General features: G+C 36.3%; 126 protein-coding genes, 1 tRNA gene, 4 pseudogenes and 2 riboswitches (2 of these 133 running past the window's edge). Of the genes and pseudogenes, 27 read left to right on the top strand and 104 right to left on the bottom strand.

The window, feature by feature from the left end:
- The 5 genes from COO03_RS09075 to COO03_RS09095 form a co-directional block, all read left to right on the top strand.
- Positions 1 to 144: the 3' end of a LacI family DNA-binding transcriptional regulator gene (locus COO03_RS09075; RefSeq protein ID WP_097896858.1), read on the top strand. The gene continues 834 nt to the left of window position 1, outside the view; the window shows 144 of its 978 coding nt (coding positions 835-978); its start codon lies off the left edge, out of view; its stop codon occupies positions 142 to 144.
- A gap of 95 nt (positions 145 to 239) precedes the next feature.
- Positions 240 to 821 (top strand): TetR/AcrR family transcriptional regulator, encoded by a 582-nt coding sequence (locus COO03_RS09080; RefSeq protein WP_141523176.1) that lies wholly within the window; start codon positions 240 to 242, stop codon positions 819 to 821.
- 72 nt (positions 822 to 893) lie between these two features.
- On the top strand, positions 894 to 1,226 hold the full coding sequence (locus tag COO03_RS09085) for a DMT family transporter (protein WP_097896860.1): 333 nt from the start codon (positions 894 to 896) through the stop codon (positions 1,224 to 1,226).
- A 1-nt stretch (position 1,227) separates the two neighbouring features.
- Entirely contained in the window at positions 1,228 to 1,542 is a 315-nt protein-coding gene (locus COO03_RS09090) for a DMT family transporter (RefSeq protein ID WP_097896861.1), read from the top strand.
- 15 nt (positions 1,543 to 1,557) lie between these two features.
- Positions 1,558 to 1,815: a DUF3975 family protein gene (locus tag COO03_RS09095; protein ID WP_097896862.1), complete on the top strand. Its 258-nt coding sequence runs from the start codon at positions 1,558 to 1,560 to the stop codon at positions 1,813 to 1,815.
- A gap of 16 nt (positions 1,816 to 1,831) precedes the next feature.
- On the opposite strand, the gene COO03_RS09100 is transcribed toward COO03_RS09095, so the two are convergent.
- The 11 genes and pseudogenes from COO03_RS09100 to gcvT form a co-directional block, all read right to left on the bottom strand.
- A complete protein-coding gene (locus COO03_RS09100; protein WP_097897060.1) occupies positions 1,832 to 2,035 on the bottom strand; it encodes a hypothetical protein in 204 nt (67 codons plus the stop codon).
- A gap of 401 nt (positions 2,036 to 2,436) precedes the next feature.
- Positions 2,437 to 3,030 carry an ABC-2 transporter permease gene (locus tag COO03_RS09110; RefSeq protein ID WP_097896864.1) on the bottom strand — a complete coding sequence of 198 codons (594 nt, stop codon included), beginning with the start codon at positions 3,028 to 3,030 and terminating at the stop codon, positions 2,437 to 2,439.
- Positions 3,031 to 3,050: 20 nt separating this feature from the next.
- The gene (locus COO03_RS09115) at positions 3,051 to 3,680 is read right to left on the bottom strand and encodes an ABC-2 transporter permease (protein WP_097896865.1); all 630 of its coding nucleotides are present in this window, start codon (positions 3,678 to 3,680) and stop codon (positions 3,051 to 3,053) included.
- Positions 3,681 to 3,945: 265 nt separating this feature from the next.
- On the bottom strand, positions 3,946 to 4,614 hold the full coding sequence (locus tag COO03_RS09125; protein WP_170958152.1) for an ABC-2 transporter permease: 669 nt from the start codon (positions 4,612 to 4,614) through the stop codon (positions 3,946 to 3,948).
- Positions 4,595 to 5,468: pseudogene (locus COO03_RS09130) on the bottom strand (ABC transporter ATP-binding protein). The gene COO03_RS09125 and the pseudogene COO03_RS09130 overlap by 20 nt, the downstream one beginning before the upstream one ends.
- Positions 5,469 to 5,473: 5 nt before the next feature.
- Positions 5,474 to 5,848, bottom strand: a complete 375-nt coding sequence (locus COO03_RS09135; protein WP_097896867.1) for a GntR family transcriptional regulator — start codon at positions 5,846 to 5,848, stop codon at positions 5,474 to 5,476.
- Between the two features lie 116 nt (positions 5,849 to 5,964).
- Positions 5,965 to 6,156 (bottom strand): hypothetical protein, encoded by a 192-nt coding sequence (locus tag COO03_RS09140; protein ID WP_141523177.1) that lies wholly within the window; start codon positions 6,154 to 6,156, stop codon positions 5,965 to 5,967.
- Positions 6,157 to 6,226: 70 nt separating this feature from the next.
- Positions 6,227 to 6,451: a DUF3929 family protein gene (locus tag COO03_RS09145; RefSeq protein ID WP_097896869.1), complete on the bottom strand. Its 225-nt coding sequence runs from the start codon at positions 6,449 to 6,451 to the stop codon at positions 6,227 to 6,229.
- Between the two features lie 264 nt (positions 6,452 to 6,715).
- Positions 6,716 to 8,191, bottom strand: coding sequence for an aminomethyl-transferring glycine dehydrogenase subunit 2 (gcvPB, locus tag COO03_RS09150; RefSeq protein WP_097896870.1), 1,476 nt, complete (start codon positions 8,189 to 8,191; stop codon positions 6,716 to 6,718).
- The gene (gcvPA, locus tag COO03_RS09155) at positions 8,188 to 9,531 is read right to left on the bottom strand and encodes an aminomethyl-transferring glycine dehydrogenase subunit 1 (protein WP_097896871.1); all 1,344 of its coding nucleotides are present in this window, start codon (positions 9,529 to 9,531) and stop codon (positions 8,188 to 8,190) included. Before gcvPA ends, gcvPB begins: the two co-directional genes overlap by 4 nt.
- A gap of 20 nt (positions 9,532 to 9,551) precedes the next feature.
- The gene (gene gcvT, locus COO03_RS09160; protein WP_097896872.1) at positions 9,552 to 10,652 is read right to left on the bottom strand and encodes a glycine cleavage system aminomethyltransferase GcvT; all 1,101 of its coding nucleotides are present in this window, start codon (positions 10,650 to 10,652) and stop codon (positions 9,552 to 9,554) included.
- 348 nt (positions 10,653 to 11,000) lie between these two features.
- Between gcvT and COO03_RS09165 the strand changes: the two genes are divergently transcribed.
- Together COO03_RS09165 and COO03_RS09170 are read left to right on the top strand one after the other, a co-directional pair.
- Positions 11,001 to 12,683, top strand: a complete 1,683-nt coding sequence (locus COO03_RS09165; RefSeq protein WP_097896873.1) for a DEAD/DEAH box helicase — start codon at positions 11,001 to 11,003, stop codon at positions 12,681 to 12,683.
- On the top strand, positions 12,670 to 13,464 hold the full coding sequence (locus tag COO03_RS09170; protein ID WP_097896874.1) for a YqhG family protein: 795 nt from the start codon (positions 12,670 to 12,672) through the stop codon (positions 13,462 to 13,464). The genes COO03_RS09165 and COO03_RS09170 overlap by 14 nt, the downstream gene beginning before the upstream one ends.
- Positions 13,465 to 13,496: 32 nt before the next feature.
- On the opposite strand, the gene COO03_RS26955 is transcribed toward COO03_RS09170, so the two are convergent.
- From COO03_RS26955 to COO03_RS09185, 3 genes and pseudogenes are all read right to left on the bottom strand, one after another.
- A complete protein-coding gene (locus COO03_RS26955) occupies positions 13,497 to 13,643 on the bottom strand; it encodes a hypothetical protein (protein WP_000064866.1) in 147 nt (48 codons plus the stop codon).
- 91 nt (positions 13,644 to 13,734) lie between these two features.
- A complete protein-coding gene (locus COO03_RS09180) occupies positions 13,735 to 13,962 on the bottom strand; it encodes a hypothetical protein (protein ID WP_016116307.1) in 228 nt (75 codons plus the stop codon).
- 249 nt (positions 13,963 to 14,211) lie between these two features.
- A pseudogene (locus COO03_RS09185) lies at positions 14,212 to 14,376 on the bottom strand (TlpA family protein disulfide reductase); the annotation flags it as partial.
- Between the two features lie 57 nt (positions 14,377 to 14,433).
- Here COO03_RS09185 and COO03_RS09190 point away from each other — a divergent pair.
- Positions 14,434 to 15,066, top strand: a complete 633-nt coding sequence (locus COO03_RS09190; protein ID WP_097896876.1) for a VC0807 family protein — start codon at positions 14,434 to 14,436, stop codon at positions 15,064 to 15,066.
- Positions 15,067 to 15,435: 369 nt separating this feature from the next.
- Here the strand turns inward: COO03_RS09190 and COO03_RS09200 are convergent, their stop codons facing one another.
- From COO03_RS09200 to comGA, 9 genes and pseudogenes are all read right to left on the bottom strand, one after another.
- Complete coding sequence (locus COO03_RS09200; protein ID WP_097896878.1) at positions 15,436 to 15,636, bottom strand: YqzE family protein; 201 nt, start codon at positions 15,634 to 15,636, stop codon at positions 15,436 to 15,438.
- 38 nt (positions 15,637 to 15,674) lie between these two features.
- Complete coding sequence (locus tag COO03_RS09205; RefSeq protein ID WP_097896879.1) at positions 15,675 to 16,172, bottom strand: shikimate kinase; 498 nt, start codon at positions 16,170 to 16,172, stop codon at positions 15,675 to 15,677.
- Positions 16,173 to 16,324: 152 nt separating this feature from the next.
- Positions 16,325 to 16,699: a competence type IV pilus minor pilin ComGG gene (comGG, locus tag COO03_RS09210; RefSeq protein ID WP_097896880.1), complete on the bottom strand. Its 375-nt coding sequence runs from the start codon at positions 16,697 to 16,699 to the stop codon at positions 16,325 to 16,327.
- Positions 16,696 to 17,157: a competence type IV pilus minor pilin ComGF gene (gene comGF, locus COO03_RS09215; protein ID WP_097896881.1), complete on the bottom strand. Its 462-nt coding sequence runs from the start codon at positions 17,155 to 17,157 to the stop codon at positions 16,696 to 16,698. The genes comGG and comGF overlap by 4 nt, the downstream gene beginning before the upstream one ends.
- Entirely contained in the window at positions 17,144 to 17,461 is a 318-nt protein-coding gene (comGE, locus tag COO03_RS27525; RefSeq protein ID WP_230322439.1) for a competence type IV pilus minor pilin ComGE, read from the bottom strand. Before comGE ends, comGF begins: the two co-directional genes overlap by 14 nt.
- Positions 17,442 to 17,885 (bottom strand): annotated as a pseudogene (gene comGD, locus COO03_RS09225) (competence type IV pilus minor pilin ComGD); the annotation flags it as partial. The gene comGE and the pseudogene comGD, both read right to left, overlap by 20 nt.
- Positions 17,882 to 18,184: a competence type IV pilus major pilin ComGC gene (comGC, locus tag COO03_RS09230; RefSeq protein WP_097896884.1), complete on the bottom strand. Its 303-nt coding sequence runs from the start codon at positions 18,182 to 18,184 to the stop codon at positions 17,882 to 17,884. The pseudogene comGD and the gene comGC, both read right to left, overlap by 4 nt.
- Before the next feature lie 11 nt (positions 18,185 to 18,195).
- Complete coding sequence (gene comGB / locus COO03_RS09235) at positions 18,196 to 19,230, bottom strand: competence type IV pilus assembly protein ComGB (protein ID WP_097896885.1); 1,035 nt, start codon at positions 19,228 to 19,230, stop codon at positions 18,196 to 18,198.
- Entirely contained in the window at positions 19,223 to 20,266 is a 1,044-nt protein-coding gene (comGA, locus tag COO03_RS09240; protein WP_097896886.1) for a competence type IV pilus ATPase ComGA, read from the bottom strand. Before comGA ends, comGB begins: the two co-directional genes overlap by 8 nt.
- 205 nt (positions 20,267 to 20,471) lie before the next feature.
- Between comGA and COO03_RS09245 the strand changes: the two genes are divergently transcribed.
- The 3 genes from COO03_RS09245 (at position 20,472) to COO03_RS09255 (ending at position 23,051) form a co-directional block, all read left to right on the top strand.
- Positions 20,472 to 21,167, top strand: a complete 696-nt coding sequence (locus tag COO03_RS09245; protein WP_097896887.1) for a helix-turn-helix transcriptional regulator — start codon at positions 20,472 to 20,474, stop codon at positions 21,165 to 21,167.
- A 138-nt stretch (positions 21,168 to 21,305) separates the two neighbouring features.
- On the top strand, positions 21,306 to 21,548 hold the full coding sequence (locus COO03_RS09250; protein ID WP_097896888.1) for a DUF2626 domain-containing protein: 243 nt from the start codon (positions 21,306 to 21,308) through the stop codon (positions 21,546 to 21,548).
- 87 nt (positions 21,549 to 21,635) lie between these two features.
- A complete protein-coding gene (locus tag COO03_RS09255; protein WP_276308057.1) occupies positions 21,636 to 23,051 on the top strand; it encodes an L-cystine transporter in 1,416 nt (471 codons plus the stop codon).
- Positions 23,052 to 23,141: 90 nt separating this feature from the next.
- On the opposite strand, the gene COO03_RS09260 is transcribed toward COO03_RS09255, so the two are convergent.
- Together COO03_RS09260 and COO03_RS26960 are read right to left on the bottom strand one after the other, a co-directional pair.
- Positions 23,142 to 24,029, bottom strand: a complete 888-nt coding sequence (locus tag COO03_RS09260; protein WP_097896890.1) for a DMT family transporter — start codon at positions 24,027 to 24,029, stop codon at positions 23,142 to 23,144.
- 115 nt (positions 24,030 to 24,144) lie between these two features.
- Positions 24,145 to 24,285, bottom strand: coding sequence for a hypothetical protein (locus COO03_RS26960; RefSeq protein WP_170958153.1), 141 nt, complete (start codon positions 24,283 to 24,285; stop codon positions 24,145 to 24,147).
- A gap of 418 nt (positions 24,286 to 24,703) precedes the next feature.
- Between COO03_RS26960 and COO03_RS09270 the strand changes: the two genes are divergently transcribed.
- Positions 24,704 to 26,386, top strand: a complete 1,683-nt coding sequence (locus COO03_RS09270) for a methyl-accepting chemotaxis protein (RefSeq protein WP_097896891.1) — start codon at positions 24,704 to 24,706, stop codon at positions 26,384 to 26,386.
- A 65-nt stretch (positions 26,387 to 26,451) separates the two neighbouring features.
- Here the strand turns inward: COO03_RS09270 and COO03_RS09275 are convergent, their stop codons facing one another.
- Both COO03_RS09275 and COO03_RS09280 read right to left on the bottom strand, forming a co-directional pair.
- A complete protein-coding gene (locus COO03_RS09275) occupies positions 26,452 to 26,772 on the bottom strand; it encodes a hypothetical protein (RefSeq protein WP_097896892.1) in 321 nt (106 codons plus the stop codon).
- 178 nt (positions 26,773 to 26,950) lie between these two features.
- On the bottom strand, positions 26,951 to 27,166 hold the full coding sequence (locus COO03_RS09280) for a DUF3912 family protein (protein ID WP_141523178.1): 216 nt from the start codon (positions 27,164 to 27,166) through the stop codon (positions 26,951 to 26,953).
- A 251-nt stretch (positions 27,167 to 27,417) separates the two neighbouring features.
- Here COO03_RS09280 and COO03_RS09285 point away from each other — a divergent pair, with 251 nt between their 5' ends.
- Complete coding sequence (locus tag COO03_RS09285) at positions 27,418 to 27,729, top strand: hypothetical protein (RefSeq protein WP_097896894.1); 312 nt, start codon at positions 27,418 to 27,420, stop codon at positions 27,727 to 27,729.
- Between the two features lie 37 nt (positions 27,730 to 27,766).
- Here COO03_RS09285 and COO03_RS09290 read toward each other — a convergent pair whose 3' ends face one another.
- The 7 genes from COO03_RS09290 to COO03_RS09320 all read right to left on the bottom strand — a co-directional run bounded on the left by COO03_RS09290 (position 27,767) and on the right by COO03_RS09320 (position 36,381).
- The gene (locus tag COO03_RS09290; RefSeq protein WP_097896895.1) at positions 27,767 to 28,258 is read right to left on the bottom strand and encodes a hypothetical protein; all 492 of its coding nucleotides are present in this window, start codon (positions 28,256 to 28,258) and stop codon (positions 27,767 to 27,769) included.
- Between the two features lie 2 nt (positions 28,259 to 28,260).
- Positions 28,261 to 29,238: an HD domain-containing protein gene (locus COO03_RS09295; protein WP_097896896.1), complete on the bottom strand. Its 978-nt coding sequence runs from the start codon at positions 29,236 to 29,238 to the stop codon at positions 28,261 to 28,263.
- Positions 29,238 to 29,615 carry a nucleoside 2-deoxyribosyltransferase gene (locus COO03_RS09300; RefSeq protein ID WP_097896897.1) on the bottom strand — a complete coding sequence of 126 codons (378 nt, stop codon included), beginning with the start codon at positions 29,613 to 29,615 and terminating at the stop codon, positions 29,238 to 29,240. Before COO03_RS09300 ends, COO03_RS09295 begins: the two co-directional genes overlap by 1 nt.
- A gap of 96 nt (positions 29,616 to 29,711) precedes the next feature.
- Positions 29,712 to 29,990: a DUF3966 domain-containing protein gene (locus COO03_RS09305; RefSeq protein ID WP_097897061.1), complete on the bottom strand. Its 279-nt coding sequence runs from the start codon at positions 29,988 to 29,990 to the stop codon at positions 29,712 to 29,714.
- Between the two features lie 80 nt (positions 29,991 to 30,070).
- Positions 30,071 to 31,129 (bottom strand): undecaprenyldiphospho-muramoylpentapeptide beta-N-acetylglucosaminyltransferase, encoded by a 1,059-nt coding sequence (locus COO03_RS09310; protein ID WP_097896898.1) that lies wholly within the window; start codon positions 31,127 to 31,129, stop codon positions 30,071 to 30,073.
- A gap of 18 nt (positions 31,130 to 31,147) precedes the next feature.
- Positions 31,148 to 34,549 carry a methionine synthase gene (gene metH, locus COO03_RS09315; RefSeq protein ID WP_097896899.1) on the bottom strand — a complete coding sequence of 1,134 codons (3,402 nt, stop codon included), beginning with the start codon at positions 34,547 to 34,549 and terminating at the stop codon, positions 31,148 to 31,150.
- Positions 34,546 to 36,381, bottom strand: a complete 1,836-nt coding sequence (locus COO03_RS09320; RefSeq protein ID WP_097896900.1) for a bifunctional homocysteine S-methyltransferase/methylenetetrahydrofolate reductase — start codon at positions 36,379 to 36,381, stop codon at positions 34,546 to 34,548. Before COO03_RS09320 ends, metH begins: the two co-directional genes overlap by 4 nt.
- A gap of 71 nt (positions 36,382 to 36,452) precedes the next feature.
- Positions 36,453 to 36,563, bottom strand: a riboswitch (SAM riboswitch).
- 199 nt (positions 36,564 to 36,762) lie between these two features.
- A riboswitch (SAM riboswitch) is annotated at positions 36,763 to 36,876 on the top strand.
- 98 nt (positions 36,877 to 36,974) lie between these two features.
- Between COO03_RS09320 and COO03_RS09325 the strand changes: the two genes are divergently transcribed.
- The 3 genes from COO03_RS09325 to COO03_RS09340 all read left to right on the top strand — a co-directional run bounded on the left by COO03_RS09325 (position 36,975) and on the right by COO03_RS09340 (position 39,969).
- Positions 36,975 to 38,087 carry a methionine biosynthesis PLP-dependent protein gene (locus tag COO03_RS09325; RefSeq protein WP_097896901.1) on the top strand — a complete coding sequence of 371 codons (1,113 nt, stop codon included), beginning with the start codon at positions 36,975 to 36,977 and terminating at the stop codon, positions 38,085 to 38,087.
- Positions 38,084 to 39,247 carry a cystathionine beta-lyase gene (metC, locus tag COO03_RS09330; protein WP_097896902.1) on the top strand — a complete coding sequence of 388 codons (1,164 nt, stop codon included), beginning with the start codon at positions 38,084 to 38,086 and terminating at the stop codon, positions 39,245 to 39,247. Before COO03_RS09325 ends, metC begins: the two co-directional genes overlap by 4 nt.
- A gap of 431 nt (positions 39,248 to 39,678) precedes the next feature.
- Entirely contained in the window at positions 39,679 to 39,969 is a 291-nt protein-coding gene (locus tag COO03_RS09340; protein ID WP_097896903.1) for an ArsR/SmtB family transcription factor, read from the top strand.
- Positions 39,970 to 40,121: 152 nt separating this feature from the next.
- Here COO03_RS09340 and COO03_RS09345 read toward each other — a convergent pair whose 3' ends face one another.
- Both COO03_RS09345 and COO03_RS09350 read right to left on the bottom strand, forming a co-directional pair.
- The gene (locus COO03_RS09345; protein ID WP_097896904.1) at positions 40,122 to 41,234 is read right to left on the bottom strand and encodes a class I SAM-dependent methyltransferase; all 1,113 of its coding nucleotides are present in this window, start codon (positions 41,232 to 41,234) and stop codon (positions 40,122 to 40,124) included.
- Between the two features lie 9 nt (positions 41,235 to 41,243).
- Positions 41,244 to 41,873, bottom strand: a complete 630-nt coding sequence (locus COO03_RS09350; protein WP_097896905.1) for an MBL fold metallo-hydrolase — start codon at positions 41,871 to 41,873, stop codon at positions 41,244 to 41,246.
- Positions 41,874 to 42,042: 169 nt separating this feature from the next.
- Between COO03_RS09350 and COO03_RS09355 the strand changes: the two genes are divergently transcribed.
- The gene (locus COO03_RS09355) at positions 42,043 to 42,216 is read left to right on the top strand and encodes a DUF2759 domain-containing protein (RefSeq protein WP_097896906.1); all 174 of its coding nucleotides are present in this window, start codon (positions 42,043 to 42,045) and stop codon (positions 42,214 to 42,216) included.
- A 107-nt stretch (positions 42,217 to 42,323) separates the two neighbouring features.
- Here COO03_RS09355 and glcK read toward each other — a convergent pair whose 3' ends face one another.
- The 14 genes from glcK to COO03_RS09425 all read right to left on the bottom strand — a co-directional run bounded on the left by glcK (position 42,324) and on the right by COO03_RS09425 (position 56,385).
- Positions 42,324 to 43,307: a glucokinase gene (glcK, locus tag COO03_RS09360; RefSeq protein ID WP_097896907.1), complete on the bottom strand. Its 984-nt coding sequence runs from the start codon at positions 43,305 to 43,307 to the stop codon at positions 42,324 to 42,326.
- 20 nt (positions 43,308 to 43,327) lie between these two features.
- Entirely contained in the window at positions 43,328 to 43,528 is a 201-nt protein-coding gene (locus COO03_RS09365) for a YqgQ family protein (RefSeq protein ID WP_141523179.1), read from the bottom strand.
- Between the two features lie 101 nt (positions 43,529 to 43,629).
- Positions 43,630 to 44,208, bottom strand: a complete 579-nt coding sequence (locus tag COO03_RS09370) for a 5-formyltetrahydrofolate cyclo-ligase (protein WP_097896909.1) — start codon at positions 44,206 to 44,208, stop codon at positions 43,630 to 43,632.
- Positions 44,209 to 44,365: 157 nt separating this feature from the next.
- Positions 44,366 to 44,515 (bottom strand): 50S ribosomal protein L33, encoded by a 150-nt coding sequence (gene rpmG, locus COO03_RS09375; RefSeq protein ID WP_001265618.1) that lies wholly within the window; start codon positions 44,513 to 44,515, stop codon positions 44,366 to 44,368.
- Between the two features lie 70 nt (positions 44,516 to 44,585).
- Positions 44,586 to 46,940, bottom strand: a complete 2,355-nt coding sequence (locus COO03_RS09380) for a sugar phosphate nucleotidyltransferase (protein WP_097896910.1) — start codon at positions 46,938 to 46,940, stop codon at positions 44,586 to 44,588.
- A 268-nt stretch (positions 46,941 to 47,208) separates the two neighbouring features.
- Positions 47,209 to 47,865 (bottom strand): phosphate signaling complex protein PhoU, encoded by a 657-nt coding sequence (phoU, locus tag COO03_RS09385; RefSeq protein WP_097896911.1) that lies wholly within the window; start codon positions 47,863 to 47,865, stop codon positions 47,209 to 47,211.
- Positions 47,866 to 47,937: 72 nt separating this feature from the next.
- Positions 47,938 to 48,753: a phosphate ABC transporter ATP-binding protein gene (gene pstB / locus COO03_RS09390; protein WP_097896912.1), complete on the bottom strand. Its 816-nt coding sequence runs from the start codon at positions 48,751 to 48,753 to the stop codon at positions 47,938 to 47,940.
- Positions 48,754 to 48,782: 29 nt separating this feature from the next.
- Positions 48,783 to 49,649: a phosphate ABC transporter permease PstA gene (gene pstA, locus COO03_RS09395; protein ID WP_097896913.1), complete on the bottom strand. Its 867-nt coding sequence runs from the start codon at positions 49,647 to 49,649 to the stop codon at positions 48,783 to 48,785.
- 1 nt (position 49,650) lies between these two features.
- Entirely contained in the window at positions 49,651 to 50,601 is a 951-nt protein-coding gene (pstC, locus tag COO03_RS09400; protein ID WP_097896914.1) for a phosphate ABC transporter permease subunit PstC, read from the bottom strand.
- Between the two features lie 27 nt (positions 50,602 to 50,628).
- Entirely contained in the window at positions 50,629 to 51,546 is a 918-nt protein-coding gene (locus COO03_RS09405) for a PstS family phosphate ABC transporter substrate-binding protein (protein WP_097896915.1), read from the bottom strand.
- A gap of 305 nt (positions 51,547 to 51,851) precedes the next feature.
- The gene (locus COO03_RS09410) at positions 51,852 to 53,954 is read right to left on the bottom strand and encodes a peptidoglycan D,D-transpeptidase FtsI family protein (RefSeq protein WP_097896916.1); all 2,103 of its coding nucleotides are present in this window, start codon (positions 53,952 to 53,954) and stop codon (positions 51,852 to 51,854) included.
- A 109-nt stretch (positions 53,955 to 54,063) separates the two neighbouring features.
- The gene (locus tag COO03_RS09415; protein ID WP_097896917.1) at positions 54,064 to 55,341 is read right to left on the bottom strand and encodes an MFS transporter; all 1,278 of its coding nucleotides are present in this window, start codon (positions 55,339 to 55,341) and stop codon (positions 54,064 to 54,066) included.
- A 135-nt stretch (positions 55,342 to 55,476) separates the two neighbouring features.
- Positions 55,477 to 56,088, bottom strand: a complete 612-nt coding sequence (gene sodA / locus COO03_RS09420) for a superoxide dismutase [Mn] (protein ID WP_097896918.1) — start codon at positions 56,086 to 56,088, stop codon at positions 55,477 to 55,479.
- Between the two features lie 223 nt (positions 56,089 to 56,311).
- Positions 56,312 to 56,385, bottom strand: a tRNA-Ile gene (locus COO03_RS09425).
- A 326-nt stretch (positions 56,386 to 56,711) separates the two neighbouring features.
- Here COO03_RS09425 and COO03_RS09430 point away from each other — a divergent pair.
- From COO03_RS09430 to ispG, 3 genes are all read left to right on the top strand, one after another.
- The gene (locus COO03_RS09430) at positions 56,712 to 57,479 is read left to right on the top strand and encodes a DUF1189 domain-containing protein (RefSeq protein ID WP_097896919.1); all 768 of its coding nucleotides are present in this window, start codon (positions 56,712 to 56,714) and stop codon (positions 57,477 to 57,479) included.
- 65 nt (positions 57,480 to 57,544) lie between these two features.
- Entirely contained in the window at positions 57,545 to 57,892 is a 348-nt protein-coding gene (locus COO03_RS09435) for a hypothetical protein (RefSeq protein WP_097896920.1), read from the top strand.
- Positions 57,893 to 58,057: 165 nt separating this feature from the next.
- Positions 58,058 to 59,152, top strand: coding sequence for a flavodoxin-dependent (E)-4-hydroxy-3-methylbut-2-enyl-diphosphate synthase (gene ispG / locus COO03_RS09440; protein ID WP_170958155.1), 1,095 nt, complete (start codon positions 58,058 to 58,060; stop codon positions 59,150 to 59,152).
- 140 nt (positions 59,153 to 59,292) lie between these two features.
- On the opposite strand, the gene COO03_RS09445 is transcribed toward ispG, so the two are convergent.
- The 4 genes from COO03_RS09445 to COO03_RS09460 form a co-directional block, all read right to left on the bottom strand.
- Entirely contained in the window at positions 59,293 to 59,706 is a 414-nt protein-coding gene (locus COO03_RS09445) for a Fur family transcriptional regulator (RefSeq protein ID WP_097896922.1), read from the bottom strand.
- A 13-nt stretch (positions 59,707 to 59,719) separates the two neighbouring features.
- Positions 59,720 to 60,553 (bottom strand): metal ABC transporter permease, encoded by an 834-nt coding sequence (locus COO03_RS09450; RefSeq protein WP_097896923.1) that lies wholly within the window; start codon positions 60,551 to 60,553, stop codon positions 59,720 to 59,722.
- Positions 60,550 to 61,323: a metal ABC transporter ATP-binding protein gene (locus COO03_RS09455; RefSeq protein ID WP_097896924.1), complete on the bottom strand. Its 774-nt coding sequence runs from the start codon at positions 61,321 to 61,323 to the stop codon at positions 60,550 to 60,552. The genes COO03_RS09450 and COO03_RS09455 overlap by 4 nt, the downstream gene beginning before the upstream one ends.
- 173 nt (positions 61,324 to 61,496) lie before the next feature.
- Positions 61,497 to 62,375, bottom strand: a complete 879-nt coding sequence (locus COO03_RS09460) for a YitT family protein (protein ID WP_097896925.1) — start codon at positions 62,373 to 62,375, stop codon at positions 61,497 to 61,499.
- A gap of 150 nt (positions 62,376 to 62,525) precedes the next feature.
- On the opposite strand from COO03_RS09460, the gene COO03_RS09465 reads away from it, so the two are divergent.
- A complete protein-coding gene (locus COO03_RS09465; RefSeq protein WP_097896926.1) occupies positions 62,526 to 62,780 on the top strand; it encodes a DUF2624 domain-containing protein in 255 nt (84 codons plus the stop codon).
- Between the two features lie 18 nt (positions 62,781 to 62,798).
- Here COO03_RS09465 and COO03_RS09470 read toward each other — a convergent pair whose 3' ends face one another.
- Together COO03_RS09470 and COO03_RS09475 are read right to left on the bottom strand one after the other, a co-directional pair.
- On the bottom strand, positions 62,799 to 63,695 hold the full coding sequence (locus COO03_RS09470) for a deoxyribonuclease IV (RefSeq protein WP_097896927.1): 897 nt from the start codon (positions 63,693 to 63,695) through the stop codon (positions 62,799 to 62,801).
- A gap of 420 nt (positions 63,696 to 64,115) precedes the next feature.
- Positions 64,116 to 65,426, bottom strand: coding sequence for a DEAD/DEAH box helicase (locus tag COO03_RS09475; RefSeq protein WP_097896928.1), 1,311 nt, complete (start codon positions 65,424 to 65,426; stop codon positions 64,116 to 64,118).
- Positions 65,427 to 65,798: 372 nt separating this feature from the next.
- On the opposite strand from COO03_RS09475, the gene vrrA reads away from it, so the two are divergent.
- Together vrrA and COO03_RS09485 are read left to right on the top strand one after the other, a co-directional pair.
- The gene (gene vrrA / locus COO03_RS09480; protein ID WP_097896929.1) at positions 65,799 to 66,458 is read left to right on the top strand and encodes a VrrA/YqfQ family protein; all 660 of its coding nucleotides are present in this window, start codon (positions 65,799 to 65,801) and stop codon (positions 66,456 to 66,458) included.
- Positions 66,459 to 66,547: 89 nt separating this feature from the next.
- Entirely contained in the window at positions 66,548 to 67,498 is a 951-nt protein-coding gene (locus COO03_RS09485) for a 4-hydroxy-3-methylbut-2-enyl diphosphate reductase (protein WP_097896930.1), read from the top strand.
- Between the two features lie 44 nt (positions 67,499 to 67,542).
- Here the strand turns inward: COO03_RS09485 and COO03_RS09490 are convergent, their stop codons facing one another.
- The 33 genes and pseudogenes from COO03_RS09490 to gpr form a co-directional block, all read right to left on the bottom strand.
- On the bottom strand, positions 67,543 to 68,664 hold the full coding sequence (locus COO03_RS09490; protein WP_097896931.1) for a Nif3-like dinuclear metal center hexameric protein: 1,122 nt from the start codon (positions 68,662 to 68,664) through the stop codon (positions 67,543 to 67,545).
- Positions 68,661 to 69,368: a tRNA (adenine(22)-N(1))-methyltransferase gene (locus COO03_RS09495; protein WP_097896932.1), complete on the bottom strand. Its 708-nt coding sequence runs from the start codon at positions 69,366 to 69,368 to the stop codon at positions 68,661 to 68,663. The genes COO03_RS09490 and COO03_RS09495 overlap by 4 nt, the downstream gene beginning before the upstream one ends.
- Positions 69,369 to 69,537: 169 nt before the next feature.
- Positions 69,538 to 69,894: a cytochrome c550 gene (gene cccA / locus COO03_RS09500; protein ID WP_097896933.1), complete on the bottom strand. Its 357-nt coding sequence runs from the start codon at positions 69,892 to 69,894 to the stop codon at positions 69,538 to 69,540.
- A gap of 385 nt (positions 69,895 to 70,279) precedes the next feature.
- Entirely contained in the window at positions 70,280 to 71,401 is a 1,122-nt protein-coding gene (gene rpoD, locus COO03_RS09505; protein ID WP_097896934.1) for an RNA polymerase sigma factor RpoD, read from the bottom strand.
- A gap of 59 nt (positions 71,402 to 71,460) precedes the next feature.
- Entirely contained in the window at positions 71,461 to 73,257 is a 1,797-nt protein-coding gene (dnaG, locus tag COO03_RS09510) for a DNA primase (protein WP_097896935.1), read from the bottom strand.
- 38 nt (positions 73,258 to 73,295) lie between these two features.
- The gene (locus COO03_RS09515) at positions 73,296 to 73,754 is read right to left on the bottom strand and encodes a YaiI/YqxD family protein (protein ID WP_097896936.1); all 459 of its coding nucleotides are present in this window, start codon (positions 73,752 to 73,754) and stop codon (positions 73,296 to 73,298) included.
- Between the two features lie 356 nt (positions 73,755 to 74,110).
- Entirely contained in the window at positions 74,111 to 74,923 is an 813-nt protein-coding gene (locus COO03_RS09520; protein ID WP_097896937.1) for a pyruvate, water dikinase regulatory protein, read from the bottom strand.
- Positions 74,924 to 74,952: 29 nt separating this feature from the next.
- Positions 74,953 to 75,585, bottom strand: coding sequence for a helix-turn-helix transcriptional regulator (locus COO03_RS09525; protein ID WP_097896938.1), 633 nt, complete (start codon positions 75,583 to 75,585; stop codon positions 74,953 to 74,955).
- Between the two features lie 107 nt (positions 75,586 to 75,692).
- Positions 75,693 to 76,439 (bottom strand): DNA repair protein RecO, encoded by a 747-nt coding sequence (gene recO, locus COO03_RS09530; RefSeq protein WP_097896939.1) that lies wholly within the window; start codon positions 76,437 to 76,439, stop codon positions 75,693 to 75,695.
- Between the two features lie 33 nt (positions 76,440 to 76,472).
- Positions 76,473 to 76,616, bottom strand: coding sequence for a YqzL family protein (locus COO03_RS09535; RefSeq protein ID WP_000883924.1), 144 nt, complete (start codon positions 76,614 to 76,616; stop codon positions 76,473 to 76,475).
- A gap of 110 nt (positions 76,617 to 76,726) precedes the next feature.
- Positions 76,727 to 77,632 carry a GTPase Era gene (gene era / locus COO03_RS09540; protein WP_097896940.1) on the bottom strand — a complete coding sequence of 302 codons (906 nt, stop codon included), beginning with the start codon at positions 77,630 to 77,632 and terminating at the stop codon, positions 76,727 to 76,729.
- A complete protein-coding gene (locus COO03_RS09545) occupies positions 77,625 to 78,056 on the bottom strand; it encodes a cytidine deaminase (protein ID WP_255257261.1) in 432 nt (143 codons plus the stop codon). Before COO03_RS09545 ends, era begins: the two co-directional genes overlap by 8 nt.
- Before the next feature lie 71 nt (positions 78,057 to 78,127).
- A complete protein-coding gene (locus COO03_RS09550; RefSeq protein ID WP_097896942.1) occupies positions 78,128 to 78,481 on the bottom strand; it encodes a diacylglycerol kinase family protein in 354 nt (117 codons plus the stop codon).
- On the bottom strand, positions 78,478 to 78,948 hold the full coding sequence (ybeY, locus tag COO03_RS09555; protein WP_097896943.1) for an rRNA maturation RNase YbeY: 471 nt from the start codon (positions 78,946 to 78,948) through the stop codon (positions 78,478 to 78,480). Before ybeY ends, COO03_RS09550 begins: the two co-directional genes overlap by 4 nt.
- Positions 78,945 to 81,089: an HD family phosphohydrolase gene (locus COO03_RS09560; protein WP_097896944.1), complete on the bottom strand. Its 2,145-nt coding sequence runs from the start codon at positions 81,087 to 81,089 to the stop codon at positions 78,945 to 78,947. Before COO03_RS09560 ends, ybeY begins: the two co-directional genes overlap by 4 nt.
- 260 nt (positions 81,090 to 81,349) lie before the next feature.
- Positions 81,350 to 82,309 (bottom strand): PhoH family protein, encoded by a 960-nt coding sequence (locus COO03_RS09565; RefSeq protein ID WP_097896945.1) that lies wholly within the window; start codon positions 82,307 to 82,309, stop codon positions 81,350 to 81,352.
- A gap of 3 nt (positions 82,310 to 82,312) precedes the next feature.
- Positions 82,313 to 83,512: a sporulation protein YqfD gene (gene yqfD / locus COO03_RS09570; RefSeq protein WP_097896946.1), complete on the bottom strand. Its 1,200-nt coding sequence runs from the start codon at positions 83,510 to 83,512 to the stop codon at positions 82,313 to 82,315.
- Positions 83,513 to 83,634: 122 nt separating this feature from the next.
- Positions 83,635 to 83,928 carry a sporulation protein YqfC gene (gene yqfC / locus COO03_RS09575; RefSeq protein WP_097896947.1) on the bottom strand — a complete coding sequence of 98 codons (294 nt, stop codon included), beginning with the start codon at positions 83,926 to 83,928 and terminating at the stop codon, positions 83,635 to 83,637.
- Between the two features lie 108 nt (positions 83,929 to 84,036).
- Positions 84,037 to 84,480 (bottom strand): GatB/YqeY domain-containing protein, encoded by a 444-nt coding sequence (locus COO03_RS09580; RefSeq protein ID WP_000054564.1) that lies wholly within the window; start codon positions 84,478 to 84,480, stop codon positions 84,037 to 84,039.
- 15 nt (positions 84,481 to 84,495) lie between these two features.
- Positions 84,496 to 84,669, bottom strand: a complete 174-nt coding sequence (rpsU, locus tag COO03_RS09585) for a 30S ribosomal protein S21 (RefSeq protein WP_000048061.1) — start codon at positions 84,667 to 84,669, stop codon at positions 84,496 to 84,498.
- A 409-nt stretch (positions 84,670 to 85,078) separates the two neighbouring features.
- A complete protein-coding gene (deoC, locus tag COO03_RS09590) occupies positions 85,079 to 85,744 on the bottom strand; it encodes a deoxyribose-phosphate aldolase (protein WP_097896948.1) in 666 nt (221 codons plus the stop codon).
- A 146-nt stretch (positions 85,745 to 85,890) separates the two neighbouring features.
- Positions 85,891 to 87,243: a tRNA (N(6)-L-threonylcarbamoyladenosine(37)-C(2))-methylthiotransferase MtaB gene (mtaB, locus tag COO03_RS09595; protein ID WP_097896949.1), complete on the bottom strand. Its 1,353-nt coding sequence runs from the start codon at positions 87,241 to 87,243 to the stop codon at positions 85,891 to 85,893.
- Between the two features lie 6 nt (positions 87,244 to 87,249).
- Positions 87,250 to 87,999, bottom strand: a complete 750-nt coding sequence (locus tag COO03_RS09600; RefSeq protein ID WP_097896950.1) for a 16S rRNA (uracil(1498)-N(3))-methyltransferase — start codon at positions 87,997 to 87,999, stop codon at positions 87,250 to 87,252.
- A gap of 146 nt (positions 88,000 to 88,145) precedes the next feature.
- A complete protein-coding gene (gene prmA, locus COO03_RS09605; RefSeq protein WP_097896951.1) occupies positions 88,146 to 89,084 on the bottom strand; it encodes a 50S ribosomal protein L11 methyltransferase in 939 nt (312 codons plus the stop codon).
- 28 nt (positions 89,085 to 89,112) lie between these two features.
- Positions 89,113 to 90,222: a chaperone protein DnaJ gene (gene dnaJ, locus COO03_RS09610; protein ID WP_097896952.1), complete on the bottom strand. Its 1,110-nt coding sequence runs from the start codon at positions 90,220 to 90,222 to the stop codon at positions 89,113 to 89,115.
- Between the two features lie 224 nt (positions 90,223 to 90,446).
- Positions 90,447 to 92,282 carry a chaperone protein DnaK gene (dnaK, locus tag COO03_RS09615; protein ID WP_097896953.1) on the bottom strand — a complete coding sequence of 612 codons (1,836 nt, stop codon included), beginning with the start codon at positions 92,280 to 92,282 and terminating at the stop codon, positions 90,447 to 90,449.
- Between the two features lie 26 nt (positions 92,283 to 92,308).
- Entirely contained in the window at positions 92,309 to 92,878 is a 570-nt protein-coding gene (grpE, locus tag COO03_RS09620; protein WP_097896954.1) for a nucleotide exchange factor GrpE, read from the bottom strand.
- Between the two features lie 110 nt (positions 92,879 to 92,988).
- Positions 92,989 to 94,020 carry a heat-inducible transcriptional repressor HrcA gene (gene hrcA / locus COO03_RS09625; RefSeq protein ID WP_097896955.1) on the bottom strand — a complete coding sequence of 344 codons (1,032 nt, stop codon included), beginning with the start codon at positions 94,018 to 94,020 and terminating at the stop codon, positions 92,989 to 92,991.
- Between the two features lie 133 nt (positions 94,021 to 94,153).
- The gene (hemW, locus tag COO03_RS09630; RefSeq protein ID WP_097896956.1) at positions 94,154 to 95,293 is read right to left on the bottom strand and encodes a radical SAM family heme chaperone HemW; all 1,140 of its coding nucleotides are present in this window, start codon (positions 95,291 to 95,293) and stop codon (positions 94,154 to 94,156) included.
- A 51-nt stretch (positions 95,294 to 95,344) separates the two neighbouring features.
- Positions 95,345 to 95,719, bottom strand: a pseudogene (locus tag COO03_RS09635) (winged helix-turn-helix transcriptional regulator).
- Between the two features lie 140 nt (positions 95,720 to 95,859).
- Positions 95,860 to 97,683 (bottom strand): elongation factor 4, encoded by a 1,824-nt coding sequence (gene lepA, locus COO03_RS09640; RefSeq protein ID WP_097896957.1) that lies wholly within the window; start codon positions 97,681 to 97,683, stop codon positions 95,860 to 95,862.
- Positions 97,684 to 97,893: 210 nt separating this feature from the next.
- The gene (locus COO03_RS09645) at positions 97,894 to 98,235 is read right to left on the bottom strand and encodes a DUF3679 domain-containing protein (RefSeq protein WP_097896958.1); all 342 of its coding nucleotides are present in this window, start codon (positions 98,233 to 98,235) and stop codon (positions 97,894 to 97,896) included.
- A gap of 19 nt (positions 98,236 to 98,254) precedes the next feature.
- Positions 98,255 to 99,358, bottom strand: coding sequence for a GPR endopeptidase (gpr, locus tag COO03_RS09650; RefSeq protein ID WP_097896959.1), 1,104 nt, complete (start codon positions 99,356 to 99,358; stop codon positions 98,255 to 98,257).
- A 181-nt stretch (positions 99,359 to 99,539) separates the two neighbouring features.
- Here gpr and rpsT point away from each other — a divergent pair, with 181 nt between their 5' ends.
- Positions 99,540 to 99,797 carry a 30S ribosomal protein S20 gene (gene rpsT, locus COO03_RS09655; RefSeq protein WP_001274013.1) on the top strand — a complete coding sequence of 86 codons (258 nt, stop codon included), beginning with the start codon at positions 99,540 to 99,542 and terminating at the stop codon, positions 99,795 to 99,797.
- Between the two features lie 77 nt (positions 99,798 to 99,874).
- Here rpsT and holA read toward each other — a convergent pair whose 3' ends face one another.
- Complete coding sequence (gene holA, locus COO03_RS09660) at positions 99,875 to 100,885, bottom strand: DNA polymerase III subunit delta (RefSeq protein WP_097896960.1); 1,011 nt, start codon at positions 100,883 to 100,885, stop codon at positions 99,875 to 99,877.
- Positions 100,886 to 101,241: 356 nt separating this feature from the next.
- Between holA and COO03_RS09665 the strand changes: the two genes are divergently transcribed.
- Positions 101,242 to 101,376 carry a YqzM family protein gene (locus tag COO03_RS09665; protein ID WP_041810028.1) on the top strand — a complete coding sequence of 45 codons (135 nt, stop codon included), beginning with the start codon at positions 101,242 to 101,244 and terminating at the stop codon, positions 101,374 to 101,376.
- On the opposite strand, the gene COO03_RS09670 is transcribed toward COO03_RS09665, so the two are convergent.
- The 3 genes from COO03_RS09670 to COO03_RS09680 all read right to left on the bottom strand — a co-directional run bounded on the left by COO03_RS09670 (position 101,373) and on the right by COO03_RS09680 (position 105,125).
- Positions 101,373 to 103,727, bottom strand: a complete 2,355-nt coding sequence (locus tag COO03_RS09670; RefSeq protein ID WP_097896961.1) for a DNA internalization-related competence protein ComEC/Rec2 — start codon at positions 103,725 to 103,727, stop codon at positions 101,373 to 101,375. The two genes, COO03_RS09665 and COO03_RS09670, sit on opposite strands and share 4 nt — an antisense overlap.
- Positions 103,728 to 103,904: 177 nt before the next feature.
- On the bottom strand, positions 103,905 to 104,462 hold the full coding sequence (locus COO03_RS09675) for a ComE operon protein 2 (RefSeq protein ID WP_097896962.1): 558 nt from the start codon (positions 104,460 to 104,462) through the stop codon (positions 103,905 to 103,907).
- Between the two features lie 63 nt (positions 104,463 to 104,525).
- Positions 104,526 to 105,125 (bottom strand): helix-hairpin-helix domain-containing protein, encoded by a 600-nt coding sequence (locus COO03_RS09680; protein ID WP_097896963.1) that lies wholly within the window; start codon positions 105,123 to 105,125, stop codon positions 104,526 to 104,528.
- Between the two features lie 78 nt (positions 105,126 to 105,203).
- Here COO03_RS09680 and comER point away from each other — a divergent pair, with 78 nt between their 5' ends.
- Positions 105,204 to 106,031: a late competence protein ComER gene (comER, locus tag COO03_RS09685; RefSeq protein WP_097896964.1), complete on the top strand. Its 828-nt coding sequence runs from the start codon at positions 105,204 to 105,206 to the stop codon at positions 106,029 to 106,031.
- Between the two features lie 172 nt (positions 106,032 to 106,203).
- On the opposite strand, the gene COO03_RS09690 is transcribed toward comER, so the two are convergent.
- From COO03_RS09690 to COO03_RS09725, 8 genes are all read right to left on the bottom strand, one after another.
- The gene (locus tag COO03_RS09690; RefSeq protein ID WP_097896965.1) at positions 106,204 to 106,953 is read right to left on the bottom strand and encodes a class I SAM-dependent DNA methyltransferase; all 750 of its coding nucleotides are present in this window, start codon (positions 106,951 to 106,953) and stop codon (positions 106,204 to 106,206) included.
- Positions 106,950 to 107,306, bottom strand: coding sequence for a ribosome silencing factor (gene rsfS / locus COO03_RS09695; protein WP_097896966.1), 357 nt, complete (start codon positions 107,304 to 107,306; stop codon positions 106,950 to 106,952). The genes COO03_RS09690 and rsfS overlap by 4 nt, the downstream gene beginning before the upstream one ends.
- A complete protein-coding gene (gene yqeK, locus COO03_RS09700) occupies positions 107,303 to 107,872 on the bottom strand; it encodes a bis(5'-nucleosyl)-tetraphosphatase (symmetrical) YqeK (RefSeq protein WP_097896967.1) in 570 nt (189 codons plus the stop codon). Before yqeK ends, rsfS begins: the two co-directional genes overlap by 4 nt.
- On the bottom strand, positions 107,862 to 108,431 hold the full coding sequence (locus COO03_RS09705; protein WP_097896968.1) for a nicotinate-nucleotide adenylyltransferase: 570 nt from the start codon (positions 108,429 to 108,431) through the stop codon (positions 107,862 to 107,864). The genes yqeK and COO03_RS09705 overlap by 11 nt, the downstream gene beginning before the upstream one ends.
- Positions 108,432 to 108,593: 162 nt before the next feature.
- A complete protein-coding gene (gene yhbY / locus COO03_RS09710; RefSeq protein WP_097896969.1) occupies positions 108,594 to 108,884 on the bottom strand; it encodes a ribosome assembly RNA-binding protein YhbY in 291 nt (96 codons plus the stop codon).
- Positions 108,885 to 108,888: 4 nt separating this feature from the next.
- Complete coding sequence (gene aroE / locus COO03_RS09715) at positions 108,889 to 109,722, bottom strand: shikimate dehydrogenase (RefSeq protein ID WP_097896970.1); 834 nt, start codon at positions 109,720 to 109,722, stop codon at positions 108,889 to 108,891.
- 15 nt (positions 109,723 to 109,737) lie between these two features.
- Positions 109,738 to 110,844, bottom strand: coding sequence for a ribosome biogenesis GTPase YqeH (gene yqeH / locus COO03_RS09720; RefSeq protein WP_097896971.1), 1,107 nt, complete (start codon positions 110,842 to 110,844; stop codon positions 109,738 to 109,740).
- Between the two features lie 3 nt (positions 110,845 to 110,847).
- Complete coding sequence (locus tag COO03_RS09725) at positions 110,848 to 111,360, bottom strand: YqeG family HAD IIIA-type phosphatase (protein WP_097896972.1); 513 nt, start codon at positions 111,358 to 111,360, stop codon at positions 110,848 to 110,850.
- A 246-nt stretch (positions 111,361 to 111,606) separates the two neighbouring features.
- Between COO03_RS09725 and COO03_RS09730 the strand changes: the two genes are divergently transcribed.
- Positions 111,607 to 111,762, top strand: coding sequence for a sporulation histidine kinase inhibitor Sda (locus COO03_RS09730; RefSeq protein ID WP_141523183.1), 156 nt, complete (start codon positions 111,607 to 111,609; stop codon positions 111,760 to 111,762).
- Positions 111,763 to 111,910: 148 nt separating this feature from the next.
- On the opposite strand, the gene COO03_RS09735 is transcribed toward COO03_RS09730, so the two are convergent.
- The 3 genes from COO03_RS09735 to COO03_RS09745 form a co-directional block, all read right to left on the bottom strand.
- On the bottom strand, positions 111,911 to 112,708 hold the full coding sequence (locus tag COO03_RS09735) for a phosphatidylserine decarboxylase (RefSeq protein WP_097896973.1): 798 nt from the start codon (positions 112,706 to 112,708) through the stop codon (positions 111,911 to 111,913).
- Positions 112,709 to 113,013: 305 nt separating this feature from the next.
- Positions 113,014 to 113,727, bottom strand: coding sequence for an RNA polymerase sporulation sigma factor SigK (sigK, locus tag COO03_RS09740; protein WP_097896974.1), 714 nt, complete (start codon positions 113,725 to 113,727; stop codon positions 113,014 to 113,016).
- Positions 113,728 to 114,042: 315 nt separating this feature from the next.
- Positions 114,043 to 115,343 carry the 3' portion of a YcdB/YcdC domain-containing protein gene (locus tag COO03_RS09745; RefSeq protein WP_097896975.1) on the bottom strand. It continues 190 nt past the right edge of the window, so only the last 1,301 of its 1,491 coding nucleotides appear in the window; the start codon falls outside the window, past its right edge; its stop codon occupies positions 114,043 to 114,045.

The raw sequence follows: 115,343 nt of genomic DNA on the forward strand, positions 1-115,343 counted from the left end.
TTAGAGATTACAACAATTGAACATCCTGGTCTAACAATGGGTGCTCGCGCCTTTTCTTTATTTCATAAGCAAATACAGGCCGAACAAATTATAGGTAGCTCAGAGGAACTCCCTTTCCATTTAATTGAACGAAAAACTGTGTAAAGAGTGCCCATTCAGGTACTCTTTTTCAATCATTTGCCTCATTGACTTTATGTTTATTCTCTTTTATAATGGACCTAACGAACGGTAGGTAGGGGATGAAAATGACAGCAAACCGCATTAAAGCTGTAGCACTTTCTCATTTCGCACGCTACGGCTATGAAGGGACTTCATTAGCAAATATTGCTCAAGAAGTCGGGATTAAAAAACCATCGATTTACGCACACTTTAAGGGAAAAGAAGAATTATATTTTATCTGCTTAGAATCAGCTCTGCACAAAGATTTACAATGCTTTACAGATGACATAGAAAAATTTTCAGAATCATCTACTGAGGCATTGCTTGTAAACTTATTAAAAGGTTACGCAAAACGATTTGGTGAAAGTGAAGAATCAATGTTTTGGTTACGCACTTCTTATTTTCCTCCCGATGCATTTCGCAAGCAAATTATTGAAAAAGCAAATGCTCATATTGAAAACATCAGAAAACTTTTATTTCCTGTATTCAAACGAGCAAATGAGCAAGGTGAACTGCATAACATTGAAATAAAAGACGCTTTAGAGGCTTATTTATGCTTAATTGACGGTCTTATGGTTGAACTATTATTCGCAGGTTTAAATCGCTTTAAGACCCGCTTAAACGCCTCTTGGAAAGTATTTTGGAGCGGCCTTTCAAAATGACGGATTGCTTACTTAGCGATGCGTCGTTTTTCAGCCCTTTACCTAACGACTGGTAGGAAGGAGAAATAATATATGGCATGGATTTATGTAATTGTAGCTGGCATTATTGAAATTTTTTGGGTAATTGGACTCAAACACGCAACAACACCAATTGAATGGATTGGTGTCGCTCTTATAATCGCAATTAGTTTTGTCCTATTGTTTAAAGCTTATAAAGATTTACCTGTCGGAACTGTATACGCTGTGTTCACAGGAATTGGAGCTGGCGGAATCGTTCTTACAGAGATTTTCATCTTCGGAGAACCTTTTTCCATTGTAAAAATTCTATTTATCGCTTTAATTTTCTTTGGAGTAATTGGTTTAAAACGAGTAACGGGTGAACAAGAAGAGAAGGAGGCTGCATAAAATGGCATGGGTATTTTTAATTATTGCTGGTATTTGTGAGATTCTTGGTGTACTGTTTATGAAAGTAGCCACGAAAAAGAAAGGCTGGGCACCAAAACTTATTTTGATTGCCAACTTCGGTGTAAGCTTCTTCTTCTTATCACTTGCAATGAACTCATTACCGATGGGAACAGCTTACGCGATTTGGACTGGAATTGGAACTGCCGGAAGTGCACTTCTCGGCATCTTGGTTTTCGGCGAATCAGCTGATTGGCGTCGCCTTGCCTTTTTAAGCTGCATTTTATGCGGTGCAGTTGGCCTAAAATTAATGAGCTAACGTGAGGTGAATGTCATGTGGAAAGAAAAAGGGAAACAAATCCTAACAGGGATTATAATTGGAATCGTTATTCTACTACAAGTAGGCTTTCATATTATAGAATGGCTATTTCATAAAGTAATCGCTATTCTTACATTCCTTCCCAACATGGCACTTGAAGTTGCATCCATCGCTTGGTCAATTATTGCATCGATTATAATCATTATTATTTGGAATATCGCCAAACTTTGGAACAAACTATTTAAAAAGGACAGTTCTTCTGAAAAGAAGTAACTGTCCTTTTTCGTATTTACCTAATAGGGGTAGATTTTCTATAAAAATTTGATGCGATAAGGCATAGTATCCCAACAATCAAAACACTCATACCGATACCTTTATTCATATTTGGAAACACTTGAATGTCCGAGTAAACATTTGACAATATAAGTCCAAAAGAGAATAATATTGATCCGATTCCTAATAACATTTTTCTTTTTAGCTTTTGTTGTTTCATCATACTTCCCCCCCTAGAAAATTTCATACCCACCCTTCTTTTGGACATACTACACATAAAGGAGCTGATTATATGCAAAATTCTATACATAAACATATCCTATTGTTATTTTTCTTATTTCTTTTCTTTGTTATATGTTTCAGCCTTATATTACATACACCAAAAGATATGCCGAGCACCGTTTCTGTTTACCAGTTACTCTTGTATTATTTCTCCTCTTGAAGAAGGTGTCTTTTGATAAGACACCTTTTTCAATAAGAAGAATTCCTATTGTTACAAAGCCGTTCCGAACAATCGATGTGTAAGTACTGAAAGAGATGCAAGCATAACTATATAATGTTGTTCCTATTCGTTTCTGATGAATAAAACCTCATGATTTTCCTCATCTTCTCTTGCCCTCTCTATAGATCTCTTCGTTCGTATAACTTCGTACAAACTAACATTGATAAAAACATCATACAAATTGCACCCACAAATAAGAAAACGCTATTAAAGCTTGCCTGCTTAATATTTATTTTAAAGAAAACCTCAAGAATAAATATCGGCGCTATTAAAATAACTAAGGTCATAATAAATGTTTTTTGATAACCTAGCATAAAATATATTGGCAACATGAAACTAAAAATAATGAAACTAAGACTCATACTAGGTACAACTGTCATTTTTATAAAATTCACTGTCTCCATTCTCAGCTGAACACCCACTGTAAAGTAAGCAATAATTACACTGATTATTAGAATAGTCAGTGCAAACATATACTTTGCCCATATCATTTGTTTTCTACATATCGGCAGACTAGTAAACATCTTTTCGCTTTCATTTTTTTCATCACTATAAAACGTTCTCATGATTATCATAACTGGAATAATAACTGTCGTAAGTGTGAATGTACTCTGGTTATCGTGCGTCGCCATATAGAATAAAAAAGGATATATAATGTACCAAATGAAGAAATTCCTTTGTACGATAAAATCTTTTATGATAAGTTGCTTCATATAACCCTCCCCTCTTTCTTTTATAAATCACGTTCTTTATACAAACTGATTGATAACCACATAGATACAATATAAAAAAGCACAAGTACAGCTACAAAAATAATATTTACTGTAAAATTAAAAGCCCATTCATTAGCCTGATTAGTCCATAAATTTTTGACTATTGAACCACTGAGAAAAGCAAGGAAACCGCCAATAAAAGGTGCAATATTCTTAGCTTTACTATGTCCTATTGAAAAAACTAAGGGCAAAGCAAGACTTACATAAACAACCGCTCCAGTAATACCCCCAAGAACCGTACACCATACAATAAATACATCCATATGAGATATTCCGTACCGTAATTGAATGCTCCCTATCATACTTCCTAAAATAATTCCAATTAAAATGAGTAAACTAGAAAATATATACTTCGCCATTACAATCTCTTTTCGCTTAAATGGCAAGCTATTTAGTACCTTCTCGCTATTATTTTTTTCTTCCTGACTAGAAGAAAACATCGTTCCAACTAGCGGAATAGTTAGACAACAAATCGTTATAAGACTCTCATTTTTAAAATTGATTAACAGTAATAAACCAGGATATAAAAGATACAAAATACTTATTTTTCGTTGTAAGATACAATCTTTTAAAACTAGTTGTTGCACCACTTTTTACAACTCCTAACATTATCACTTAATATCTGTGTATCATTATAATTAAATTGATGATATAGTATATTAAATCTGTTACATTAAAGCTCCCTATTTTCAAATATCCTGATAGAAAACAAGTTGTGAAGCAAGGAATTGCTATCTGAAACGGTTCAATAAACTGTTTTATAGCGCAATAAATAGGCAATATCAGATAGAGGATAAAAACTTTTCGCTGTAAGAAAAATTCTTTCCAAATGAGCTGTCTCATAACTCTCCCCCTTTACACATCTCTTTTTTCATATAGTCTGATTGCTGTAAACATGGAAATTATATATAGAGCCATTAATCCTATTGCCCCTACTATACATATCCCTACATTTGACATATTTGAAATCCAATCACCAAATGAGGCCTCCACACCATATTGACTACCATCTATAAACAAACTAATAATAATTAAAGGCAATACGATGAGTATCGCTAATACACCACGTAATATTTTTGAATCTGTACTATAATAAACAGGTAAGAAAAATGCGGCATATAAGAATGGAGCTGCTATACCTTTTAACACTGTATACCATGGAAGTTCAATATAGAGATACGGATGGTATAAAGCGATATCTTCAATTGTAGTCAGACCCCTTATCATCCAAACAACGGCTAATGTCACTAAGATAGCTATAATCGCTACCATTGAAATAACTATATATTTCGCTATAACTATCTCTCTTCTTTCTAGAGGTAAACTATTTAAAAGTTTTTCACTATCATTCTTTTCATCTTGTGCCATAGTTAATATAAGAGATGCTAATGTTGATACTAGGCAACTTGCAGCAAAAACCGATGAATCAGATAAATTAGAGATAAAAAGGAATGTTGAAAATCCTAAATAGAATATCCACATAGCCCTTAGAAAATATAAATCTTTAAACACAAGCTGACGCATTAACTCTTCTCCCCTTCGCCGTATAAACAACAATATCATCTAAAGTCGGCTTTTCTAGCACAACTTCACTCCCAAACCAATCTTCAATCGCTTGTTTATCCTTAGCCAATCCTTCAAAACCAAATTTATTTTTACGTATTCCGATAAAGAGTTCTTTCCCTTCTGGATCTAATAAATCATTGCTTCCTTTTACGATTACATGATTTTCTAATATCTCATCTTTCTCGCCTGTAAAGACGATTTCTCCTTCGTTTATGAACGTAATATAATCCGCAATACGCTCTAAGTCTGTTGTAATGTGCGTCGAAAATAATACAGATATTTCTTCTTCCATTACAATTTCTTGCAGCATATCGAGCAGTTCACTACGGACAACAGGATCTAATCCTGATGTTGGTTCATCCATAATGATGAGCTCCGCATGATGTGATAATGCCATCGCAAATCGCAAATTTCATTTTCATCCCTTTTGATAGTTGCTTAATCTTTTTGCTTTTTGGAACTTGTAATCTCTCCATATATGTTTGATATTGCGCTTCATCCCAATTCTTATATAAAGGTGCAATAATCTTCTTCATTTGTTCACATGTTAAATCTTCGTAGTAGTGATTTTCATCGTATACAAATCCGATATTTTGCTTAATTTCTTTTTCTGCTTTTTGATTGTCCTTACCGAAAATGATAATATCCCCACTATTTCGTCTTATTAAATTCATAATCATTTTAATGGTCGTACTTTTCCCGGCACCATTTGGCCCGACAAATCCCATAATATATCCACGTGGCAATGTAAAACTTACATTTCTCACTGAAAAATCTTGATAGTTTTTACAAACGTTTTTTAACTCTAACATGGCTCTTATTCCCCCTTATATAGAAACGCAATCATCTGTTGTAATTCTTCCAGTGAAAGCTGCAAAAATTTACTTTCATTTACGATCTCTTCCGCTTTACTTTCTAATAAGCGCAATCTTTGTTCGCGTATCAGCTCGTTATTTTGCACGGAGACATACGTCCCTTTTCCCGCAACAGTTTCAATATAACCTTCTTTTTCAAGCTCTTCATATGCTCGTTTCGTCGTAATTACACTAATTTGTAGTTCTTTCGCTAAGCTGCGGATAGACGGCAATTGATCTCCACCCTTTAAACCACCATTTAAAATAAGCTGCCGCAATTGCTTACTAATTTGCTCATAAATAGGGTCTGGGGAAGAATTTGAAATAATAATATTCATGTTTTCCTCCACTGTGTATATACTGTGTATACTTCATATATACAGTATATGCACAGTGTCCTATTTTTTGCAAGAAAAAAAGACCAACATTTTCCTGTTGGTCTTCTATATATGTATCACTTTTCAAAGCGATCTAGCATTTCATCTCTCATCCCAAAGCTAACAACCGCAATTCCTACATACATAAAAATAAGAAATGCCGGATGCACCGCATTGTACCAGCTGCTATCAACAATTAAATAAATCGTTAATGCCGCAACAAGTACAAATGCCAAAATAAACATATAAAAGTGTCTTGTACTACCCATGATAAACTCCTCTCTTCTCACTTCACCATTCAACAGTATATTTTATCGAATAATTCGATATGACTCAAGGCTAACTTTCTTGTATGTAATCAAGTTCTACCTTTATGATGTCATCACAAGCTATCGAAATGATCGTTCCTTGTTTATCAATCGCTGTTACCTCTTCATTGTCCATCACACGATGTGCTACACGTTCTAACATTTTCCCATGATCTCGATAACAAAATTCTTTTATGTCTTTAATCGTCTCTCCATTTTCCAAATAGTATACCATCCTATAACATTTATAACCCATGCTTTCACCCACCTTGTTTGTTTTTTCACATATACGTAAAAATGAGTTACTTCTGCCTCATTACACCCTCTTAATTTCAATAAAATTCTAACAAAAATACACAATTTTATCAAACCGACTTTTTCAACAAAAACGCCTAAGAAACTCCCTTTTTACTGCAATGTCACACAAAAAATATAAATTTTTAACATTATTTTCATAACTTCTGCACCATTTCTCCATAAAAAAAGAACCCGCTCATAGCGAGTTCTTTTTCCTCTTCAATCAAACTTGTACAGGAGCTGGCTTTTGATAACGTAAAACTGGTTTACGAGCAGCCATTGTTTCATCTAGACGTTTAATTACCGTCGTATGTGGTGCCTCTTGTACAACTTCTGGATTTTCTTCTGCTTCTTTTGCAATTTGAATCATCTTATCAATGAAACCGTCTAATGTTTCTTTTGACTCTGTTTCTGTTGGCTCAATCATGATACACTCTTCCACATTTAATGGGAAGTAAATTGTTGGTGGATGGTAGCCAAAATCAAGCAGGCGTTTTGCAATATCTAGTGTACGTACACCAAGTTTCTTTTGACGACGACCTGATAATACAAATTCATGCTTACAATGTCTATCAAATGGAAGATCATAGAACGGTGCTAATCTTCTCATCATATAGTTTGCATTTAATACAGCATATTCTGTTACTGCGCGCAGCCCATCTGGACCCATAGAACGAATATACGTATAAGCACGAACATTGATACCAAAGTTTCCATAGAATGGTTTCACGCGTCCAATTGCTTGTGGACGATCGTAGTTAAAGTGATAACCATTTTCTGTTTTCTCTAAAACTGGTTTTGGTAAAAATGGAATTAAATCAGCTTTCACACCTACTGGACCAGAACCTGGACCACCGCCGCCGTGCGGACCTGTAAATGTTTTATGAAGATTTAAATGTACAACGTCAAATCCCATATCTCCTGGGCGCGCTTGACTTAATACTGCATTTAAGTTTGCGCCATCATAATACAATTTACCACCTGCATTATGAACGATTTCCGCCATTTCTAAAATGTTTTCTTCAAATAAACCAAGTGTATTGGGATTTGTTAACATAAGTGCTGCTGTTTCTTCATTCACAACACGTTTTAAGTCTTCTAAGTCAACAAGACCATTTTCATTTGATTTTACCGTAATTGTTTCAAATCCTGCTACTGTTGCAGATGCTGGATTTGTTCCATGCGCAGAGTCAGGAACAATAACTTTTGTACGGTTATGGTCACCATTTGCTTCATGGTATGCACGGATTAACATTAATCCTGTCCATTCGCCATGTGCACCAGCAGCTGGTTGAAGTGTAACAGTATCCATACCTGTAATTTCGATTAAATGTTCTTGTAAATCGTACATTAATTCCATTGCACCTTGCACTGTCTTTTCATCTTGAAGTGGATGAATGTGTGCAAAGCCTGGGAAACGTGCCACGTTTTCATTGATCTTTGGATTGTACTTCATCGTACAAGATCCTAGTGGATAGAATCCAGAATCAACGCCGTGGTTACGATTTGAAAGCGCTGTGTAATGGCGCATAATATCGAGTTCAGACACTTCTGGAAGCTCTGCATCTTCAGTACGAATATAATCGCTCTCAAACACATCCTCTAACTTTACTTCTTCTACATCTAATTGGGGTAAGCTATATCCTACGCGTCCTTCTCTACTCATTTCAAAAATAAGTGCTTGGTCTTGGTTCTTCATTGGATAGCCCCCATTTCGTTTACAAGTGTGTCAATTTCTTCTTTTGTGCGAAGTTCTGTTACCGCTAAAAGCATATGATTTGTTAATTCTTTATAATCACGACCTAAGTCATAACCACCAATTATATTCTTTTGAATTAATGCATCATTTACTTCTTGTACTGGACGTTTGCAATCGACAACAAACTCATTGAAGAATGGTCCAGCAAATGTTACTTTGAAACCTTTTGCTTCAAATTGACGTTTTGCATATTGTGCTTTAGAAATGTTTTGACGTGCCATTTCTTTCACACCTTGTCTACCAAGTGCCGTCATTGCAACAGACGCTGCTAATGCATTTAATGCTTGGTTTGAACAAATGTTAGATGTCGCTTTATCACGACGAATGTGTTGTTCACGAGCTTGTAATGTTAAAACGAAGCCACGTTTACCATCTGAATCCACAGTTTGTCCAACAAGACGTCCTGGGATTTTACGCATAAATGCTTTCGTTGTTGCAAAATAACCGCAGTGTGGTCCACCAAACTGTGTTGGGATACCAAATGGTTGTGCATCACCAATTACAATATCAGCACCAAATTTACCTGGTGGTGTTAATGCACCTAATGATAACGGATTGGAAGAAACGATAAACAATGATTTTTGCTGATGAACGATTTTCTCAATATCAGCTAATTTCTCCACTTGTCCAAAGAAGTTTGGATATTGAACGATTACGCAAGCAACAGTATCATCTACTTCACTTTGTAATACATTTAAATCTGTTATACCGTCTTTATAATCAATTTCAACAACTTCAAGATGTTGACCTTTTGCATATGTTTCAAGCACTGCTCTTGATTCCGGATGAACTGCTTTAGAAACAAGAATTTTCTTTTTGCGAGTATGACCTGCTGCTAGCATTGCCGCCTCTGCTAACGCTGTACCTCCGTCATACATAGAGGAGTTTGCTACATCCATTCCTGTCAATTCACAAATCATTGTTTGGAATTCAAAGATTGCTTGTAATTCCCCTTGTGAAATTTCAGGTTGGTATGGTGTATAAGCTGTATAAAATTCTGAACGAGAAAGAACATGATCAACAATTACTGGCGCATAATGATCGTATACACCTGCTCCTAAGAATGAAGCATATTCTTTTAAATTTGCATTTTTACCAGCAAGCTCAGACAGTTCTTTTAAAAGTTCTGGTTCTGATTTCGCTTGTTTAATGTTTAATTCCCCTTTGAAACGAACACTTTCTGGAATATCAGAAAATAATTCATCGATCGTTTGAACGCCGATCGTTTGTAACATTTCTTTTTTGTCTTCTTCTGTCATTGGAAGATAACGATGCAACATGAAATCTACCCCTCTCCCCGTTACTTTGAACGTTTGTAAAATGGTGTTGGAACAACTACTGCTTTGACGCGTTTATTACGAATCTCAATTTCTACTTCTGTATCAACTGCTGCGTATTTTACATCAACTAATGCTAAACCAATACTTTTCTTTAACGTTGGAGATTGTGTACCACTTGTTACTTCCCCGATTTTTTCTTCTCCTACATATACAGGATAGTGTGTACGAGGAATACCGCGTTCAATTACTTCGATGCCGACTAATTTACGAGGTGCACCGTTTTCTTTGTATTCTTTTAATGTTTCTTTTCCAAAGAAATCTGCCTCTTTGTTTGTTTTTACAGCAAAACCGATTCCAGCTTCAATTGGTGTAATATCTTTCGATAGTTCTTGACCATAAAGTGGAAGTGTTGCTTCAAAACGAAGTGTATCACGCGCTCCTAAACCACATGGTTTTAAGCCGTCTTCTGCTCCAACTTCAAGAAGTTTCTCCCAAAGTTTCGTAGCATCTTCACTCTTGCAATAAATTTCAAACCCGTCTTCACCTGTGTAACCTGTACGAGATACAAGTGCAGGAATACCATCTACAAGAACATCGTTTTTAAATTTAAAGAACTTAATTTCTTTCAAATCTTCTGACACAACTTTTTGTAAAATGCCTTCTGCTTTTGGTCCTTGAATTGCAAGCTGTGCAATTTCACTAGAAACATTGACTACTTTCGTATCGCCAATAACATGACTTGCTAACCACTCGTAATCTTTTTCGATATTCGATGCATTGATTACTAATAAGTAGTCTTCTTCACCGCGTTTATAGATTAATAAATCATCTACTGTACCGCCATTTTCGTAACACATTGCTGTATATTGTGCGCCCCCTACCTTTAAGGTAGATACGTCATTTGTAACAACACGTTGTAAAAATGCTAAACTATCTGCACCCGTTACTTCTACTTCTCCCATATGAGATACATCAAACAGGCCTGCAGCTGTGCGAACAGCTTCATGTTCTTCTTTAATGCTTGAGAATTGAACTGGTAATTCCCAACCACCAAAATCGATTGTTTTTCCACCATACTTCGCGTATACATCAAATAGCGGTGTACGTTGTAATGTAATCATGTTCTTTCCCCCTTATGCTGTCTGTGACAAATCAATAAAAGTTGGCTTCCCGTATCTAAACATTTTTATTCTGAAAAGATAGGATATACGGAATCTCAATATATTTTTTTATGAAAGCGTAAATAAAAAAGTGCTTTCTTGGATAAAATACGAAAGATTCCACACATTTCACACCATTATCCTAACATTTTTCGATCTATTTCATCAATATTCTAGCATAAAAAATAATTTAGAATTTTTCATTCTCACACTTGCCAAAAAAACTTTACCTTAAAATGCTAGAAATGAAAGTTTTGGGTGAGGGATATACCAATAAGCATTTTCGTTTACAGAAGGGGGAAAGTTTCAATGAATGTCGATATTTCCGTAGATCGAACATGGCAAAATAATTTTTTAAAAAGAATTGATGAAGACGGCCCTTGGACAAATTGGGAACTATATGATTTAGCTTATAAAACAGAAAAATCATTACTTGTCCCTACATTTGATGGCTTACAAGCCCCGAAACATTTATCCCATTTCACACCGCTTCCTCATCAGTTAGAAGTAGCCCAAACTGTTATTGAACAAATGAATGGAAAAGCGATACTAGCAGATGAAGTTGGACTTGGAAAAACAATTGAAGCGGGCCTTATTTTAAAAGAATACATGGTGCGCGGTCTTGTGAAAAAAGTGCTTATACTCGTTCCAGCTTCCCTCGTTTCACAGTGGGCATATGAACTCAATACAAAGTTTTTTATTCCTGCTGTTGCCCAGAGAAAAAGCTACTCATGGGAACAAGCTGACGTCATTGTTTCATCCATTGATACAGCGAAGCGTTCTCCGCACCGTGATATCGTTTTAAACTTAGAATATGATCTCATCATTATTGATGAGGCACATAAACTCAAAAATAATAAAACAAAAAACTATGAATTTGCACAGCGTTTAAAAAAGAGGTTTTGTTTATTACTAACTGCAACACCTGTCCAAAACAAAATCGATGAAATCTTTAATCTTGTTTCCTTATTAAAACCAGGACATTTAGGAAATCAATCTAACTTCGAAGAATATTATGCTTCTAAAAATCGTTCAGCAGAGTCCGATGAGGATTTAAAAGCACTTATTAACAAAGTAATGGTAAGAAATCGGAGAAATGGTACAGGGATTGAGTGGCCTAAAAGGCATGTTCGAACCATATTTGTTGATTTTAATGAAGAAGAACGAGCTCTATACAACGCAATTGAACATTGGAAAGGACAAGACGCTTTTACCTCTGCCTTTTCATCCTTAACTTTAAAACGAGAAGTATGTAGTAGCCGGGAAGCTGTTTACTATTCACTCAAAAAACATGTAGAAAAAAGACAAAAAGAAAATGAAAATTACATACCAGATCCCTATATCGATGTTTTAATGGATAAAATTAATCATATTCCTTTTAATTCAAAAGCAAATCAAGCATTACAGCTTATAAAAGAAATTGATGATAAAGTCGTCATCTTTACAGAATACAGAGCTTCGCAAATGTATTTACAATGGTTTTTAAAACAACATGGCATTTCGTCTGTCCCGTTTCGCGGTGGATTTAAACGCGGAAAAAAAGATTGGATGAAAGAATTGTTCCAACAACATGCACAAGTATTAATTGCAACCGAAGCTGGCGGCGAAGGGATTAACTTACAATTTTGTAGTCATATGATTAACTATGATTTACCTTGGAATCCAATGCGTCTCGAACAACGAATTGGACGTATTCATCGCCTTGGACAAAAAAATGATGTTCACATTTATAACTTAGCAACAAAGCATACAGTAGAAGAACATATTTTGAAACTTCTGTATGAAAAAATCAATTTATTTGAGCGGGTCATCGGTGAGTTAGATGAAATTTTAACGCGAATCAATATGAAAAATATCGATGCGCATATTCAAGAGATTTTTGCAGGGTCAAAAAGTGAAGGCGAGATTCGGATTAAGATGGAAAATTTAACATCTATCATCGACTTTGCAAAGCGAAACGAAGCTGAGGTGCAAGGCTATGCAGCAACATGAAATTCATCATTACTTACAAAATTTTTTTGAAGCAAACGACTGCGAGATTTTGCGGCGTTCCCCGCATTTATTAGATGTACAGTTAACAATTGAAATGGATAAATTATTAATGAATCGCCCTTTTTATTGGCATTATCTTGAGAAAACTGGGGGCATACCAAACCCAATGCGCCTGACTCTCATTACAAATTCAGAGAGTGAGGAAGAGGAAGGTGAGCTGATTCACTACGGCTCTCCACGTTTGCATCAAATCTTTCAAACAACAAAAGAACTCGGCTCCTACATACGTTTATTTGAAGAAGTGCATCCAGGTGGCACAACTCATACACCACTTCACCCATGGCTTGGTATTAATATAAAAGTATGTTATCAATGCGATCGAAAGAAAGACATGCTTCATTCCATTGGGATTCATCTTATTTCTGGAACGATGATTACAAATTTTCATGAAACACTAGCGAAAATTCAACTCACGCCAAAAATACCAGACTTCAGTTTTACACTTACTCCAATTATTAAGCCACAAAGTGGATTGCAGCGAGTAGAAGATGCATTAAAAAATCTTATCGCAGCAGATGATCATACATGGGCTGAAGAAGCACGGGTACGCTGGAATCATGATTTAGCGCTTCTAAACCGATTTTACGAAGAAAGTGAAGAGCTTCCCGAAAGCTACGAAATAGAAAAGCAAGCACTACAAGAGCAATATGAACCTCGTATTACAATACAAATTATAAATGGTGGTCTCTTCTATGTTACGGCTAATCATTTTCTTTCATAAGAAAAGCCCCTTCATTTGAGAAGGAGCTTTTCTTATATTTTCCCATTATACTTTCTGCCATCATTGTGCTCTTGTTGCTGCTTTTCTGTCATACGCTTTTGATATTCTCGATCTTTTGCACTGACATGGTTTGCGTCTGTTGGAAGATTCTTTTTCGAACGTCCTACTCCATTACTCATTTCTTTCACCCCTTACGCTTTTCAAATTCATTCTTATTTTCAGCTAGGGGAGCAATCCTTATACAAAAATAAGAGAAGCTTTTCGCCCCTCTTATTCCTTCACATATTTCTGAAACATATCATGTAAGCCTTGATTTACGAGGTGCGAGATCTGTTCGTCAGATTTGTGCGGATAACGATCACGCAATCTGATAGATGCTTTCACCATTAAATTTTCTAGTACAGAACGGCCACCTTCTCCATAAATAATTTCAGCATATTCTACAAGTCTTCCGTCTTCTAATGTTGCTGGATTATGATTAAAGAAAAATTTACTCATGGTCTCCACCTCCCTTTTTTGATAACGTTTACATTTATATAAATTATCTATGTTATTTATTTCACAATATTGTATGCATGTATAGGTGATTAGTTTCATTATAAAACAACATGACAATAGGAATAACTTATGTTTTCGTCAATTTTGTGAACAATTTTCCAAAAATGAAAGCGTTTTAATTATTATATACTAAAAAAAATTACCACGCTAGGGGCAATCTTTTTTATTTTCATTCCACTAAGCGATCATTTACGCTTCATTCAGCACACGCTCAAGACGTTTGCGAAGCATTGGCATACCGCTTCCACCTGCTTGGAAATGATGAAGTTTACCTTCTTTATCAAATATATAGTAAGCAGAAACATATTTATTTTCAAAGGCATCTGTAATTACATGTTTACTATCAACTAAAATTGTACAATATTCAGAAATTCTATTGTAAAATATACCTATTACTTAAGGAGGATTACAATGAATCAAAACAAAAAAGCTATATTCGATATTGTCTTTTATCTCGTCTTCCCTTTTCTCATTTGGAAATTCGCAAAAACATATATTGATCCTTATTATGCAATGCTTATTTCCTCGGTACCGGGAATTCTTTATACACTTTACTGCTTTAAAAAAGAAAAGCAATTCCATGTGACAGGGTTCTTTATTCTCATTACCCTTATCGCAAACACGACAGTTGACTTACTATCTGGTTCTGCTGAGCGTATGCTTTGGAACGACGTATATTATCATATCGTTCTCGGATTAATTGTCATCTGCACGATCTTTATTAAAAAACCACTCATGTTATATTTCGCAGCCGATATCGCGGCACTGCAAGGACATGACCGAAATGAAAGCCGTGCTCTTTATCGTGATAAACGCATATATCCAGCCTTGCAATATTTAACATTATTTTTCGGTCTCCAGTTCATTGCAAAAAGCTTTTTAAAAATCTATTTTATTTCTGTTTTTGGAGTAGATGGATATGGCGAAATGAGAGCTATTATGACCGCAGTTGGTTGGGGCATTTCCATTTGTCTCGGGGTAGGATTTGTTTGGGTTAGTAATAAAATAAATCTGGTAACAGAAAAGGAAGAACCTGTACAATAAAGTGAAATTTCCATCAATCGGTCTTTTACAGACAGTTCATCTCCCGCTTAACTTCTTTAGAAAAGCGGAAGCGGCTTGCTCAGAATCGCAGGACGCCCACGCCAAGGGCAGAGAGACGCTTTTTGCCTCGTCCGAGGGGGCGAAACGACCGGAGATTCTAGCCGCTAGAGNNTGGACAATGCTTTCGCCAAATTTTGAGATGGAAGTATTATTAAGTTGCAGACAGTAGCAAAAATCCCCTTGTACAATACATGTACAAGGGGATTTTTATAGGTTGATCTGTCGAATCGATGACAAGTATACACTCATCGAAAAAATTGTACTATACCGCCTAGTATCATTACTAGCGGTAAATCATTCCAATTTGTATTAACTTGATTTTTTTCTTCTCTTCTTTACATTTTGGTAAAATAAAGCAGCGCTAAGTGGCATCATACCAAACCATCTGTTTAAAAATGGCGCTTTTTCAGCACGGCGCTGTGCTTTCTTCTGCTTGCGATCCTCTTTTGGAGCATCCATATATGATACAAATTGTTGCGTCACAAAACGCACATAATCATTAGTAGACATATTATCATCACCCCTACTTGATTAGTATGCCCACTTTTTTATTCATTAATCTTTCTCTCCAGTTCTTCCATAATCTCTTCTACACTCTTATTTGTTGTATCAATATGTATATCCGCTTCTTCATAATATGCACGGCGGTTTTCAAACTTCTTTACAAATGCTTCTATATTTTCTTTTTGAAATAAAGGACGTGTTGTATCTTCACGAAGGCGCTCTGCAATCACATATGGATCACAATATAAATACACAACTTTCCCATTCTCTTTCATCCACTGACGATTCTCTGCACGTTCAACGATGCCACCACCTGTTGTAATAATCATATTACTCGTTGATAACGAGCGCAGCATTTCACTTTCATATTGACGGAATGTATTTTCCCCTTCCTCTGCAAAAATATCGCGAATTAACTTCCCTTGCTTCTCTTCAATTTTTTGATCTGTATCTACAACAGCAATATCAAGTTCTTTACTTAATGCTTTTCCAATTGTTGTTTTTCCTGCCCCCATATAACCTGTTATGTAAATAGATTTCATTTTATTTCCTCTCTTCTATTAGATAGATCATGATTTATTATTTGTATTATAACGAAAGATGTTGTTTATTTTGTATATTTCTCGGCAAAATAAGAAAAAACGTTTTGCTCTGCAACTATGATGCAGAACAAAACGTAATGTAACCTATTACTTCATCGTCCTTCTGCCCAATTTACAATATTTTTACTTATTTTATTATACTGAAAGCTCACTTTATAAGATTGTTTTTGTTTCGTCACACATTGTAGTGAAACAAAAACAACTTCATTTTCAAATACATATTGCCCCCTTGCTTCTCCTTTTTCATATAGAAATGAAAATGTATCATTTTTGTCTTTTTGCTGTAAGTCTTTCTTAATATCTGAAACCGCCTGATCAGCAATTTCCTCAAGAAAAAATTTCTGTTCTGCTTCGATGTAAAATTTCTTATCGGATAGAAGCATATTCGTTTCATATATAAAGAATGAAAATAGTAAGAAAAGAAGAATCAATGTTCCTGGCATGGCGAAACCATCTTGTTTTCTCATATTGTCATCTCAATTACCGTATAACGCGTCGCTACACCATGATACATTTTACCGCTTATATCTTGCACATGGATGGATAACGTATAAGGCGTCAATTCATAAGAAATTGAACTTACCTTTTGTAATGCAATTTCCCTTCCTAACTTATTTACTTTTCTCACGACATTATGATCTAATCCTTCATACGTTACGACATCACCATTCCCTAGTTGAAACAGCAGAACATTTACTTCATTCTCCAGTAATACAACTTTCCCTCGTTGAACTTCACGAAATTCTAATTGTACTTGTTCCATGAACACATCCCATTCCCAGTAATTCAATTCCTTCGAATACGGCTTCTCAATAAATAAACTATGCAGACGTGGCACCAGAAGAAAGTAAAGAGAGAGGAACAATAAACATAAAATCATCTCTAATAATGTAAATCCTGCTTCTCGCTTTTTATTTTTTTGCATGACGACATTGCTCCATCCTTCTTTGTTTGACATCCCTCCAAGTTGTACAAACTTCTTCTCCTTTCCAATACGTGTAATACACGGTGCTATCTACCTTCTCTTCCTTTGAACGCATCTGCTCATTTTGATACATATATAATGCTGATTCCTTCTTCAGCAATAATTGCGCTTTATAACGGAGTTGTATATTTTTTCTTTCTTGCATAACGAGTAATGTTTGCGGAAGCAACAGTGACACTGCCATCATTAACAAACTTAACGCTACGAGCATTTCGAGCATGACCGATCCTTTTTGGCACTTCACGATACGTAAATCTCCCTCTACCAAGTTGAAATACAATTTCATAAGTATGCGTACGATAAGAAAGTAAAATTGTACCGCCTTGATTTATATTTCCTCTGGCGTTATAAGTCATTGGATTCGGAAAAGTGTTTAAATCAATCTTTATATCACTGTCGTACTCCCGAATGAGGAGGAGTTTTTCTGCTCCAGACTCTCCAATGCTATACAAATGTCTTTCCTTGAACCATCGTAATGTATAATGACTCTGGCGACTTATCGCTAACTGCTGCATATACAAAATATCTTGTGAAAATTGCTTTAGAAATTGCTCCACCTTTTGCTTTTCGTATAGCGGCGCAACATTAAAGTATGTGATCACACTTAATAAAGAAATGATAAATAAAACGAGAAGCATTTCTAATAATGTAAACCCATGTTGTTTCACGATTTACCAACGGATACCGCACCATCATCACTTGAAATATTAATCGGTTCACCTTTTGGACATGTTGCAGAGGTAATATATTTTTCTTTCACCAGATCATCTACTGTTGGTATTTTATTGTTTTGTAATTGATAAGCTTGTACTTGTGCTTCTACAGATTTCACGTACGCATCACACCCTTTTCCTTGTACAGCAGAACGCTGCTTAATAACGTTCGGAATAATTAATAGCAGCAACACCGAGATAACAACCATGACCAATAACATTTCTAAAAGAGTGAATCCTTTTTCATTCTTCATGCAAATGCCTCCTAAATAGAATTCATCATTTGAAACATCGGCATAATCATCGCTAAATACATAAGGACAACGATTATACCAATACATGTAAATAACAACGGTTGAATGATGACCAAAATACGGTTAATTTTCCCCTCCATCTTTTCAATTATCAATTCACTATAATCTCCAAGTTCTGTCGCTAAACTTCCGTTTATTTGTCCATGAGCGATTACATAAGACAGTTCGCTTTCATAGTAACCGCTCTTCATAATAATGAAATCTAATTGTTCTCCTGCAATTAATCGTTCTTCAATTCGAGCTGCTTCATGCTGAAAAAACAGATGATGTTTTTGTTCGACCATTAACTTCAAGGCTTCAAGTACCGACAATCCGCCTTGTAGTAATCCGCTCAATTGAACAGAAAAATAATGAGAATTGTTTAAGATGAGAAATGTTTTGACAAGAGGAATGCGAATTATAATATTTACTCTTTGAACGGGAGGAAGTTTTCGTAGATAAAATACGTATATACAGGCTCCACATATAATAACGAGAAAAAATCCGCTAATGATATACGGAAGCATTTGAATAAAAGACATAATCTGATCCGTAAAAGAAGCTGAGGACGCCTGTAAAGAGCTATATAACATTTCAAACTGTGGAAGTAAAACAAGGTTAAATACTGCAAGAATCCCTATTAAAAAAAGAGATAAAAAAATCGGATAACGGAGCACTTTCATCATATCCTTTTGATACTTATCCTTCCGATGAAGAAGTACACTCCCTTGCTGCAACGCAAACGAAATATCACCGTGCCGCTGCGCATAAAACAAATAGCTTAGTATATCCGGATGAAACATGAGTTGATGAAAAGCATCATGTAAACTCTTTCCATTTTTTAATTCTTCCGTAATATGTTGTAGTTGCAACCGCTTTTGAGGTGATAATTGAAATTGCAAAAATTCCAACGCTTGTAAAAGCGAATATCCTTTTTCTAATAGTTCTCCAAGTCTTTTTAATAGTAAAACTTGTTCATGTAATCGCCATCCTTTTCTCTCAAACATGAACGTCCTCTTCTAAAAAACCTAAAGCATAGCCTTTTTTCACTGACGATTGTAATGTTTCATAACGATAGGTTACCTGTTCTCCATTCGCCTCGCGAATAGCTTGTTTCAATTCATGTCCATATAATAGCTCATAAATGCTTGCTTGCCGTACTTGACGCATTGCTTTACATAAAGGCGAGCACTTCCCTTTACAAAATGGACATTTCAGCTCAACAAGCCGCTGAGCTGCTACAGCTAATAGCGACTGCTCAATTTCTTGCCTTGTAATCCCATAATCCATAAAACGTAATACAGCCCCTTTTGCATCATTCGTATGCAGTGTTGTCATCACTAAATGCCCCGTCAAACTTGCACGCACCGCTACTTTTGCCGTCTCTTCGTCACGAATTTCACCAACTAAAATAATGTCGGGGTCATGTCGTAAAATCGCTTTTAAACCTGTTGTATATGTGATACCTGCCTTTTCATTAATTTGAATTTGTAACAGACCATCCTTTCTTTTCTCAACCGGGTCCTCAAGTGTAACAATTCGGCGCGTTTGTCCTTTTTTAGCCACTTCTAAAAGAGCATACATCGTTGTTGTCTTTCCTGATCCAGTCGGTCCAGTGAAAACCAGTAATCCATGAGAATGATGTAAAAAAGAGAGTAATTTTTTTGCTGAACTTGGAAATAAAGAGAGGTGAGAAAGCGGTTGGATAGATGCTTGTAGATGTAAACGAATGACGAGACTTTCTAGATATACAGTAGGAAGTGTAGAAAGCCGCAAGTGCACCTCTTGGCCATCAATCTGTAAGTATAATGAACCGTTTTGTGGCTTACGCCTTTCCCCTATATCCATAGATGCTAAAAATTTAAAATGTGAAACAAGCCTTTCTCCAAATTCTTTTTCAATACAATGTTTCGTAATTAAATCCTTTCCAATACGTAATTGGATAACTACATCTTCTTGGCGCGGCACGATATGTAAATCTGATGCTTGCGCTGCGCACGCTTCTTTCATAATCATATTCGCAAAATGTTCAACACCGTTCATTCTTCTTCCCTCCTCACTATGTATATATCATGAGAAAATATAAAAGAAAAATGGTGACTTTATGATTTTCTCCACGAAAAAAGGGCAAAATACATTTGTGAAAATATGAACAATTTCTGAATTATTGACTAAAATTAACTATAGATAACTTTATCTGTATTATAATGTTAATATCTTGGATAAAGTGATAAAGGTGGAGATCATCATGGAACAAGCTTTAAAAATTACAGGTGTATTATCTGATCCAACTCGTTATTACATTTATAAATATATTTCTCAAAAACATAATTACGTAACTGTACAAGAAATTGCTGATGAATTTAATATTCATCCAAACGTAGCACGCTTACACTTATCAAAACTAGAAGATGTCAATATGTTAAAATCAGAAACGAAGAAAACAGGAAAAGGCGGCAGACCAAGCAGATTATATGTATTATCTGAAGACTTAATTCAGCTGCAATTCCCATTTCGCGACTATCAATTGTTAGCAAAAATTGCTTTTAATTCACTCCTTAGCCTCGGTGCAGCTGGTGAAAAAGCATTATATGAAACAGGCAAGCAATTTGGGAAAGAATTAATGGAACAACATATGCAGCGTTTAAATGTTACTGAGGCTTCATTAACACTAGAACAAAAAGTACAAATTGCCAAAGAGGCATTATCGACAGCTGGCCTATCTCCTTCATTTGAATTGAGTACGGATGGCACAAAAATTTTCTATGACGTGTATAACTGCCCATTTAGAGAAGTTGCTGTTCATCATGCAGATGAAGTTTGTAATATGCACGGCGATATGATGAGAGGGATTTTTGAAATCCTATTCCCTAACATGGAATTAACGCGAAGCGATAACTTATTAGATGGCTGTAAATCATGCAACTATAAAATTCAGCTATAACTGCTCTTACATGAAAATGTATCAAAAAGAAGTCAATTTCATTTGGCTTCTTTTCTTTTTATATAATATTTACAATAGTTAGAAAAATAAACTATAATGAAGAGAGATTTACTTTTTTTAGAAAAGGAGGGGAATTGCATGGAGCGCATGTTTCGCGTTCTCGGCTTTTGGACTGGAATTTTCTCGGTTATGTTTTACTTAGGAGATATGTACACAACTGCACTATTATTTTTAGGACAAACAGGATTCTTCGTACTTTTAAGTTATTTAAAATTAACAGAGCGTATGTATATATACGTGTTTGGGGCATATTTAACTGTTTTCTTCATCGGATTTACATACTATACAACATTTTTACTTATCCCTGGCGTCGGGCATTAAAAGGATGGCAATTTGCCATCTTTTTTTATTTTTCTCAATTCCCTAGTTGACTTATAGGTTTTCTTGAAATATATTTTATATAACATATTGGAATTAGGGGGAATTAACATGAATGTACTGCTAATCGGCATTAACGTTGCGGTCATGCTCATATTAGCCGGCGTATTGTACTATATGCAACGGAAGCATGTATCTTTTAATAAACGTGTATTTACTGCTTTAGGAGCTGGAATTACATTTGGTCTTATCTTACAATTTATCTATGATCCGACTTCTAAAGTCATCATTGAATCAAATAACTGGTTTAATTTAATCGGTAGTGGTTATGTGAAATTGCTACAAATGATTGTTATGCCACTGATTTTAGTTTCTATTATCTCAGCGTTTACAAAATTAAAATTAACAAAAAACCTTGGTAAAATTAGCGGACTTATTATCGGAATTTTAATTCTTACAACTGGAATTGCTGCAGCTGTTGGTATCGCAGCAAGCGCAGGATTTGACGTTCAAGCAACTGGCTTACAACAGGGTGATGCAGAATCTGCTCGTTTAAAATTAGTGGAAGAGAAATTTACTTCTATTGAAAAAACACCAGTTCCACAAAAATTATTAGAACTATTACCTACAAATCCGTTTCTTGATTTAACAGGTGCACGTCCAACATCAACAATTTCTGTCGTAATCTTTGCTGCTTTCATCGGGATCGCCTTTATCGGTGTGAAACGAAAGTATCCAGAGCAAGCAGAGTTATTTAAAAAGATGCTCGATGCTGTATACGCGATTGTAATGCGTATGGTAACGTTAATTTTACGTCTTACTCCATACGGCGTATTAGCTCTTATGACAAAAACAGTCGCTGGCAGTGATATAAATTCCATTTTGAAACTTGGTAACTTTGTTCTAGCATCTTACGTAGCACTTATCGTAATGTTTATTATTCATTTATTATTAATCGCTCTATCTGGTTTAAGCCCTATTCAATATTTGAAAAAGGTATTCCCAGTATTAACATTCGCCTTCACTTCTCGCTCTAGTGCAGGTACAATGCCACTAAATATTGAAGCACAAAAAGAAAAACTTGGTGTTTCAGAAGGAATCGCAAACTTTGCCGCTTCCTTCGGAGTATCTATCGGTCAAAATGGTTGTGCAGGTATTTATCCAGCTATGCTTGCAATGATGGTCGCTCCAACTGTAGGAATTGATCCATTACAACCACAATTTATTTTAACTTTAATCGCTGTTGTCGCTATTAGTTCATTCGGTGTTGCCGGCGTTGGTGGCGGTGCAACATTCGCGGCATTAATCGTACTTTCTACAATGAACTTACCAATCGGTATTGTCGCTCTTCTTATCTCTGTTGAGCCATTAATTGATATGGGGCGAACAGCTCTAAACGTAAGTGGTTCTATGACAGCAGGTCTTATTTCTAGTAAATGGCTTGGTGAATTAGATCATGATACGTATAATCAAAAGGATGTAAAAGCTGAGGAAGTTGCTTTGTAATAATACAACTTTGGATTTCTAAGTGAGAACTCTATTTTAAACACCCCCCTAACATGTTAGTTACATATGTTAGGAGGGTTGTTTTTTCATTTATTCTATATTTTTCTTGTAATTTAGTTTCAACAAACTCTTAAAATCGAGTTCTACAATTAATACACTTAATAATAGAAGTGTTGCACCTACGTAACCCTTAAATGTGAGCATTTCACCTGTGAAAAGGAAAGCAAAACCTGCTGAAAAAACAGGCTCTAATGAAAAAATAAGACCTGTATGTGTAGGACTAGTATATTGCTGCGCAATGATTTGAACAATGAAAGCTATTGCTGTACAAAATATACTTAATACTAAGATCGAAAACCATGATTCAAAAGTGTTAGGAAGTTTTGGTGTTTCCATACACATTGAGAAAACTGTACTAAATATGCCAACAAAACCAAGCTGTAAAACTCCAAGAGTAATTGAATCAACATGCTTAGTCATTGTTCCTGTAACGATGATATGAACTGCATAAAATAAAGCACATAAAATACATAATATATCACCATAACCTATCTTTAATTGGCTATTTAATGTTAATAGCCCTATTCCTACTATAGTTAAAACGATTCCCAATATAACTTTTTTCTCAGGCCTTTGCTTTAAAAATATAGATGATAATGCTGGAATAAAGATAACTGTAAGACTCATTAAGAAACCGGCATTAGAAACAGATGTATACTTTGTACCAAAAGTCGCAAAAATATAAACTATAAACAAAATAGAAGCTAATATAAAAGCGTATTTTACAGTTTTAAAATCAATTTTGATTAAATGCCTGTACAATACTATGCCTGATAATAGAAACGCAATAGTAAAACGCAATGAAATCAAATTATATTCTTGTACGGAATTGAGGCCAATTTTTGTAAGTAAAATCGATGCCCCCCAAAAAAATGTAATCATTAATAGCATTAAATCAGCTTTTAATTGCATCCTCATTTCTATTCCCTCGTTAGTCTTTCTTTTTTAAAATATGTTATAACTTCCCAAATCCACTTTATACCTAATTGAATCTATACATTCGTTTTGAGTACACTCTATTGCAAGCATTCCATTACTTCACATAACAAACTCGTTTCCTTTGCTCATAAAGATCTAATTCTGGAATTTGTTTCTCAGCTAAAAGAACTGCTTCTATTTTTGGATTTTGTTTATAGATTTCTGCCATATCTATTGCTTTTTGCATTAAGTTCATTTAAGTTCCTCCATGTTTGATTATTCATTTGAATATTTTATTGTAGTACTACCACAATGCTCCTATTTATAGATTACTGATGATTTATTACTATATCAATTTATTTTTCTTATATTTCCAAATATTCATAACCATCTTTTCTACCTTCTTTACTAATTGAACTACCCCTACCTAACATTCTAAGGAATGTTTGAAAAAACAAAAAAATATCGAGGATATTCTCGCTTAAAATGATAAATAAAAACATATCAAGTAAAGTAAGTATACGTTCCTTCAAAAAGTATTGACTTCAATATAAACTTTGTAATATACTCTGATACTGTTAATCTAAATATGCATATATACATATTTAAAAACCTATCTAATTTAACAATTTATCTACTTACCGGAAATAAAAATAAGATTGGCAGGAGAAAAAATGAGAAACATACGAAGCAAAATTTTAACCAGTTTTTTATTTGTAATTATTTTACTAATTGGCATATCAACATTTGGTTATTTTGGAATATCAAAATCAAATACAGAAATTCATACACTAGTCACCGAAGAATATAAACAAGTATCAAAAGCGAATGAATTGTCTGCCAATGTTGCAAATCGAGTCATACTTGCAAGAGGATATGTATTATACGGAGATACAAAATATAAAGATTTATTTCTAGAAGAAACAAAAGAATCAGAAAAATTAAAGGCGGAGTTACAAGATATCATGGGTAATACAGAAGCTTATAAAGCTGCTGTTCAAAAAACAATAAAGTGGGAAAACCTAATAACAGATCAAGTAATACCCGCATATACGAAAGGTGGATTTAATGAAGCGATTCCTTTAATGGAAAACTACTGTCAATTATGGTCTATGGATGCAATTAATGCATGGGATAAAATTAAAATAGATGCCGAACAAAAATTAAAAAATAAAGGTACGAAATTAATTGAAAATGGGGAAAGAGAACAAAAGATATTTGTTATTACGGCATTAATAATAACAATGATCGGAATTGCAATTGCTATTTTCATATCTAGAGCCATTACAATTCCAATTACTTTAGTCGTCAAACGGTTAAGTCAAATTGCAAAAAATGATTTAACCGGTGAATCTTTATCTATAAAAACTAAAGATGAACTTGAGGTACTAGCATGTTCAACAAATGAGGTAGCTGATAACCTTCAAAGTATTATTACAAAGTTATCTAATACAGAAAGTCAATTAAACATAACATCTCAAGAGTTGATTAAACAAAATCACCAATTAACTAAACATGCAGATGAAGTTACACACTCTATTAACATAGTTACTAAAGGATCTGAAACCCAATATAAAGAAGCACAAGAAACTGTAACATCCATGACAAATGTTTCAAGTGACATTCAAAGCATCTCAAAACTATCCAATATAGCATCTCAAAAAACAATTGGAGTCTGCAAGAGTGCAAATGAAGGAAATGCTATCATTCAACAAACAATGCTTCAAATGAATACAATCCATGACTCTATCAATCATACATCAGAAGTTATTTCGAAATTAGGACATCTTTCCGTGGAAATCAATACGATAGTTGAAGTAATAAATGGGATTGCAGATCAAACTAATTTATTAGCTTTAAATGCAGCAATTGAAGCTGCACGAGCTGGAGAGAATGGAAAAGGATTTGCTGTTGTTGCTGATGAAGTTAGAACGCTAGCTGAACAATCCAAAACATCTTCTAAACAAATCGTGAGTTTAATAAAAGAAATTCAAAACTGCACGCAATCAGCAATTCAAACAACTCATGTAACGAAAAATGATACAGAAACTGGCTTAGTTGTTGTAAATGCAGCAGGACAAGCTTTTGAAAAAATCAGTGTAGCTATTAATGAAATTACGTTGCAAATCCAAGAAGTATCCGTATACTCCCAACAAATTTCAATTAATACTGAAACCGTTTCCGCATCGATTAATCAATTATCAAATATAGCAAGTGATAACTATAATAAATCACAAAGCGTCAAAAAATCAGCTCAGCAGCAAATAGATGCTATGTCACATACTACAAATACAATTAACAAATTAAGCATAATGGCTGAAGAATTAAAGAATGTGCTGAAACATTTTACATTGTAAATTTAATAATCTACAAAAATGCCCTCTTAAAAATTATTGAAGGGCATTTTTATTTACATATAACATTAATCACCTAAAGCAAATGCTAAACGATTGGTATTTAAAGCTTCTACACATAAACCATATAGCCCTTCAGCAAATTCTATAACCTCTGACTCATCATAATCTCTAATTAATAATTCTGAGACTCTTTTCAACCGTTTCAACTTAAGCACATTAAATTGTTTATCTCTATACGGATCCAAATCAATTAATATGTTTAAATCATATCGAGTCCCTTGCGCTTGTTTCCAAAGGCATTCATGCACTTCATCTTCTAAATAAACTCCATACTTTTCCTGATAAATTTCATCTTGATTATTCGCTACATAAAACGTTACTGCCATCTTTTATACCTGACTAAATTAAGTACATATCTTTATTTTCATTACAACTCCTCATCCGGCAACTGCAAAAATTCTTCTAACTACTCCTTTAACATACAAAAAGAGAATACAATATCGTATTCTCTCATTCTTATCTTTCTTTAAAGCATATTCTTTATTATCTCACAGCCCGTCCCTTTTACAAATAACCATTCTGCTCACACCATTCATGAAATTGTCTTACATCTACTCCAACTAGAACGATATCTTTTAGTTCTACATCAATCGCTTGATCGTCAATGACAATAATAAAATTAGGTCCTGACTGTTTTTCCTTTTTCTTTATAATTCCAATTCGATTTCGATATGGCCCATCTTTTACATATGCTTTTTGTCCTGTAATATCAAAATTCAAGATTCTCACCTCTTTTACTGCGCTCAACTTTGAAATACTACCTCCTCATCGGAAAGTTTCCTTTCATGGCACTATTTCTGTATATATATGATGAAACAGTAAAAGAGTCCTTCCTTTATTACAATTATTTTTTCTTTGTTTCATTTTGATAAATTATACGTAAAGATTAGAGGGAAATGCATTTGGAAACGCTTTCTTAAACTTATTTCATGTTATAATGAAAAAGCATAACTTCGTAAAGAGGGAGAAAAATGGATATAACAATTATTACAAAAGTAATCGAAGCATTAAAATCATACGAATTTCAAGATGTAACATACTGCGAAGAAACAAAACAATTCTTATTTCATAATCAAACTGATATCATGAGCGGCTATGCAGAAATCACATATAATAGTCAATTTGAAAAGTTTAACGTGCAAATTCATCCGATTGAAACGCACCATCAAGCAGAGTTACAAGAAGTTGAAAAACACATTCAATCTTGTATACGAAAAGTTGAGTATTTGAATGCACTTCTTACAGGACAAAAGAAATTAACTGACAAAATTATTATTATGTAAAAAAGAACGTGATCATTTCACGTTCTTTTCATTTTCACTACTGTATATTCATCTTCTCTTTCAGTTGTAAGCCCGTCACAGACTCTAATAGATCCATTGCTTCTCCAATTGTCATATCAAAAATTGTCTTATCTTCTATATATGGGAACTGTCTAAAACGTTTTTCGAGTATTTTTACAGAATCCGATGTAAATGCTGCACTATCTATACCGAATTCTGTTTCAAGAAGAACGATCCAATCTAAAATATGAAATCCTAAGCCATTTACAAATGAAATGAGCTTTTCTTCAGGTTGCGAAGATAAAAATACGTGGCGCTCCATTTCAGCAAAAAGTTCTTCTCCTAAAATTTCTGCTAGTTCCTCATCATGTTCACGATTTACAATTTCGTCATATCCGTAATCGTCTGCAAGCTCCTCTACTTCTTCTCCGTCCATACAAAGTAACTGACTGCGAAGAGCACCCTTTTTGAATTCACTTTTCTGTACAACTTCTAAGAAACTTGTTTCCCATCCTTGTTCTAATTTCATATTTATAACTCCTTTATTTTTAAATATATCTTTTGCTTACTTTTCTCTTTCGCTGTTTGATTACATAACCTTACATGTCCAGATAAATTAGACGCCTTATATATTTTACCATTCACATAGACAGGTGGATCAATTAAGCGTTCCTTCCCACCTAAATAACAAATATCATAATCTTGATCATTCTCTTCTACTATTACATTTGGATGTAAAGTAGCCAATACACTCGTTATCTCTTCGTCACGACAACATTTCAATTTTTGAAGTAATGTCTCATCATCACACAAGAAATCTTCAATATGTATCACATGTTTTTCTAACGAAAGTTGCAAAACTTTTGTTAATACATGATAACTATATGAGCCTAATGGATGTAGAAAGAAATCAATTGTTTCTTTATAATACACCTCTGTAAACCATTCTGCAGCTTCAATAGAACTTAAACAAATAAATTGTTCATGAACCATTAATTGATCTAAAAACGTAACAACCTCTTGTTTTGAAATCATTCCATATGTATATAGATCGCGAAGTGTATAATCTATTCGATCCGCACATAGAGCTGGTAGTGGTTGTTCCAACAGCATCCATTGTTCCCAGTTTTGAAGTATTTTAGAATCATACCCATACTTTTTCAAAATGAGCGGAATATCCGAGTTTTCAATGACCGTATCAAAAATATGTTCATGATAGTCTTCTTCTTTTTTCTGTAATACACGATCTACAACGTGCGAAAAAGCAGTGTGTGATACATCGTGAAGTAGTGCCACAATTTGTTCTGCTTCACTTCCGCCTAGCATTTTTACAAGAAGCATAACACCGATTGAATGTTCAAAGCGGGTTACATTCCACTTTGGATTTACTAAAAAACTTGCGCCAACTTGATGAACCTTTTTCAATCTTTGCATAGCTTCTGTTTGCACAAGTTCTTCTAATATACCATCTATTTCAAAATCACCGTATATCGGATCGTGAATCTGCATTATACATCACCCTTACTTATGACATAAGATACAAACTCTTCTACTTCTCCCTGAAAAATATCTACTTCTGGTAAATAATAAAACGTTGTTTGAAGTGGATTGTTTTTATGATACATATAGACTTCTTTCTCTAGTGCAATCGCCATACCAAGCTCCGTATGACTTCCATTTCCTCCATCTAGTAAAAGCAGAAAAACATCAGCTTCTTGGATCGCCTGCTTTTCTGCTTGACCAATCTTTTGTAATTGTTCTTTATTTGTTGCTCTTTCATTTTGAGTCCAATCATATGTATGATGCCATCCTATTTCTTTCAGTTTACTCACTACAAATTGAACAAGGTGTTTATTTTGAAAACCTGATGCAATATAGAACTTCATATGAATTAGCTCCTTACTTATAAAGACTGAAGGGAAACTCCTTTTAGCGTTACAGATAATACTCAACAAGGATTTTGCCCAAAAAAATCCCCATCTTTAGAACTTATTTGCGTTTAAATGATGGGGCGTTTGATGATCCTCTTTTATTTTTTGTTTTTTATCACTTTCATCGGTTAACATGTCTAACTCTGCTGTTATTTCCGATTTTTGCAAGTTTCGTTCCTGTGAAAATTTTCTTGAAATGTAAACAATAATACTACCAACGTACAAAACAAAACATATAATAAGAGCTATATTTTCATAGAGACTCAGCTCCAACACAGTCACTCCTAATCCATCCGTATTTTTACACTCAAAGAAATGGAATTCCCCTATTAAATCTCTGTTATTGTAACATAAATATAGCAATTCTTCGAACCTTTCATTCTACTAAAAAAGACATGATTTTTTAGAAATCATGCCTCCTTAATATATTTCATAATGGTCTGTACTGCTTCTTTACCATTATATTTCTTTAATTCTTTTTTATACTTCGCACAATTATGATTTAGCTCTTCGATATGCTCCATAAGGGATGGCACTGATATATCTTCTTCATATAAAACCGCCGCATACCCTTGTCTTTCAAACGATTGTGCATTTAAAATTTGATCTCCTCGGCTTGAAGCTTTTGGTAATGGAATTAAAATCATCGGCTTTTGCAATGTTAAAAATTCGAAAATAGCATTGGATCCAGCGCGTGAGATGACAAAATCTGTCGCCCCTAATACATCTGGTAATTCTCCGTGCACATATTCAAATTGCCTATATCCTTCTGCAGTTTGTAACTTCTTATCTAGATTTCCTTTTCCACATAGATGAACAACTTGATAATTTTTAAGGAGCTGTGGCAATGCTTCTCGTACTGTTTCATTGATCTTCTTTGCCCCTAGACTTCCTCCCATAACCGTGATTACCGGCTTTCGAGAATGAAAGCCAAGAAAACGCAACCCTTTTTCACGACTTCCACGTAGCACTTCTTCTCGTACAGGCGATCCTGTATACACTACCTTGTCTTTTGGCAGGTGCTGCGCAGCTTCTTCAAACGTAACAAATATTTTCGACGCAAAACGGAGTGCGATTTTATTCGCTAGTCCTGGTGTCATATCCGATTCATGCAACAAGACTGGAACACGGTTTAGCCATCCACCAATTACCACCGGTACAGATACAAAACCACCTTTTGAAAAAATAACATCAGGTTTTAGTTTTCGTATTTGCACATATGCATCCATTACACCTTTCATAACAAGAAAAGGATCTTTTATATTTTTTAAGTCAAAATAACGGCGTAACTTTCCGCTCGCTATACCATAATACGAAATTCCTTCGTTCTCAATAATCGTTTTTTCAATCCCTTGATGAGAACCAATATAAGAAATATCCCAGCCCTTTTCTTGCAAATGTGGAATAATTGCTAAATTGGGTGTCACATGCCCAGCCGAACCACCGCCTGTAAAAATTATTCTTTTCATACTCCTCCCCCTTCTACATTATAGTACACTAAAATATCGTGCCTCGGGGTGAGCAAATACCATTGCCGTTACAGATGCTTCCGGCTCCATCATAAATCCTTCTGTTAGCGAAATCCCTATTTCCTCTGGCTGAATTAGACGAAATAATTTCTCTTGATCAGCAAGTTCCGGGCAAGCTGGATAACCGAAAGAAACGCGAATCCCTTGATATTTTGTTCGGAATCGTTCTTCCATCGTCATCTCAGGTGAATCTGGAATTCCAAAGCGATCGCGAATCAACATATGTGTTTTTTCAGCAAGACCTTCGGCTAGTTCTAGCGCTAATGATTGAATGGCATGACTACGTAAGTAATCCCCTTTCTCCTTCCATTCCTCCGCAATATCACGAACACCTTGCCCAACTGTAACCGATAAAAAGGCCACATAATCCATTTCATCTCCGGCCGGCCTTAAGTAATCTCCTAATGTACGGTACGGAGCTTTCCCTTGTCTTGGAAACGAAAATCGCTCTATTATACGCGTATGATCTTCCGGATCATAAATGATAATACTTTGTCCTTCACTTTGAGCAGGGAAAAATTGATAGACCGCTTTTGGTCGTAGCCAAGATTGTCCTTCTTGCAGTAGTTCATCAATTAAATTGTTTAATTCATGCGCTCGTTTGTCCCCTTCCCTCAGCAGTTTTTTCACATTTCCTTTTAGGCCAAGATGATGTCCGATTAACATTTGTCTATTTAAAAACGGCGCAAGGTGCGAAATCGGAATATCGCGCAGTATGACCCGCTTTGTTGAGTCAGGTACCATAATCTTCGCTGGCTCCAATGGTTCAATTACAGCTGGTATTACCGCTACTTTTTTCTCCTCTTGTTTCACAACATGAAGATGACGCTCCATTTTGTCCTGCTTCATTTTTTCTCGTTCCTCTTCTTTTTGTAATCGATTGATAAGATCGAGTCCTGTCATTGCATCGCTCGCATATAAAACAAGACCTTTATAAGAGGGAGAAATTCGATTATCTGTAAATTTCCTTGTGAGTGCTGCGCCACCCACGACAATGGGAATATCAATATTTGCCGCCTGTAAATCTTCAGCAGTTGTTACCATTTGTTGTGCTGATTTCACTAACAATCCAGAAAGTCCAATAATATCGGGTTTCGTCTCTTGTACTTCTTGAACAATACGATCAGAGCGGACATTAATTCCTAAATTCACAATTTCATAGCCATTGTTTGATAAAATAATTTCCACAAGATTTTTACCAATATCATGTACGTCGCCTTTTACAGTCGCTAACAATACTTTCCCTTTTTTCGCACTATCGCTAGACTCCATATACGGCTCTAAATAGGCCACAGCAGCTTTCATACTTTCTGCACTTTGTAATACTTCAGCCACAATCAGCTCATTATTATTAAATAAGCGGCCAACCTCGTCCATCCCAGCCATAAGCGGACCATTAATAATATCAAGAGGTTTTCTTCCTTCTATAAGCGCAAGACTTAAATCTTCCTGTAACCCTTGCTTTGTTCCCTCCACAATATAATTTGCTAATCGTTCATCAAGCGTTAATATTTCTTGTACAACAGCTTCTTTCTTCTTCGCACTTCGGTAAAAGTTCGTGAATTCTTCCAATGTTTCTTTCATTGTTTCAAATAATAGCGCGTCTGCGAGTTCCTTTTCTTCCTCTGGAATCGACGCATAGCGTTCTAATTTTTCAGTGTTTACAATAGCATAATCAAGTCCCGCTTTTGTTGCATGATATAAAAAGACCGAGTTTAGTACTTCACGACCAGCTGGCGGTAAACCAAACGATATATTACTCACACCTAAGATTGTTAAACATTCTGGAAGAGCTTCTTTAATAAGACGAATTCCTTCAATTGTAGCTGCTGCTGAACCGATATATTCTTCATCACCAGTTCCTACTGGAAAAACAAGCGCATCAAAAATAATATCCGATGGACGTATACCATATTTCTTTGTTAACAATTTATAACTTCGTTTTGCAATTTCTAATTTTCTTTCGGCACTAACCGCCATGCCCTCTTCATCAATCGTTCCTACTACAATAGCAGCACCGTATTTACGGATGAGCGGTGTTACTTTCTCAAAACGCTCCTCCCCGTTTTCTAAATTAATCGAGTTAATGACGCCTTTTCCTTGTATATATGTGAGAGCTTTTGCCATTACATTTTCATCCGTTGAATCAATCATAATTGGGACCTTTAATACTTTCGTAACCTCTGCTAAAAAGTTTTCCATATCTTCTACTTCATCACGGTCAGGATCCGCCATACAAATGTCAATAATATGAGCATTTTTCTTTACCTGCGCCCTCGCAACTTCAGCAGCTTCTTCAAAGTTTCCTTCTGCTACTAACCGTTTAAATTTGCGTGATCCAATCACATTGGTTCTTTCGCCAACAAATAACGGCCTCATAGAATCATCGTATTGCAATGCTTCTAAACCGCTAATCCCGTGACCTGCTCGCCCATGATTCTTGCGTGGTTTGAGCGATTTAAGTGCCGCTTTTATCGCCCTTATATGATCTGGTGTTGTCCCGCAGCAACCACCAACTATATTCATCCACCCTTCTTCAGCAAATCGCTTCACCTTTTCAGCAAGGGAAGCTGGTGATTCATGATAATGTCCATCCTCATCTGGCAGACCTGCATTTGGATAACAAGAAATATAACACTCCGATAAATCAGAAAGAGAACGAATATGCTCACGCATAAATTCTGGTCCTGTCGCACAGTTTAATCCGACAGATAATGGCTTCATATGCTCAACTGATAAATAAAACGCCTCGATTGTTTGACCAGCTAAAGTTGTTCCCATTGGTTCTATCGTTCCTGAAATCATAAGGGGCACTGTTTGATTCACCTCTGTAAACGCTTGTTGAATCCCTAAATATGCCGCTTTCACGTTCCGCATATCTTGACTCGTCTCAACAAGCAATACATCAACACCGCCCCGTAATAATCCTCTTGCTTGTCTAGTATATGCCTCAATTAACTCTTCAAAGGTTACCCCACCAGTTACACTAATTGCTTTTGTCGTTGGTCCCATCGCGCCCGCTACATATACTTCTTTGCCACATTCTCTTACAGCTTGTTTCGCTAAAAGTGCTGCTCTTTCATTCAGCTCTTCATCTAAATGAGACAATTCATAATCATGCAATACGATATTTGTAGCACCAAACGTATTTGTTTCTATAATATCCGCACCCGCTTCAATGTAAGCTTTATGAATGTCTAAAATGACATCTGGTCTTGTTTTTACTAAGTATTCATTACAACCTTCATATGCTTCACCACCAAAATCTTCAGCAGTTAAATCTGCTTGCTGAATCATTGTTCCCATCGCACCATCTAATATTAAAATATTATGTTGTAATCTTTCTTCTATCGTTTTCATTCGTTTATTACCTCTTTCACTTCTTGCTTTTCTCTCACATACTTAACAAGATTTTCTGTAATTTCATATTTTAAAAATGGTGTGATGAGATAAATACCGTTAAAATATTTCATCGTAGCATCAATTAATTCTTGTGAAATGCGAATTCCCTCTTCAATTGCTGCCTCCTGGGTTTCATGCCCATCCATTCTCTGTCTTACCTCGTCCGGCAATGTAATGCCTGGCACCTCAAAATGAAGAAAATCTGCATTTCGCTTGCTTACTAAAGGCATAATTCCAATAAAAATCGGGTGTTCCAGATGCTTCGTTGCCTCGTACACTTCTTTAATTAAAGCTACATCATAAATTGGCTGTGTTAAGAAGTACTCTGCACCAGCTGCAATTTTTCTCTCCATCCGTTTTACCGCTGCCTTTAAATGCCTCACATGTGGATTAAAGGCTCCCCCAACAGAGAATCTCGTCGCAGGACCAATTGATTTTCCTAAAATGGTTCGACCATCATTCATTTCCTTAATCATTTTAATCAACTCAATAGATGATAAGTCATATACCGAAGTTGCCCCTGGAAAATCACCAACACGGGCTGGGTCACCTGTTAAAGCTAGCACTTCTTCCATCCCTAATGCTGATAATCCAAGCAAATGTGATTGCAAACCAATCACATTATGATCTCGGCATGTTAAATGAATGAGTACTGGAATATCATGCTTCGTTAATAACGCCCCCATTGCCATGTTCGAAACACGCGGTGACGCTAACGAGTTATCTGCTAACGTAATCGCATCAGCACCTGCTCTTTTCAATAATCTAGCACCTTCAAAAAAGCGCTGTGTATCCAATGTTTTAGGGGGATCTAATTCAACAACAACTGTCGTTTGCTTCTTTGCTTTCTCTGCAAGAGTAACATGAGTGCGTGAACGTTTCGCATGTGTATGAATGACTTGCGGCCGTTGAAAAATTTGTTTCTCTGTAACGGGTGTTTCATTCGTGATTGCACGTTTCATCCCTTTAATATGTGCTGGCGTTGTACCACAACAACCGCCCAATAACCGAATCCCTTGTTCAATAAATTTCGGTGTCATCGCCTCAAAATAGGCAGGGCTTCCTTCGTATAAATAACGTCCTTCTACATAGTTTGGAAGACCTGCGTTTGGATAAGCCGACAAGTAACCATTCTTTGGAATCGATATCATTTTGAAAGCTTCCGTCATATGAAGCGGTCCTAATTGACAGTTTAAACCGACTACATTTGCACCGTAATCTAAAAGCCCTGTTAATATTTCATTTACATCATTACCATTTTGCGTTGTGCCTGCTTCATGAAGCGCTAGTTGTGCAATAATCGGAATATCCGTTTGTTTTCGTAACACTTTTACTGCATGAAACAATTCGAATTCATCATAAAATGTTTCTAATAATAGCCCATCAACTTTTTCCTCTAATAAAGCTCCAGCCTGCTCAAGTAGCATAAATTCTCGTTCCATATCAGTCGTTGTAACGGCTCCGATATGCTTCATCCCACCAATCGTCCCTAAAATAGCATTCTTGTCTGTCACAGCTGCTTTCGCAAGCTTTACCGCTGCTTTATTAATTTGAACAACCTGATTTTCTAGGCCATACATACGCAGTTTTGCTTCATTTGCACCATATGTATTTGTTTGAATAACATCTGCACCAGCAGCTACATATTGTTTGTGAATCGATATAATTAAATCTGGATCAGACAGGTTCAATTCTTCAAAACTACTTTGTAAACCATGTGAGTGTAATAACGTTCCAATTGCACCATCACCTATCACGATACCTTTTGATAATAGATCTAGTAATTTCACTTTTCTCCCTCTTTTCTATTAATATAAAAAACCCCTCTTCACCTTGAAGAGGGGGGACATTATCGTTCCTCCTCTTATCATGCAAAACTGTTCGTTTCGCAGGTATTAGCACCGTTTCAAACATTTCATTTGAAGGTTGCTGGGTTTCACAGGGCCTTTCCCTCCACCGCTCGTAATAAGAGTTTGTCTTTAACTATTTATTTTATTAAAAGGAAATATGCTCACCTTTTAACATGTTTGTTAATTTTCTAATAAATTTAGCATCCGATAGAATAAAAGTCAATGTAATTTAAGTGAAAATAAAAAATATTTAAAATAAAGTTGCAATCCAATTATCTTTTGTTGTACAGTTAAAAACATAATAAAATTTCATACAAAATATTCTTATCCAGAGAGGTAGAGGGACTGGCCCGACGACGCCTCAGCAACCATTAACGCGATTCGTTAATAAGGTGCTAATTCCAGCAAATTGTAAAAAAATTTGACAGATAAGAAGAAGACTATATTCGAATGAAAGCCTTCTTCTTAGAAGGCTTTTTTATTTTTATACCACTTAAAATTTTATATTTTATTTCATAAAGGAGGAATGTTACATGTCAACAATTGAAACAAAACTAGCCCAAATTGGAAATCGAAGTGAGACGACAACTGGAACGGTTAATCCCCCTGTTTATTTTTCAACAGCCTATCGCCATGAAGGAATCGGAAAATCTACCGGATTTGATTACTCAAGAACTGGAAATCCAACACGTGATCTTTTAGAGCGCGCAATTGCTGATTTAGAAGAAGGTGAACAAGGATATGCCTGTAGCTCCGGAATGGCAGCGGTTCTTCTCGTCCTTTCCTTACTCCGTTCTGGTGATGAACTTATCGTATCAGAAGACTTATATGGAGGTACTTACCGCTTATTTTCTGAGCATGAAGAAAAGTGGAATATTCGCTGTAGATACGTAGATGCACAATCTATTAACCAAATAGAACAAGCCATCACTTCTCAAACAAAGGCTATTTTTATAGAAACGCCTACCAATCCATTAATGCAAGTTACCGATATTGCAGCTGCCTCAGCCATCGCAAAACGACATGGATTACTTCTAATTGTTGATAATACTTTCTATACTCCTTATATACAACAACCATTAACAGAAGGCGCAGACATTGTCCTTCACAGCGCAACAAAATATTTAGGTGGTCATAATGATGTACTCAGCGGCCTTGTCGTCGCAAAAGGCCAAACACTCTGTGAAGAACTTGCCCACTATCATAATGCTTCTGGCGCTGTATTAAGTCCATTTGATTCGTGGTTATTAATTCGCGGGATGAAAACATTAGCCCTTCGCATGAAACAACATGAAGAAAATGCGAATAAAATTGTTGCTTATTTAAACGACGAAGATGGTGTAACTGATGTATTTTATCCAGGAAAAGGTGGTATGGTTTCATTTCGTCTTCGTGATGAAAAATGGATAAATCCCTTCTTACAATCTTTATCATTAATTACATTCGCTGAAAGCCTTGGCGGTGTTGAGAGTCTGATGACATATCCAGCCACTCAAACACATGCTGATATTCCAGAAGAAGTACGAACAGCACGCGGTGTATGTAATCGCCTCCTTCGCTTCTCCGTTGGCATTGAAAATAGTGATGATTTAATTCAAGACTTAAAGCAAGCTATTACACATGTAAAAGAAGGTGTGAGAATATGAACTATTCCTTAGATACACTCTTGCTTCATAACCAATATAAACATGATTCACAAACTGGGTCTGTTAACGTTCCGATCTATAATACGTCAACATTTCACCAATTTGATGTAGATACTTTTGGAAAATACGACTATAGTCGCTCTGGTAATCCAACACGTGAAGCACTTGAAGATATCATTGTTTTATTAGAAGGTGGAACAAAAGGATTTGCCTTTGCCTCTGGAATCGCGGCAATTTCTACTTCCTTTCTCCTTCTCTCACAAGGGGATCATGTTCTGATCTCAGAAGATGTATACGGCGGAACTTATCGTATTGTAACAGAGGTTCTCTCTCGTTACGGTATTTCATATACATTTGTTGACATGACAAATATAGAAGAGGTAAAGCGAAGCATTAGACCAAACACAAAAGTCTTTTATGTTGAAACACCATCCAATCCACTATTAAAAGTAACTGATATTCGTGCTGTTTGTAAATTAGCAAAGTCTGCTGGGGCCCTTACGTTTGTTGATAATACTTTTTTAACGCCTCTATTCCAAAAACCCCTTGAGCTTGGAGCAGATGTTGTACTTCATAGTGCCACAAAATTTATTGCTGGGCATAGTGATGTTACAGCTGGATTAGCTGTTGTAAAAGATGAAGATCTTGCTCAAAAACTTGGCTTCTTGCAAAATGCCTTTGGTGCTATATTAGGACCTCAAGATTGTTCTCTCGTACTTCGCGGGATGAAAACATTACACGTACGTCTCGAATACTCAGCAGCAAATGCAAATAAAATGGCTCATTATTTACAAAAGCATTCAAAAATCCAAAATGTATATTATCCTGGATTAGAATCACATTCTGGTTATGGCGTACAACAATCACAAGCAAAATCTGCTGGGGCTGTTCTATCTTTCGCACTACAATCAGAAGATGCACTGCACCAATTTCTATCTAAAGTAAAACTCCCTGTATTTGCTGTTAGCCTAGGAGCCGTTGAATCGATTCTCTCTTATCCTGCTAAGATGACCCATGCAGCATTGTCTCAGGAAGTGCGAGATGAAAGAGGTATTTCTAATTCATTACTTCGCTTATCGGTCGGCCTCGAGAATATAAATGATTTAATTTCTGACTTTGAAAATGCTCTTTCTTATGTAGAGGAACCTGTGAATGCATAGGAATTTTGATTTTGCTACATTTGAACATGAAGATGCAATACAAAAAAGAACCTGAATTCAGGTTCTTTTTCTCTTCCAATGTTTAGACGCCTCATCTTTCTAAGCTGATACATATTCTATATAAGGGTACAAAATTCCTTTTAGTATTGTTTTCAAAATTTTGTATATTAATTTGAAAGAACAAAAAAATCATGATAAACTTGTGTTATAAGTATATCCGTATCTTTCCAATTTTACAACGTATTACAATTTCTAATCAAAAACATCTTTTTTACAAAACGTACAAATTTATCTTTTTTATTTACACTAGAGTCTCTTTTCTTACATTTTCTTTACTTTAGAACGTTTTTTCTGCAACAACTATTTTCTTTTCTTTAATTTTTTGGTATGAATAGTATGGTATAACAGCTTACACGGAGGTGGAAAAAAACATGTTAGAAACCTTTCAAAAAGAATTAGAACTATATGAGAGTAATGCAGAGTTACTAAAAGTGCTTGCTCATCCTGTTCGCTTATGTATTGTAAAGGGATTAATTGAACGAGGTCCAAGTAACGTTTCTACAATGTACACAGGCTTAAACATGCCACAATCCACAATTTCACAACATTTAGCAAAATTAAAAAGTGCTAAAATCGTTTCTAGTGAAAGAAAAGGATTAGAAATTTACTACAAAGTAGAAAATGAAACAATTATTCAACTTGTTCACGTATTACTAGGTTAGGGATTATTAAACAGAGAAAAAAAGGGCGTATTCTATATTTTTCATCTCATATCTTTAATATAAATATATATCATGAGAGGAAATATACAATACTACATACTAAAAGTCGTATTAAAAAACAAGACGCAGAAACTTTCTGTGTCTTGTTTTTTCTATATAGACAAATAACGCTTCAAATTAAAAAATTGCATCCCCTTTTTTTGAATAACAACATCAAAGACATCACCCATTCCTCCATTCAAAATCATAGAGCGAATCGCACGATTTGTTTTCTGTTTCTCAGAAAAAGGATCCGGATCTTGATGACTAGCAAGCTGTTCTAGTATCCCCGCCGCTAGTAAAAACTCATTTTGCTTTGTGTGCCATACTGTATCAAGGCCTTGCATTGCCCCTGTTTCCTTCAGCTCATCCCAATGGATATGCGCTGTAATATCCATCTCTCCTGAATACTCAAGAGGATTTCGAATGAGCCTATGGTTATAATATCCCCTTAGACTTCCTTCACGGTGCGCTGGATGCATCCATTCTGCCTTTGTATACCCATAATCAGCCGTGATAAATAAACCTTTCTTGAGCCATCTTGCAACTTCTTGTACATAGTTTTCCATTGCTATTGGGACTTCAAAACGCTGTCCTTCAAAAAGCTGAATATGATGTCTTCGTAAATAACTCCGTAGTCTTTCTTCTATCGGTCTTAATACTTCTGTAAGTTTTCCTTCTTCTGTATATGTAACCCTTACTTCATACAAAATACCATTCCGCTTCTCAATTACCTCAACAGGAAAAGCATCAAACAATTCATTCGAAAAAACAATTCCTGTAAAAGAATCTCCTAACTCTTTATAGGACTCATGCTGAGAAATATTTAGAAATGAGCCAAGTTGATTGTTTTGTAATTTCCTATGAAAAGGGCTCAACTCAATAATAGAATAGCGTAAATCTGTGAAGGTTTCTGGAGATAACTGTTTCCATTCCCGCAAAACATCGTAGGCAAATCTCCCAGTTCCTCCTCCAATTTCGCAAATGTTTGGCGCGACCTCTCCATTTTGGACAAGATGAATAAAAAAGTGAGCAAATGTCCTTGCAAACACAGAAGAGACGTTACTACTCGTGAAAAAATCACCTTTCCTTCCAATTTTCTCACGATTTTTCATATAGTATCCGTACTTCTCATCATACAATGCAAAGTTCATATATGTACCATATGAAATCGAATAATCCTTCTCCCTTTCCATCCATTCTCTTAAAACGAGCTCCATCCCCATATAAGCACCTTATTGTAAAAACGGATTATTTTCTTTTTCAAAGCCAATATTTGTTTCCGGACCATGTCCGCATAACACAGCCGTGTCATCTGGTAGTACAAATAATTTCTCTTCAATACTTCCGATTAATTCTGCAAAGCTTCCGTCTGGTAAATCCGTGCGGCCAATGCTCATTTGGAATAATACATCTCCTGAAAATACAGCATTTGCCTCTTTGCAATAATATGAAATACTACCTGGAGAATGTCCCGGTGTCTCAAACATTTCAAATGTAAAAGATCCAATCGTTAACGTTCCTTCTCCATCAATGATATGATCTGCTGGCTTTGCTGTAATACTTCGATTCATCATAAAAATTTGCGAACCATTTACAGTCGCATCACCTAGCCAATCCGCTTCTTCTTTATGTACATATACCGGGATACAAAACGCATCCCTCACTGCATCGACTGCACCAATATGATCGAAATGAGCATGTGTTAATAAAACTGCTAATGGTTTTAATTGTTCTTCTTGTAAATACGTTACAAGTTTCTCACCTTCACTACCTGGATCAAAAATAATACATTCTTTTTGATCATTGCTTAAAATATATGCATTTGTTTGTAATGGTCCTAGCGGCATTTGTATCCACTTCATTTTCAAATCTCCTCCAGTTGTTGAACTTACTTTTATGATACAACATTTCTTTCCCTTAAGAAAAGAAATGTTGCTATCTCGACAACCATTTCTAAAACATGTACAATAAAAAAGAAGGAATATTCCAAAAACTCAAACAAAAGAATAAGAGAGCAGAGGGGGATCATATATGGGGCTTGTTATCATTTTTGGGCTAGTCACTCTGTTAGCTGTATTTGCAACCCTTAGAACGTTACGTGAAAAAAATCTACTTGCAGGCGGCTTTGCTGTTGCAACTGTACTGGTTTTCGGATGGTTTACAGTCATGACTGTCCTAAATAGCGGGTACCCGCCAACTCATTAATTCACTTTCAGTTCTATTCTCCATCAAGATATTGCATAAAAAGAGGAAGGGATTCTCCCTTCCTCTTCTTTATTCTACTAATTACTAGGCATCATTATCTTCAATAATTATATCGTTTTTGCTTCATATTTATGCTTCTTTACAAGCCAAGCTCCACCGATTACACCTGCATCATTACCAAGCACTGCAATCGCTAGCTTTGTGCTCTTAACAGCACGTGAAAATGCATATTGTTCAAAATAGCGCTGAATTGGCTGTAATAGTGCATCACCAGCTTTTGATACGCCGCCGCCAATTACGATTTTTTCAGGGTTTAACGTACTAGACAGGTTGGCTACCGCTAGTCCTAAATAAGAAGCTACTTTTTCTACAACTTCCCCTGCCAAGGCATCACCTTGTCCAAGTGCCTCAAATACATCTTTTGATGTAATACGTCCCTCTTCTTCTAACATAGAGCGCAGTACACTTTCTTTATCTGTATCTTGTATTTTTTGCATTGCAATACGTACAATACCTGTTGCCGAAGCTACTGTTTCTAGGCATCCAGATTTTCCGCAGTTACAAGGAAATGCATTCTCTGTAACAACTGTAATATGTCCAATTTCACCAGCTGCACCGCTTGCACCGTGTATGATTTCCCCGTTTACAATCACACCGCCACCAACGCCAGTTCCAAGTGTCATACAAATTAAATCTTTTGCTCCTTCACCAGCACCCTTCCACATTTCGCCAAGCGCTGCCAAATTTGCATCATTATCAATTACAACAGGTAAACCTGTTTCTACTTCTAATAAGTCTTTTAACGGATAGTTTTTCCATCCTAAGTTAACTGCTTCATAAATCATTCCAGAAGCAACATGTACAGGACCAGGAGCTCCCATACCAATACCGATTAACTTGCTTTTTAATTCTCCTAATTCTTCTAGCTTTTCATCAATTGCTTTTGCTACATCTAATGTAATATGTTTTCCTTGCTCACTTGTATTCGTTGGGATTTCCCACTTATGTAAAATTTCACCGTATACATTAATAAATGCTAATTTAATTGTTGTCCCGCCAAGGTCAACACCCACTAACCACTTTTCCTCCATTTTTGCTAACCCACCTTTTTCTATTCCTTACTCATCTCTTTTTGAATCTCTTGCTTTATTAAAAATAAAGCTGTTTGATAGTCTTTTGGGTCGATCAGTTGTGATTGATTTAATTCACGTAGCTCATCTTGCATTAATTGTAAATCAGCGATTCGATCACCTGTATAAATGATCGTTCCAAATTTTTTTAGTAATTGCTGAATATCATAAATCGATATCATTTTATCACCCTCTATGTACACTTATTATGGAAATATAATAAGAAAACGTTCACATATTTTATTATAATCAACAAGAAAAAGTCTCGTCAATTTTTATTTGTCTATACAATTCCATTTTGAACAATTGTTTCTTTTTCTGTAATAATTTTTTGTATATTTTGATCAAATGGCTCCGTCGGAATATCATTCACAATTTGAAAATCAAAAGCTAATGATAGTGTTTTCCCCTCATATCGTACAAGGTAGCGATCATAATATCCACCGCCGTACCCGATACGTTCTCCTCGTCTTGTATATGCAACTCCAGGTACAACAAGAAGATCAATTTCATTTGCCTCTACTTCTTTTGTTAATGCAGGAATGGGCTCACGTAAATTCATATATACCGTTTCTAATTGGTCAAAATTAACGATTTGACGAAAAGTCATTGTTCTTGTCTTTCGATTACACTTTGGTACAACAACTTTTTTGCCTTCCTGCCATGCTTTTTCAATAATAATATATGTATTAACTTCATGTTCCATCGAGAGAGTAATTCCGATTGTTTCAGCTTCTTTCCACTCCCTTTGTTCATATAAAGAAAATACAATCTGTTCTGATAAATTTTTATACTGTTCTGTCGATAAAGAATTCATGTGTTCTAATATTCGCTTGCGTAAACGCACCTTCTCTTCTTTCACACGCTTTTCCCCCTTGCACTAACACTCTATTCTGCTGAACACCTTTATCTAAAAAATAAATAAAATTCTTATGAGATAGTTTATCATTTTAAATACAGGCTGCACAGTCAAACATTTGTGCAAAATAAAAAGAAACAGTAGGAAATATTCCTACTGCTTACTTTGTTTCACGGTGTAACGTAGACTTCTTGTCACGCTTGCAATACTTTTTAAGCTCAAGGCGCTCCGTGTTGTTACGTTTATTTTTCTTTGAGATATAGTTACGATCTCCGCATTCTGTACATGCTAGAGTAATATTCACACGCATTCTTATTTCCCTCCAGTCACTAATAACTTAAATCAGACTATACTATAATACCACTTTTAAAATAAAAATTCTACACCTTTTGATATTGTCTAATTTTTTCTATAAGATTTTTCATGTTTTCCTTTGCTATGACTGGATTTCTCGCATGTGAATATACAAGAAATTTTGGTTGTTTTGCATCAGAAACGATATAAGACCACTCTTTTTCCGTATATTTAAATTGAATCCCCTCTAATACTTCTATCTCTTTTTTCTCTATATCTTGCAATAACATTCCCATTACTTTCCCTTTCTCTTTCCATGAACATACAACCTCATCACATAATAAATAAAGAGGTGGTGATTGCTCTAACATAACTGATAGTGTTTTTCCTTGCTTAGCAATCAACTCGAATAATTTTCCAATTCGATATAAAATATCCCTTTGCCACCTTATTTGAAGCGAATCTTTTTCACCATGCATATAAAAAAGAAGGTAACAATCTCCTAATTTTAATGATATCGGATACGTATTCCCTACCGTTTCAAGTAGTAAATCTGGTACATCTATTTCTTCAAAATTTGTATTTTGGTAAATACCACCATGGTTATCATATAGTTCAAACTTATTTCCTTGTTCATAAAACATAAGAGCTATATTTGCTCTACTAGATTTCATTAAAGATTTAACATGTTCTTTTTGCTCCCTTGCGTACACCCACGTAATTGAACATCCAAGTTTTTGGAGAAAGGAAATGAGCAATGGTTGCGACATATCATCTCTTTTATTAATAAGAAGATGAAACTGCTGCTTTTGTATTTCCTCAACATCTACATGCTCTAAAACAGATTCAACATAATTTTCTAAGCTAACCTGCACCGGTTTATTTCGCCCTATTTCTTTGTCATATGCGTAATGAAAAGCCTCTGACATATACAAGCCTTCAATTTCTTTTTGCTGCTTATATGTTAAACGTAATCCTTCTTTACCATACAATTGTATGACAATCACCTTTCCTTTTTCTAATCGAACCAAAACGCCTCCCGTGCATTCTAGCTCATGAATCGCATATTGAAAAGGCGATTCATCCATCTCCTGACACTCCATCGTATTGATTCCAACACCATGAATTGCATGTAGAAATAATTTTTTAAAAGCAGTCGCTTCTGCATTCTCATGACTCCCAATTAATATACGATCTCCTTTTGAAAAAAGTGAACCAAACGCCATTGCAATTTTCACAATAACTTGAGGCGTTATTTCTATATTACCTCTACCTACTATCTGGCTTTTTTGTAACCATCCTGCTGTATGTTCACCTTCCGTGACGCCTGAGGATGCAATTACAGAATGGCTATCAATCACTTTATAAGGCCATATTTTTCCATTTTGTTTAATTATCGTATTTTTTCCAATCCGGCATCGATCTGCTATAACACTCTTCTGAAACAATGTAACATCATCTTCAACCATCGTATTTTCTCCAACAGTCGTTTCTAGAAGTTCACAATGCTTCCCAACATATGTGTGTGCAAAAACAATACTTTTTTGAAGATGCGTGTAGTTTGAAATAATACTGTGCTTGCCAATAATTGAATACGGTTCAATTATTGCCCCATTTCCAATGACCGCCCCTTCCCCAATAAAAGAAGGACCGTGAATCTTCGTACCCTTTTCAATTGTGACGTCTTCTCCCATCCAAACCATCGGTAGCACTTCTGTATAAGAAATCGGTACTTGCACTTTCTTTGTCAGTAAATCAAACTGAGCTTGCCGATACTGAGCAAATGTACCAATATCTAGCCAGTATCCTTCTGCCACATATCCAAATAGCGCATTTTTATTTTCTAATAACGGAAAAACATGATGACTAAAATCAACGAATTGCTCAGATGGAATATAAGAAAAAATTTCTGGCTCCATTATATAAATTCCAGTATTCACAATATTAGAGATTACTTCATTCCAACTCGGTTTTTCTATGTAGCGTACAATTTCTTGCTCTTTGTTCATCACGACTAAACCAAAAGGTAGTGGATTTTCCACTTCTTTCACAAACACCGTTACCATTCTCTTCTTACATTGATGAAATTCAATTCCTTTCGATAATTGAAAATCAGTTAATGCATCCCCACTAATTACTACAAACGGTTCATCTAAAAACGCTTCTGCCTGCTTAATACTCCCTGCCGTACCAAGTGGCGGTGAATCCTCGAAGTAATGCAAGTTCACGCCCCATTTACTACCATCTCCAAAGTATTGTTTGATGGCAGTACTCATATATTGAACCGTAATCGCAATTTCATGAATACCATGTTGCCGGAGCAATTCAATGTTATATTCTAAGACTGGCTTTTCTAGTAATGGCAGCATCGGTTTTGGAAAATTACATGTTAATGGTCTAAGGCGTCTTCCTTTTCCACCGGCTAAAATAACCCCCTTCATATACATTCATCCTCCACTTTTATAATGTTGAACGATTTTGTATACCATATGTATGTCACTTCTATATGAATTAACTTTGTCAATTTAGAACCCTACAAAAGAAAGCGCTTACTCATTGATTTAAAAATGAAATTTAAATTTGTTTTATTTTTCCATCTTATATTATGATACATCTTATCATCATAAATCGAACGAGACAACGAGCTTTTTTTGTCATGTTTTGACTAAAAAAGCAGATGACTTCCTATCATCTGCTTTAACCTACCGCCTATTCATTTAATAAATAATGTTTTCCTTTCACCAAATAGAAAACATTTTCAGCAATATTTGTAATGTGATCTGCCACACGCTCAATATAACGTGCAATAAAAGATAATTGTGTAATTTGTGTAATCGTCTCAGGATGTTCAGGAACGGAAGATATAAATTCACGAATTGCTTTTCCATATATTTCATCAACCGAATCATCCATTTCTGCAATTTGCTTTGCAGATGTTAAATTTTCTTTTTGATATGCTTCCAATGATAAATGTAACATTTCATTAGCGATTGTAAACATTTCCTCTATATTATGCAAGTCAACAGACGTTTCTTTTTCACCAAGTCGGATCGTTGCTTTCGCAATGTTTACTGCATGGTCTGCGATACGTTCTAAATCTGTTGCTGTTTTAATCGAAACGAAAATTCTTCGTAAATCACTTGCCACAGGCTGTTGTTTCGTGATTAACATAAGCGCAAGATCGTTGATTTCCTCTTCCAAATTGTCCATGCGATAATCACCATCAATAACTTCCAACGCTTTCTCTACATCTCTATTTTGAAGGCCTTCCATAGAAAGTGACAGAGCTTCTCTTGCTAGTTCCCCAAGTTCAATTACTTTTTGCTGTAATGCTTGTAAATCATAATGAAATTGTTCTCGTACCATGTTTCTTCCCCCTTATCTATTACATACATAAAAAATGACAAATGCCCCTCTTAAGAGGAGCATTTACTCTTATTAGCCAAATCGTCCTGTAATATAATCTTCTGTACGTTTATCTGTAGGCATTGTAAATAATTTATTTGTATCTGTATATTCAACAACTTCACCACTTAAGAAGAAAGCTGTTTTATCTGAAATACGTGCCGCTTGTTGCATATTGTGCGTCACAATTACAATACTAAAATCTTTCTTTAATTCTTGAATCAATTCTTCTACTTTTAATGTAGAAATCGGGTCTAAAGCTGATGTTGGTTCATCCATTAAAATAACATCTGGTTCAATTGCTAAACAACGTGCGATACATAAGCGCTGCTGTTGTCCACCAGATAGGCCATATGCATTGTCATGTAATCGATCTTTTAATTCATCCCAAATTGCTGCACCACGTAAACTTTTTTCAACAATTGCATCAAGCGTCTTCTTATCACGAATACCATGAATTTTTGGGCCATATGCAACATTTTCATAGATGGATTTTGGAAATGGATTTGGCTTTTGGAATACCATGCCAACATGTGTACGTAATTCTTCAACAGGATATGACTTATCAAAGATATTTCGATCTCGATATTCGATTACTCCTGTTGTTCGAACGATAGGTACTAGTTCTACCATACGGTTCAATGTTTTTAAATACGTTGATTTCCCACAACCACTCGGTCCAATGATTGCCGTTACTTCATTCTCATGAATGCTTAAATTCACGTCTTTTAAAGCATGGTCTTCTCCATACCATAAGTTCAAATTTTTCGTATCGAATACAATTTTCTTCGGAGCTGCCTCAATCTTCTCTTCCTTTTTCACCTGTACATTTACTACTGTTGCTACCATCTTGAATTCCCCTTTCATCCACTTCCTACTTATTTACGCTTTCGTAACCATAAGACAACTGCATTCATAATAAGCAACAATCCTAGTAAAACAATCATGCCTGCTGCCGCTACATACTGAAACTCCTCTTGTGGTCTACTCATCCAATTAAAAATTTGAATTGGTAAAACTGTAAATCTATCAAACATGCCAAACGGAATATAATTCGCAAAAGCGAGTGCCCCAATGACTAATAGTGGCGCTGCCTCTCCAATTGCTCTCGATAATGCCAAAATACATCCCGTTAAAATCCCTGGCAAAGCAGTTGGTAATACAACTTGGTACATCGTTTGCCATTTTGTAGCTCCTACTCCATATGAAGCTTCTAATAAGTGGCTTGGTACCATACGTATCGCTTCCTGGCTCGACACAACAACAGTTGGTAACACAAGAAGACTCATCGTAAGCGCTGCTGCTACTATACTCTCACCTAGCTGAAGAACATATACAAAAATCGTTAAACCTAGCAATCCAAACACAACAGATGGCACACCCGCTAATGTTTGAATATTTACTTCTATCATTCTTGTAAATATAGATTGTTTTGCATAATGTTCTAAATATAGCGCTGTACCGACCCCGAATATAAAAGACACCGGTATTACAATGCTCATAAATAATATTGTTCCTGATAATGCCGCAGCAATCCCAGCTTGCTTTGGATTACGTGAAGCAAAGCTCATAAAAAAATCTATTGAAAGGTAACCTACACCTTTTTCAAAAATTTGATATAACAATACAAAGAGTATAGTTATTGAAAATAGCATTGCTATATAAAAAATCACCTTATATATTTTGTCCTTCCAAAAACGCGCTGCCATATTTTCTTTTATTTTCTTATGATTTAACATCTGCATCTTATATCACCTTTCTAAAACGGCGCATAATTTGCTGCGAAATCATATTCATAATAAATGTAAACACAAGTAGTGTAGCTCCTACAGCATACATGCTGTAATAGGTAATTGTTCCATGAGGTGCATCCCCTAGGCTCACTTGTACAATATAGGCTGTTAGCGTTTGAGTGGAATGCGTCGGATCTAAAGATATATTAGGCGTTGAACCACCAGCAATGACAACAATCATCGTTTCACCAATTGCACGAGAAGCTGCCAATAGAATCGCAGCCATAATACCAGTAAACGCTGCTGGAAATATCACTTGCTTCACTGTTTCCAAACGGGTTGCACCCAGTGCCATTGAAGCTTCCTTTACCGCAGATGCTACAGCTCCCATCGCGTCTTCAGAAAGAGAAGCTATTGTTGGTATCATCATAAATCCGACGACAATCCCTGGACTAATTGCATTAAAAAACTGTAAATCAGGAATCATTCGCTGCAAGAACGGCGTAACAATCGTTAAGGCAAAAAAACCGTATACAATTGTCGGAATCCCTGCCAGTAGTTCTAACAATGGTTTTAGTACTTTTCTAGCCAAATTTGAAGCATACTCATTTAAAAATATGGCACACCCTAAGCCAATTGGAATTGCTACTACCATGGCGATTGATGTTACCAGTACGGTCCCACATATAAGCGGCAGTATCCCAAACTTAGGCTCTTCAAAAAAAGGTAACCATTCTTTTTCAGTGAAAAAAGAATAGAACGATACTTTTTGAAAAAACATCATCGTTTCATTTGCTAATGTAATAATAATCCCAATTGTTGTTAGGATAGATACACTAGCAATTGCCTTTAATAATAACGGGACCATTCGATTGATTCGCTGCGTTTTTTTTCTTTTGATTGTATTTCTCTCAATCAAATGTTGCACAGAAAATGTAATCTGACTTTTGTCATTACGAGCCAAAGATGAAAACCCCTTTCCACCCTGACATTATCTTTCTATTTCTGTTAACATTCGCAGCTGTTCATTATATTTTTCTTCTGGTAACTTCACATAACCAACTTCTTCAGCAAGCTTTCCTACATGCTTCATCATAAATGCAACATAATCTGCTACACTGCTTTTATTTTGAATCGAAGCATGATTTACATACGCAAACAACGATCTAGACAATGGCTTATACCTACCAGATTGAATCGTTTCCTTTGTCGGAAATACACCGTTTACTTTTATAGCTTTCACCTTATCTCGATTGGCCATGTAGTAGGCATATCCGACAAACGCGATTGCGTTTGTATCATTCATTACCCCTTGCATAATAACTTGATCGTCTTCTGATAACGAAACTGTTTTTGCAAGGCGATTGTTTTGCAAGACGACACTTTGAAAATAATCATACGTACCAGAATCTACACCTGGCGCATAAAATCGCACTTTTTCATGCGGCCACTTTGGATGTATATATGACCATCGTTTTGTTCTCCCATCTTCGCTCCACAATAGGCGTAACTCTTCTATTGTCATATTATCCGCCCATGTATTTTGACGATTCACAATAATTGTGAGACCATCATAAGCAATTTCAAATGGTGTAAACTGGATGGAATTTTTCTTCATAAATTTCTCTTCCACTTGTTTCATCGAGCGTGAAGCATTATTAATATCTACTTCTCCTGTTCCAAAACGATGAAATCCTCCTCCTGTTCCAGAAATACTAATAGAAACTTTCACACGCGGTTCCTTCTTTGTATATTCCTCTGCTACTGCTTCCATAATAGGGAAAACTGTTGAGGATCCATCAACTCTCACTTCTCCCATTTTATTTGCAGCAGATGCAGTAGACATGTACAAGAACATGGAACATGTCGATACCGCCAAAACCTTAACTGATGTGCTTATCCACTTCACGTGTTTTTCCTCCTAGAAGTAACCTGAAATAACAGGATTACAGGTATAAGAATAATGCTAAACTATTAATTCGGTTTTAATTGTTTGTAAAAGTTTTGTAAATTTCTACTTTTTTATTGTAATACGTTATCCTTTCCTCCTTTTCTTTAAATCAACTAGATGACCGGTCCTAAATAAGAATGTGCAATTTTCCAGCACCCTATTTCGCACATATTACATGCTCGTCCACAATTACTAAAACATATGCATAAAAAGCACAAAAAAGCACACTATCTTTTAAGATAGTGTGCCAAATTCGCATGTTTTTATTCTACTTTCTTCCCTTTTTCATCTTTCGGTGCTTCACCTGTTACTTCTTGCTTTTTCAAGTCAAAGTAAGCATCCATAATTTGACGGCCGATGTCTCCGTTAATTCCACAGTGATCATCATATATCCATGGAACGACAACAGAGAATGCTACCTCTGGATCATCAAGCGGAGCATAACCTACTAAAGTTAGGTTATAAATAATTTTACGATTACCATTTGCATCTCTTCCAATTGCCTTATCACCGCCATACGGTACCTGTGCAGTTCCTGTTTTCCCTGCCGCTTTATATGGTGCCGTTTGAAAATATTTCAAACCTGTACCACCAGCATCATTAAACACCTGTCTAAAACCTTCTTGAATCCGTTTAATCTGACTTTCAGGCATATCTATACGATTCAATACTTTCGGTTCCATTGACTCAATCACTTTTCCCACTTCATCTGGTTTAGCTGGTGGCTGACGAATTTCTTTTACGACCTGTGGCTGCATACGGTAACCACCATTTGCGATTGTCGAAACATATTGTGCTAATTGGAGTGGTGTATACGTATCATACTGTCCAATTGCTAAGTCTAATAAGAAACCTGGTTGCTTACCTGTTCCTCGTTGCCCAGCCGACTCATTTGGTAAATCAATCCCTGTTTTCACCCCAAGTCCAAATTGACTAAAATAATAACGCATATCATCGAATGCTTTTTGTGGAATATCTAACGTACCGCCTTTTTGATATTGCACACCAGCAATTTTCATTGCCGTTTTAAACATATATACGTTAGAAGACATTTTTAAAGCAGTAAGGTCATCGATAGAACCCATGTTTTTCCAAGAGCTTTTTAAAGGTGTACCTTTTATTTTTATCGGTTCATCATACTGATAATCTCCAGGTTTAATTGCACCTGTTTGATATCCCGTTAGTAGCGTTGCTCCTTTCACCGTTGAACCCATTTCATAAGAACTTGTCATCGTTCCTAATGCATAATCTTTCACTTCTGTTTTTCCATTTTCCTCGACAAGCTGTTTTCCAGCCATCGATAAAATTTCACCATTTTTCGGGTTCGTCATGACAACAAATGCGCGATCTAACAATGGTTCCGAACCTTTAAATTTCATTAAATTCTTCGTAATTATGTCTTCTACACGCTTTTGTAGTTCCATATCAATCGTTAAATTTAAATCGTTGCCTCGTTGCCCTTGAGAGACATTTACTGTTTCTATAATATTACCATCTTTATCTGTAATATTTTTTGTTTCTGTCTTTGTACCGTGAAGTGCATCTTCATATTGCTGTTCAATATAACTTTTCCCAACCCGGTCGTTACGATCATAATCGCGAACAAGGTAATAATCTAATCGCTCTTTTGGTAACCCTTCATCTGAGCTTGTTACACCACCAAGCACGCTGCGGAACATATCATCATACGTATATTTACGATCCCAGTCCACATTCGTATCCACACCTGGTAATAACGCTAAATTTTCACTCACTATCGCATATTCTTCCGGTGTTACTTGCTTTTTAATAATTTGTGGCGTCATTGCATATCCGCCGTCCATCTTACTCTTAATTGCAAGCACTTCTAAATCTGCTGGTGTTAATTGACTTAGTTCTTCTTCTGTCACGCGGTTTCGCTGACGATCGTCAATTTCTTTATCATCAATTTTTTTCGCTTTAAGTTCTTCACGATCTTTTTTTGTGATTTTCGCTTCTGCTTCTTTTTTATGCATTGAAAGCCAGTAATCTTTCTTATCACGATCTGTTAATTTATCTGGTGATACTTCAATGAGTTCTGCAAGCTTTTTCGCTGTTTTTAGGCGGTCCTCTGAAGTTGATCCTTTCATTCGTGTAAATGTGATCGTCCGAACAGGATCATTATCTACAACAGCACGTCCATATCGATCAAAGATTTTCCCACGCGGAACTGGATTGCTTATCGTTGCGTTTTCCTTTTTCTCAACTTCGTTTTTATACTCCTCACCATGAACAATTTGTACATATCCAAGCCTCACAATAACCGCGGAGAACATTAAAAATACGCACAAAAACAACACGTTTAGCCGAAACGGAACGTGGGTCTTTTTCTTTTTCTTCTTACTCATACGAACCCCCTCTACCCACAGCTATGTAATGTGAAAGGGACACCTTGTTACAGGTGCCCTCACAGCTGTTTTACATGTCTTTTTATTCTAGCATAAAACAAAGAAGAAGTTAACCTTCAGGTTCAGTACGATTTGGTGTTGCTTCCCCAGCTACAACGCTTGTCCTATTTATACTTCGCTCATCATATTTGACATTTTTAACGGCAAAATAAATAAGAAAATGTCCAGCTCCGAGAATACATAATAAAACAGGTAAACTTTTTTCCGGCAGGAAAAATGAAACTGCACATAAAAAACTTAAAATTGAACATATTCTTCCGCTATTTAGCCATAGTTCTCGAACAACAATATACTCAACCCGCCATTCTTTTGCCTGTTTTGCTCTTCCGATTACATCATATGTCATCGATCCATACGGAACGAGTAAGATCGGATAGGCAATTGCAATACAAGCTGCATAAATGAGCAATTTTACATATGTAACATGAAAAATAACCAAGAACACCACAGCGTATAAAATAATTCCACCAAGTAAAATCGCCTTTTTTCTCCACTCTTTCTTTAACATACGTGCAACCAAGTAATAACATACAAATGAAACAGCTGAATTGACTAAACTATACTTCCCTAATGCAAATTCACTTCCAGATGCTAAATAGACGTATACCGAGATAACAAAAACAAACGTTCCTTCCCTTAATCCTTGAAAAAAGTGTGCACGAGTAATTCTTCCCCAGTTTTTATCAATCCTACGTTCTTTCAAAACTTGAACAATTTCATACCGTCCTTCACATTCCCTTTTCGATAAAAAAAAGCTAATGACCACAGCAATTGCAAATAAAGTTAATGAAAGAAAAAAGATAACTGTATAGCCGCTCCACTTCTCCATACGTGAAATTGTATATCCAGCTGCTATCGGCCCAATCATTCCAGCAAAAGATGTTAGAAGACCGAGAAAACTGTTAAAAAAATCACGTGTTTCCGGTTCTGTAATTTCAAACGTCAGCAAATTAAATGCAAGCCAATAAAAACCGTATCCAATTCCAAGAAGTCCACCAAGTAATATAATATAGTGTGAAGCATGTGTTCCTGTAAGTAAAACAACGATAAAAAAAGTCGCTAATGTTCCAACTCCTATTCGCAGTAAAATAGCACGATCGATTCGCTTTGCCAATTTTCCTGCGAATAGAAAGGTGAGTAGTTGCAATACAACACTTGCTAAATTATATAATCCAAGGTTCACATAGTTTTGGGTTTGCTTCCATAAATAAATGTTAACAAAGGTATTCGATAAAGAAATAGCAAGTGTATATAATCCCCCCATAATAAGTAGTAATACTAAATCGCGATTCACCTCAACATCGCCAATTATATGTTTCCACTTCATACATAACTCTCCTTTACTTCATGTTCTAGTCTTCCAAAGACAAGCACAATTATGTAAAAGAAAGCATACAAAAAAGCTAGGAGAATATCCCCTAGCTTCTTCAGTATCAAATTGCATAAAGCAGAACAAACAATATTATTTAGCTTCTTGGTAACGTTTTTCAGCTGCGTTCCAGTCTACAACGTTCCAGAATGCACCGATGTAGTCAGGACGACGGTTTTGATAATGTAAGTAGTAAGCATGTTCCCAAACGTCTAAACCGATAACTGGAGTTTTACCTTCTGTTAAAGGTGAGTCTTGGTTTGGAGTGCTTGTTACTTCTAGTTCACCGTTGTTTACTACTAGCCAAGCCCAACCAGAACCAAAGCGAGTTGCACCAGCTTTTGCAAATTCTGTTTTGAATGCATCAAAGCTACCGAATTTCGCTTCAATTGCAGCTGCAAGTTCACCTACTGGTTGTCCACCACCATTTGGAGATAGGATTGTCCAGAAGAAAGTGTGGTTTGCATGTCCGCCACCATTATTTCGTACTGCAGTACGAATTGCTTCTGGTACTTCATTTAAGTGTGCAACTAACTCTTCAACACTTTTGTCAGCTAATTCTGCATGACCTTCTAACGCAGCGTTTAAGTTTGTTACGTAAGTGTTGTGGTGTTTTGTATGATGGATGTTCATTGTTTCTTTATCAAAGTGAGGTTCTAAAGCATCATACGCATAAGGTAAATTTGGTAATTCATGTTTTGCCATTGTTATATTCCTCCCATTTTATGTATTGCCAAAATAAATTGGCATACAACTTCATTTTACCCTAATTGCCATAGGGTGAAAACAAATTAAATCACATTGTGTTGCTATCATTAACGTAGCAAAATACCCATTTCTTTTCAAACAAAATGCTCACGTATTTCGTAAAAAAAGCTTCCTTCTACAAGGAAGCTTCTTTTCTGCATTATAAACCACCAAATGGGTATGGACCCTGTAGGACTCGAACCTACGACCGGACGGTTATGAGCCGTCTGCTCTAACCAGCTGAGCTAAGGGTCCAGAATTATGTACATGACTACGGCCGAAACTACCGTATTCTCATAGATTATTCCTACAGCAAAATACTACATAAGTAAATTGCTATGAGGTATATCACTTAAGAAATGTAAGATAAATTTACCATATGAAAAAGAAAAGTGTCAATTGTATTTTTGTCCTTGATAAGTTGTATTTTTTATAAAAGACGTGTTTTTTAAATCATTAAGTACTTCCTCTAAATATGGTACAGAAACGCGATATAGCTTGTGATTCTCTAGATACGTACGTTACAATGATTTTATGATTTTATACATAAATCTACATACATAACAAAAGGAAGTGAATCTATGTCCATATTTACACAACTTGTCAAAAGCCTATACTCACCAAAAGACATGGCGCTTTTCCGTTTTCAAAAAATCGGAAAAACGATTCTGTATATCATGTTGCTCTGCTTAATCACTACCATCCCGAGAACTTTATTGTACGGAAGCGCGATTCAAGACGGTGTTGGAATCATAAACAAAGCACTTGAACAAGATATTCCGGAATTTAAAATTGAAAACGGAGAGCTAAAAGCAGAGATTGATAAGCCAATCGAAAAAGAGGATGGTAATTCCATCTTTGTATTCGATCCAAACGCAACGGATACACAAAAATACAACAATAAAATAGGCTTATTTATCCTCAAAGATAAAGTAATCTCTATGGCGAACGGTCAAACACAAACGTATTCCTATAATGATTTATTAGGTGCTTCTCTTGAGAAAAAGGATCTTCAAGACTTTATTTCCTTCTTCAATAGCATTTATCCAATTTTAATGTTCGTTATCGGCGCTTTCGTTTATCTGTTCCAATTATTTATCACATTTTTAGGTATTACACTTCTTGCCTTCATCGGCTCTGCCATGAGTGGCCAGCGCAAATTATCTTATAAGCAAGTTTGGTCGTTAACTGCTTATAGTTATACAATTCCAACTATCTTCTTTATGATTATGGATTTATTAAAGGTACACGTCCTTAGTTCAACGCTTATCTACATTGCAGTTATTTTAATTGTTCTATACTTAACAATTAAAGAAGTTCCAAAACCAAAAGAAAAACAAGAACTATAAAAAAAATGCCATTTAGGCATTTTTTTTTTGGACAAGCATATATTCCTAGCAAAGGAGTGAGGAATATGAAGAGATTAGGTATACTCTTATTTGTGCTTGTTCTCTGTTATGTATTTTACTACGATATAAAAATTGGCACTTTACCAATGTTAAGTTCATATAAAAAAACAACTGCTGCTCAAACTGCAAAAAAAGAAGACACAGATACGAAACAAAAGAAAGAAACAGACACATCGTATAAAGCAATTGAAGTAAAGACAGGAGATACGGTTCTCTCAATTACCGAAGCGATTAATAAGAAAAAAGTTCCTTCTATTGAAAAAGTAATTAATGATTTTAAACAATTAAATCAAAATACATCTTCTACAAAAATACAGATTGGGAAATCTTACAAATTCCCTTTATATCAATGACCCCATTACTTAATCCTTGTCAATTACATAAAGGCGCTGATACAATAGTAAAAGTGAAACCGGACATATTGGTTTCTATTTCCTTATATCACATATACTATACTTGATATAAGAGACAAAATAAGAAACTTCTTTTATAAGGAGAGCGATCTATTCGTGAATGAAATGACTCATCGTACAAAAACACGTCCTGTTAAAGTCGGTAATTTAACAATTGGCGGCAACAATGAATTAATTATACAAAGTATGACAACAACAAAAACGCATGATGTAGAAGCAACTGTTGCTGAGATCAAACGTTTAGAAGAAGCGGGTTGTCAAATTGTCCGCGTAGCTGTTCCAGACGAACGTGCAGCAAATGCTATTGCTGATATAAAAAAACAAATTAACATCCCACTTGTTGCTGATATTCATTTTGATTATCGTCTTGCTTTAAAAGCAATTGAAGGCGGCATTGATAAAGTACGTATCAACCCAGGTAACATCGGGCGTCGTCATAAAGTAGAAGCTGTTGTAAATGCTGCGAAAGAACGCGGTATTCCAATTCGTATCGGCGTCAATGCAGGTTCATTAGAACGTCATATTTTAGAGAAGTATGGCTATCCTACTGCTGATGGTATGGTTGAAAGTGCACTACATCATATTAAAATTTTAGAGGATTTGGATTTCCACGATATTATCGTATCTATGAAGGCCTCTGATGTTAATTTAGCAATCGAAGCTTATGAAAAAGCAGCTCGTGCTTTTGATTATCCATTACACCTAGGTATTACAGAATCTGGAACACTATTTGCTGGAACTGTAAAAAGTGCCGCTGGTCTTGGAGCAATCTTAAGTAAAGGTATCGGAAATACACTTCGTATTTCATTAAGTGCTGACCCTGTTGAAGAAGTGAAAGTTGCTCGCGAACTGTTAAAGTCATTCGGTCTTGCATCGAACGCCGCAACACTTATTTCTTGTCCAACTTGTGGTCGCATTGAAATTGACCTTATCAGTATTGCAAACGAAGTTGAAGAATATATCTCTACACTAAAAGTACCAATTAAAGTTGCTGTACTTGGATGCGCTGTAAACGGTCCTGGTGAAGCTCGTGAGGCTGATATCGGTATTGCTGGCGCGCGTGGGGAAGGGTTATTATTCCGTAAAGGAAAAGTAGTTCGAAAAGTACCAGAAGAAACAATGGTAGAAGAACTGAAAAAAGAAATTGATGTAATCGCTGCTGAAATGGCTGCAAATCAAGAAAAACAAGAACAAGAATAAAAAGAAAAAGAAGAGCTCGTCAGTTTCACAACTGACGAGCTCTTCCCTTGCTATTGGCGGACCGTAATACCCCCATCTCAAAATTCAGTAAAAGCAACTAAGTTGAGTGAGCAAGCTCACCCACTTATTAAGGTTTCACTTTACTTTGCACACTTTGGGCAACGCCCATATATTTCAAACTTATGTCCTGTTACCTCATATCCTTTAAAATCTTTATTCATAAAATCCATTGGACAGGAAGTAATTTCTTTTGTCCCACCACAATCCAAACAAATAAAATGATGATGGTGTTCCATAACCGAGCATGTAAAACGAAAATTCTTTTCTCCATTTAGTTCTGTCTGCTCCAAAACACCAATCTCAGCAAATACAGTTAAATTTCGATAGATTGTATCAAAACTTAATCCTGGATAATCATCTTTCATATGCTCTAAAACGTCTTTTGCGGTTAAATAACGATTATGAGCCGCAAATAATCGCAGCATTTCTTCACGTTTTCCAGTATGTTTATACCCTTTTTCTTTCATAAGGCGTAAAGCTTCTGTTAGATTCATAACTATCCCTACTTTATGCAGTTTTTTTCTTTTTCCATAAGATTGCACCGATTAAAATAAGAACCGCTAGCATAACAATTGTACCACCTGGAGCCAAATCAAGTTGATAAGAAGCAAGCATTCCACCTATTACGGAAATTTCACCAAATAAAATGGAAAAGAAAATAGTTTGTTTAAACCCTTTGGCAATGCGGATACTTGCTGCAACTGGTAACGTCATTAGAGATGATACAAGAAGAACCCCAACAACACGCATTGATACTGCGATTACTAACGCAACTAAAATAATAAAAATAAAGTGAATCCACTTTGCGCGAAGTCCAGTTGATACAGCGTATTCCTCATCAAATGATAATAAAAATAGCTCTTTATATAATAAAATAATCGTTGCAACAACTACGATTGCTACAATACCAATAATCATTAAATCCGTTCTTGTTACAGCACTTACACTACCAAACAAATAACTAAATAAATCTGTATTAAATCCGTTAGCAAGCGAAATGAAGATAACACCAATCCCCATCCCAGCCGAGAGAATAATCGGAATCGCTAATTCTTGATAATGTTTGTATACAGTTCGTAACTTTTCAATTAACAAAGCTCCACCTATTGAAAAGATCATTCCCATATATAATGGATTTAAAAATCCACCTGTAAAAATTGTTTTTTCAAGCAATAAGCTTGCTGCAATCCCTGATAATGTCACATGACTTAATGCCTCCGCAATAAGTGACAAGCGGCGGATTACAACGAATACACCGATAAGCGGTGCAACAAGTCCTATTAAAATACCAGCGTATAAAGAATTACGTAAAAAATCATATTGTAAAAAATCCTGTATCATTGTATCCTCCCGTGATGCTCATGATCATGCTCTAAGCGATGAACATGATGTCCATATAAAATCGACATTTCTGCATCTTCTAGCTCTCGGAATTTCTCTACATTTCCATGGAAATGTAGATGCTGATTTAAACATGCAACATGCGTCACCTTCTCTGTTACAGCGCCCATATCATGCGTAACAAGAATCAATGTGATACCTAGTTTTTTATTTAAATCCTCTAGTATTTCATAAAAACTCTCCACGTTCTTTACATCGATTCCAACAGTAGGTTCATCCAAAATAAGTAATTCTGGGCTACTTACAAGTGCACGTGCAATAAATACACGCTGCTGTTGTCCGCCGGAAAGCTCTCCGATGTTACGATTTTGAAATTCGCCCATGCCTACATCAGCAATTGCCTTTACTACCTTCTCTTTATCTTCTTTCGTTAAAAAACGAAATAGGCCTTTTTTCGAAACAAGCCCCATTGAAACAACCTCAAAGACAGTCGCTGGAAAACCAGAGTTAAAACTGTTAGCCTTTTGCGACACATAGCCGATTTTATTCCACTCTTTAAATTTCTTACTATCAATACCAAATAATCGGATATTTCCTTTCTTTGGCTTTAAAACACCTAATATACTCTTCAATAAAGTTGATTTTCCAGATCCGTTCGGTCCAACTAAACCTAAAAAAGCTCCTTTTGGAACTTGCAAATTAATATCTTCTAGCACATTTCGATCTTCATACCGAAATGTCAATCCTTCTATTTCTAATATATTTTTCATAGCATCTCACCTATTTTAATTCAGAATGATTCCGATTTATTTCTATTTGAATTATAGTATAGCTTATTATAGTTGTAAACCAATCTGCCCAAAATACCTTCTTTATTTCAGGCAACCTTATTATTATAACAAAAAAGCAGAGAAAATTTCTCTGCTTTTTTGAACACATATTTTTAATGAATTGCTGATTTGAATTTACCACCGTTTGTCTCTTGTGTACTCATAATTGTAATAAAGGCATTTTCATCAATTTCATGAACAATTGATTTTAACTTTGTTACCTCAAGACGTGTAACAACTGCGTAAATAACTTCTTTCTCTTTATCCGTATAGCCACCTTTAGCAACAAGCTTTGTTGTTCCACGACCAAGACGGTGTAAAATTGCATTTGATACTTCTTCATATTGATCTGATACAATAAGAACTGCTTTCGTTTCATCCAATCCTTGAATAACCGTATCGATCGTTTTGAATGCAATATAGTATGTCATAACAGAATACATCGCCTGTTCAACACCAAATACAAATGCTGCCCAAGCAAAAACGAATAAGTTCACAAACATAACAAATTCACCGACAGAAAACGGTAATTTCTTCGTTAACAAGATTCCCATAATCTCTGTTCCATCCAATGAACCCCCGTGACGAATAACAAGGCCTACACCAATCCCTAAAATAAGGCCACCAAAAACAGTTGCTAAAATCGGCTCTGTCGTAAATGGTTGAATAGAATGTAATGTTGACTCAATAAATGCTAAAGCGACAATCGCAAAAGCAGAAGATAACATGAACGTCTTTCCAATTTGCTTATAACCGGAATACATAAATGGTATATTGAGGATGACAACTAAAGTAGAAAAACTTAACCACCAAATGTTAGGAGTAAGATAATCTAGTATGAGGGAAATGCCAATAATTCCACCATCAATAATTTTATTTGGCATTAAAAATAGTTCAATTGCTACCGCCGCACATGTTGCACCAAAGACAATCATAACTAAACGATACAATAGATGAATAATACTTTCTTTTCGATGTTGTTTTTTTTCCATAAGCCCTCCTTATATGCTTTTTATGTAGTTTTGTTCTTTTATTATAACATATTGTTCTTTTCCTTATGGAAAAAGCCACTGTTATACGAATATATACAAGCACCATGCACATATATTCCGATATAAGAACGCTTGAAGGAGGACTGCATCATGAATCTCATCAAACAAATCGTAAATAAAAAATTAAATCATATTTCAACAAAAGAATTATTAAAATATAGTAAAGACTATGAAGTCCCTATTACAACAGAGCAAGCTGATAAAATTGTGCTCTTAATGAAAGGAAAAAATATTAACATTTACAATAACGATGAAAGACTGGCACTGTTAAAAAAAATCGCAAAAGTAACCTCTCCCGCTACCGCCCAGCAAGTAAATACATTATTTCAGCAATTATTAAAATAAGGAGGGAAATTTCCCTCCTTATTGCCCCTTAATCTTCTCAAGAATCCCTTCATCAAATGTTCCATTCTTGAGCATTTCAATTTCAAATTTATATGGTGGTTTTTTATCTTTCTTATCTTCACCTACATACGGTGTTTCAAGAATCTTCGGTACATGCTGTAATTGCGGATGATGTACAATATGATGCAACGCTTTATAACCGATATGACCGAAACCAATATTTTCATGACGGTCTTTACCAGCCCCGCGCACGTTTTTACTATCATTAATATGCAATACTTGCAAGCGATCAATCCCAACAATTTTATCAAATTCATTTAATACGCCATCAAAATCATTCACGATGTCATAACCTGCATCATGCGTATGGCACGTATCAAAACATACAGATAGTTTTTCGTTATATTTTACACCGTCAATAATCTTTGCAAGTTCTTCAAAACTACGTCCGCACTCTGTACCTTTTCCAGCCATTGTTTCTAATGCGATATTTACTGTCTGTTCTGGCGTCAACACTTCATTTAAACCTTTAATAATCTGCTCAATACCAGCTTCAGCTCCTGCCCCAACGTGAGCACCTGGATGAAGTACAATTTGTTTCGCTACTCCTAGGGCTGCTGTTCTTTCAATTTCCATGCGTAGGAAATCGACACCTAATTGGAACGTTTCAGGTTTTGTTGTATTACCAACATTAATAATATAAGGCGCATGGACAATAATTTCTTCAATTCCATGCAACTGCATATGTTTTCGTCCTGCTTCTATATTTAATTCTTCAATTGGTTTTCTTCTTGTATTTTGTGGTGCGCCTGTATAAATCATAAACGTTGTTGCACCATACGAAACAGCCTCTTCACTTGCTGCTAATAACATCTTCTTACCACTCATTGAAACATGAGATCCAATCTTTAGCATATAATCACCTCTTCAATATACAATAGCTATAATGATAGCATAATTTGTAGAAATATGTAGTGAATTGTTTGTTCAGAAAAGAAGCCACTATGAAAAAAACAAAGAAAAACTTTAATCGGTGAGAATCCTCTTCTCTTCCCTTCACTTCTCACTCAATTTGGAAGCCAGAAAGATAGATGGATAAAAAAAAGATAAGTACTCTGTAATATTAAATAAGTTTGAAAGGTGTTGAGCATTGATATGCCAGCACCTTATATAAGGCTACACATTATATAATTGATATCTTTATTAGTTTGAGACCTCTTCTATGTACAACAAAAAAGAGCGTGACCACACGCTCTTAAAATGTGTAACATTCTATTTCACTTCTTTTATACCAAAGTATTCTAATGTTTTTGTTGCTTTTGATAAAAATTTCCCTTATCTTTTTTTATTGCTATATTTTTTCTTCACTTTTTCACGTTCTGTCGCAAGTTTTCTCTTATAATTAGGCTTTACTTTTTTCGGCTTTTTAACCACTTTCGTTGCCATAACATCTAGTTCATCATTTGGTTTTTTACGACTTTTACGGCGACGACGCTCACCTAAGTCCGTCCATTCATCCCCACGTAAATCTACATGTTTAAACGTGATATTACGTTGTTTTTCTAAGTTATCTAGTGCTTCCTCGTTTGCTGGATCATAAATAGTTACTGCAATACCTGAATAGCCAGCACGTGCTGTTCTTCCAACGCGGTGAACGAAGAAATCTAAATCAGATGGAAGTTCATAGTTAATTACATGGCTAATTCCTTCAATATCGATACCACGTGCCGCTAAGTCCGTCGCAACAATGTATTGGAACTCTAAGTCACGAACTTGCTTCATCATTTTTTTACGATCACGCGGAGATAAATCACCATGGATACGCCCAACCTTTAATCCACGCTCTGTTAATCCATTCGCAACTTCATCTGCCATTTTTTTCGTATTTGTAAAGACAATTGCTAAATATGGCTTAAATTGAAGTAACATATTTTTCACTAATTCAATCTTATTACGATGTCTTGAAGGTACAAGATAATGCTCAATATTCCCCGCTGCAACTTGCTTCGGATTAATATGAATATGCTCTGGATTCTCCATATACTTCTTCATAAACGGTTTTAATTTTTGAGGAATTGTTGCAGAAAAGACCAGCATTTGTAAGTTTTTAGGCATACGTGCTGCAATTTTATCTACATCTTGAATGAACCCCATATCAAGCATTAAATCCGCTTCATCGACAATAATAGTAGCTGCTTTATGAACAAATAGCGCTTGTTCTTCCACTAAATCTTTAATACGTCCTGGTGTTCCAACAACAATATGAGGTTGCTTTTTCAGCTTTTCAATTGAACGTTGTTTGTCAGTACCTCCAATTAGACAACGTGCCGTAATCATTTGCTCTTCTGCACAAAACTTTGTTAATTTAACAATTTCTTGATAAATTTGTTGTGCTAACTCACGAGTAGGCGCTGTAATGACAAGTTGTACCTCTTCACGGTTTGCATTAATTCTATTTAAAGTTGGAAGTAAGTATGCATGTGTTTTCCCAGAACCTGTTTGGGACTGTCCAATTACACTCACACCTTTTTTTACGACCGGAAAAATTTTCTTTTGAATTTCTGTCGGCTCTGAAAAGCGTAGTTCACGAACTGCATCTATTAAAAATGGCTGAAAATTATACTGTGTAAATGTTTGTAGTGTCATAAGTTACACCTTCTTTCTAAAATTTCTACTGCGCGCACAAATCAGTCAAGTCTACATTATATCGAAATCTAATAGTAAAATCCATCTTTATATAAATCCATTTTAATTTTTAAGTCGCTGCGATGCAAAATAAAACATGACCTGCACTCGCTTTCTTCCTTTGTTTTCACCCTAGCATGTGGCAAAAAAAATCCCTGACCGCTTCTATGCATGTCCAGATGCTCTCGTTCACCTAAAAAGAAAGGGATTTTCATGTCGATTTCTCAACTTGTATTTATATAGTTTCAGTTTTCACTCCAAAAACTAACCTTCTTTCTTACCTTTGCATATTGTATGTGTATATACCTAACTGAAGAAAGGAGGATTTCTCTTATGTATCCGAAATCCCCTATGCAGCAAATGTATCCAGGGCAGCAACCATATACACCATACCCAATTCCTCAATTACCACCAATGATGCAAAAAAAGAAAGGATTTCTCTCTAAACTTTTCAAAAAACACGATCCTACTCAGCCTTTTATGCAAATGGTTCCTCCCTATCGACAAATGGAAGGGCAACCGATCATGCACCAACATCCGCATCACCAACAATACCATCAGTCCTATATACAGCAGCCACAACAAATGATACCACCTCAACCACAAATGATGAATGAGCCAAACGAAATGCGCGGAGGGGCATCAGTTACACCTAGCGCTAGCAGTGGTATCGGAAGCTTCTTTTCTAACTTAATTTCCAATCCGACCGGCATGTTAAATAACATTGAAAAAGTTGCACAAGTCGCTCAATCTGTCGGGCCTGTCGTCGAACAATATGGTCCCATTGTTCGCAGCATACCGAGCATCGTAAAAATTCTCACCTCTGGAAAAGGTGAGGCTGAAGAATCGAAAGATGAGGTGGAAGTAATCACCACCCCATCACCTCCTAAAAAGAAAAAAAGGAAGGAAATTATACTTGATCCCCTTGTTGAAAAAGAATTACCGGAAGAGAATATCCCACATATGGCAACAAAACCAAAACTATATGTCTAACAATCCTTTGTTTTCTGTGCCCTCCTCCTTTATAATGAAAAAGACTATGTACAAAAGGATCCCTTGTTTAGAAGGAGAGGATTACTCACATGAAGATTGTTAAAATTTCCCCTCGTGGTTATTGCTACGGTGTTGTTGACGCGATGGTTATCGCACGCAATGCCGCACTAGATACGTCATTACCGAGACCCATTTATATTTTAGGTATGATTGTTCACAACAAGCATGTAACAGATGCTTTTGAAGAAGATGGAATTATTACATTAGATGGTCCAAGTCGATTAGAGATTTTAGACAAAATCGATTCCGGCACTGTTATTTTCACTGCACACGGTGTTTCCCCAGAAGTCAAACAACGTGCAAAAGAAAAAGGGTTAACAACAATTGATGCAACATGTCCAGATGTTACAAAAACACATGACCTCATTGAAGCAAAGAAAGCTGAAGGATACCATGTGATTTACATCGGTAAAAAAGGACATCCAGAACCAGAAGGCGCGGTTGGTATCGCACCTGATATCGTTCATCTTATTGAAAAAGCTGATGATTTAGAAACATTGGAAATTCCAACAGAAAAGATTTTAGTTACAAATCAAACAACAATGAGTCAATGGGACGTTCAATACCTAATGGAAGACATCCAGAAAAAATTCCCAACAGCTGAATTTCATAAAGAAATTTGTTTAGCAACACAAGTTCGTCAAGAAGCAGTGGCTAAACAGGCTGATGTTGCTGATTTAACGATTGTTGTTGGCGATCCAAAAAGCAATAACTCAAACCGCTTAGCTCAAGTATCAGAAGAAATCGCTGGTACAAAGGCATACCGCGTTGCAGATGTAAGCGAGATTCAATTAGAGTGGCTACAAGGCGTTGAAAATGTTGCTATTACCGCCGGTGCTTCTACACCAACGCCAATTACAAAAGAAGTAATAGCCTTTTTAGAACAGTACGATCCGATGAATCCAGCTACTTGGGAGCGAAAACGAAACGTACCACTTCAAAAGATTTTGCCGCGTGTAAAAGCAAAAAAACAACAATAAAAAAATCCGTTGCTANNTAGCAACGGATTTTTTTATTACCTCACTTATACAAATGTAAATGGATCTGTATGTAACTTTGAAGCGTGAATTTGTACAGCAAATTTTTTCTCATCTGCTTTTTGTTGTAATTGCTTTTGCACACCTTGTTTCATCACTTTTTCGACATTATGGCCTGGGTCAACAATATTTAATCCAAGCATCATTGCATCATGAGCGACATGATAATACATATCGCCTGTTACATACACGTCTGCTCCTTTAAATTTCGCCTGATTGATATACTTATTCCCGTCACCACCAAGTACTGCTACTTTTCGCACTTTATCGTCCAGTTTCCCAACAACTCGCGCACCCTCTACATCTAATGATTGTTTCACGTGTTCAGCAAACTGTCCTAGTGTCATTTCTTCTTGCAAATATCCAATTTTACCAAGTCCTAATGTTTCTCCCTTGTTATCAAGTGGATACACATCATAAGCGACTTCCTCATATGGATGTGCTGTTAACATTGCTTTTACAACCTTCCGCTCTAGTGAAGCTGGAATAACCGTTTCAATCCTTACCTCTTCCACACGCTCTAACTGTCCAGATTCGCCTATATAAGGGTTTGTCCCCTCTTGAGGCATAAATGTACCTGTCCCTTCACTACTAAACGTACAATGGCTATAATTGCCGATATAACCCGCCCCAGCATCACCAAAAGCTTTACGCATAGCTTCCGCATGTGTGACAGGAACAAATACAACAATTTTTTTCATTTCTTCTGCATATGTCGGAACAAGCACTTCTGTATTTTGTAATTCCAGTGCCTCAGCAAGTAAATCATTCACTCCACCTTTTGCAACATCCACATTTGTATGAGCTGCATACACAGCAATATCATATTTAATGCACTTTTCAATAATTCTCCCATACGCTTTATCTGTATGAATTGCTTTTAGAGGATTAAAAATAAGCGGATGATGTGCAATAATGACATTTGCTCCGATTTGAATCGCTTCTTCTACAACCGCCTCTGTAACATCTAGTGCGATTAATACATGCTCCACCGATTTATTAAGTGCTCCAATTTGTAAGCCTATCTTATCTCCTTCCATCGCTAGATGTTTCGGGTACATGCTTTCAAATAAAGAAATCAATTCATGCCCATTCGGAATTTTACTCATGATAAAACCTCTCCTATCATTTTCATTTTCTCTTCTACTTCATTTCGTTTCGCTTTTGTATCTTCCGACTCTGTTGCACGCTCCAGCTGCTTCAAGATATTTTGAAAGTTTTTCAATTCGCCTTCCCATTTTTCAATAAAGGCATCACTTTTTTCTTTCATCAAAAATGGTCCAATAAATAACTCAGCTTGTTTATTTTCATGGTAAGGTGCTATTGGATTACCTTTTTCTCCAACTAAAATCTCATAAATTTTACCGTCTTCTTTTATAATCTTTTCATGAATAAGTTCCCAGTCATTTTCAATAAACCATTCACGAATATGATGCGCTGCAATATTTGGCTGTAAAATTAAGCGTGTTACACCATTTAACTTGTCTTTTCCATTCTCTAAAATATCACGAATTAACGCCCCGCCCATGCCAGCAATTGTAATCACATCGACTTCTCCTGGCGCAATAACGGCTAATCCGTTCCCTTTACGAACATCCACTTTCTCTTGTAAACCACTCTCAGCTACCGTTACCTGTGCAGAGCGAAATGGCCCATCTACAACTTCTCCTGCAATCGCTTTTGTAGCAATGTTATTTATAATTGTATAGCACGGTAAGTACGCATGATCTGAGCCAATATCCGCTACTGTAGATCCCACTGGAATCTCTCGTACTACTTCTTCTAACCTTTTTGAAAGCTTCACTTCATTCATGTATTTCCATTACTCCTTCTCTTGTCAGTTTGTCTCCATGATAATGAATTTACAGTAGTTGTTGCAAGTAAACAACAAAATTTCAATTTCTCTATCATTAATCGTATTTTAGAAAGAAAAGAAAAACAAGCCCTTTGCTATAAAAGCAAAGAGCTTGTTATATAGAACTTTATTTTTTCTTCGATAACCAATCGGCTACTTTAGAAGCTTGATCTGCCGGAATTAAGTTCGGTGGCATATTGCCTTTCCCTTTTGAAAGTACTTCTTTAATTTCATCTTTCGAAAGTTTCCCACCGATTTTTTGTAAATTAGGTCCTACTGCACCTTGCAACTGATCACCATGGCAGCTCGTACAGTTTTGTTTCACAATATCCTCTGGTTTCGATGCCGTTTGTGCTGGTTTTCCCGTATTTTTGGCATCAGCTAGCTCTTTAGATTTATGTAACCCCTGAAACGAAAATACAAACATAATGATAATGCCCAGTGCTGCAATAAGAGCGAATGGAATCAACGGATTACGTTTCATATTTCTTCTCCCCCCTCTATCCCCCTAAATAATTAGATGATTCAGTCATTTCCATTGTACTTGAAAATAACCTATCAGAAAAGACAAAACCACCAGAAGTTTTAAACATTCTGTAAATTCAGTTTATTAATCATCTTACTTTTATCACATATTATTTTGATAAAAATCAACGAATCTCATCATATTTTTTGTTTTTCTACATATATTTTTGTATAGAATAAACAAAATTAATCGAAAAATCTAAAAATGACCATTTGCAAATCAAAAGACAATTCTGTAAAATAAATTACAAGAATTGTAATTGTTACTGACAGCTAAATTTTAACAAAAATTAACAAAATAAAAAAGTTCACTTCACAAATGTGAAGTAAACTTTTAAAGAATCCTATTCTAAGAAATCTTTTAGACGTTTGCTACGGCTTGGATGTCTTAATTTACGAAGCGCTTTTGCTTCAATTTGACGAATACGCTCTCTCGTTACGCCGAATACTTTCCCAACTTCTTCAAGCGTACGAGTTCGTCCATCATCTAAACCAAAACGAAGACGCAGAACATTTTCTTCACGATCTGTTAGCGTATCTAACACATCTTCTAATTGTTCTTTTAGCAATTCATACGCTGCATGGTCCGCAGGTGACGTTGCTTCTTGGTCTTCAATGAAATCACCTAAATGCGAGTCATCCTCTTCACCAATTGGTGTTTCAAGAGAAACTGGCTCCTGGGCAATTTTCAGGATTTCGCGTACTTTTTCTGGAGCAAGATCCATTTCTTCACCAATCTCTTCTGGAGATGGTTCGCGACCTAAATCTTGTAACAATTGACGCTGTACACGGATTAATTTATTAATTGTTTCAACCATATGAACTGGAATACGAATTGTTCTTGCTTGGTCCGCAATAGCACGTGTGATCGCTTGACGAATCCACCAAGTTGCATACGTACTGAATTTAAAGCCTTTACGATAATCGAACTTTTCAACAGCTTTAATTAGACCCATATTCCCTTCTTGAATTAAGTCTAAGAAAAGCATGCCGCGACCTACGTATCGTTTCGCAATACTTACAACAAGACGTAAATTCGCTTCCGCAAGACGGCGTTTCGCTTCCTCATCGCCTTCTTCAATTCGTGTAGCAAGTCGAATTTCTTCTTCAGCAGATAGTAAGTCGACACGACCGATTTCTTTTAAATACATGCGAACAGGGTCATTGATTTTTACACCTGGTGGTACACTTAAATCATTTAAATCAAATTCTTCTTCAGTCTTTGTGATTTGATGATTATTTGGACCTTCATCATTGTCACCAACTAAGTCAATCCCTTGTTCACCTAAATATTCATAATATTCATCCATTTGGTCGGATTCAATTTCAAATCCACTCATGCGTTCTGCAATCTCTTCATATGTAAGAACGCCACGTTTTTTTCCGAGCTCAGTGAGTTGTTCTTTCACTTGCTCAAGGGTCATTTCAGTTTCAATTTGTTTAGAACGAGCTGGTTTATCAGCCATTTGTTCCCCTCCTTACGCGAGATACAAACATTCATTATAATAAAATTTTATACAAAAAGCTATCTTCTTGCTTTCTGATTTTGTAAATATGCTGCATAAAACTTAGCAGCTTCTAGCGGATCAGCTTTTTCCATTTGTTTTACTGTAAAAATGGTCTCCATTTTTTTCAGCTTTTCCTTATGGCGTCTTAACGCCTCTAGATTGCCTTGCAGTACTTCATCTGTGTATTCTGGATTAATAAACTCATCCGTTGAAATATTGGTGATAATATTTTTCAACCTCTCATCAGAGAGCCAACTTAAGAAATTTCCGACTGAAGGTTCATTTCCCTTTTCATAATATGCGTATAGTTCATATAAAATCCCTTTATGTTCTTCCGTATAAAAATCTTCTATATGAGGTTCAATACGCACTGCAACTTCTGGGCTTTGCAACATATGGTAAATGAGCTCTCTCTCTGCCCTTTCAAAACCTGATAATTTCGGTTTAGACTGAACAATTTGAGATGGCTTAGAAATTTGCTTCGTTTGTTTTTGCTGTATCTTTTGTTCTTTGCGATATTGGTGCAATTGACCTAAAAGTGTTTCCATTGAGTATGCAAATTCTTGTGATAATGATTTTAAATATGACTCCGCTTGCATCGCATCTTGCAATAATGCTAACTCTTTTAAAACACTTTTCACATATCCTTCTTTACCAGACTCATCTTGCAAATTTTTCCCTAAACGCAAATAATTTATTTTGAATCCGATAAAACTTATACTCGTTTTTACAAGATTTTCAAAAGCCGTTGTTCCATATTGTTGCACATATTCATCAGGATCGAGCTTATCTGGCAATGAAGTAACCTTAACTTGGCAACCAACTTGCGCTAACAATTGCCCCGCTTTCATCGTCGCTTCTCGTCCAGCTTTATCACCATCATAGCAAAGAACAACAGTTTCAACATTACGACGCAGAAGCTTCGCTTGCTCTTCTGTTAAAGCCGTTCCCATTGTTGCGACAGCTTCTTCAATGCCGCTTTTTACAGCAGCTAAAACATCAGCATAGCCTTCAAAAAGGACGACCTGCCCACGTTTTCTGATAAACGGCCTTGCTTGATGGAAGTTATACAGCAACTTACTTTTATGAAAAATAGGTGTTTCCGGGCTATTTAAATATTTTGGGGTATCATCCCCTAATGCCCTTCCACTAAATGCTGTTACCTTTCCTTGTAATGTATGAATCGGAAACATAACTCTTCCGCGGAAGCGGTCATAATGACTACCATCCTTTTCACTTCTTACAAGTAGACCTGCTTGCTCCATGGTCGATAGCGAAAACCCTCTTTTTTGTAATATTTTCGCCGCTGCATCCCAAGCTGGTGACGCGTAACCAATTTCAAACTTCTCAATCATTTCTTTTGTAATACCTCGATTTAATAAATAAGAAAGAGCTTCATTTCCCTCTTCTGTATTTACTAACAAATGATGGTAATACTTTGTCAGAAGTTCATGAGCCTGCAACATAATGACACTGTCATCAGATATATTTTCTTGCTGTTCTTGCCCTGATGTATAATCTGCAACTGCAATGTTATTTCTTTCCCCAAGCTTTTGTACAGCCTCTGTGAAAGAAAGTCCTTCCATCTTCATGAGAAATGAAAAAACATTTCCACCTTCTCCACATCCAAAGCAATGAAAAATTTGCTTGTCTGATGAAACAGAAAATGAGGGAGAATTCTCACCATGAAATGGACAAAGCCCAAAATAATTGCGCCCTTGCTTTCTGAGCTGAACATACTCACCAATTACTTCTACAATATCAGATGATGTCCGAATCTGTTCAACAACTTCTTCGGGAATTCTATTCCCCATAACTCCATCTCCGTGTCGTATTTTGTATTCGATACAAATTAAAAGATTCCTTTATAATTCGACAATATTTTTTCTAAATTTGTTAGAAAGCACTGTCGATCATGCTTTGAAAATGATTTTGGACCTTTCGTATAGGTCCCTTGTCTGCGTAACTTTGCAGATACATATCGACTATATAAAATTGTATCCATTTGCTCATCTGTCACAAACGTACCTCTTGGAGATAATACATATACTCCTTTTTTGACAAGAAGACCAGCAAGTCCCATATCCTGTGTGATCACGAGATCTGTAGCTTTCGCATGTTTATAAATATAAAAATCAACCTCATCTTGCTCAGAATCTACATAAACCCAATTTCCTTGCTGTTTTCTCGAACGATGGGCGTAGGATGCGACAAACAAAATTTCGACATGAAATTTTGTTCCAACTTGCACAATTTCATTCTTCACAGGACATGCATCTGCATCAACTAGAATCTTACTGATGTTTTGCATATTTCTGTATTCTACATCCCTTCTGTGAATCCTTCCATAATGTGCGTTTTCTTGTATAGATTTTTGTCGATTTTACGTAAATGTATATCTTTTTCCGTAAATCCTATCCCTAGTTTATTCTGAAAAATTAAAGTCTAAACGTAAAACATAGGTTTTTATCACAATTTTTTATTATAATATATTTTCTTTAACTTCGCTACATATCCTCTAAAAATTTCTTATGTTATCCATAGATAATCAAATTTACCCCTTCATGTGACTACAAAACCAGCGAAGCGCATCATTCTAAGTACGGGATTAAAAAAGCATTTACTTTACCACGAGCGAAAAAAGCACATTCACCTTTGGTAAATGTGCTAAAACATTTTTTGGCTTTGCACTGCATTCACAATAATATTTGCTGTTTCTTCAATTGCCTTATTGGATACATCAATGACCTGGCAGTTTATTTTGCTCACTACTTTCTCAAAGTGATCAATCTCTTCTTTAATACGATTGATGTTCGCATATGTTGCTCCATCACTTAGCCCAAGTGATTTCAACCGTTCTTTTCGAATGTGATTTAACTTATCCGGTGTAATTTTCAAACCGAAACATTTTTCTTTTGCAACTTGATATAGTTCTTCAGGCGGATCCACTTCTGGTACAAGTGGTACGTTCGCAACTTTTAATCGTTTATTATGCGCTAAATATTGTGAAAGTGGTGTTTTCGATGTACGTGAAATCCCGATTAAAACAATATCAGCTTTCAAAATTCCACGCGCATCTCTACCGTCATCATATTTAACAGCAAACTCAATCGCTTCAATCTTTTTGAAGTATTCTTCATCTAGTCTTCGAACAACACCTGGCTCGTATCTTGGTACTTGTCCTGTAATCTCTTCAATTTGATCGATAAGAGGACCTATAATGTCATAAGCCTCTACACCCTCTTTTGCCGCTTCTGTTAACAAATATTGACGCATTTCAGGTTTTACTAATGTAAAACAAATAAGCGCTCGATTACTCTTTGCAATTGAAATAACTTCTTTTAATGTCCCTGTATCTTCTACATACGGTACACGTCTAATATCAGGAGCGAATGGAAATTGACCCATTGCAGCTCGAACAACTAAATCAGCCGTCTCTCCAACAGAGTCAGATACGACATATACGATTTTATTATCCATTACATTACCTCACTTTAAACAAATTACACTCATTCATTGTTTACTAAATTCACAAACGCATGCGTAATATTCGTTTTTGTAATTCGCCCGATTACTTCTAGTCCTTGTTTTGTTTCTTTTACAACCGGTACAGCATCAATCTGTCTTTCTATTAATTCCATTGCAATATCATATAGAGAATCTTCTCTACGACACATCGCAATGTTTGGCATTCTTGTCATGATAATATTAACCGGAAGAGACGTTAAGTCCTGCTTGCCTAAACTCGCACGTAATAAATCCTTACGAGAAACAACCCCAACTAAAAATGTAGTTTGATCTACAACAAATAAAGTACCAACATCCTCTAAAAACATGGTACAAATCGCATCATATACGGAAACATTTTTATCAATTACGACTGGTCTAGATTGATAATCTTGCACTTTAATTTTCTTAACAGCCTCTGATAATAACTGCCCACCAGTTTTCCCGGTATAAAAATAACCGACACGCGGACGAGCTTCCAAATAACCCGCCATCGTTAAAATCGCTAAGTCTGGTCTTAGTGTTGCACGTGTTAAATTTAATTGTGCAGCGATTGACTCCCCTGTAATAGGACCGTGATCTTTTACAATCTGAATGATATGTTCTTGCCGTTTATTCAGTTCTATGATAATCACCACCTTCAATACAAAACGAAAAAAGTTATACTATCTCTTAAATATTATATACTAAATATGCTGTTCAAAAAAGAAAGTATGTAAAAAGGACCTGTATATGGTCCTCGTTATATTTGAAACTTATCAAGTTGTTCAAGAAAACGTCTTGATTTCAAATAGATTCCACAATATTCATCATAATATGTATTTAATACTGTACGTATTTGTCGTTTTGTTCCATCCTTCACAGATACATTACCGAGCCGGTTTAAATCAAAATGATAGAAGAGACGTAATAATTTATGAACAGCCTCTCCCACCGGAATGCGATACGGGTCTTGTTCCGCATGACGCGAGCACAGAAAACCGCCTTCTCGAACAGAAAAGGCGACAAAGTCTGTTTCTTGGTGACAAATAGCACATGTATCAAAATATGGGTGCATCCCTAGTACCGGAAGCATTTTTGTTTGATAAATAAGTGATAACACTTCAGGGTCGACACCCTCACACATATAATGCAATGTTTGATATAACATTTCAAATAAATACGGATTATGTTTCTTATCTTCAGTTGCTTTATCAGTCAATTCAACGATAAATGATGCATAAGCAGTTAAAAATATATCTTCACGAATTTCTTTCATAGATGAAATCATTTCACCTTGTTGCAAAGTTCCAAGTCCAGATCCCATTTGAATTAGAAAGTGACCATGCGTCATCAGCTGCGAAATAGATGCTAACCTACTTTTTGGTTTTTTCGCCCCTCTTGCCATTGCACTTATCTTTCCAAGCTCACGAGAGAATATTGTAACAATTTTATTCGTTTCTCCGTAATCTGTCGTCCGGATGACAATGCCCTCAACTTTTTGAAACATGTTCGTCACCATCCAAGGTTTGAACAAAACGGGTCAAGAAATTGGAGAGTCTAGATGTGCTAGCTCCTCTTCATGTTGATCCATCTCATCGTTTACGTCTTTTTCCATTTCTTTCAAAAGCAAATACGTCTCAATGCTTCCTGTTTTGGAGAAAAACTTCCAGGTAAAATCTAGCATAAGAATCCACCTTTCTCAGTAAGCGTAGCATATAAACCAATTTCTTTTGTTGTTATTAAAATGACCCATTTTGTCCATTTTCATGTGAGAAAAATTTTTCCTAATTTCTATTAATACTCATCTTCACGGAAGCCTAAATCACGAAGCTGCGACATTTTATTACGCCAATCTTTTTGTACCTTTACCCATACTTCTAAAAATACTTTAGAACCAAGAAGCGCTTCAATGTCAAAACGAGCTCGCTTCCCAACCTCTTTCAACATCTTCCCTTGCTTCCCAATAACAATCCCTTTTTGTGATGGACGTTCGACAATAATTGTCGCGTTCACATAGACTGCTCCGCCCTCACGCTTTTGAATCGCATCGATTACAACCGCCACCGAATGCGGAACTTCTTCACGTGTTAAATGAAGTACCTTTTCACGAATAAGCTCAGCAATAATAAATCGCTCTGGATGATCCGTCACTTGGTTATCCGGGTAGTATTGTGGCCCTTCCGGTAAATATTTCTTAATCGCTCCGATTAAAGCTTCCACATTATTACCGTCCAAGGCAGAAATCGGTACAATCTCTGCGAACTCATGTAGTTTACGGTATTGATCAATCAATTCTAGCAATTGTTCTGGATGAACTTGGTCAATTTTATTGATAACTAAAAATACCGGTTGCTTCGTTTCTTGTAATTTTTCAATGATGAATTCCTCACCACGACCAAATCCTTCAGCTGCATTGACCATAAATAATACAATGTCAACTTCTTTCAATGTCGTTTGCGCCATCTTCACCATAAAGTCGCCTAACTTATGCTTCGGCTTATGTATCCCTGGTGTATCAATGAAAATTACTTGTGAATCATTTTCTGTATATACACCTTGAATCTTATTACGAGTTGTTTGTGGTTTGTCACTCATAATGGCAATTTTTTGACCGATAATACGATTTAAAAATGTAGATTTTCCGACATTCGGTCTTCCAATAATAGAGACAAAACCTGATTTATAACCTTTTCTATTCATGTAAATCCTCCGCTAAAAATGCTCCTGGTAACAATTCTCCAACTGTTGTTTCCTCAATGTCACCATGTAAATTTGATAAGTATACTTTCGTATCCTGTTTACATAATTCTATCATAACTTGACGGCACGCTCCACAAGGAGGTACTGGACGTTTCGTATCCGCTACAACTGCAATGGCTACGAACTGTTTATCTCCCTCAGAAATCGCTTTAAATAAAGCTGTTCTTTCTGCACAATTACATAGTCCATATGATGCATTTTCTACATTACATCCACGGTACACTTTTCCATCCTCTGTTAATAAAGCTGCGCCAACTTGAAACTTAGAATATGGTACATACGCCTGTTTACGCGCTTCGATTGCTTCTTGAATTAACTCTTTACTGTTCATGCTCTCGCATCCTTTCTGTTCACAATTGTGAATAGATAAAGTAATTCTTTTATTAAAAGGCCCTCTCGGCGCCTCCAAAGCGTAATAAAAGCTTCGGAATGCAACTATACCATATAAGGTAAAAAGATAATAGCACCAATTATAACAGCTATAATAGCAAATAATAAAACCGCGCCAGCCGCAACATCCTTTGCAATTTTCGCAAACGGCTTAAAGTCTGTCGTTACTAAATCTACTGTTTTTTCAATTGCCGTATTCATCATTTCTAAACTCATCACAATCCCAATTGTAATGAGTAATACAAACCATTCTGTTGTCGTAACATGGAAATAAAAACCGCAGCATATAACAATGACTGCGGCCAAAAAATGAATTTTCATATTTCGTTCATGACGAAGACAAAAGTATACACCAGCTATAGCATATCCAAAACTCTTTATAAGTTTTCCTTTTTTCATCGCCCTAATCCAAATGACTCTAAAATTTCCTTTTGTTTTCCAAACATCTCTTTTTCATCTTCATCTGTCATGTGATCATAACCAAGCAAATGTAAGAATCCATGCAATGCTAAAAATCCTAGCTCACGATCAAAAGAGTGTCCGTATTCTTCCGCTTGTTCCTTCGTTCTTGGAATGGAAATAATAAGATCCCCTAGCATACGCGGCATCTCCGCACCTACGATTTCCATCTCCCCTTCTCCCATATCTTCAAGCGCAAAAGAAATAACATCTGTCGGCTGATCCTTGTCACGATAATCACGATTGATTTCTTGGATACGTTCATTATCAACGAAAGTAACAGACAGCTCCGTTCCTTCTTCCACACGCTCCATTTGTGCAGCCTTCTCTAATAACTCACGAATCATATTCACATACTCTTCTTTTACTTCTTCTGTTTCATCAAAAAAATCAATTAATAAACTCATTCTTTCCCCTTTTCTTCCGGCGGTTCCGGATATTTAATGCGAGAATGGAAAATACCATTCAATGTTTCACATAATGTTTTCCCAACAATTTGTAGTTCTTTAAATGTCAACTCGCATTCACTGAACTGGCCATCTTGTAAACGATCTTTAATAATACTTTGCACTAAATTATTAATTTGCTCTGGCGTTGGATGGTTCATTGATCGCACTGCTGCTTCTACACTGTCCGCAATTCCAACAATCGCCGATTCTTTAGATGTCGCTTTTGATCCTGGATAGCGGAACATTTCTTCTGTATATTTCTCTTTATCTTCTTTTATTGCTTTATAGTAAAAATATTTCAGTAATGTTGTTCCATGATGTTGCCCAGCAATATCAATAATTTCTTGCGGAATATGATGCTCTTCTAACATCTTCACACCATTCGTTACGTGAGCAATAATAATATCTCTACTCGTTTCAGGATCTAATTTATCATGTGGATTCTCAATCCCCATTTGATTTTCAATAAAGAAGTGCGGCTGTACAGTTTTTCCAATATCATGATAATACGCACCAACGCGCGCCAATACACCATTCGCTCCAACAGCCTCACAAGCAGCTTCAGAAAGATTAGCAACCATGACACTATGATGGTACGTACCTGGCGCTTCCAATAAAATTTTACGAAGCAGCGGATGATTCGGACTTGAAAGCTCCACAAGTTTCATACTTGACACAATGCCAAGACCACTTTCTAAATACGGTAAAATCCCCATAGCTAAAATAGATGAGATAATCCCCGAAGCTGCCGCCATTAATAATTGCGAGCCAATTTCAAGCACTGAGAAATTCCCATTACGCAAGAGTAATAGAGCCGCTAATACAACTACGTTTAAAACGGAAACAAGGATACCCGCTTGCAAAATCAAGGTGCGTCTATTTTTCTCTTTCAAAAAGATACTAACCGATAACGAGCTTAGTAAAACATAAATGCCCACACTATAGTTCAATGTACTCGTTACACCTTCATTAAATAGGATACTCCCGCATACCGAAAAAATCATACTTGTTAGAAAAACAAATCGATCACCAATCATTAATTTCACTAATATTGTCCCCATTGCAACCGGAACAACATACGCGATACCTGCATATTCCAGCTTTTGAAACAAGCTAATGATTTTCATCAAAACAACTGTAATAGCTAAAATGGTTGTATACGCTAAAATATACGGTTTTTCTTCTCTTTTTAATTTTAAAAACGATTCAAATTGTTTATGCATAAAAAACAACAGTACACCAATCACAATCGCTAACCCTACAAATGGTTGAAATGTATTCCCTTGCTCCAAGAGTCCAACTAATTTCAACTGATTGTATATTTCTGGTGTAATCGTGTCGCCTTCCTTCACAAGAATTTGTCCTTGAAGAATATAAACTGGCGCAACTTCGTCTTCCGCTAATTTTCTTCTATCTTTTGTAACAACTGGATCATAGAAATAATTTGCTGTAATTGCATATTTCCCAAGTGCATTAAGCGCTTCTTTTAAATCGCTACTTATATTGACAGTACTTATTTCACTAACAAATCGTTCTCTTGCAGCATTTTCTTCATCCATTTTAATAGGCGAAGACATTATACTATTAATTGCCGTTATCGCTGCATCCCTTGCCATATTTAGTTGTGTCTGTTCTGCATTAACAAAATTTAATAAAACTTCATCCGACAAGCTTTTTGTTAAATCTGTAGGCAACTTCTTCTTCAATTTTTCTAATCGATCCGTAGCAGAAATCTTTTTCTGTTCATCAGGGCTAGCAGCCTTTATCTCAGCATTCACTTCGTTTATCACATCAAAAACAGAATTTACTATATCGACTTTATTTTGCTTATACTCGCTTCGATATGTATATTGATCCTGAACTTTTTGAGCAGCGTCCTTCTTCTTTTTATCTGTTATTACTTTATCTTCAATTTTAATAGGAGAATGAATGGTTTGTTTAGAAATAGAGAACTCTTCAACATCTAGTTGCTCTGGTTTCACATTGTTCATAAGCGCAAAAAATAGCACTGCTCCTAATAAAATATAAGAAATCCAGCTTAGTTTTTTCGAATGCTGTATATTACGAAACCACTTAGAAAATTCTTGAGACCTTGACATGATTTCAATACCTTCTCCTCTCCAGGCATAAAGTGAAACTACTTTCAGTTGGTATTCCCCCCTATCCAAAAGAAAGCTAATTCACACAAGTTGTGCTTTTTCGGGCGCTATCTCCCACTTCATTTCTTTCGTTTCCAAATTCACAGCCTATTCATGGGTAGTTTATTTGTCTACTCTTTAATGATATAAAAAAATGAATTGTTCGCCAACCCACTCACCTATCTCTATCATATAAAAAGAAATGATCCTGACAAATAGGATCATTCCATTTTATCATATGCCTCAATAATTCGCTGTACGAGTGGATGTCTTACAACGTCCGATTGTTCCAATTTCACAAACGAAAGCCCTGATACACCCGATAAAACATTCACAGCAATCGAAAGCCCTGATTTAACACCTTTTGGCAAATCAACCTGAGAAGGATCGCCTGTAACAACCATTTTCGAACTAAAACCTAAACGTGTTAAAAACATTTTTATTTGAGCACCTGTTGTATTTTGAGCTTCATCTAAAATGACAAAAGAATCGTCAAGCGTACGTCCTCTCATATAAGCAAGAGGTGCAATTTCAATCGTTCCTCTCTCCATCATACGCTGCGTATATTCTTGTCCAAGAATATCATGAAGCGCATCATAAAGGGGACGCAGATAAGGATCCACTTTTTCTTTTAAATCACCTGGTAAAAACCCTAAACTTTCTCCTGCTTCTACAGCTGGCCTTGTTAAAATAATTTTTTTTACATATCCTTGCTTTAGTGCCCTTACAGCCATTACTACAGCTAAATACGTTTTCCCTGTACCAGCCGGCCCTATTCCAAACACAATATCATTCTTTTTCAGCGCATGAATATACTGCCTTTGTCCCATTGTTTTTACACGAATCGATTTACCTTTTGCTGTTTTAAAAATTTCTTCTTCATACAACTCTTCAAAATGAGCAATTTTCCCTTGGCGACCAAGCTGAATTGCATATGCAACATCTCGCTCAGTAATTGATACACCTTTACGAATAACAGCAAGTAATTGCTGTAAGATTTTTTCAACAAGCGCCACCGCTTCATCTGCTCCAGATACACGAACAGATTCACCTCTAGTTACAATAGATACAGCAAGCTCTCGTTCAATTACTTTTAAATTTGCATCATTCACTCCAAATAGAGCTATTGCTTCATTGTGGTTTTCTACTTGTTGGTTCATTTCTACTAATTGTTCTGCCATTACTCAGTCTCCTTGAATATCGGATTCAGATATTGGTTGTGGCTCTGCAATATTTTCAATCACTGTATAATGTAATGCTACTCTTAGATGATCTGCCCCAACCTCTTTATGCAAAATCTTATCACTTACAATCATAGCATGTTCATCCAATTTTTTCTTTAGTTCTTTTTCTGCCATTTCTTTCGCAACCTTAAGCGCTTGCTTTTCTGTATATTCACGGTTCGCCTCTTCCTCTTCACGCACAATTTCTTTTTCATAAGAAACAGGTAGTGTAAAACCAAATAATTTCACATCATGTTTTACACTTTCTGAACGCGAGCGCTTATACTTATCATGCTGAAAACCCCATATTTTTATTTTCCCACTTCCAAAACGGAGAAAATGCTCATTATATGAATTCCCCGTATACACTTGGAATGTTGTTTTCAAAGGAACTGTCACTTCGGACTCGTACCACGTTTCCCCATACACAATTCCTTTAGCGGAAACAACCGTTGGGTTCTCCTCATTTCCAAACATTCCAGATACAAGCAGTTGCCCCTTTTGTACATAATCATTTTTCATTACAACTGGCTTTCCAACTTCCACAAATGTTTTTGTAATAACCGCTTCTTTTTTCGCTACTAAATTTTGCGGTTTCTGTTCTTTTTCCTTCTTCGGTTCATTTTTTTCAACAATTTTAAAATGGTATGTCGTCCCCTGTATATCTAGACCAGCCCATGTAATTGCATTAATTTTGTCTGTCAAATGCCGCTGAATATCTTCAACATTAGGCATTTGAAATTGTAATCTCCCTTTCTTTATACCCATTTTGTCCAATTCTTTCATAAGTATATATTCTGTTTCCGGTTTCGCCCCTGTAATCTCAATTTTCCATACCATATTTGACAGCGCGATCATTCCGAAAAAAAAGATAAGGAGGCCAATTAAAAAGCCACTATTTTTAAGCATGCGCTTATTCCAAAAAGGAGCACCGTAACGTCCTATAAAATATAACTTACATTCATTTTTACGATAAATCGGTCTTAACTTCTTCACATCCCGCAGTAACATACAAAAGACCAATGTTTCATCAGCAATCTTCTTTACATCCCAAACAAATAAATTTCTGCGTACACACTCATTAATAAAGCGTTCGATCCCTCTACCTTCGATTCGTACTTTTACATATCCAAGCCACTTTGTAAACCATTGATTCTTCATCGCTCGCCTCCACTACCTTTCTCAAAAGTAGATATTCGCATCTACTTTCTTTCGCTTTGACCATCAAAATAGCTCGTACGAAATAAAATAAGAAGAAAAACTTCACTTAAGGAAGTTTCACTTCATTTTTCTTTCTTCTCATTTTCTAAAAATGTCACTTGCTCAATAACCCCTTCAAGTAACAGCTCCTCCGGAAGAATGGTTTTAATGACAAACGATTGCCCTTTAATTAATAATTGACCATGTTTTAGTAATAATCGTACTTCTTTATCAGAAAACACTAATAACCCTCGATGATTTTCTATATAAATATGCACTTGCCCAACAAGAGTAATCCGAGGCAGATCCATTAGCACATCCACTGGTAGGTCTATTTGCTTTGTTAGCCAATTTTTCATTTGTTCTAACTTCTTCATCTCCAAGACCCCCCTCTCATCCCATATGTATGAAAAAAGGGCTTGTAATATCACGTCCCAACAGAAAAAAAGCATAAAAAAACGTCTCATGAGAAATGAGACGTTTTTTTATGCTAATAGCTGTGCAACCAGCTTATTCACTTGTGATCCGTCTGCTTTACCTTTTACTTTCGGCATAACAGCACTCATCACTTTACCCATATCTGCTTTAGAAGCAGCACCAACATCAGCAATTACTTGCTTAATTACGTTCGCAAGCTCTTCCTCTGTTAATTGCTCTGGCAAATACGTGTTTAAAATCTGAATTTCACGTTGCAGTTTATCAACAAGGTCATCACGACCCGCTTTTTTAAATTCAAGGAGGGAGTCCTTATGCTGTTTTACTTCACGAGCTAAAACTGTTAATTCCTCTTCTTCAGTAAGAGTATGTTGCAGTTTAATACCTTCATTTTGCAAAGCAGCCTTAACCATACGAATAACGGTTAATTTTTCTTTTTGTTTATTCTTCATCGCTTGTTTCATATCATCGTTTAAACGACCGAGAAGACTCATAACTTACACCCTCTCTTAGAATTTACGCTTTCTTGCCGCTTCAGATTTCTTCTTACGTTTTACACTTGGTTTTTCATAAAACTCGCGCTTTCTTGCTTCAGCAAGTGTACCAGTTTTAGAAACCGATCTTTTAAAACGGCGAAGTGCATCCTCCAAAGACTCGTTTTTACGAACGACTGTTTTTGACATTCTCTTTCCCTCCCTCCGAAACATCACACTTACATACTAACTTCAGCATGCAAAAAGAAACACTTCTTCAGCATGTCTTTTACGATTATAATACATTTTGTCACTTCAGGTCAACTATTTGACAGAATAAAAGGAGAGTAGGTGCCCTTCCTTTTTAAAAGTCTATGTAAACTACGTATTATAACTGATATTTATTTTACCTTTTATTCGAACCAATTTATGTAATACAACTAATTATTTTGTACAAATGGCACAAGTCTTAAAATTACTTCTGCTTTTACATCTATCCGGTAGACCCTCACGGCTAAGAATCTGCCACGCAAGAAGGTAAAGAACGCCTTCTGCGTGAAAGTACCTTAGCCGACGGGACTAAACAGTCGATTCTAAACAGGGCACTCCCGCTTTTAAATTAATAATCAGTTGTTGCTGTTTTTCCACTAACTAACGCAACACCAGAGCTTGTACCGATGCGCGTTGCTCCCGCTTCTACCATCGCATCCATATCTTCACCGCTGCGCACGCCACCTGAAGCTTTCACGCCAATTTCTGGTCCAACTGTTTTTCTCATTAATGCTACATCTGCTATTGTTGCGCCACCTGTTGAAAAGCCAGTTGATGTTTTTACAAAGTCTACACCTGCTTTTACAGATAATTCACACGCACGGACTTTTTCTTCTTCTGTTAATAAACATGTTTCAATAATAATTTTCACAAGTGCTTTTCCTTTTGCTGCTTCTACAACTGCACGAACATCGCGCTCTACTAACTCATCATTTTTATCTTTTAATGCACCGATGTTGATTACCATATCAACTTCTGTTGCACCTTTTGCAATTGCATCTTGCGTTTCAAATGCTTTTGTTTCTGGCGTGTTTGCCCCAAGTGGGAAACCGATTACCGTACAAACTTTTACATCTGTACCCTTTAATAATTCAGCTGCTGTTTCAACCCAAGTAGGATTTACACATACAGAAGCAAAATCATGTACTTTTGCTTCTTCACATAATGTAACAATTGCTTCTTTTTTTGTATCCGGTTTTAATAGTGTGTGGTCGATTAATTTTGCATAGTTCATTTTTTCATATGCTCCTTTCTTCACTCAACAGTTGTCTGACAACTGCAACGGTTAGCATTATAGCATGAAATATTAACAACTTCATATCTTAACTTCTCCACCAATGAAAAAAGCATGCAAATCCTTTTCTTTTGCATGCTTTCTCATTACGCACTTGCTGAGTCTTTTTTCACATCGTCTTCAAGAACACGTACAAATTGAGCCTCATTATACGGATAACCAGCTTTTGTAATTTTCACTTTTACCAGTTTACCAATTAACTCTTCAGATCCTTCAAAAACAACCTTTAAGTAGTTATCTGTATAGCCTACATATAATCCTTCGCGGTCGCCCTCTTTGAATGGTTCTTCTGGAATAATTTCAAGAACTTCTCCTTCAAATTGAGAAGCATATTCTTTCGCTAATTGATTTGATAATTCAATTAGACGGTGCACACGATCATTTTTTACTTCTTCAGGAATTTGATCATCCATACGAGCTGCAGGTGTTCCAGTACGTTTTGAATAAGGGAAAACGTGTAATTCAGAGAAACGGTTTTCTTTAATGAAATTGTATGTTTCCATAAATTCTTCTTCCGTTTCACCAGGGAAACCAACAATTACGTCTGATGTAATTGCAAGGCCTGGTAACGCCTCTTTCAAGCGATCTAAACGTTCTTGGAAAAATTCCATCGTATATTTACGGCGCATACGTTTTAATACAGTGTTTGATCCCGATTGCAATGGAATGTGTAAGTGACGCACAACTACTTCAGATTTATCTAATACTTCAATTACTTCATCTGAAATTTGACTCGCTTCAATTGAAGAAATACGAAGACGCTTTAAGCCATTCACCTCAGCTTCCATATCGCGAAGCAATCCAGCTAAATTGTAATTTTTCATGTCTTCTCCGTATCCACCTGTATGAATACCAGTTAAAACAATTTCTTTATAGCCTGCATCAACTAATTGCTGTGCTTGATGAATAACTTCTTTTCCATCACGAGAACGCATTAAACCACGTGCCCAAGGAATGATACAGAACGTACAGAAGTTATTGCAACCTTCTTGTATTTTTAAAGATGCACGTGTACGGTCAGTGAAATACGGTACGTCAAGCTCTTCATATACACGTGTTTTCATAATGTTGCGGACAGCATTAATTGGTTGACGCTCTTTACGATACTCTTCGATATATCCTAGCATTTTTTCACGATCTTGCGTACCAACAACGATATCCACGCCTGGAATCGCCATAATTTCTGCTGGAGATGTTTGTGCATAACAACCTGTTACACAAATAACCGCATCCGGATTATGTCTCACTGCACGACGGATAATTTGACGGCTCTTTTTATCACCTGTATTTGTTACCGTACATGTATTAATTACATATACATCTGCTGTTTTTTCAAAATCTGTTCTTTCATAACCACCTTGTTTAAACAATTGCCAAATTGCTTCTGTTTCGTAGTGGTTTACTTTACAACCTAACGTATGGAACGCAACAGTTGCCATTGATCATCACCCCATCAATTCAAAATGATAAGAAGCGGCGCTTAACGCATAAAGCGGTGCCGTTTCTGTTCTTAAAATTCTTGGTCCTAAACTACATGGTACAAATTTATGTTCGCAAAGCGCAGAAATTTCTTCCTCAGATAACCCACCCTCTGGCCCAAATACAATTAAAAGTTTTTGACCATGCTCAATCGTCGCTAAAGCCTTCGCAAAATTCGCTTTTTCACCTTGTTTTGCTTCCTCTTCATACGCGACAAGACACACATCATACTCACTGCTCATCGCGAGCAATTGTTTAAATGATGCTGGAGTATGCACATCTGGAATTTCACTTCTATGTGATTGTTCCGCTGCTTCTTTCACAATTTTTTTTAAGCGCTCAACTTTTTTATCTGCTTTTTTCGCATCCCATTTCACAATAGAACGAGATGCTTGAAATGGTAAAAATGCAGCTGCCCCAAGCTCGGTTCCTTTTTGAAAAATTAACTCTAGCTTGTCTCCTTTCGGCAGTCCACTTGCAATCGTTACGAACACTGGCAGTTCGCTTGACGTCTCTACCCATTCTACAATAGCACTATCCACAAATTCACTGGTAATTTCAGCAATTGTACATCTTGCTGTTTTTCCGTTTACACAGCAATAAATAGAATCACCAGCTGTCATGCGCATCACTCTTGCAATATGATGTACATCATCACCTACAATACGAATACTTGCATCATTTACATATTTCTCTTCTACAAAATAACGTTGCATCTCATCACCTTAGTAAAGTTTCGTTCCTTTCGTAAGTCCACACTTACGAAAAGAACGAAACGTTATCATTTTAATATAACAAACGGCAAGTCCCTCACTTTATATAGCGAGAGACTCTTCCATTCATTATAATCATAAATTATATATTACGCATTTCGTGCAATGATTGCTACCCAATCTTCCATTCTTAACACTTCTTCAATTGTAAATCCGGCTTTTTCTAGCGCCTCAGAAATCACTTTTTCTTTTGCTGCAATAATACCAGATGTAATAAATAATCCGCCTTGTTTTACAACTCGAGCTGCATCTTCAGGGAAGAGAAGGATAATTTCCGCAAGTAAATTTGCTACAATCAAATCTACCGGCCCCTCAATACCTTCTAACAAACTATTTTGTCCGACAGATACGATGTCGTCCGTTTTATTTAAACGCACGTTCATTTCTGCACTTTCAACTGCAACTGGATCTAAATCATATGCCTGAACAGATGCTGCACCCAGTTTTGCCGCAGCAATACTTAGTACACCAGAACCTGTTCCAACATCAATTACTGCACTACCAGGCTGAACTGTTTTCTCTAATGCACGAATACACATCGTTGTTGTTGGATGTGTCCCTGTACCAAACGCCATACCTGGATCTAATTCAATAATCTTTTCATCTACAGAAGAAGGTGTATACTCTTCCCATGTTGGCACAATTGTGAATGTATCAGAAATTTGAACTGGATGATAATATTTTTTCCAAGCAGTAGCCCAGTCTTCCTCATCGACTTCATTAATCGTAATATTTCCTGTACCAATTTCGATGTCGAAAGATGGAAGTACATCAATAGATGATTTTACACTTGCAACTGTTTCATGTAAAGAATCCGTTTGTGGGAAGTATGCTTTTATTAACACACCATCCTCTGGATATTCAGCTGGATTAAGCGCATAAATTTCACCATACTGTTGCTCACGCTCTTTTGTTAACTCTGCCGGATCTTCAATCGCTACGCCACTTGCACCTGCTTCGTGCAAAATATGAGAAACAGCTTCTACTGCTTCCTCTGTTGTATGAATACTAATTTCTGACCATTTCACAATTTACCAACTCCATTTTTCATTTCCATTATTCCCCTTTGAAAGCACGTTTAAGCTTTCCGAATAAGCCACCATCTTGATCTTCTTGTCCTGCAAATTCACGTAATAATTCTTTTTGGTGTGATGTTAATTTCGTTGGTACAACAACACGAACAATTACGTATTGATCACCTTGACCATATCCCCGTACATTTGGAGCTCCTTTTCCTTTTAGGCGGAATTCTGTTCCAGTTTGTGTCCCTGCTGGAATTTTCAATTTCACTTTCCCGTGAACTGTAGGGACTTCCACTTCAGCACCAAGCGCTACTTGCGTGAATGTTAATGGCATTTCACAAATAATATGATCACCATCACGCTCGAAGAATTCATGATTTCTTACGTGAACAACAACATATAAATCACCTGCTGGCCCACCATTTACACCCGCTTCTCCTTTACCTGACACACGAATTTGTTGTCCATTATCGATACCAGCTGGGATTTTAACGTTAATTTTTTTACGTTTACGCACTTTTCCAGAGCCATGACATGTTGTACATTTTTCTTTAATGATTTGGCCTGTTCCTGAACAATGGTTACATGCTTGACGATTTACAATGCGACCAAATGGTGTATTTTGTTCTACGCTCACTTGACCTGTTCCTGAACAATGCTTACATGTTTCTTTTGAAGTTCCTGGTTTCGCCCCAGTGCCGTGACATGTATCACAAGGGTCTTCCACTGGAATTTCAACATTTAATTCCTTACCAAAAATCGCTTCTTCAAAGTCTAACGTCACTTGATATTGCAAGTCAGCACCTTGACGCGGCGCATTTGGATCACGACGTCTGCCACCACCGCCAAAGAATGAACTAAAGATATCTTCAAATCCGAAGCCACCACCAAAGTCTCCGCCGCCGAAGCCACCGAAACCTTGATTTGGATCCGCATGACCAAATTGATCGTACTGCGCACGTTTTTGATCATCACTCAACACTTCATATGCTTCTTGTACTTCTTTAAACTTTTCAATTGCATTTTCTTCTTTACTTACGTCTGGATGATATTTTTTAGCCAAACGACGATATGCTTTTTTAATTTCATCTTTTGAAGCGCCCTTGCTAAGGCCGAGCACCTCATAATAGTCTCGTTTATTCATAAATTTGTAACCCCCGAATCTTTCACATAAACGTAATTTTAACACCGAAAGAAAGTGCTTTGCAACAAAGTTTCCTCACTTACAGTATGCAAAAAGAAAAACGTAAGACCCTCACATGAAAGACCTAGTTCACACTAAGCCTTTTTCTTATTCGTGAAAAAAGCCAAAGCCAAGGCACGCTTGACTTTGACTTTTTGTCATCTTACTTATGTTGTTTTACTTTATTACTTGTCTTCTTTTACTTCTTCAAACTCAGCGTCAACTACGTTGTCATTTTTTGCACCAGCGTTACCTTGTGCACCTTCTGCTTGCTGAGCGCCAGCAGCTGCTTGAGCTTGCTCATATAATTTTACAGTTAATTGTTGTACGATTTCTTGAAGTGCATCTTTTTTCGCACGGATTTCATCAAGATCATTTTTCTCGATTGCCGCTTTTAATGCATCTTTCGCTTCTGTTGCTTTTGCTACTTCAGCTGCATCTACTTTACCTTCTAAATCTTTTACAACTTTATCTGTTTGGAATACAAGTTGGTCAGCTTCGTTACGAAGTTCAACTTCTTCTTTACGCTTTTGGTCAGCATCAGCATTTGCTTCTGCTTCTTGAACCATACGATCTACCTCTTCATCAGAAAGACCTGAAGAAGATTGAATTGTAATTGTTTGTTCTTTGCTTGTGCCTAAGTCTTTCGCACGTACATTTACGATACCATTTGCATCAATATCGAATGTTACTTCGATTTGTGGAATACCACGTGGTGCTGGCGGGATATCTGTTAATTGGAAGCGACCTAATGTTTTGTTGTCAGCTGACATTGGACGCTCACCTTGTAATACGTGAATGTCTACTGCAGGCTGGTTATCAGCAGCAGTTGAGAACACTTGTGACTTACTTGTTGGAATTGTTGTGTTACGATCGATTAATTTTGTGAATACGCCACCCATAGTTTCAATACCTAAAGAAAGTGGAGTTACGTCTAATAATAGAACGCCTTTCACATCACCAGTAAGTACGCCACCTTGAACTGCAGCACCTAATGCTACAACTTCATCAGGGTTAACGCCTTTATATGGTTCTTTACCAGTCTCACGTTTAATCGCTTCTTGTACAGCTGGAATACGAGTAGAACCACCAACAAGAATAACCTTATCTAATTCACTTGGAGAAAGACCAGCATCTTTTAATGCACGACGAGTTGGTTCTAATGTTCTTTCAACAAGGCTAGCTGAAAGCTCTTCAAATTTCGCTCTTGTTAAGTTTAATTCTAAGTGTAATGGACCAGCAGCTCCAGCACTAATGAACGGTAATGAAATTTGTGTTTGTGTTACACCAGAAAGATCTTTTTTCGCTTTTTCAGCTGCATCTTTCAAACGTTGAAGTGCCATTTTATCTTGGCTTAAATCAATGTTATTTTCTTTTTTGAATTCAGCTACTAAATGATCGATGATAACTTGGTCAAAGTCGTCACCACCAAGACGATTGTCACCAGCAGTTGAAATAACTTCAAATGTTCCATCTGCTAATTCAAGGATAGATACGTCAAATGTACCGCCACCTAAGTCGTATACAAGAACTTTTTGTTCTTCGTCTTGTTTTTCTAAACCGTAAGCAAGCGCAGCTGCTGTTGGCTCGTTAATAATACGTTCTACTTCTAAACCAGCAATACGACCAGCGTCTTTTGTTGCTTGGCGCTCTGCATCGTTGAAGTATGCTGGTACTGTGATAACAGCTTTCGTTACTGTTTCACCTAAGTACGCTTCAGCAGAAGCTTTTAAGTTTTGTAAAATGATTGCAGAAATTTCTTGAGGTGTGTAATCTTTACCTTCAACTTCTACTTTGTAGTCTGTACCCATATGACGTTTAACAGACATGATTGTATTTGGGTTCGTAATTGCTTGACGCTTCGCTACTTCCCCAACTTGACGTTCTTCATTTTTGAAAGCTACAACAGAAGGTGTTGTACGGTTCCCTTCTGGATTTGGGATAACCTTTGGTTCTCCACCTTCCATAACAGCTACACAAGAGTTTGTTGTACCTAAGTCAATACCGATAATTTTACTCATGGCGAAACCTCCTACATTTATGTGAATTATTGATTTACTTTTACCATTGATGGGCGAATCACACGATCTTTTAGCTTATAGCCTTTTTGAAATTCTTCCACAACCGCGTTTGATTCAAACTCGCTGTCTTCTACTTGCATAACAGCTTGATGTTCATGTGGATCAAACTGTTTACCAACAGCTTCAATCGCTTCAACACCTTCTTTAATCAGTGCTTCTAGCAATTGACGATATACCATTTCCATCCCTTGTAGTAAGGACTTCATCTGCTCGTCGCTCGCTTCCACTTGCATCGCTCTTTCAAAGTTATCAAGAGCCGGCAAAATATCTGACACAAGACTTTGTGATCTATATTTTTCAGCCGCTTGCTTATCCAATTGAACACGGCGCTTATAGTTTTCAAAATCAGCTTGTAGACGTAGTGTGCGACCTTCCGTTTCCGTCAATTTCGCTTGCAATTCATCTACCTTTTCTTGTAAAAGAGCCGCTTCACTTTTTTCTTCTACTACAGTTTCTTCATTGTTTTCTGCTGTAATAGATTCCTCAGTTTGCGTTTCTTTCGCTTCTTCAACTACTTGTTCGTTACGCTCTTCCACAACTTTCACCTCCTTAAAAGGCACTAGAGCTCACGCTGGGCATGAGCATCCAAGCATAAATTTTATGTTACACACCAGCAATGATTCTGTTCATTACTCGAGCGAATTTATTATTTTGATTTATACACTCCGTTTAAACCATCTGTAAATTGTCTTGTAAACAATTGTAACAGACTAATTACACGAGAATATTGCATTCTCGTCGGACCTAGGATTGCAATTGTTCCAAGCTGTTCTTCTCCAATGGAATACGTTGCAGAAATTAAACTACAATCTTCCATTGCAGTCGAAGAATTTTCTCGGCCGATTTTCACTTGAATACCGACTTGTTTATTACGCAAAATATCGTAAAACGCGGCTTCATTATCGATCATTGTCAGCAAGGAGCGTACCTTTTGGATATCATGAAACTCCGGCTGCGAAAGCATATTGGCTTTCCCGCCAAAGTATATCTTTTCCGATAAAGGCACTTGAAATGTACCATCTAATATTTTTATTGCACTATCATAATTATGGACATATCCACGGAGAACTGTCACAATCTCTTTTAAAATTTTATTGTGTAATTCCGCCATCGGTACACCAGATAGCTTTTCATTTAAAATATTAACCATCTTTTCTAAATCTGATAAATCAACAGATTCCGGAACGGTAATCGTTTTGCTTTGTACATGCCCTGTATCCGTTACAATAATCGCGACTGCTGTTTGATGATCCAGCGGAACAATTTGTACATTTTTAAGCTTATTTGTACTCACTTTCGGCCCAAGAACAATCGCCGTATAATTTGTGAGTTCCGATAAAATTTGAGCTGATTGCTGTGCAACTTTCTCTGCTTCAAAAATTCTTTCAGCAAATAAATCTTTAATCTGCACAATCTCCTCATGTGGTAAGTTCTGTGGCGCTAAAAGATGGTCTACATAAAATCGATACCCTTTTTCTGAGGGGACACGTCCAGAAGAACTGTGCGTTTTTTCAATAAATCCTAGTTCTTCTAAATCAGCCATTTCATTTCGAATGGTAGCTGAACTAAATGTAATTTCATCTTTTTTAGCCAACGTTCTTGACCCAACAGGCTGCGCTGATCCAATAAAGTCATCAATAATTGTTTGTAAAATTAAGAGCTGACGTTCCGTAAGCATCTCATCATCACCTCTGTTAGCACTCTTTATCTTCGAGTGCTAAATCTATTAATAACTTACCAAAATTGACATTGAATTGTCAACGGAAACGTCACGAAATAGAGAAACTTTTTCACACCTACCGGACATTACATTAATCAATTAAAAATGATTGAAATACTTCATTCCCTAATAACTTACCTTGTCTCGTCAAACAAACATAGTCATCTTTGTTCTGAAGCAACCCATGTTCTTTACCCTGTAACAATTGCTTCGCAAAGATTTCATCCATTTCTATACCAAACTTCTTCTGAAATCCTAGTTTAGAAACACCCTTTGTTTTCCTAAGTCCTAAAAATAGTTCTTCTTCCATTCTTTCCTTTCTCGTCACTTCATGAACATCTAGATAAGGGAATCCCGTCTCATCAATTTTAGAAAAATATTGTTTCAGTGGACCAACATTTTGGATTCGCTCTCCATTCACATAACTGTGAGCACCAGCTCCAAAACCATAATACTGTTCATTATTCCAGTATGTGAGATTATGTCTACTTTCATATCCTTCTTTTGAAAAATTACTAATTTCATACTGATGGTAACCATGCTTCTCCATCTCATCCATTACCATTTCATACATCTTCGCCTCATGGTCTTCACCAGGAAGCCTTAATTTCCCTTTATTCATTAAATTGTAAAAGACAGTTTTCGGTTCAACAATTAAAGAATACGCAGAGAAATGTTGAACACCGAGTGTGAAAGCGATATCTAACGTTTCTTTCACATCTTCAATCGTTTGCCCTGGCAATGCATAAATTAAATCGACATTAATATTCGTAAAACCAACTTCCTGCGCTTCACGAATTGCTACAAACGCATCTTCTCTCGTATGCTTACGTCCAATCTTCTCTAACAGTTCATCTCGAAACGTTTGCACACCAAAACTAATTCGGTTCACACCGCCCTCTAATAGAAGGTTCAATTTTTCTTTCGGTAAATCTCCAGGATTCGCTTCAAACGTTAATTCACAGTTTGGAGCAAACCGACGCAAACGACGATTAATAATATCAAGAAGTTTTTTCGTCTGCTCCATATTTAACGCTGTTGGTGTCCCGCCCCCAACAAAAATTGTTTTCATATTTTCAAACGGTACCTTTTGCACCGTATTTATTATCTCTTTTTCTAAATACTCCAAATATTGAACAACAGGCTGACGTTCAATAAATACTTTATTAAAATCACAGTAGTGACAAATATGCTGACAAAACGGAATATGAATATATGCAGCTTGCATCAAACTTTACTCCTACCTTTCTAAAAAGAAAACCTCCGCATTTCGGAGGCTCCTTTACTTCTCTAACCCATTGCGAATTTGCTTCATTCGCATTTTCTCCCAATCATACATCATTTCGACGATTGGTAAAAGTGTCATGCCTAAATCCTCCATAAAATATTCTACGCGCGGAGGCACTTCTGGATATACTGTCCGGCCAATAATCCCATCTTCCATTCATTCTTTTAATTGATTTGACAAAGCTTTGTGAGAGATATTTGAAAATAGTCTTTGTAACTCACTAAAGCGATGCGGTCCTTCCACACCTAGATGCCATAAAATTACAACTTTCTATTTTCAGCTAATAATGGAAAGAGCCAATTCCTTTTCACAATTAAAATCACCATTTTGTATCTTTTCTTGAATATCTTTCCGAATATTTTCAGACATCATTCGTCTCCTAACTCTATATCAATCCTCTTTTTCTCCTTACACGAAAAGCATCCTCACTATTGTAAAGGAGAGATTTATAGTTGTCTAAAAAAGTATACCGATATAAAAAAGAAGCCGCACAAACGGCTTCTTTCTTATTAGTTATCATCCATTTTCAATACAGCCATGAATGCTTCTTGTGGCACTTCTACAGAACCAACAGACTTCATACGTTTTTTACCTTCTTTTTGTTTATCAAGAAGTTTACGTTTACGAGAAATGTCACCACCGTAACATTTTGCAAGTACATTTTTACGCATCGCCTTAATTGTAGAACGTGCTACAACTTTGTTTCCAATAGTCGCCTGAATCGGCACTTCGAACTGTTGTCTTGGAATTAATTCTTTTAATTTTTCTACGATTACTTTACCACGGTCGTACGCTGAATCACGGTGTACGATAAATGATAAAGCATCGACTTGTTCATTATTTAATAAAATATCCATCTTCACAAGTCTAGATGGTTTATAGCCGATTAACTCGTAATCAAATGATGCATAGCCTTTCGTATTTGATTTTAGTTGATCGAAGAAATCATATACGATTTCAGAAAGCGGGATTTCATATGTTAACGTAACACGTGTTTCATCTAAATATTGCATATCAATAAACGTACCACGTTTACCTTGGCAAATTTCCATTACAGCCCCAACGTAATCATTTGGAACCATAATTGTCGCTTTTACAAATGGTTCTTCCACACGATCGATCGCTTGAGGATCTGGCATATTAGATGGGTTATCTACAATCATATCTTCTCCATTCGTTAAATACACTTTGTAAATAACGCTTGGTGCTGTTGTAATTAGGTCAATCTTGAATTCACGTTCAATACGTTCTTGAATAATTTCCATGTGAAGTAAACCTAAGAATCCACAGCGGAAACCAAATCCTAACGCTTGAGATGTTTCTGGTTCAAACTCAAGAGCCGAATCATTTAATTCCAGTTTTTCTAACGCATCACGCAAATCGTTATAACGTGCAGAATCGATTGGATATAAACCACAGAATACCATTGGGTTTAATTTACGATACCCTGGTAACGGCTCCGCTGCTGGACGTTTCGCATGTGTGATGGTATCACCAACACGTGTGTCTCCTACATTTTTAATAGATGCCGCTAAGAATCCTACATCACCTACTGTTAATTCTTCGCATTGCGTTGTTTTCGGTGTAAATACACCTACTTCTGTCACTTCAAATTCTTTACCAGTTGCCATCATACGTACTTTATCGCCAACTTTTACTGTACCGTTTACAACACGGATATATGCAATTACACCGCGGTATGGATCATATAAAGAGTCAAAAATCATACATTGAAGCGGCTCTTCCGGGTCACCTTCTGGAGCTGGTACTTTTTCAACGATTTGTTCTAAAATGTCTTCAATACCAATGCCAGCTTTTGCGGAAGCAAGTACAGCTTCTGATGCATCTAAACCAATTACATCTTCTACTTCTTGACGAACACGTTCTGGATCAGCGCTCGGTAAATCGATTTTATTAATAACCGGTAAAATTTCTAAATTATTATCAAGCGCTAAATATACGTTTGCTAATGTTTGTGCTTCAATACCTTGCGCTGCATCGACAACAAGGATTGCACCTTCACAAGCCGCTAAACTACGAGATACTTCGTACGTAAAGTCGACATGTCCTGGTGTATCGATTAAGTGAAGCGTATATTCTTCGCCATTTTTTGCTGTGTACTTTAATTGAACCGCATTTAATTTAATTGTAATGCCACGCTCACGCTCTAAATCCATAGAGTCAAGTAATTGAGCTTTCATTTCACGTTGTGTTAAAGCGTTTGTTTTCTCCAAAATACGGTCTGCTAACGTTGACTTTCCGTGGTCAATGTGAGCAATGATGGAAAAGTTACGAATGTTAGACTGCCTTTTTGCTCTTTCTTCTTTATTCATCTATGTTCTCAACTCCTAATAGTCTCGCCAATATACACTAGCACTGATTATATCAATAGAGCAGCAAAGATTCAATGAAAACTCGTGCTGCTTACAAGACAAATCATCCTATCTTTATCTTATGCGAGCAAAGTGCAAGAGACAAACCTTTTTCAAATAAAAAATGGTTGTCTTACAAAACTATAAGACAACCTTCTCTTATCCTTCCAATTAGCTAAAAATTTCTTTTATTTTTCCAATCACTATATCCGTCCCAAACTTAGCAATATTTCGAGTCAATTCTGCAATCCCCATCCCAAATCCTTCTACAACATTAAAGCTCCTAAGGCTTTCTAACTGTTTTTGTTTTTTACATGCAGAAAACGTCTCACCTAAAATTTCCGTTTCAACACTTGAACTCTCTGTCCCTGTCATATGAGCAATTTGTTCATACGTTGGCTGACGATATCCCTTCATACTCTTTAAACCATGATTAGCGATTCCAATCCCAATCAACATCACAAACAAAAGCAGAATAACACAGCTCACACACTGGAGTGCAAATCGACTCAACTACTCTCGCCTCTTCTCATTAATGCGTATATGCACCTGTATTATCTTGATCAACTTGATGATGAAGTGCAGCATTTAAACCGCTCGCTATTACATTCGCCATATCTTCAATAAACGTATCTACTTCTTTTGGTGTCACCATTAAATTGTGACCAAGAGGGGCTAACACCTCATGAATCAATTTTCTCTTTTCTTCATCTTCCAAAGTGCCCACTGCTCCTAAAAACATATTTCGACTTTTTTCATCTGGCATATCCTCTTCTGTTAATTTCTTTTTCTCTCCAAATGTAAAGCCAGCTGGTAATAAAGAACGAGACGGTTTATCCCCTTCTTTCATTTCACGCCCAAAATGCTTCAAGATGAAATCGATTGTATCGCTCGTAATGGAAACTGCATCAACAACCGTCGGAACCCCAATGGCAATAACAGGAATACCAAGTGTCTCTTTGCTCAATTCTTTCCGTTTATTTCCCACGCCTGAGCCAGGGTGAATCCCTGTATCTGAAATCTGTATCGTACTATTTACCCGTGCAATAGAACGCGCCGCAAGTGCATCAATCGCAATAATAAAGTCTGGTTTTGTTTTTTCAATGATACCGTAAATTACATCACTCGTTTCAATTCCCGTAATTCCCATTACACCTGGTCGAATCGCACTGACAGGACGAAATCCCTCTTCTACACTTTCAGGCTGTAATTTAAAAAGGTGGCGTGTCACAAGCACATTCTCTACAACAAGCGGACCAAGCGCATCTGGTGTAACATTCCAATTCCCTAATCCTACAATTAAACAACTTGCTTCTTTCGTTATTCCGATTTCTTCCAATAAATAAGAAAATTCTTTTGCAAAAATACGTTCTACTTTTTGCTGAAGTTCCGTATCTTGTTGGCGAATCCCTTGTACTTCAAGTGTTAAATAATTCCCTGGCTTTTTACCCATTGATTCAGAAGCACTTTCATCAATTATCACTTTTGTAATGGTAATACCCTCTTCTTCACGCTCTTTTACAACAACGCCCTGCACACTATTTTGTTCTTGTTGACGTTCTTGTAACATTTGATGCGCCTCTACTGCAAGGTCTGTTCTAACATTATATTTACTTAAATCTAGCGGTTCTTTCATCATATCTCCTCCGTAATTCATAGTAAATATAGTTAGATTTCCCTAAACTATATAAGGTCATTCTTTCCTTTACATGAAATTTCATTGATCTCGCTATTGCAATTCTCTTCTCTGTTTGATAGAATATCACTTGTTCTATGTAAGTATCGAGTCACTCGATCGCACCAGGGAGGTGAAAAGTATGGCAAACATCAAATCTGCTATCAAACGCGCTAAACTTAGCGAAGAGCGTCGTGCACATAACGCTTCTATTAAGTCTGACATGCGTACAGCTGTTAAAACTGTAGAAGCTTTAGTTACTAATAACGATCTTGAAAATGCTAAAGAAGCTTTCAAAACTGCTTCTAAAAAACTTGACAAAGCAGCTCGTAAAGGTCTTATCCACCAAAACGCTGCAGCTCGTCAAAAATCTCGCTTAGCGAAACAAGTAAACGCGTAAGGCGTTTAAAAACGATCCATTTGGGTCGTTTTTTTATATGCAAAAAAGTTCATGCAGCAAATGGCATGAACTTTTTATTACATATGATTTAGCCGCATTAAGAAAAATTCTAAAACAAGTTTCTTATCCATTTTCCCCGTTTTCATACTATAGTCAGCTTCAGCTAACTCTAAAATAACTTTTTTCAACTCTTCAAATGAGAAAAATTTCGTTTGATTCATCGCTAACTTTACTCGGTATGGATGAACCCCAATATGTGAAGCAATTTGATTTTGTCCGTATCCACGCTGCTGTAATTCTTTTACTTGATACAGCAAACGGAATTGACTTACTAATAGCGCAAGCAATTTAATCGGTTCTTCCTGCTGAGTAAATAAGCCGTCTAAAATTTGCATCGCTCCTGCAATATCTTTTTTTACCACTTTTTCTGTTAAAGCAAATACATTTTGTTCAACCGATTTCGGTACAAGTTCTGCCACAAGTTTTGTTGTAATTTCACCGCCCGTACCAACATAAAGAGTCAACTTATCCATTTCTTTGGCTAACATCGTTACATTGCTTCCTACAAGCTCTAACAGCAAACTAACAGCTGTATCTTCAATGTACACATGTGCTTCGTCTGCACGGGCTACAACCCACTTTCTGACGTCCTGTACTTGCATCTCATTTGCTTCTACTACTTCGGCTGTTTTCTTTAATAATTTTGTGATTTTTTTCCGCTCATCTAGCTTTTCATAAGGAGCTACAAATACGACAATCGAAAATGGAGAAGGTTCAGCAATATATTCTTCTAAAATCTTTATATTTTGCTCCAATTTTTCTTTCTGTGATGTTAAAAATAATGGCGATTTTATTAATAGTATTTTACGTTCTCCGAAAAAAGGAAGCGTCCTTGCATCTTCTATTACATCTTCTAAATATGCCTCTTCCAAATCATATGTGACAACATTAAATTCACGATCCTCTTCAACGAGCGCTTCCGTTGTTATCAGCTTTATCGTTTCATTTATAAAATAAGCTTCCGTTCCATATAATAAATAAAGTGGTGCAAACTGTTTCTTTTTGATTTTCTTATGTATATCACTCATACTTTTTCCTACTCCCTAACTTGGCAATATATCTTTATACTAATGCGGTATCTTTTGTTTTACAAGTACAAAGGAACAGGCTGCAATTACCCGTTCCTTTATCTATATAAAACGCCACGCAATAAGCCCCGGGATTCTTATTGGTGTGCGGTAACCACTTTACTTTTATTATTCACAACCGTCATTCAAGTATAAGTGCCAACTGTTAACATGCTTGGAAATCAAAATTCTCCTCTTTTACCATCACACACTCGTGGAAAAATACATAACACGCTCTATTTATCTCCATATGGAAAATGTAGATTTTTTTCTGACAATATTTTATACTAAAGTGGAATGTTGGGGAGGGATTCTAAATGAATGAATTTGAACAAAACGTTCAAAGTAAACGTAATGACGCTGTTGATTCAGGGGTAGGTTTTATCGTTTCATTTGGTTTTTTCGCAACACTTTTCATTATAGCAACAATCATTAAATTTATAGGTTCTTAAAGGCTGCTGCTTGCGGCCTTCTTTTTCAATCTTTTCTGTGTTTCATCATATGTCAACTTACTCTGAAACGTTCCTTTCTCCCCTTGAAAAACATAGGAAATGGCCCCTTGCTCATCCGTACGCCATATTTCAATGTCCATCTCCCTTAAGCGCTCTAACACTTGCTGGTGCGGATGCCCATATCGATTATGTTCTCCAGCGGAAATAATTGCTTTCTTAGGTTGAATAAGATGTAAAAAAGACGCAGAAGATGATGTCTTACTCCCGTGATGCCCAACCTTTAAAATATCCGCATATAGCTCTGGATAATGCTCTATTATACGCCTCTCCCCTTTTTCTTCTAAGTCCCCCGTAAACAGCCATGTAAACCCTCCTAGTTTCGCCCATAGGACAATGGAGGAATCATTATCATCTTTTTCTTTTCCTTCTGGGGACAACACCGTAAATTCCGCTTCATCTACTTTCCAGCCATCTCCTTCTCCTACCACGTTTATCTGTATACCTTTTTTCTTCGCAATTTTCTTCAATTCTTTTTCTAATATGGAATCTTCTTGCTTCTTTCCAAATATGATTTCTTTTACAGCGATAGAGGATAATAATTCTTTAGCCGCTCCCATATGATCCGTATCGCCATGCGTTACAAATAGCTTATCAATTGTACGAATCCCCTCCTTTTGTAAAAATGGGAGGAGGATATCATATCCAACAGAAAACTCATGTTTCTTCTGTTGCCAAGGCTCTTTTTTAATCGGAATTGTTCCTCCCGTATCAATAAGATATACCCCTTTTTCATACGGAAGGCGAATTAATATTGCATCCCCTTGTCCAACATCAATAAATGTAACACTTCCGCTCGGGCGAAAATAAGGAGACATATAATGACAAGTACATACGAAAAGAAACAATCCAACAGCTAAAAACAAAAACTTTTTTCTAACCGCTCTTTCCCACACGATGAAGATACTAATTAAACTTAAACAATATATGACTACAAGAAATGGAGGTGTTTGTCCGAAGGTAAGGCGTAGAAACGGGAGGGTTTCACAGTACTGAAGAAATTCATTAGAGAATGTTAAACATACCGATAATCCATGCGCAATCCATTTCGCTACAAGAGGAACAAATATCATACATATAAAAATAATAATGCTACACGGCAATACAATGCAGGATAAGAATGGGACAAATATAAGATTGAGAAAGACACTATATGGAGAAAAATAACCAAAATGATATAACAAAATAGGCGTACTAGCAAGCTGCGAAATAATAGAAAGATAAATTGTGTTTCGCACGAGCCCCTGATCACGTCGCAATAAAATATCGGCAGACAATAGCAAGGCTAAACTACCAACAAACGAAAATTGAAACCCAATATCAAAGACCATATAAGGGTCATATAAAAGCATCAATATAGCCGTTATACTAAGGGTATCTAAGCTTGAAATACGGACAGAATGGATAAGTGCCAATAGTAATATAACCCCTGTTACAGAAGCCCTCATAACAGATGGAGATACCCCTGCTAAAAACATATACAGCGGAATACAAACAATAAGACATATCGTCGCCATTTCCCTTGTCACACCAATCCGAAGTAAAACAAAGTAGCCAATTGCGGTCAGCAATACAATATGCGATCCTGAAATTGCTAGTAGATGAATAAGCCCAAACTGTTGATATTGCTTTTCTACTTCAAATGTCATCTGTTGTCGATCACCAAACAACAACGCATTCATAAATGCTCCAGATTGCCCGGGAAACATTTCTGAAACTTTCGAAACTGCATTTTGTCGTAAGTGAAAGAGCCAATCTGTAAAACTCAACTTATTTTTGTTACAATTTGAAATCTCCGTTGCTTCAAATAAGAAATGAACATGTTGCTTATATAAATAATCCTGATAATCAAACCCGTGAGCATTACGCGCTTTAGACGGTTCTTTTATTTCTCCTTTAAAAGTGCACTTCATTCCAGCATATAATTGCCGCAAGTGCTCCTTTTCCTTCACTGATTGAATTTTGTAAAACAGTTGCAGCTTATCTTTGTGATTATCTTCAATTTGAAAAGAAAGACGATCTCCATTAATAATAGGCGTATTTTGAATCACTCCTTTTATCACTTCGGAATGGAGGTCTTTAGACGGCTGGTTTTCTTGCTCGATATATGAGGTATAGAGAAAGCTACTGAAACATGTCAGTATACAAAAAATGAGGACTTTATGCGAAGCACGATATATACAGAATAAAACATAGCAACCAAATACACTAACAGACAACAATTGAAACGAAGAACAGGCGATTGCAATCCCCATAACAAATGAGATTGCAATATAGCCCCATTGTCGACGCAACTCATACTCACCCCTTCCTTATAGCGGATATTCAAAAGGCCCGGTAAAGATAACTGTCACATTTCTTCGTTACGTTGCCAGCCCAGTACTCATGTAGTTCCATCTACACTCCGTATCCTCCTGGCTTCCGCGCCTCGAACTGCTCGGCACTCTTTATCCTCCTTTTTGAACACGCACTTATAGCATTTTTTTTGCTTTAGCGAATACTTGTTGTAGTTCATCCATTGTTACATCATCTTTTTCTAAAGAGGAGAACAGCTCTTTTAATTGCCAATGACGTTCTTGCTGTTCTATCGATGTAATATCATATTCTAACGGAACATGTTTCACAGTGACATTTGCTTGTTCGAATAGTTCCACAGCATACGGATGGTTTTTATAATCCTGCGCATAGTACACAGCTGTAATACCACTTTGAATAATCGCCTTACAGCACTGTAAACAAGGAAAATGTGTAACATAAATTTCCGCACCCTCTGTTTTTACACCAAATTTGGCACATTGCAATAAAGCATTCATTTCTGCATGAATTGTGCGTACACAATGATTATCGATCACATAGCATCCATCATCTATACAATGAACACCACCTTTAATTGAACCATTATAGCCACCCGCAATAATTCTCTTATCCCGGACAATTGTTGCTCCTACCGCAAGCCTTGTACACGTGCTACGCAGTGACAATAAATGGCTTTGTGTCATAAAATATTGGTCCCAAGAAATTCGTTCCATATCTTCACCTACTTTTTTTATCTACTTGTAGTGTAGCGAAAGAAGAAAAAGCTCGTCAATCTTTTACGGAATAATTATTTGATCTTTTATTTTTTCAAGTGACTTCTCTCCAATACCACCTACCTCCAATAAGTCTTCCACTTTTTGAAATGGCCCATGTTCTTCTCGATATTTCATAATCGCCTCTGCTTTTCGAGGGCCAATTCCCGTTATTTTTTCAAGTTGCTCTTTTGAAGCATGATTTACTTGCACTTTTCCACCTTGCTGTGAAGATATAGCTGTTTCTTGTACTTGTTCTCCTCTCCTCGGCACATGCAGAAGCATTTGGTCTTGTACAATTTGTGCTAAATTCACTTTTGCTATATCCGCTTCTGGTAAGAAACCTCCTGCCTTTTCAATCCCATCTTTCACACGCTCGCCTTCCCTCATCTCATAGACCCCTTCTCGATGCACAGCCCCTTTTATATCAATCATAATTACTTTTTTCTGCTCTTTTGAATCTGCTGCTTTCAATTTACTCTTTTTCTCTTCACTCTTCATCGTTGTATCGATTTTAACAGTTTGTTGTTCCGTTTGTTGCTTCGTCTGCCATAAAAAGAGTACAATGACAACTCCAACACCCCCTAGCAAAGCAAGCCACTTCTTTTGAAAATTCCACATCATTTTATACCTCCAATTCATAAATTCACAACATGGTTCATATTGTTTAGGAGAAAGATGTTACGAAGGAGGGATGAAACATTGAACATAGGAATCATAGGGACAGGAAACATGGGGAATATATTGATCGATGCATTTTTAGAAACCCATGCTGTCAAACCTTCGTGCCTGACTATTATTAATCGTACACCTGCCAAAGCATATCATATAAAAGAGAAGTATCCTTCTGTTCATATAGCAAAAACAGCGCAGGAAGTAATTGAGCGCTCTCAGCTTATTTTCATTTGCGTCAAACCTTTAGATATCTATCCATTTTTAAAAAAACACGTTGCCTACTTTACAGAGGAAAAATGTTTAATTTCTATTACTAGTCCTATATCAGCAAAACAATTAGAAAAAGTTGTATCTTGCCACGTCGCACGTATTATTCCAAGCATCACAAACCGAGCGTTCTCTGGTGCCTCATTATTTACATTTGGAGAAAACTGTTCGGAAGAATGGAAACAAAGGTTACTTCTTTTATTTAAAAATATTTCTACCCCTGTTGTAATTGGTGAAGATATTACACGAGTTTCATCTGATATTGCCAGCTGCGGGCCAGCATTCTTCAGTTACTTATTACAATGTTTCATTGATGCTGCTGTAGATAAAACAAATATTACCTACGAGGAAGCAACTACTTTAGCCAGTGAAATGATTATCGGGATGGGAAAATTACTAGAAAAAGAACTCTTTACATTACCAACCTTGCAGGAGAAAGTATGTGTAAAGGGCGGGGTCACAGGAGAGGGCATTCGCATTTTGGAGGGACACGTCGGAGATATGTTCCATAAGTTATTCGAACGAACACATGAAAAATACGATGAAGATTTAGAAGGCGTGGAACAACAATTTAATAAGCACACGTAAAGAATACGCCATCATGAGACAAAATCCTCTCATCTATTTCTAAACTTTTTCACACTGTCTTTTCATCAAAACCTTTCTTTTTATCATTTATCTCTATCACTCTTCTATTTTTCTCTAAATAAAATAGCACATTCTCCATAAAATAAAAGCAACCTTGTCGGTTGCTTTTATTTTATCCATTCTTTTTTGCTACAAAAAAGATACGTTCTGTTTGTTCGGTTACTTCCATCCGTTCAAAATCACCTGTTACACGAAGCACTGTAAAACCTGCTTCTTCAAGCCATTTTGTTAACAATTCAACTGAATAAGCACGTTGTACGTGACATTCATCAAAACGATGGTATACCCCTTCCTCTATATCCTGGACAAAGAATGATAGGTCATGTTCCACACTATTTGATTCTTCACCAGGGAAGCAGTTCCAAATGAGAGCTATTTCTTCCCCATTGACTGTGTACGTTTCATTTTGAAATACATGATGAATTTTATATAAAGAGTGTACATCAAATAAAAACAGACCATCTTGACGCAAATGGTGAAATACTCGTCTGAATGTTTCTTGTATCCCCTCTTCTTGTAATACATAATTTAATGAATCACAAAAGATTGTCACACAGTCGAATTCACCAGGAACATCCAGTTCTCTCATGTCCTGTTGATAAAAAGGAATAAGATATCCTTCTCCCCCTAGTTTTTGCTGGGCAACCGTTAGCATTTCTTCTGAAAGATCGACCCCAATCATGTCATAACCTTTTCGTACAAGTGGAAGCGTTACATTACCAGTCCCGCAAGCTACATCAAGAATCTTCGCCTCTTTCATACCTGCCTGCTGTAAGCTTTCCTCTGTGAATTCTACCCATTTATCATATGGGACATCATTCATGAGTTCATCATACAACAATGCAAATTGCTCATATCTCATTGGCTTAACTCTTCTGTAATATCTTCACGTGGCACATCGCCCCATAGACGCTCTAAATTATAGTGATCGCGCTCATCTTTATGGAATACATGTGCAACTACATCGCCAAGGTCCACTAGAACCCAGCGCGCTTCATCGAAGCCTTCCATACGTTGTACGTCAATTTGAAGTTCATGTGCCTTCGCTTTAATTTCACGTGCAATTGCTTGTACTTGCTTATCTGAATTCCCGTGACAAATAATAAAATAATCTGCAATTGGTGAAATACCTTGCATGTTTAGTACAACCATATCTTCTGCTCTTTTATCATCAGCTGCTTTTGCTGCTAACACTAATAAATCTCTATCTTTCATTCAGTAATTTCCTCCTTCAAAACTGCATTGTACGTTTGAAATGTTAATGGATAAATTGTTTGATCCTTTTCCATTAAAAATTGAATTGTACGTTTTAAGGCAAATAATAAAGCTTTATTTATATCTTCCAGCGCCAATTTGCGCGCTTCTTCCACACCCGGAAACTTACGGCCAGGTTCAATATAATCCGCCACATAAATAACTTTATCAAGCATTGTCATCTCTTCATGACCGCTTGTATGATATGTAATGGCTTGCAAGATTTCAGGATCCGTAATACCCACTTCTTTTTCTACTAAGTATGCCCCAACTGGCGCATGCCATAACTCTTTGTTATATTGAAGTAAATCTTTCGGCAACTCTTCCTGCTGAATAATGTTTTCCATTTCTTGAATTGGTCTACATTTTGCATAATCATGAAATATAGCAGCCATTTCTGCTTTTTTCTCATCCACGCCATATAGCTTAGCAAGTTCAATTGCCGTTTCCATTACACCAATTGTATGTATATAACGTTTTTCATGCATTTGTTGTTTCACAATCTCAAGTGCTTCCTCACGATTCATACAACCCATTCCTCTCGATATATACCTGTACTTGTTCTGGAAGCAAATATTTGCACGTTTTCTTCTCCTTATATCTCTCTCGTAACAATGAAGAAGAAACAGCAAACTCCGGAATCTCTACAGTGACGATTTCATAAGGCGTATTTAATGTATAACCCGGCCTTGCAACTCCAACAAAAGTTACAAGCTGAAGTAATTTCTTGATGTTATACCATTTTGGTAAATACTCCACCATATCTCCGCCAATAATAAAATAAAACTGCACATCCGGATGCTTCTTTGTTAATTGTAACATAGTGTCATATGTATAAGATGGGCCCTCTCTATTTAGCTCTTCTAAACAAAGAGAAAAATACGCTTCTTGCTCAGTTGCCAGCTCTAACATCTGCAATCGATTTTCTACACTTGTAACATTACGATCCTGTTTATGGGGCGGGATTTGATTTGGTAAAAACCAAATTTCATCTAGCTTCAGTGCATGATATACTTCATTTGCAATTAACAAATGTCCATAATGTGGCGGATCAAATGTACCTCCAATAATTCCGATCTTTTTCAAAGGAAACGCCCCCTTACTTTACATGCAGTAACTCTCCTCAAAAAACATGAAGAGAGCCTACTGCCCGTAAAAGCTTAATTGTTCCAACTCTCATTAGTGAGCACTTCACCCTCTACATAGCGAGCATCGACTCCGGAAACGCCCTATACAAATCCCGTTTTATTATGGAAGTTTGATTTGCTTATTTTCTCTTGATTCTTTATATAAAACGATTGTGCTTCCGATTACTTGAACGATTTCTGCTCTTGCACCTTTCGCAAGTTCTTCTGCAACTTCATGACGATCAAATTCACAGTTTTGAAGCACGCTCACTTTGAATAGTTCGCGGGCCTCTAATGCATCTGCAATTTGTTTAATCATATTTTCATTAACGCCGCCTTTTCCAACTTGAAAAATCGGTGTTAAGTGATGTGCCTTTGCACGTAAAAATCTTTTTTGCTTTCCTGTTAACATATCATTAGCCTCCAAGCTTTCTCATTACTAATTGTTTCATTCTATCGATATCTGGCATGTGTCCTGTCCACATTTCAAATGCAAGTGCTCCTTGATAAACAAACATATCAATTCCATTTTGTACAATTGCCCCTTTTGCTTTCGCATCATGCAAGAGTTTTGTCTCAAATGGATTATAAATAATATCCGAAACAATCGTTCCTTGCTTTAAAGAGCGAATTTGCAAAGGCGTATGCTGTACATGCGGATGCATGCCTATCGTTGTTGTATGAATGATAACATCATAATTCTCTTGTTTTTCCGTTGCTTGCTCTAATGAAAGAGCATGCGAAGTAACCTTCGCTTTACATCCTGCGATCAGCTGCTCTGCTTTCTCTACTGTTCGGTTGGCGATATCAATTTCTTTTACACCCACATCCGCAAGTGAAAAATAAATAGCACGACAAGCTCCGCCTGCACCAAGTAATAACACACGCTTTTGGTGCAGCGGCTCTTTGCTAATTGATTGCAAAGAACGAACATAACCAATTCCATCCGTATTATAACCAATTAGTTTCCCATCTCTATGAACTACCGTATTGACAGCACCGATTTGCTTGGCTAACGGATCAATTTCATCTAAGTATTTCATAATTGAAACTTTATGCGGAGTCGTTACATTAAAACCTAGGGCACCTAATGCTTTTAACCCTTTCACCGCTTCCCCTAACGTCTCTTCTTCTACAAGAAACGCATGATAATGAGCATCTATACTTAAGTGCTCAAATGCATCGTTATGCATGAGTGGTGACAATGAATGTCCAATTGGATTTCCGATTACACCATATAATTGTTTCATAAATCCCTCTCCATATTAAATTAAAGATTTACGTAATGAAACACTAACTCCTTTTGGTACATGAGCAACAATCTTTGCCCCTGGTTCATTCACAGTAACCCAACCTAATCCAGAGAATACAACATCTGTTTTTGCCTCACGAATATTAAATTCATATTTCACAAACTCAGGCATATTTTCTAGTTCTTCTGGAGTTGGTGGATTTAATAATTCCCCAGCGTGTTTTTCATATAATTCGTCTGCTTTTTCAAGCTTTGTACGATGAATTGTTAAACGATTTGAGAAATGGCAAGTGAACGCACGGCGACCACCACTAATATAATCAAAACGTGCCAATCCACCGAAGAATAATGTTTGTTCTTCGTTTAATTGGAAGACCATTGGCTTAATTTCTTTTGTTGGTGTGATCAGTTTCAAGCTTTGTTTTCCAACATAATGTGCCATTTGGTGATGATTGATAATACCTGGTGTATCATATAAAGAAGATGTTTCATCTAATGGGATATCAATTAAATCAAGCGTTGTTCCTGGAAAATGAGACGTTGTAATCACATTCTCAGTTTCTTCACTAAATTCCTTAATCATGCGGTTAATAAATGTAGATTTCCCCACATTCGTACAACCTACAACATATACATCCTTACCATCACGGTACTGTTCAATTGCCTCAGCAAGTTCACGAATACCTTGTCCTTTTTCTGCACTAATTAAAAAGATATCTTCTGGTTTTAATCCCAGTTGCTTCGCACTATAACGCATCCAATGTTTTACTTTATCATGCTTTACTGATTTTGGGATTAAATCCGCTTTGTTTCCAACAAGCAATACTTTGTTGTGTCCTACAAAACGATGTAATCCTGGTAACCAGCTTCCATTGAAGTCAAAGATATCTACAATTTTGACAACTAACGCATTTGACTGTCCAATTCCATTTAAAATACGCAAGAAATCATCATCTGTTAAAGACACATCTTGAATTTCATTATAATGCTTTAAACGGAAACAACGTTGACAAATTACTTGTTCTTTCTCTAAAGATGAAGCCGGTGCATACCCAACTTCATTTTTATTTTCTGTTTGAATTTCTATACCGCAACCAATACATTTAATCGTTTCAGTCAAACTTTATTCCTCCCAGTTAATTAAACCTTTTTTCTTCATATTTCTCATGATTCTTCGTTCAATCTTTCGATTAAAGCGTGTTACTAATCCATCTGTTTGCGCTACTGGTACAACTAAAATCGTATAAAGGCCAACACGATTTCCTCCCAATACATCCGTGAGCACTTGATCGCCAATCACTACGACTTCCTCAGGACTTAAATTCATTTGCTCCATCGCACGTTTAAAAGCACGAACAAGCGGCTTACGTGCACTATGAATAAATGGAATACCAAGTGGATCAGCAAAGTCCTTTACACGTTGCTCATTATTATTGGAAACAACCGTTACTTGAATGCCGCATTCTTGCATTTTTAAAAACCACTCTTCAAGCTGTGGCGTTGCATTCGGGCGATCCCATTCAATTAACGTATTGTCTAAATCAGTAATAATACCTTTGATTCCACGTTTCTTTAAATCTTCTGGTTGAACATGATATACGTTTTTCACGTATTCATTTGGTAAAAACAATTTCAATTTCTTTCACCTCTTTGAGGATTTTTCATAAAATTTTTCGACAGCATTTTTCGATATCCAACTTGTGGATAAAATTGTACACATTTTCCATATTAATATTTCGGTTAATTTAGAATTTATCAACAATTCATACACAATTTATCCACGGTAATATGTGGATAATCATCCATTTGTGACTGTCATATTTTTTTGGTACAGTAGATGCAACAAAGAACCTAGCCTTATTACTATAGGAGGTGACTCATCTTGAATACAAAACATATGGAACAGTTATCTACTGAGTTACTCACTGAGTCTTATTATAAAGCAAAAGAACTAAAATTAAATCCCGACTTCATTTTACTTATAAAACAAGAAATTATTAGACGCTCATTAGAGGACAAGCTTGTCAAATCATCTTGAGTACATATAGATTACTGCTTCACTTGTAAAAAGAGCCATCCTTAAGATGGCTCTTAAATAAAATGAAACTCCCATCCTTGGGAACCCTTCATTAGGCACATCAGCCCATCTCGCTTCTTTGAGCCCTCACAAGTTTGTGATAAAACTTTTACTGCTCATTATCATGAGATAATCGAGTTGCGATCTTTTCACCAACGCGCAGTTCTTGACCACTCATTAACGTTGAAACAGTTTCAATCATTCCTTTTTCAAACAATAAAACAACTGTTGAACCAAATGTAAAGTATGCCATCTCTTCACCTTTTTGAACAGTGTTTCTTTCATGAAGAAGCTCGATACTATTTACAAACATAGCACCTACTTTTACAAGTGCCATATGCTGCCCTTCACTGTCTACTTCTGTGACAGAACGATAATTCTTTGACAAAGGTTCTTTCCCATATTTCATGCCCGCTGCGTTTACTGGATATGATTTTCTTCCCAGTACAAATCGCTCTGTCACAGAACCGGAAAGTGGACTATGAATACGATGATAATGACTAGGGCTTAAATAAATAACCATATATGTACCGCCGATATAGCGCTTTGCTCTCTCTTCATTACCTAGCATGTCCACAATTGAATAGCGCTTGCCCTTAATATCAAATGTTTTCGTTTCTTCAATCGGGCCGGAATCAGCAAAAACCCCATCAACAGGACTAACAATATTTGATAGTTCAGCATCAATTGTTCGCTTTCCTTCTTTTAACTTACGTGTAAATAATTCATGCAGCGTTCGATACTCTTTTAAATCCTTTTCCATCTCATCTTGGTTTAATTGAAACACTTTTGCGTAGGATGGAATAATCATGGAACTTAAACGAGACTGTGCAAATTTACGTAATATATAAGAAGTAAACCGTCCATTTGTCAGTTCGATCATAAGTCGATATAATGTACGTCGCAAACCGCGAAACCTCCTAATCCGTCTTAAAATAACAATTACATTTAGCTTTCCCTTCTTTTCTTTCTATATCATACAGTGAAACCTAAAAAAATGGTTCTTATTTCCACATACAAACCAATCTAATCATACAAAAAGAAAAAATAAACACAATTTCTTTCATAAATTCGTTAGCACCTTCTAATATTACAGATAGAATCCGTCATTTTCAACAGTGAACGTATATTTCTTCTTAGAGTTTCTCGTTTTATTTCCTTTTTACAAAAAAAGAAAAACGACTGGACGTAAGCCGCAGCCGTTTACCTATTTTATTCTTTTGCTTTCTTCTCCTTCTCTGCCCGCACAAATTCATGAAACATTTTCATCAATGCTCGCTTCTCAATTCGAGATACGTAACTTCTTGAAATCCCAAGTGCTTTTGCAATTTCCCTCTGCGTTTTCTCTTTATCAAGTCCAAGTCCAAATCGCTTTACAATAACCTCTTTCTCTCGTTCATCTAAAATATCGATATACTCCTTAATCTTTTCTAATTCCATGCTAAGCTGAATCATATCAATTACATCTTCGGACTCAGATCTTAGGATATCTATCAATGATATTTCGTTACCTTCTTTGTCCTGTCCAATCGGGTCATGAAGCGAGACGTCTTTTTTTGTTTTCTTTAGCACACGTAAGTGCATCAAAATTTCATTTTCAATACAACGCGCTGCATATGTTGCAAGCTTCGTTCCTTTCCCTGCTGAATAACTTTCAATCGCTTTAATAAGTCCGATTGTACCAATTGAAATCAAATCTTCAGCATCTTCACCTGTGTTTTCAAATTTCTTAACAATGTGAGCCACAAGCCGTAAATTATGTTCAATTAACAGATTTCTCGCTTGAGCATCACCTTGCTCCATCAGCTCTAAGTATTTTTTCTCATCATCTGATGATAATGGATGTGGAAATGCATTGTTTTTTACATAAGAAACAAATACAAACACTTCGCGAACCATGTATCCAATTGCGGCGAATAGACTCAAACCCTTCACCTCCGCCAAAATAGTGGTCTTTACTATATGTATGTGGGCAGATGATTGTTTGTGTCTGTACAGCTTAAATATGAAACTCCATAACTTTCCAAGTAGAATATTTAAATTTATTTTTATACATATTATAATTATATATCACTATAAGAATGAAAATATGGCTATGCAACTAAAGCCCGTTCTAAAGAGTGGGAAATACTGTTTAGAAGCAGTAGTAAGTCTTCCACCTATTAAAAAGGACGAACAAATAAGATATTTTTATAACTCTTTTCTTCTAATCTTCTTATTCAAGAACTGTTTACTTAAAAATTACTTACTCCAAATTATCTCTCCAGTATGTGCATCAATATAGCGAATTTTACGGCATACGCTAGCATCTTTCTGATATTCTTCACTACCCTCAGTTGCCATTTGTTTATATATGAGTTCATACTTCGGTGTATCTGTATCATGATTTTCATGCCACTGTAATTCAACACGAAGAGCACTTCTATATGTTTTTAACGCCTGCTCTTTTCGTATCTTTGCGCTAGTTTCATAAGTAAGTAACTCTTCTATTATACCTTGAGATATACCCCTATACATTGTAACGTCTCCCGTTTCTGTATCTATGTTAATCATAACCAATAAACACTCAACTGGAATGCCATTTATATACACAGAAAAACAAAATCTCCCCGGACTATCCTCTTCATCATGATTATCCCAAAGACGGAGATACTCAGCCGCATTCGGAATGACATGTTCTAAAAACTGCAGTGCTTTTTCTAAACATTCTTCTCGTGATAATATTACTTTTTCTTCTCTTTCAGGGATTGCACAGAAATAATGAAGCAACGTATTTGTTGCTTTATCAATCCCAACCATCACATGATTTTTATATCGCAACATAGGTAAATGCTTTTTATAAAAGTCATCCATTAAATATGTATTTGCTTCCTGCTTATTTTGCAATTCTTCCTTTGGAACAAATCTCATCCTTATTTCGTTTCCACAGTCATCCTCAGATACTTTCACGAATCCTTTCTCTTCTAAAGCAAGTAAACGGAAAATATCTTTTTCTTGTTCCTTATTATTTGGGAGCATGCTTATCGCCACAGTGGACGGTAATTTATAATGTTCTGGTTCAAATAAATTTTCCCCTGTGCATGCATCAACCAGTGCAGAAATTGGCTCTGGCTCATAAACAAGTCGATATCCGTTTGCCTCTTTTCCACCCTCATACTCATATAATTCAGGAAATAATTGTGCAAACACAAGTTTCATCTCTTGTCTCTCTTTCAGCTGCTGTAAAACTTGTTCCTTTTCGATAATCACTTCGGGCCATACTGGCTTTTCTTTTTTGCCATTATGATTACGAAATGCAATAACATTTCCTGACGGATGAATTCGCACAATACATCCCGTATGCGGCAAAGGGTACCCATTTACCTCTTGAGAATAGTGAACTTCTTGCATTCCACACCATTCTTTTACATCCATATATGTGTATTCTTCATATTCTGTTGTTATGTATTTCGTTACAAATGAATGAGCAATTTCCTTCGCTGCTTCCTCTCCCATCTCTTCATTGTTACTTGGGAAAAATGCTTCATCATCTATATCCAATT

This window comes from Bacillus sp. AFS098217 (assembly GCF_002551815.1).
Lineage (GTDB): Bacteria > Bacillota > Bacilli > Bacillales > Bacillaceae_G > Bacillus_A.

Bases quoted from the DNA above. Each gene is read 5' to 3' on its own strand.
- COO03_RS09080 (WP_141523176.1), top strand. From the start codon at position 240: ATGAAAATGACAGCAAACCGCATTAAAGCTGTAGCACTTTCTCATTTC.
- COO03_RS09085 (WP_097896860.1), top strand. From the start codon at position 894: ATGGCATGGATTTATGTAATTGTAGCTGGCATTATTGAAATTTTTTGG.
- COO03_RS09090 (WP_097896861.1), top strand. From the start codon at position 1,228: ATGGCATGGGTATTTTTAATTATTGCTGGTATTTGTGAGATTCTTGGT.
- COO03_RS09095 (WP_097896862.1), top strand. From the start codon at position 1,558: ATGTGGAAAGAAAAAGGGAAACAAATCCTAACAGGGATTATAATTGGA.
- COO03_RS09100 (WP_097897060.1), bottom strand. From the start codon at position 2,035: ATGAAACAACAAAAGCTAAAAAGAAAAATGTTATTAGGAATCGGATCA.
- COO03_RS09110 (WP_097896864.1), bottom strand. From the start codon at position 3,030: ATGAAGCAACTTATCATAAAAGATTTTATCGTACAAAGGAATTTCTTC.
- COO03_RS09125 (WP_170958152.1), bottom strand. From the start codon at position 4,614: ATGCGTCAGCTTGTGTTTAAAGATTTATATTTTCTAAGGGCTATGTGG.
- COO03_RS09135 (WP_097896867.1), bottom strand. From the start codon at position 5,848: ATGAATATTATTATTTCAAATTCTTCCCCAGACCCTATTTATGAGCAA.
- COO03_RS09140 (WP_141523177.1), bottom strand. From the start codon at position 6,156: ATGGGTAGTACAAGACACTTTTATATGTTTATTTTGGCATTTGTACTT.
- COO03_RS09145 (WP_097896869.1), bottom strand. From the start codon at position 6,451: ATGGGTTATAAATGTTATAGGATGGTATACTATTTGGAAAATGGAGAG.
- gcvPB (WP_097896870.1), bottom strand. From the start codon at position 8,191: ATGAAGAACCAAGACCAAGCACTTATTTTTGAAATGAGTAGAGAAGGA.
- gcvPA (WP_097896871.1), bottom strand. From the start codon at position 9,531: ATGTTGCATCGTTATCTTCCAATGACAGAAGAAGACAAAAAAGAAATG.
- gcvT (WP_097896872.1), bottom strand. From the start codon at position 10,652: ATGATTACATTACAACGTACACCGCTATTTGATGTATACGCGAAGTAT.
- COO03_RS09165 (WP_097896873.1), top strand. From the start codon at position 11,001: ATGAATGTCGATATTTCCGTAGATCGAACATGGCAAAATAATTTTTTA.
- COO03_RS09170 (WP_097896874.1), top strand. From the start codon at position 12,670: ATGCAGCAACATGAAATTCATCATTACTTACAAAATTTTTTTGAAGCA.
- COO03_RS26955 (WP_000064866.1), bottom strand. From the start codon at position 13,643: ATGAGTAATGGAGTAGGACGTTCGAAAAAGAATCTTCCAACAGACGCA.
- COO03_RS09180 (WP_016116307.1), bottom strand. From the start codon at position 13,962: ATGAGTAAATTTTTCTTTAATCATAATCCAGCAACATTAGAAGACGGA.
- COO03_RS09190 (WP_097896876.1), top strand. From the start codon at position 14,434: ATGAATCAAAACAAAAAAGCTATATTCGATATTGTCTTTTATCTCGTC.
- COO03_RS09200 (WP_097896878.1), bottom strand. From the start codon at position 15,636: ATGTCTACTAATGATTATGTGCGTTTTGTGACGCAACAATTTGTATCA.
- COO03_RS09205 (WP_097896879.1), bottom strand. From the start codon at position 16,172: ATGAAATCTATTTACATAACAGGTTATATGGGGGCAGGAAAAACAACA.
- comGG (WP_097896880.1), bottom strand. From the start codon at position 16,699: ATGAGAAAACAAGATGGTTTCGCCATGCCAGGAACATTGATTCTTCTT.
- comGF (WP_097896881.1), bottom strand. From the start codon at position 17,157: ATGCAAAAAAATAAAAAGCGAGAAGCAGGATTTACATTATTAGAGATG.
- comGC (WP_097896884.1), bottom strand. From the start codon at position 18,184: ATGAAGAATGAAAAAGGATTCACTCTTTTAGAAATGTTATTGGTCATG.
- comGB (WP_097896885.1), bottom strand. From the start codon at position 19,230: ATGTTTGAGAGAAAAGGATGGCGATTACATGAACAAGTTTTACTATTA.
- comGA (WP_097896886.1), bottom strand. From the start codon at position 20,266: ATGAACGGTGTTGAACATTTTGCGAATATGATTATGAAAGAAGCGTGC.
- COO03_RS09245 (WP_097896887.1), top strand. From the start codon at position 20,472: ATGGAACAAGCTTTAAAAATTACAGGTGTATTATCTGATCCAACTCGT.
- COO03_RS09250 (WP_097896888.1), top strand. From the start codon at position 21,306: ATGGAGCGCATGTTTCGCGTTCTCGGCTTTTGGACTGGAATTTTCTCG.
- COO03_RS09260 (WP_097896890.1), bottom strand. From the start codon at position 24,029: ATGAGGATGCAATTAAAAGCTGATTTAATGCTATTAATGATTACATTT.
- COO03_RS26960 (WP_170958153.1), bottom strand. From the start codon at position 24,285: ATGAACTTAATGCAAAAAGCAATAGATATGGCAGAAATCTATAAACAA.
- COO03_RS09270 (WP_097896891.1), top strand. From the start codon at position 24,704: ATGAGAAACATACGAAGCAAAATTTTAACCAGTTTTTTATTTGTAATT.
- COO03_RS09275 (WP_097896892.1), bottom strand. From the start codon at position 26,772: ATGGCAGTAACGTTTTATGTAGCGAATAATCAAGATGAAATTTATCAG.
- COO03_RS09285 (WP_097896894.1), top strand. From the start codon at position 27,418: ATGGATATAACAATTATTACAAAAGTAATCGAAGCATTAAAATCATAC.
- COO03_RS09290 (WP_097896895.1), bottom strand. From the start codon at position 28,258: ATGAAATTAGAACAAGGATGGGAAACAAGTTTCTTAGAAGTTGTACAG.
- COO03_RS09295 (WP_097896896.1), bottom strand. From the start codon at position 29,238: ATGCAGATTCACGATCCGATATACGGTGATTTTGAAATAGATGGTATA.
- COO03_RS09300 (WP_097896897.1), bottom strand. From the start codon at position 29,615: ATGAAGTTCTATATTGCATCAGGTTTTCAAAATAAACACCTTGTTCAA.
- COO03_RS09310 (WP_097896898.1), bottom strand. From the start codon at position 31,129: ATGAAAAGAATAATTTTTACAGGCGGTGGTTCGGCTGGGCATGTGACA.
- metH (WP_097896899.1), bottom strand. From the start codon at position 34,549: ATGAAAACGATAGAAGAAAGATTACAACATAATATTTTAATATTAGAT.
- COO03_RS09325 (WP_097896901.1), top strand. From the start codon at position 36,975: ATGTCAACAATTGAAACAAAACTAGCCCAAATTGGAAATCGAAGTGAG.
- metC (WP_097896902.1), top strand. From the start codon at position 38,084: ATGAACTATTCCTTAGATACACTCTTGCTTCATAACCAATATAAACAT.
- COO03_RS09340 (WP_097896903.1), top strand. From the start codon at position 39,679: ATGTTAGAAACCTTTCAAAAAGAATTAGAACTATATGAGAGTAATGCA.
- COO03_RS09345 (WP_097896904.1), bottom strand. From the start codon at position 41,234: ATGGGGATGGAGCTCGTTTTAAGAGAATGGATGGAAAGGGAGAAGGAT.
- COO03_RS09350 (WP_097896905.1), bottom strand. From the start codon at position 41,873: ATGAAGTGGATACAAATGCCGCTAGGACCATTACAAACAAATGCATAT.
- COO03_RS09355 (WP_097896906.1), top strand. From the start codon at position 42,043: ATGGGGCTTGTTATCATTTTTGGGCTAGTCACTCTGTTAGCTGTATTT.
- glcK (WP_097896907.1), bottom strand. From the start codon at position 43,307: ATGGAGGAAAAGTGGTTAGTGGGTGTTGACCTTGGCGGGACAACAATT.
- COO03_RS09365 (WP_141523179.1), bottom strand. From the start codon at position 43,528: ATGATATCGATTTATGATATTCAGCAATTACTAAAAAAATTTGGAACG.
- rpmG (WP_001265618.1), bottom strand. From the start codon at position 44,515: ATGCGTGTGAATATTACTCTAGCATGTACAGAATGCGGAGATCGTAAC.
- COO03_RS09380 (WP_097896910.1), bottom strand. From the start codon at position 46,940: ATGAAGGGGGTTATTTTAGCCGGTGGAAAAGGAAGACGCCTTAGACCA.
- phoU (WP_097896911.1), bottom strand. From the start codon at position 47,865: ATGGTACGAGAACAATTTCATTATGATTTACAAGCATTACAGCAAAAA.
- pstB (WP_097896912.1), bottom strand. From the start codon at position 48,753: ATGGTAGCAACAGTAGTAAATGTACAGGTGAAAAAGGAAGAGAAGATT.
- pstA (WP_097896913.1), bottom strand. From the start codon at position 49,649: ATGCAGATGTTAAATCATAAGAAAATAAAAGAAAATATGGCAGCGCGT.
- COO03_RS09410 (WP_097896916.1), bottom strand. From the start codon at position 53,954: ATGAGTAAGAAGAAAAAGAAAAAGACCCACGTTCCGTTTCGGCTAAAC.
- COO03_RS09415 (WP_097896917.1), bottom strand. From the start codon at position 55,341: ATGAAGTGGAAACATATAATTGGCGATGTTGAGGTGAATCGCGATTTA.
- sodA (WP_097896918.1), bottom strand. From the start codon at position 56,088: ATGGCAAAACATGAATTACCAAATTTACCTTATGCGTATGATGCTTTA.
- COO03_RS09430 (WP_097896919.1), top strand. From the start codon at position 56,712: ATGTCCATATTTACACAACTTGTCAAAAGCCTATACTCACCAAAAGAC.
- COO03_RS09435 (WP_097896920.1), top strand. From the start codon at position 57,545: ATGAAGAGATTAGGTATACTCTTATTTGTGCTTGTTCTCTGTTATGTA.
- ispG (WP_170958155.1), top strand. From the start codon at position 58,058: ATGACTCATCGTACAAAAACACGTCCTGTTAAAGTCGGTAATTTAACA.
- COO03_RS09445 (WP_097896922.1), bottom strand. From the start codon at position 59,706: ATGAATCTAACAGAAGCTTTACGCCTTATGAAAGAAAAAGGGTATAAA.
- COO03_RS09450 (WP_097896923.1), bottom strand. From the start codon at position 60,553: ATGATACAGGATTTTTTACAATATGATTTTTTACGTAATTCTTTATAC.
- COO03_RS09455 (WP_097896924.1), bottom strand. From the start codon at position 61,323: ATGAAAAATATATTAGAAATAGAAGGATTGACATTTCGGTATGAAGAT.
- COO03_RS09460 (WP_097896925.1), bottom strand. From the start codon at position 62,375: ATGGAAAAAAAACAACATCGAAAAGAAAGTATTATTCATCTATTGTAT.
- COO03_RS09465 (WP_097896926.1), top strand. From the start codon at position 62,526: ATGAATCTCATCAAACAAATCGTAAATAAAAAATTAAATCATATTTCA.
- COO03_RS09470 (WP_097896927.1), bottom strand. From the start codon at position 63,695: ATGCTAAAGATTGGATCTCATGTTTCAATGAGTGGTAAGAAGATGTTA.
- COO03_RS09475 (WP_097896928.1), bottom strand. From the start codon at position 65,426: ATGACACTACAAACATTTACACAGTATAATTTTCAGCCATTTTTAATA.
- vrrA (WP_097896929.1), top strand. From the start codon at position 65,799: ATGTATCCGAAATCCCCTATGCAGCAAATGTATCCAGGGCAGCAACCA.
- COO03_RS09485 (WP_097896930.1), top strand. From the start codon at position 66,548: ATGAAGATTGTTAAAATTTCCCCTCGTGGTTATTGCTACGGTGTTGTT.
- COO03_RS09490 (WP_097896931.1), bottom strand. From the start codon at position 68,664: ATGAGTAAAATTCCGAATGGGCATGAATTGATTTCTTTATTTGAAAGC.
- COO03_RS09495 (WP_097896932.1), bottom strand. From the start codon at position 69,368: ATGAATGAAGTGAAGCTTTCAAAAAGGTTAGAAGAAGTAGTACGAGAG.
- cccA (WP_097896933.1), bottom strand. From the start codon at position 69,894: ATGAAACGTAATCCGTTGATTCCATTCGCTCTTATTGCAGCACTGGGC.
- rpoD (WP_097896934.1), bottom strand. From the start codon at position 71,401: ATGGCTGATAAACCAGCTCGTTCTAAACAAATTGAAACTGAAATGACC.
- dnaG (WP_097896935.1), bottom strand. From the start codon at position 73,257: ATGGGGAATAGAATTCCCGAAGAAGTTGTTGAACAGATTCGGACATCA.
- COO03_RS09515 (WP_097896936.1), bottom strand. From the start codon at position 73,754: ATGCAAAACATCAGTAAGATTCTAGTTGATGCAGATGCATGTCCTGTG.
- COO03_RS09520 (WP_097896937.1), bottom strand. From the start codon at position 74,923: ATGGATAATAAAATCGTATATGTCGTATCTGACTCTGTTGGAGAGACG.
- recO (WP_097896939.1), bottom strand. From the start codon at position 76,439: ATGTTTCAAAAAGTTGAGGGCATTGTCATCCGGACGACAGATTACGGA.
- COO03_RS09535 (WP_000883924.1), bottom strand. From the start codon at position 76,616: ATGCTAGATTTTACCTGGAAGTTTTTCTCCAAAACAGGAAGCATTGAG.
- era (WP_097896940.1), bottom strand. From the start codon at position 77,632: ATGAATAGAAAAGGTTATAAATCAGGTTTTGTCTCTATTATTGGAAGA.
- COO03_RS09550 (WP_097896942.1), bottom strand. From the start codon at position 78,481: ATGAAAAAAGGAAAACTTATAAAGAGTTTTGGATATGCTATAGCTGGT.
- ybeY (WP_097896943.1), bottom strand. From the start codon at position 78,948: ATGAGTTTATTAATTGATTTTTTTGATGAAACAGAAGAAGTAAAAGAA.
- COO03_RS09560 (WP_097896944.1), bottom strand. From the start codon at position 81,089: ATGTCAAGGTCTCAAGAATTTTCTAAGTGGTTTCGTAATATACAGCAT.
- COO03_RS09565 (WP_097896945.1), bottom strand. From the start codon at position 82,309: ATGGCAGAACAATTAGTAGAAATGAACCAACAAGTAGAAAACCACAAT.
- yqfD (WP_097896946.1), bottom strand. From the start codon at position 83,512: ATGAAGAATCAATGGTTTACAAAGTGGCTTGGATATGTAAAAGTACGA.
- yqfC (WP_097896947.1), bottom strand. From the start codon at position 83,928: ATGAAGAAGTTAGAACAAATGAAAAATTGGCTAACAAAGCAAATAGAC.
- COO03_RS09580 (WP_000054564.1), bottom strand. From the start codon at position 84,480: ATGAGTCTTCTCGGTCGTTTAAACGATGATATGAAACAAGCGATGAAG.
- rpsU (WP_000048061.1), bottom strand. From the start codon at position 84,669: ATGTCAAAAACAGTCGTTCGTAAAAACGAGTCTTTGGAGGATGCACTT.
- deoC (WP_097896948.1), bottom strand. From the start codon at position 85,744: ATGAACTATGCAAAATTAATCGACCACACACTATTAAAACCGGATACA.
- mtaB (WP_097896949.1), bottom strand. From the start codon at position 87,243: ATGGCAACTGTTGCGTTCCATACGTTAGGTTGTAAAGTAAACCACTAC.
- COO03_RS09600 (WP_097896950.1), bottom strand. From the start codon at position 87,999: ATGCAACGTTATTTTGTAGAAGAGAAATATGTAAATGATGCAAGTATT.
- dnaJ (WP_097896952.1), bottom strand. From the start codon at position 90,222: ATGAATAAACGAGACTATTATGAGGTGCTCGGCCTTAGCAAGGGCGCT.
- dnaK (WP_097896953.1), bottom strand. From the start codon at position 92,282: ATGAGTAAAATTATCGGTATTGACTTAGGTACAACAAACTCTTGTGTA.
- hrcA (WP_097896955.1), bottom strand. From the start codon at position 94,020: ATGCTTACGGAACGTCAGCTCTTAATTTTACAAACAATTATTGATGAC.
- lepA (WP_097896957.1), bottom strand. From the start codon at position 97,683: ATGAATAAAGAAGAAAGAGCAAAAAGGCAGTCTAACATTCGTAACTTT.
- gpr (WP_097896959.1), bottom strand. From the start codon at position 99,358: ATGAAAGAACCGCTAGATTTAAGTAAATATAATGTTAGAACAGACCTT.
- rpsT (WP_001274013.1), top strand. From the start codon at position 99,540: ATGGCAAACATCAAATCTGCTATCAAACGCGCTAAACTTAGCGAAGAG.
- holA (WP_097896960.1), bottom strand. From the start codon at position 100,885: ATGAGTGATATACATAAGAAAATCAAAAAGAAACAGTTTGCACCACTT.
- COO03_RS09665 (WP_041810028.1), top strand. From the start codon at position 101,242: ATGAATGAATTTGAACAAAACGTTCAAAGTAAACGTAATGACGCTGTT.
- COO03_RS09675 (WP_097896962.1), bottom strand. From the start codon at position 104,462: ATGGAACGAATTTCTTGGGACCAATATTTTATGACACAAAGCCATTTA.
- COO03_RS09680 (WP_097896963.1), bottom strand. From the start codon at position 105,125: ATGATGTGGAATTTTCAAAAGAAGTGGCTTGCTTTGCTAGGGGGTGTT.
- COO03_RS09690 (WP_097896965.1), bottom strand. From the start codon at position 106,953: ATGAGATATGAGCAATTTGCATTGTTGTATGATGAACTCATGAATGAT.
- rsfS (WP_097896966.1), bottom strand. From the start codon at position 107,306: ATGAAAGATAGAGATTTATTAGTGTTAGCAGCAAAAGCAGCTGATGAT.
- yqeK (WP_097896967.1), bottom strand. From the start codon at position 107,872: ATGAATCGTGAGGAAGCACTTGAGATTGTGAAACAACAAATGCATGAA.
- yhbY (WP_097896969.1), bottom strand. From the start codon at position 108,884: ATGTTAACAGGAAAGCAAAAAAGATTTTTACGTGCAAAGGCACATCAC.
- aroE (WP_097896970.1), bottom strand. From the start codon at position 109,722: ATGAAACAATTATATGGTGTAATCGGAAATCCAATTGGACATTCATTG.